This window comes from Streptomyces venezuelae (genome assembly GCF_008642315.1).
Taxonomy (GTDB): Bacteria; Actinomycetota; Actinomycetes; order Streptomycetales; family Streptomycetaceae; genus Streptomyces; species Streptomyces venezuelae_D.
The window spans coordinates 1,874,333-1,989,675 of the sequence record NZ_CP029192.1 but is presented as its reverse complement, the minus strand read 5'-3'; the positions used below and the strand labels follow the sequence as shown (position 1 = coordinate 1,989,675).

92 protein-coding genes and 2 pseudogenes (2 of these 94 running past the window's edge) are annotated in these 115,343 nt (G+C 72.4%); 44 read left to right on the top strand and 50 right to left on the bottom strand.

Going from position 1 to position 115,343, the window contains the following annotated elements:
- The 4 genes from DEJ48_RS08340 to DEJ48_RS08325 all read left to right on the top strand — a co-directional run.
- On the top strand, window positions 1–2,028 hold the 3' portion of the coding sequence (locus DEJ48_RS08340; protein ID WP_150215552.1) for a GTPase-associated protein 1-related protein. It extends 1,281 nt beyond the left edge of the window; the window shows 2,028 of its 3,309 coding nt (coding positions 1,282–3,309); the start codon falls outside the window, past its left edge; its stop codon occupies window positions 2,026–2,028.
- Between the two features lie 140 nt (window positions 2,029–2,168).
- Complete coding sequence (locus DEJ48_RS08335; protein WP_150221062.1) at window positions 2,169–2,828, top strand: vWA domain-containing protein; 660 nt, start codon at window positions 2,169–2,171, stop codon at window positions 2,826–2,828.
- Window positions 2,825–3,721, top strand: coding sequence for a protein phosphatase 2C domain-containing protein (locus tag DEJ48_RS08330; RefSeq protein ID WP_190537276.1), 897 nt, complete (start codon window positions 2,825–2,827; stop codon window positions 3,719–3,721). Before DEJ48_RS08335 ends, DEJ48_RS08330 begins: the two co-directional genes overlap by 4 nt.
- 52 nt (window positions 3,722–3,773) lie before the next feature.
- On the top strand, window positions 3,774–5,120 hold the full coding sequence (locus DEJ48_RS08325; RefSeq protein ID WP_150221061.1) for a serine/threonine-protein kinase: 1,347 nt from the start codon (window positions 3,774–3,776) through the stop codon (window positions 5,118–5,120).
- 57 nt (window positions 5,121–5,177) lie between these two features.
- Here DEJ48_RS08325 and DEJ48_RS08320 read toward each other — a convergent pair whose 3' ends face one another.
- From DEJ48_RS08320 to DEJ48_RS08275, 10 genes are read right to left on the bottom strand one after another with little or no spacing between them, the layout of a single operon-like run.
- Window positions 5,178–7,283 (bottom strand): hypothetical protein, encoded by a 2,106-nt coding sequence (locus tag DEJ48_RS08320; protein WP_150215550.1) that lies wholly within the window; start codon window positions 7,281–7,283, stop codon window positions 5,178–5,180.
- A 3-nt stretch (window positions 7,284–7,286) separates the two neighbouring features.
- Window positions 7,287–7,781, bottom strand: coding sequence for a hypothetical protein (locus DEJ48_RS08315; RefSeq protein WP_223831955.1), 495 nt, complete (start codon window positions 7,779–7,781; stop codon window positions 7,287–7,289).
- Complete coding sequence (locus tag DEJ48_RS08310) at window positions 7,778–9,397, bottom strand: hypothetical protein (protein ID WP_150215549.1); 1,620 nt, start codon at window positions 9,395–9,397, stop codon at window positions 7,778–7,780. The genes DEJ48_RS08315 and DEJ48_RS08310 overlap by 4 nt, the downstream gene beginning before the upstream one ends.
- A 29-nt stretch (window positions 9,398–9,426) precedes the next feature.
- Complete coding sequence (locus tag DEJ48_RS08305) at window positions 9,427–11,295, bottom strand: Hsp70 family protein (RefSeq protein WP_150215548.1); 1,869 nt, start codon at window positions 11,293–11,295, stop codon at window positions 9,427–9,429.
- Entirely contained in the window at window positions 11,292–13,433 is a 2,142-nt protein-coding gene (locus DEJ48_RS08300) for an Hsp70 family protein (protein ID WP_150215547.1), read from the bottom strand. Before DEJ48_RS08300 ends, DEJ48_RS08305 begins: the two co-directional genes overlap by 4 nt.
- The gene (locus DEJ48_RS08295) at window positions 13,430–13,861 is read right to left on the bottom strand and encodes a nucleotide exchange factor GrpE (protein ID WP_150215546.1); all 432 of its coding nucleotides are present in this window, start codon (window positions 13,859–13,861) and stop codon (window positions 13,430–13,432) included. Before DEJ48_RS08295 ends, DEJ48_RS08300 begins: the two co-directional genes overlap by 4 nt.
- On the bottom strand, window positions 13,854–14,213 hold the full coding sequence (locus tag DEJ48_RS08290; protein WP_150215545.1) for a hypothetical protein: 360 nt from the start codon (window positions 14,211–14,213) through the stop codon (window positions 13,854–13,856). The genes DEJ48_RS08295 and DEJ48_RS08290 overlap by 8 nt, the downstream gene beginning before the upstream one ends.
- On the bottom strand, window positions 14,210–20,119 hold the full coding sequence (locus DEJ48_RS40745; protein ID WP_150215544.1) for a CHAT domain-containing protein: 5,910 nt from the start codon (window positions 20,117–20,119) through the stop codon (window positions 14,210–14,212). Before DEJ48_RS40745 ends, DEJ48_RS08290 begins: the two co-directional genes overlap by 4 nt.
- Entirely contained in the window at window positions 20,116–22,806 is a 2,691-nt protein-coding gene (locus tag DEJ48_RS08280) for a tetratricopeptide repeat protein (protein ID WP_150215543.1), read from the bottom strand. The genes DEJ48_RS40745 and DEJ48_RS08280 overlap by 4 nt, the downstream gene beginning before the upstream one ends.
- Before the next feature lie 34 nt (window positions 22,807–22,840).
- On the bottom strand, window positions 22,841–23,320 hold the full coding sequence (locus DEJ48_RS08275) for a hypothetical protein (protein WP_150215542.1): 480 nt from the start codon (window positions 23,318–23,320) through the stop codon (window positions 22,841–22,843).
- A gap of 209 nt (window positions 23,321–23,529) precedes the next feature.
- On the opposite strand from DEJ48_RS08275, the gene cyc2 reads away from it, so the two are divergent.
- Together cyc2 and phsA are read left to right on the top strand one after the other, a co-directional pair.
- On the top strand, window positions 23,530–25,761 hold the full coding sequence (cyc2, locus tag DEJ48_RS08270; RefSeq protein WP_223831954.1) for a germacradienol/geosmin synthase Cyc2: 2,232 nt from the start codon (window positions 23,530–23,532) through the stop codon (window positions 25,759–25,761).
- Window positions 25,762–25,819: 58 nt separating this feature from the next.
- Window positions 25,820–27,763: an O-aminophenol oxidase PhsA gene (gene phsA / locus DEJ48_RS08265; protein WP_411757437.1), complete on the top strand. Its 1,944-nt coding sequence runs from the start codon at window positions 25,820–25,822 to the stop codon at window positions 27,761–27,763.
- A gap of 25 nt (window positions 27,764–27,788) precedes the next feature.
- Here the strand turns inward: phsA and DEJ48_RS08260 are convergent, their stop codons facing one another.
- Entirely contained in the window at window positions 27,789–28,508 is a 720-nt protein-coding gene (locus DEJ48_RS08260) for a glutamine amidotransferase-related protein (RefSeq protein WP_150215541.1), read from the bottom strand.
- A 174-nt stretch (window positions 28,509–28,682) separates the two neighbouring features.
- On the opposite strand from DEJ48_RS08260, the gene DEJ48_RS08255 reads away from it, so the two are divergent.
- The 3 genes from DEJ48_RS08255 to DEJ48_RS08245 all read left to right on the top strand — a co-directional run bounded on the left by DEJ48_RS08255 (window position 28,683) and on the right by DEJ48_RS08245 (window position 32,117).
- Entirely contained in the window at window positions 28,683–29,552 is an 870-nt protein-coding gene (locus DEJ48_RS08255; RefSeq protein ID WP_150215540.1) for a LysR family transcriptional regulator, read from the top strand.
- Between the two features lie 853 nt (window positions 29,553–30,405).
- On the top strand, window positions 30,406–30,906 hold the full coding sequence (locus tag DEJ48_RS40225) for a PDZ domain-containing protein (RefSeq protein ID WP_317850907.1): 501 nt from the start codon (window positions 30,406–30,408) through the stop codon (window positions 30,904–30,906).
- A gap of 86 nt (window positions 30,907–30,992) precedes the next feature.
- Window positions 30,993–32,117: an aminopeptidase P family protein gene (locus DEJ48_RS08245; RefSeq protein WP_150215539.1), complete on the top strand. Its 1,125-nt coding sequence runs from the start codon at window positions 30,993–30,995 to the stop codon at window positions 32,115–32,117.
- Window positions 32,118–32,155: 38 nt separating this feature from the next.
- Here DEJ48_RS08245 and DEJ48_RS08240 read toward each other — a convergent pair whose 3' ends face one another.
- Together DEJ48_RS08240 and treZ are read right to left on the bottom strand one after the other, a co-directional pair.
- Entirely contained in the window at window positions 32,156–33,169 is a 1,014-nt protein-coding gene (locus DEJ48_RS08240; RefSeq protein ID WP_150215538.1) for an aldo/keto reductase, read from the bottom strand.
- 53 nt (window positions 33,170–33,222) lie between these two features.
- Window positions 33,223–34,968: a malto-oligosyltrehalose trehalohydrolase gene (gene treZ / locus DEJ48_RS08235; RefSeq protein ID WP_150215537.1), complete on the bottom strand. Its 1,746-nt coding sequence runs from the start codon at window positions 34,966–34,968 to the stop codon at window positions 33,223–33,225.
- Window positions 34,969–35,123: 155 nt separating this feature from the next.
- On the opposite strand from treZ, the gene DEJ48_RS08230 reads away from it, so the two are divergent.
- A complete protein-coding gene (locus DEJ48_RS08230; protein ID WP_150215536.1) occupies window positions 35,124–35,675 on the top strand; it encodes a DUF1707 and FHA domain-containing protein in 552 nt (183 codons plus the stop codon).
- 36 nt (window positions 35,676–35,711) lie between these two features.
- On the opposite strand, the gene DEJ48_RS08225 is transcribed toward DEJ48_RS08230, so the two are convergent.
- Window positions 35,712–37,010, bottom strand: coding sequence for a M14 family zinc carboxypeptidase (locus DEJ48_RS08225; protein WP_150221057.1), 1,299 nt, complete (start codon window positions 37,008–37,010; stop codon window positions 35,712–35,714).
- A gap of 343 nt (window positions 37,011–37,353) precedes the next feature.
- On the opposite strand from DEJ48_RS08225, the gene DEJ48_RS08220 reads away from it, so the two are divergent.
- Window positions 37,354–38,490, top strand: coding sequence for a cytochrome P450 (locus DEJ48_RS08220; protein ID WP_223831953.1), 1,137 nt, complete (start codon window positions 37,354–37,356; stop codon window positions 38,488–38,490).
- Here the strand turns inward: DEJ48_RS08220 and treY are convergent.
- Entirely contained in the window at window positions 38,426–40,984 is a 2,559-nt protein-coding gene (gene treY / locus DEJ48_RS08215; protein ID WP_150221056.1) for a malto-oligosyltrehalose synthase, read from the bottom strand. The two genes, DEJ48_RS08220 and treY, sit on opposite strands and share 65 nt — an antisense overlap.
- Before the next feature lie 90 nt (window positions 40,985–41,074).
- Between treY and DEJ48_RS08210 the strand changes: the two genes are divergently transcribed.
- Complete coding sequence (locus tag DEJ48_RS08210; RefSeq protein WP_150215534.1) at window positions 41,075–42,382, top strand: MFS transporter; 1,308 nt, start codon at window positions 41,075–41,077, stop codon at window positions 42,380–42,382.
- On the opposite strand, the gene glgX is transcribed toward DEJ48_RS08210, so the two are convergent.
- Entirely contained in the window at window positions 42,357–44,465 is a 2,109-nt protein-coding gene (gene glgX / locus DEJ48_RS08205) for a glycogen debranching protein GlgX (RefSeq protein ID WP_150215533.1), read from the bottom strand. The two genes, DEJ48_RS08210 and glgX, sit on opposite strands and share 26 nt — an antisense overlap.
- A 193-nt stretch (window positions 44,466–44,658) precedes the next feature.
- On the opposite strand from glgX, the gene DEJ48_RS08200 reads away from it, so the two are divergent.
- The 4 genes from DEJ48_RS08200 (at window position 44,659) to DEJ48_RS08185 (ending at window position 48,957) form a co-directional block, all read left to right on the top strand.
- Window positions 44,659–45,408, top strand: coding sequence for a Tat pathway signal sequence domain protein (locus tag DEJ48_RS08200; RefSeq protein ID WP_223831952.1), 750 nt, complete (start codon window positions 44,659–44,661; stop codon window positions 45,406–45,408).
- A gap of 64 nt (window positions 45,409–45,472) precedes the next feature.
- The gene (locus DEJ48_RS08195) at window positions 45,473–46,789 is read left to right on the top strand and encodes a copper amine oxidase (protein ID WP_150215531.1); all 1,317 of its coding nucleotides are present in this window, start codon (window positions 45,473–45,475) and stop codon (window positions 46,787–46,789) included.
- A gap of 103 nt (window positions 46,790–46,892) precedes the next feature.
- The gene (locus DEJ48_RS08190; RefSeq protein ID WP_150221055.1) at window positions 46,893–48,134 is read left to right on the top strand and encodes an SAV2148 family HEPN domain-containing protein; all 1,242 of its coding nucleotides are present in this window, start codon (window positions 46,893–46,895) and stop codon (window positions 48,132–48,134) included.
- A 112-nt stretch (window positions 48,135–48,246) separates the two neighbouring features.
- Window positions 48,247–48,957 (top strand): 3'-5' exonuclease, encoded by a 711-nt coding sequence (locus tag DEJ48_RS08185; RefSeq protein WP_150215530.1) that lies wholly within the window; start codon window positions 48,247–48,249, stop codon window positions 48,955–48,957.
- Window positions 48,958–49,220: 263 nt separating this feature from the next.
- Here DEJ48_RS08185 and DEJ48_RS08180 read toward each other — a convergent pair whose 3' ends face one another.
- On the bottom strand, window positions 49,221–49,589 hold the full coding sequence (locus tag DEJ48_RS08180; protein WP_150215529.1) for a hypothetical protein: 369 nt from the start codon (window positions 49,587–49,589) through the stop codon (window positions 49,221–49,223).
- A gap of 274 nt (window positions 49,590–49,863) precedes the next feature.
- Entirely contained in the window at window positions 49,864–50,472 is a 609-nt protein-coding gene (locus DEJ48_RS08175) for a hypothetical protein (protein ID WP_223831951.1), read from the bottom strand.
- Window positions 50,473–50,680: 208 nt separating this feature from the next.
- Here DEJ48_RS08175 and DEJ48_RS08170 point away from each other — a divergent pair, with 208 nt between their 5' ends.
- Window positions 50,681–51,265 carry an SMI1/KNR4 family protein gene (locus DEJ48_RS08170; RefSeq protein WP_150215528.1) on the top strand — a complete coding sequence of 195 codons (585 nt, stop codon included), beginning with the start codon at window positions 50,681–50,683 and terminating at the stop codon, window positions 51,263–51,265.
- 42 nt (window positions 51,266–51,307) lie between these two features.
- Here the strand turns inward: DEJ48_RS08170 and DEJ48_RS08165 are convergent, their stop codons facing one another.
- Window positions 51,308–52,171 carry a phosphotransferase enzyme family protein gene (locus DEJ48_RS08165; protein ID WP_150215527.1) on the bottom strand — a complete coding sequence of 288 codons (864 nt, stop codon included), beginning with the start codon at window positions 52,169–52,171 and terminating at the stop codon, window positions 51,308–51,310.
- Between the two features lie 176 nt (window positions 52,172–52,347).
- Between DEJ48_RS08165 and DEJ48_RS08160 the strand changes: the two genes are divergently transcribed.
- The 3 genes from DEJ48_RS08160 to DEJ48_RS08150 are packed head-to-tail and all read left to right on the top strand — an operon-like array spanning window position 52,348 to window position 55,426.
- A complete protein-coding gene (locus DEJ48_RS08160; RefSeq protein WP_150221053.1) occupies window positions 52,348–53,265 on the top strand; it encodes a carbohydrate ABC transporter permease in 918 nt (305 codons plus the stop codon).
- Window positions 53,262–54,098, top strand: a complete 837-nt coding sequence (locus DEJ48_RS08155) for a carbohydrate ABC transporter permease (protein ID WP_411757436.1) — start codon at window positions 53,262–53,264, stop codon at window positions 54,096–54,098. Before DEJ48_RS08160 ends, DEJ48_RS08155 begins: the two co-directional genes overlap by 4 nt.
- The gene (locus DEJ48_RS08150) at window positions 54,098–55,426 is read left to right on the top strand and encodes an ABC transporter substrate-binding protein (protein ID WP_150215526.1); all 1,329 of its coding nucleotides are present in this window, start codon (window positions 54,098–54,100) and stop codon (window positions 55,424–55,426) included. The genes DEJ48_RS08155 and DEJ48_RS08150 overlap by 1 nt, the downstream gene beginning before the upstream one ends.
- A 16-nt stretch (window positions 55,427–55,442) precedes the next feature.
- Here DEJ48_RS08150 and DEJ48_RS08145 read toward each other — a convergent pair whose 3' ends face one another.
- The gene (locus DEJ48_RS08145; RefSeq protein ID WP_150215525.1) at window positions 55,443–56,138 is read right to left on the bottom strand and encodes a response regulator; all 696 of its coding nucleotides are present in this window, start codon (window positions 56,136–56,138) and stop codon (window positions 55,443–55,445) included.
- Window positions 56,135–57,403 (bottom strand): sensor histidine kinase, encoded by a 1,269-nt coding sequence (locus tag DEJ48_RS08140; RefSeq protein WP_150215524.1) that lies wholly within the window; start codon window positions 57,401–57,403, stop codon window positions 56,135–56,137. The genes DEJ48_RS08145 and DEJ48_RS08140 overlap by 4 nt, the downstream gene beginning before the upstream one ends.
- A 214-nt stretch (window positions 57,404–57,617) precedes the next feature.
- Here DEJ48_RS08140 and DEJ48_RS08135 point away from each other — a divergent pair, with 214 nt between their 5' ends.
- Both DEJ48_RS08135 and DEJ48_RS08130 read left to right on the top strand, forming a co-directional pair.
- Complete coding sequence (locus DEJ48_RS08135; protein WP_150215523.1) at window positions 57,618–59,891, top strand: MMPL family transporter; 2,274 nt, start codon at window positions 57,618–57,620, stop codon at window positions 59,889–59,891.
- Window positions 59,888–61,444 (top strand): alpha/beta hydrolase, encoded by a 1,557-nt coding sequence (locus DEJ48_RS08130; RefSeq protein WP_150215522.1) that lies wholly within the window; start codon window positions 59,888–59,890, stop codon window positions 61,442–61,444. Before DEJ48_RS08135 ends, DEJ48_RS08130 begins: the two co-directional genes overlap by 4 nt.
- Before the next feature lie 65 nt (window positions 61,445–61,509).
- On the opposite strand, the gene DEJ48_RS08125 is transcribed toward DEJ48_RS08130, so the two are convergent.
- Complete coding sequence (locus tag DEJ48_RS08125) at window positions 61,510–62,604, bottom strand: hypothetical protein (RefSeq protein ID WP_190537270.1); 1,095 nt, start codon at window positions 62,602–62,604, stop codon at window positions 61,510–61,512.
- 157 nt (window positions 62,605–62,761) lie between these two features.
- Between DEJ48_RS08125 and DEJ48_RS08120 the strand changes: the two genes are divergently transcribed.
- The 6 genes from DEJ48_RS08120 to DEJ48_RS08095 all read left to right on the top strand — a co-directional run bounded on the left by DEJ48_RS08120 (window position 62,762) and on the right by DEJ48_RS08095 (window position 68,295).
- The gene (locus tag DEJ48_RS08120) at window positions 62,762–63,163 is read left to right on the top strand and encodes a MarR family winged helix-turn-helix transcriptional regulator (RefSeq protein ID WP_223832443.1); all 402 of its coding nucleotides are present in this window, start codon (window positions 62,762–62,764) and stop codon (window positions 63,161–63,163) included.
- Between the two features lie 52 nt (window positions 63,164–63,215).
- On the top strand, window positions 63,216–64,418 hold the full coding sequence (gene mgt, locus DEJ48_RS08115; RefSeq protein ID WP_150215520.1) for a macrolide-inactivating glycosyltransferase: 1,203 nt from the start codon (window positions 63,216–63,218) through the stop codon (window positions 64,416–64,418).
- 266 nt (window positions 64,419–64,684) lie between these two features.
- Entirely contained in the window at window positions 64,685–65,686 is a 1,002-nt protein-coding gene (locus DEJ48_RS08110; protein WP_150215519.1) for a CDP-alcohol phosphatidyltransferase family protein, read from the top strand.
- A 355-nt stretch (window positions 65,687–66,041) separates the two neighbouring features.
- Window positions 66,042–67,250: a S8 family peptidase gene (locus DEJ48_RS08105; protein ID WP_150215518.1), complete on the top strand. Its 1,209-nt coding sequence runs from the start codon at window positions 66,042–66,044 to the stop codon at window positions 67,248–67,250.
- 105 nt (window positions 67,251–67,355) lie between these two features.
- Window positions 67,356–67,907: a DUF1697 domain-containing protein gene (locus tag DEJ48_RS08100; protein WP_150215517.1), complete on the top strand. Its 552-nt coding sequence runs from the start codon at window positions 67,356–67,358 to the stop codon at window positions 67,905–67,907.
- A complete protein-coding gene (locus DEJ48_RS08095; RefSeq protein ID WP_150215516.1) occupies window positions 67,900–68,295 on the top strand; it encodes a DUF4440 domain-containing protein in 396 nt (131 codons plus the stop codon). The genes DEJ48_RS08100 and DEJ48_RS08095 overlap by 8 nt, the downstream gene beginning before the upstream one ends.
- Here the strand turns inward: DEJ48_RS08095 and DEJ48_RS08090 are convergent.
- The 16 genes from DEJ48_RS08090 to DEJ48_RS08020 all read right to left on the bottom strand — a co-directional run bounded on the left by DEJ48_RS08090 (window position 68,285) and on the right by DEJ48_RS08020 (window position 83,217).
- Window positions 68,285–68,812, bottom strand: coding sequence for a GNAT family N-acetyltransferase (locus DEJ48_RS08090; RefSeq protein WP_150215515.1), 528 nt, complete (start codon window positions 68,810–68,812; stop codon window positions 68,285–68,287). The genes DEJ48_RS08095 and DEJ48_RS08090 overlap by 11 nt on opposite strands.
- Before the next feature lie 52 nt (window positions 68,813–68,864).
- A complete protein-coding gene (locus DEJ48_RS08085; RefSeq protein WP_150215514.1) occupies window positions 68,865–69,722 on the bottom strand; it encodes an SCO6745 family protein in 858 nt (285 codons plus the stop codon).
- 11 nt (window positions 69,723–69,733) lie between these two features.
- Window positions 69,734–70,498, bottom strand: coding sequence for a sirohydrochlorin chelatase (locus DEJ48_RS08080; RefSeq protein ID WP_150215513.1), 765 nt, complete (start codon window positions 70,496–70,498; stop codon window positions 69,734–69,736).
- Between the two features lie 6 nt (window positions 70,499–70,504).
- Complete coding sequence (locus DEJ48_RS08075; RefSeq protein ID WP_150215512.1) at window positions 70,505–71,413, bottom strand: ABC transporter permease; 909 nt, start codon at window positions 71,411–71,413, stop codon at window positions 70,505–70,507.
- Window positions 71,403–72,191: an ABC transporter ATP-binding protein gene (locus DEJ48_RS08070; RefSeq protein ID WP_150215511.1), complete on the bottom strand. Its 789-nt coding sequence runs from the start codon at window positions 72,189–72,191 to the stop codon at window positions 71,403–71,405. Before DEJ48_RS08070 ends, DEJ48_RS08075 begins: the two co-directional genes overlap by 11 nt.
- A gap of 40 nt (window positions 72,192–72,231) precedes the next feature.
- On the bottom strand, window positions 72,232–73,335 hold the full coding sequence (locus tag DEJ48_RS08065; protein ID WP_150215510.1) for an aliphatic sulfonate ABC transporter substrate-binding protein: 1,104 nt from the start codon (window positions 73,333–73,335) through the stop codon (window positions 72,232–72,234).
- A gap of 279 nt (window positions 73,336–73,614) precedes the next feature.
- On the bottom strand, window positions 73,615–74,982 hold the full coding sequence (locus tag DEJ48_RS08060) for a sulfate adenylyltransferase subunit 1 (protein ID WP_150215509.1): 1,368 nt from the start codon (window positions 74,980–74,982) through the stop codon (window positions 73,615–73,617).
- 2 nt (window positions 74,983–74,984) lie between these two features.
- Complete coding sequence (gene cysD, locus DEJ48_RS08055; RefSeq protein WP_150215508.1) at window positions 74,985–75,923, bottom strand: sulfate adenylyltransferase subunit CysD; 939 nt, start codon at window positions 75,921–75,923, stop codon at window positions 74,985–74,987.
- Window positions 75,920–76,480 carry an adenylyl-sulfate kinase gene (cysC, locus tag DEJ48_RS08050; RefSeq protein WP_150215507.1) on the bottom strand — a complete coding sequence of 187 codons (561 nt, stop codon included), beginning with the start codon at window positions 76,478–76,480 and terminating at the stop codon, window positions 75,920–75,922. Before cysC ends, cysD begins: the two co-directional genes overlap by 4 nt.
- Entirely contained in the window at window positions 76,480–77,193 is a 714-nt protein-coding gene (locus tag DEJ48_RS08045; protein WP_150215506.1) for a phosphoadenylyl-sulfate reductase, read from the bottom strand. Before DEJ48_RS08045 ends, cysC begins: the two co-directional genes overlap by 1 nt.
- The gene (locus DEJ48_RS08040) at window positions 77,190–77,369 is read right to left on the bottom strand and encodes a hypothetical protein (RefSeq protein WP_150186830.1); all 180 of its coding nucleotides are present in this window, start codon (window positions 77,367–77,369) and stop codon (window positions 77,190–77,192) included. Before DEJ48_RS08040 ends, DEJ48_RS08045 begins: the two co-directional genes overlap by 4 nt.
- Window positions 77,366–79,063: a nitrite/sulfite reductase gene (locus DEJ48_RS08035; RefSeq protein WP_150215505.1), complete on the bottom strand. Its 1,698-nt coding sequence runs from the start codon at window positions 79,061–79,063 to the stop codon at window positions 77,366–77,368. Before DEJ48_RS08035 ends, DEJ48_RS08040 begins: the two co-directional genes overlap by 4 nt.
- 147 nt (window positions 79,064–79,210) lie before the next feature.
- On the bottom strand, window positions 79,211–79,294 hold the full coding sequence (locus DEJ48_RS40930; protein ID WP_317850486.1) for a putative leader peptide: 84 nt from the start codon (window positions 79,292–79,294) through the stop codon (window positions 79,211–79,213).
- A 113-nt stretch (window positions 79,295–79,407) separates the two neighbouring features.
- A complete protein-coding gene (locus DEJ48_RS08030) occupies window positions 79,408–79,998 on the bottom strand; it encodes a GNAT family N-acetyltransferase (protein WP_150215504.1) in 591 nt (196 codons plus the stop codon).
- A 5-nt stretch (window positions 79,999–80,003) separates the two neighbouring features.
- The gene (locus DEJ48_RS08025) at window positions 80,004–81,302 is read right to left on the bottom strand and encodes a GAF domain-containing protein (protein WP_150215503.1); all 1,299 of its coding nucleotides are present in this window, start codon (window positions 81,300–81,302) and stop codon (window positions 80,004–80,006) included.
- 280 nt (window positions 81,303–81,582) lie between these two features.
- The gene (locus tag DEJ48_RS08020) at window positions 81,583–83,217 is read right to left on the bottom strand and encodes an acyl-CoA dehydrogenase family protein (protein ID WP_150215502.1); all 1,635 of its coding nucleotides are present in this window, start codon (window positions 83,215–83,217) and stop codon (window positions 81,583–81,585) included.
- Window positions 83,218–83,234: 17 nt separating this feature from the next.
- Between DEJ48_RS08020 and DEJ48_RS08015 the strand changes: the two genes are divergently transcribed.
- Window positions 83,235–84,407 (top strand): YihY/virulence factor BrkB family protein, encoded by a 1,173-nt coding sequence (locus tag DEJ48_RS08015; RefSeq protein ID WP_150215501.1) that lies wholly within the window; start codon window positions 83,235–83,237, stop codon window positions 84,405–84,407.
- Window positions 84,408–84,451: 44 nt separating this feature from the next.
- Here DEJ48_RS08015 and DEJ48_RS08010 read toward each other — a convergent pair whose 3' ends face one another.
- Entirely contained in the window at window positions 84,452–85,324 is an 873-nt protein-coding gene (locus DEJ48_RS08010) for an SDR family oxidoreductase (RefSeq protein ID WP_150215500.1), read from the bottom strand.
- An 81-nt stretch (window positions 85,325–85,405) separates the two neighbouring features.
- Here DEJ48_RS08010 and DEJ48_RS08005 point away from each other — a divergent pair, with 81 nt between their 5' ends.
- Window positions 85,406–86,344, top strand: coding sequence for an AraC family transcriptional regulator (locus DEJ48_RS08005; RefSeq protein ID WP_150215499.1), 939 nt, complete (start codon window positions 85,406–85,408; stop codon window positions 86,342–86,344).
- 10 nt (window positions 86,345–86,354) lie between these two features.
- Window positions 86,355–87,077 carry a DUF6597 domain-containing transcriptional factor gene (locus DEJ48_RS08000; protein WP_223831950.1) on the top strand — a complete coding sequence of 241 codons (723 nt, stop codon included), beginning with the start codon at window positions 86,355–86,357 and terminating at the stop codon, window positions 87,075–87,077.
- On the opposite strand, the gene DEJ48_RS07995 is transcribed toward DEJ48_RS08000, so the two are convergent.
- A complete protein-coding gene (locus tag DEJ48_RS07995) occupies window positions 87,063–87,518 on the bottom strand; it encodes a VOC family protein (protein ID WP_150215498.1) in 456 nt (151 codons plus the stop codon). The genes DEJ48_RS08000 and DEJ48_RS07995 overlap by 15 nt on opposite strands.
- Window positions 87,519–87,580: 62 nt before the next feature.
- Between DEJ48_RS07995 and DEJ48_RS07990 the strand changes: the two genes are divergently transcribed.
- On the top strand, window positions 87,581–87,778 hold the full coding sequence (locus tag DEJ48_RS07990) for a DUF4389 domain-containing protein (RefSeq protein WP_411757435.1): 198 nt from the start codon (window positions 87,581–87,583) through the stop codon (window positions 87,776–87,778).
- Window positions 87,779–87,815: 37 nt separating this feature from the next.
- Window positions 87,816–88,226, top strand: coding sequence for an NUDIX hydrolase (locus DEJ48_RS07985; RefSeq protein WP_150173589.1), 411 nt, complete (start codon window positions 87,816–87,818; stop codon window positions 88,224–88,226).
- A gap of 10 nt (window positions 88,227–88,236) precedes the next feature.
- On the opposite strand, the gene DEJ48_RS07980 is transcribed toward DEJ48_RS07985, so the two are convergent.
- Both DEJ48_RS07980 and DEJ48_RS39630 read right to left on the bottom strand, forming a co-directional pair.
- Window positions 88,237–88,734 (bottom strand): hypothetical protein, encoded by a 498-nt coding sequence (locus DEJ48_RS07980; RefSeq protein WP_190537268.1) that lies wholly within the window; start codon window positions 88,732–88,734, stop codon window positions 88,237–88,239.
- 20 nt (window positions 88,735–88,754) lie between these two features.
- Window positions 88,755–89,255: a hypothetical protein gene (locus DEJ48_RS39630; protein WP_190537266.1), complete on the bottom strand. Its 501-nt coding sequence runs from the start codon at window positions 89,253–89,255 to the stop codon at window positions 88,755–88,757.
- A gap of 39 nt (window positions 89,256–89,294) precedes the next feature.
- Between DEJ48_RS39630 and DEJ48_RS07975 the strand changes: the two genes are divergently transcribed.
- Window positions 89,295–90,134 carry a dienelactone hydrolase family protein gene (locus tag DEJ48_RS07975; protein ID WP_317850952.1) on the top strand — a complete coding sequence of 280 codons (840 nt, stop codon included), beginning with the start codon at window positions 89,295–89,297 and terminating at the stop codon, window positions 90,132–90,134.
- Window positions 90,135–90,146: 12 nt separating this feature from the next.
- Here DEJ48_RS07975 and DEJ48_RS07970 read toward each other — a convergent pair whose 3' ends face one another.
- On the bottom strand, window positions 90,147–93,008 hold the full coding sequence (locus DEJ48_RS07970; protein WP_150215496.1) for a glycoside hydrolase family 2 TIM barrel-domain containing protein: 2,862 nt from the start codon (window positions 93,006–93,008) through the stop codon (window positions 90,147–90,149).
- Between the two features lie 260 nt (window positions 93,009–93,268).
- On the opposite strand from DEJ48_RS07970, the gene DEJ48_RS07965 reads away from it, so the two are divergent.
- The gene (locus DEJ48_RS07965; RefSeq protein ID WP_150221048.1) at window positions 93,269–93,922 is read left to right on the top strand and encodes a pyridoxamine 5'-phosphate oxidase family protein; all 654 of its coding nucleotides are present in this window, start codon (window positions 93,269–93,271) and stop codon (window positions 93,920–93,922) included.
- A 30-nt stretch (window positions 93,923–93,952) separates the two neighbouring features.
- Here DEJ48_RS07965 and DEJ48_RS07960 read toward each other — a convergent pair whose 3' ends face one another.
- On the bottom strand, window positions 93,953–95,236 hold the full coding sequence (locus DEJ48_RS07960; RefSeq protein WP_150215495.1) for a hypothetical protein: 1,284 nt from the start codon (window positions 95,234–95,236) through the stop codon (window positions 93,953–93,955).
- Window positions 95,218–96,486, bottom strand: coding sequence for a hypothetical protein (locus DEJ48_RS07955; protein ID WP_150215494.1), 1,269 nt, complete (start codon window positions 96,484–96,486; stop codon window positions 95,218–95,220). Before DEJ48_RS07955 ends, DEJ48_RS07960 begins: the two co-directional genes overlap by 19 nt.
- Window positions 96,487–96,692: 206 nt before the next feature.
- Here DEJ48_RS07955 and DEJ48_RS07950 point away from each other — a divergent pair, with 206 nt between their 5' ends.
- On the top strand, window positions 96,693–99,239 hold the full coding sequence (locus tag DEJ48_RS07950; protein ID WP_150215493.1) for a polysaccharide lyase family 8 super-sandwich domain-containing protein: 2,547 nt from the start codon (window positions 96,693–96,695) through the stop codon (window positions 99,237–99,239).
- 33 nt (window positions 99,240–99,272) lie between these two features.
- Here DEJ48_RS07950 and DEJ48_RS07945 read toward each other — a convergent pair whose 3' ends face one another.
- Together DEJ48_RS07945 and DEJ48_RS07940 are read right to left on the bottom strand one after the other, a co-directional pair.
- Window positions 99,273–99,467, bottom strand: a complete 195-nt coding sequence (locus tag DEJ48_RS07945) for a ferredoxin (protein WP_150215492.1) — start codon at window positions 99,465–99,467, stop codon at window positions 99,273–99,275.
- A 22-nt stretch (window positions 99,468–99,489) separates the two neighbouring features.
- Entirely contained in the window at window positions 99,490–100,752 is a 1,263-nt protein-coding gene (locus tag DEJ48_RS07940; RefSeq protein WP_150215491.1) for a cytochrome P450, read from the bottom strand.
- 47 nt (window positions 100,753–100,799) lie between these two features.
- Between DEJ48_RS07940 and DEJ48_RS40925 the strand changes: the two are divergent.
- The 5 genes and pseudogenes from DEJ48_RS40925 to DEJ48_RS07920 all read left to right on the top strand — a co-directional run.
- Window positions 100,800–101,525, top strand: a pseudogene (locus DEJ48_RS40925) (GNAT family N-acetyltransferase); the annotation flags it as partial.
- 159 nt (window positions 101,526–101,684) lie between these two features.
- Window positions 101,685–102,428: pseudogene (locus tag DEJ48_RS07935) on the top strand (class I SAM-dependent methyltransferase); the annotation flags it as partial.
- A gap of 280 nt (window positions 102,429–102,708) precedes the next feature.
- Window positions 102,709–103,836, top strand: coding sequence for a ribosome small subunit-dependent GTPase A (rsgA, locus tag DEJ48_RS07930; protein ID WP_150215490.1), 1,128 nt, complete (start codon window positions 102,709–102,711; stop codon window positions 103,834–103,836).
- A 241-nt stretch (window positions 103,837–104,077) separates the two neighbouring features.
- On the top strand, window positions 104,078–105,514 hold the full coding sequence (locus DEJ48_RS07925; protein WP_150221046.1) for a DNA-3-methyladenine glycosylase 2 family protein: 1,437 nt from the start codon (window positions 104,078–104,080) through the stop codon (window positions 105,512–105,514).
- A 72-nt stretch (window positions 105,515–105,586) separates the two neighbouring features.
- Entirely contained in the window at window positions 105,587–105,859 is a 273-nt protein-coding gene (locus DEJ48_RS07920; RefSeq protein ID WP_150215489.1) for a hypothetical protein, read from the top strand.
- Between the two features lie 8 nt (window positions 105,860–105,867).
- On the opposite strand, the gene DEJ48_RS07915 is transcribed toward DEJ48_RS07920, so the two are convergent.
- Complete coding sequence (locus DEJ48_RS07915; RefSeq protein WP_150215488.1) at window positions 105,868–106,350, bottom strand: DUF456 domain-containing protein; 483 nt, start codon at window positions 106,348–106,350, stop codon at window positions 105,868–105,870.
- A gap of 36 nt (window positions 106,351–106,386) precedes the next feature.
- The gene (locus DEJ48_RS07910; protein ID WP_150215487.1) at window positions 106,387–107,406 is read right to left on the bottom strand and encodes a helix-turn-helix transcriptional regulator; all 1,020 of its coding nucleotides are present in this window, start codon (window positions 107,404–107,406) and stop codon (window positions 106,387–106,389) included.
- Window positions 107,407–107,638: 232 nt separating this feature from the next.
- Between DEJ48_RS07910 and DEJ48_RS07905 the strand changes: the two genes are divergently transcribed.
- From DEJ48_RS07905 to DEJ48_RS07895, 3 genes are all read left to right on the top strand, one after another.
- Window positions 107,639–111,400: a S8 family peptidase gene (locus tag DEJ48_RS07905; RefSeq protein WP_150215486.1), complete on the top strand. Its 3,762-nt coding sequence runs from the start codon at window positions 107,639–107,641 to the stop codon at window positions 111,398–111,400.
- Between the two features lie 79 nt (window positions 111,401–111,479).
- Window positions 111,480–113,414: a protein phosphatase 2C domain-containing protein gene (locus DEJ48_RS07900; RefSeq protein ID WP_411757434.1), complete on the top strand. Its 1,935-nt coding sequence runs from the start codon at window positions 111,480–111,482 to the stop codon at window positions 113,412–113,414.
- A gap of 115 nt (window positions 113,415–113,529) precedes the next feature.
- The gene (locus DEJ48_RS07895; RefSeq protein ID WP_150215484.1) at window positions 113,530–115,272 is read left to right on the top strand and encodes a pyruvate dehydrogenase; all 1,743 of its coding nucleotides are present in this window, start codon (window positions 113,530–113,532) and stop codon (window positions 115,270–115,272) included.
- Window positions 115,273–115,311: 39 nt separating this feature from the next.
- On the opposite strand, the gene DEJ48_RS07890 is transcribed toward DEJ48_RS07895, so the two are convergent.
- Window positions 115,312–115,343 carry the end of an alpha-mannosidase gene (locus tag DEJ48_RS07890; RefSeq protein ID WP_150215483.1) on the bottom strand. Its footprint extends 3,013 nt past the window's final position, so the window shows 32 of its 3,045 coding nt (coding positions 3,014–3,045); its start codon lies off the right edge, out of view; it ends in the stop codon at window positions 115,312–115,314.

Genomic DNA, 115,343 nt, shown 5'->3' with positions numbered 1-115,343 from the left:
GCCTCCGGGCATGCTCCGGGCCCCGGTGTCTCTGGGCACGCTCCGGATCCCGGTGTCTCTGGGCATGCTCCGGGCCCCGGTGTCTCTGGGCATGCTCCGGGCCCCGGTGTCTCTGGGCACGCTCCGGATCCCGGTGTCTCTGGGCACGCTCCGGGCCCCGGTGTCTCTGGGCACGCTCCGGATCCCGGTGTCTCTGGGCACGCTCCGGGCCCCGGTGTCTCTGGGCACGCTCCGGGCCCCGGTGTCTCTGGGCACGCTCCGGATCCCGGTGTCTCTGGGCACGCTCCGGATCCCGGTGTCTCTGGGCACGCTCCGGGCCCCGGTGTCTCTGGGCACGCTCCGGATCCCGGTGTCTCTGGGCACGCTCCGGGCCCCGGTGCCTCCGGGTACGCCCCGAGCTCCGGTGCTTCCGGGCACACCCCGGGCCCTGGTGCCTCCGGGTACGCCCCGAGCTCCGGCGCCTCCCCGCACGCCCCGAGCCCCGCCCCCTCCGGCCACGCCCAGCGACCCGGCCACGCCGGACCAGCCGCCGACGGCGAGCTCGGTGGGCTTCGGGGTGACACCCTGCGTGCCGTTCTCGACGCCTTCACCGAGTCCGTGACCAGGGGCGAAGCCGACGCCCGTACCCTCGCGGAGCTCGACCGGCTCTGTCGGGGGCTCGACGGGGACCAGGCCCTCGCCGCGCGGCCCCTCGCACTCGCCCTCGTCAAGCACCGGCTCGACGCGTCCCGCGGCCGCGGCACGCTCCCCGACCTGGCCTCCTTCGACGGGCTGCCGCTCGGGCAGGAGGCCTGGCGCGAGCTGCGCGAGGAGTACGGCGACCGCGCCGACGACGCCCTGCGCGCGCGGCTCCGTGACCCCGTCACCACCTGGACGGAACCGCTGCGCCTCGCCCTGGCCGTGGGCGCCGACGGCGGGACCGGGCTCGCCCGGGCCATGGACCGCCTCGCGGAGGCCCTGCTGCACCCGGAGCGGCGTGACTGCGCGCAGGCCGTCCACGTGCTGTCCGAGCTCGACCACGTCGCCTTCACCCGGCGCGTGCTCCGGCATCTCCTGGACAACTTCACCGAGCGCAAACTGGACCGCCTGCGCGCCCTCGCCGACTCGCCCCAGGGCGACTGGCTGCGGCGCAACATCGACGACGCGCCGCTCACCGTCCGCCTCGCCGCGGCCGCCGCGCAGTGGCACGGTCCGCCGGACCGGCTGCGGGGAGTCGAGCTCTTCGAGCGGCTCACCGGACTCCTCTCCGCCCGCAGGGTCGAGGACGTCAAGACGCTCAACCTGCTGTGGCGCCTGGTGTGGCGCAACGACCCGCCGAACCGCGCCGAACAGCCCCGCGTGGCCCGCCTCTGCACCCCCCGCCTGATCATCGAGGCCGATCTCGGCCGCCGCATCATGGGATGGCTCAAGGAGCCCGACCACTGCGACCGTGAACTGGTCGCCTTCGCGCGGGAGATGCGCGAGGACCCCAAGCTCGGCGCCCAGGACCGGGACACCGCGGAACTCCTCGTCATCGCCCAGGACCTCGCCGACGGGCGGCTCGCCGTCAACAGGGCCTCCGTCGGCCGGCTCAGGGAACTGAAGCGCAAGGTGTCGCCGCTCGGCATGGTCCTGGGCAAGGGCGTCGACGAACGGGTGGGCCGGGCCCTCGCCGCGGCGAACCCGCTCGACGTGTGCGAGTCCGGACTGCGGATCCTCGTCGCCGCGGGACCGGACCTCCTCGGCGCCTACCGCGCGCACCTCCTGGAGGAGCGGACCCGCGCACGGCTCGAGCGTGAACTCCCGGGTCATCCGACCGAGTTGGCTGCCTACTACCACCTGTGGCGGCCCCGCCGACGGCACGGCGTCACCGCCGGCTGGCGGGACGTCGCCGCCGAACTGCTCGACCAGGTCCTCGCGCCCGTCCTCGCCCATCTGGACGACCACCGCCTCGGCCAAGTGGCCACCGTCCTGCACCGGGAGGGCCAGGACGTACAGGAATGGACGGCGTGGCGCCATCGGGTGGCGGGCCGGGAGCAGCAGACCTGACCGCGTACCGCCGGGCTCCCACCCTCAAGTACCCAAGTGCCTGAGCACTCACGAACCCCACGAACCCATGAACCCGTGAAAGGACCAGCGTGAGCGACACCAGCGAGACCGTCGTCGTCGACAACTTCCCCGGCGGCAGTATGGCGAGCCGCCCCGTGCACTTCATCTGGATGCTCGACTGCTCGGGCTCCATGGGCGTGAACGGCAAGATCGGCGAGCTGAACTTCGCCATCCGTGAAGCCATCCCCGAGATGCAGCAGGCCGCCCAGTCCAACCCCGCCGCGTCCCTGCTGGTGCGCGCCATCACCTTCGCCAGCGGAGCGAGCTGGCACGTCGGCGAGCCCACCCCCGTCGACCGGTTCTCCTGGGAGGACGTGCACATCTACGGCGGCACGGACATGGGCGCCGCGTTCAAGCTCGCGGCCGGCGCGCTGCAGACCCCGCCGATGCCGCAGCGCGCCCTGCCCCCCGTCCTCGCCCTCGCCTCCGACGGCCAGCCCACCGACGACTGGCGGGCCGGGCTGCGCGCCATCGACGGCACCCCGTGGGGCAAGCGTGCCGTACGCGTCGCGGTGGCCATCGGCGACGACGCGGACAAGAGCATGCTCAAGGAGTTCCTCGGCAACCCCGAACTGGAACCCCTGCAGGCGAAGAACCCGCGCCAGCTCGCCGCCGCCATCCGCTGGATGTCGACCGCCGTCGTCAAGGACGCCTCCACCCCGAAGGTCGACGACGGAGCGAAGCCCGCGACGCCGCTCGACGTGCCGTCGATGACCAAGGGCGAAGACGACATCTGGTGACCGGGCCGGAGACGACGACCGGGCCCGGCCGCCGCCCCGCCGCGCCCCCCGGTCCGTGGGCGCTGCTCAGCGGCGCGGTCAAGGGAGTGGCCAAGAAGTACAGCCAGGACCGCAGCGTGGCCCTGCCCGTCGCGCAGGGGCGTGCGGTCGTCCTCGCGGTGGCGGACGGGCACGGCAGCGCCGCGCACTTCCGCAGCGACCTCGGGGCGTACTGGGCGGTCGAGGAGTTCACCGCGTGCGCGGCGGCGTTCGCGCGCGAGGCCGCCCGGGTCGGCGCCGACGCCGCGGGCTGGCCCGCCCTGCGCGAGGAGGCGCGCCGCCTGCCGCAGCGGGTGGCCCACCTGTGGCACGAGCGCGCTGTGTACCACGACACCAACTCGCCCGCGCACGGCGTACGTGCGCAGCCGGCCGCCGATCGCACGGGGCGCGTCGACCGTCCGGACGTCCCGGACCTCGCCGCGTATGGAAGCACCCTCATCGGGGCCGTGCTGACCGAGCACACCTTGTTCTGCTGGCAGTTGGGCGACGGGGACATCGTGCTCGTCGACGGCGGCGGCATCCCGCACACCCCGCTCTCCAGCGGTCCCGACATGGGCGACGAGACCGACTCGCTCTGCGAGCCCGAGCCGTGGCGCAAGATGCGGGCGCACTGGCAGCCGTTCACCGGCGGTGCGCCGCCGTGCGTGCTGCTCTCCACCGACGGGCTCTCCAAGAGCTTCGCCGACCACCAGGGTTTCCTGGACTTCGCCACCGGCCTCGGCGAGCGCGCCGCGGGGCAGGGCGTGGCGGCGGTCCAGTCCCAGCTCCCGGACTGGCTGGCGCGGGCCGCCAAGTACTCCGGGGACGACACGACGCTCGTGGGCGCCATAGCGGTGCCCGAGCAGACGCAGTAGCAGGCGCAATAGCAGACGCAGCAGCAGACGCAGGGCAGAGAGGAACAGAATGGTGAACGGCATGCTCGCCGCCGGAAAGACCCTGGTGGCCGAGTCGGGGGAGAAGCTCAAGGTCGCCGAGCTCTTCGGCTCCGGCGGCCAGGGCGAGGTCTACCGCGTCCAGACGCCCACCGGGGACCGCGCGGTCAAGTGGTACTACCCCCAGCTCGCCGACGCCCGGCAGCGCGAGATCCTCGAAGGGCTCATCGCCAAGGGCTGGGACGACCCCCGCTTCCTGTGGCCCCGCTCCATCGTGATGGACCCCGAGGGCAAGCAGCCCGGCTTCGGCTATCTCATGGACGTACGCCCCGCACGCTTCTGCGACCTGCCCGCGCTCTTCCGCCGCGACCCCTCGGTGGCGTCCGCGACGATGCGGACCCTCGTGACCGTGGCGCTGCACACCGTCGAGGCCTACCGCGCCCTGCACTCCCGCGGCATCGCCTACCGCGACATCAACTGGGGCAACATCTTCTTCGACCCGCGCACCGGCGACGTTCTCGTCTGCGACAACGACAACGCCGTCGTCGAGGGCGCCGAGGCCGCCGTCGCGGGCACCATGGACTTCATGGCGCCCGAACTGGTCCGCGGCGACAAGGGCAAACAGCCCGGCACCCAGAGCGACCTGCACTCCCTGGCCGTGCTGCTCTTCCTGCTCCTCATGAACGACCACCCGTTCAACGGCGCCCTCGCCCTCAGCATCCGCTGCATGGACGAGGCCGCCAAACGCCGCCTGTACGGCACCGACCCGGTCTTCGTCTACGACCCGACCGACCTCCGCAACCGCCCCGTGCCCGGTGAGCAGCCGACCGTCGAGGCGACGTGGGGAGCGCTGCCGCAGATCCTGCGGGACCTGTTCGTCCAGACGTTCACGGACGGCCTGCGCAACCCCGCGCTGCGCGTGCGCGAGTCACAGTGGCGCGACGCGCTCAGCCAGGTCCTCGACGCCATCACACAGTGCGGCGCCTGCGGCAAGCAGAACCTCACACAGCCCGACGGCGCGCCCCCCACCTGCTGGAAGTGCCGCACCGTCATCACGCTGCCGCCCCGCCTCGAACTCGTCACCGGCACGGGGACCCTGCGCACCAAGCGCGGCATCCGGCTCGCCCCGAGCGCCCGCGTCTACGCCCACCACCTGCGCGACGACCCCGAACGCCACGACTTCTCCGCCGTGGTCGGCGAGGTGACCGAACACCCGCAGCAGCGTGGGCGGTTCGGCCTCACCAACCGCACCAAGTCGGTGTGGACGGCCCGCAAGGACGACGGGACGGTGCGGGATGTGGACCCGGGCAAGACGATCGCGCTCCGGTCGGGGCTGCTGATCGAGTTCGGCGGGGGGACGGAGGCCGTGGTCAAGGAGTAGGCCGCACGGCCCCGCACGCCACCCGGCGCAATCAACTCGGCGCCCGGTCGAGCTCGTTCAGGACCACCGGCCGCGCCAGCGTCGCCACCACGTGCCCCAGCGGGACGGCGGGGGCGGCGCCGGGGGAGGCGGGGGCAGGGGCGCGGCGGGCAGGGTCGCGCGGGCCGGCCCCGTGTCGATCGACACGGCGTCGGGGCGGGGGAGCGGCGTCACCGTGATGGCGCACTCGTCGGCCGACACGGGCAGGTCGACGGGTCGTCCCGCCCGGTGCGCGCTGCGCGCGACCCGCCGTTCGCCGCCGCGCAGCCCGTCGGTCCACGCGACGTGCACCAGGACCGCGGGCTCCGGCCAGTCGAAGCGCAGCTCGGCGCGGTCCGCGGCCACCCGACGTACGCGTAACCCCCTTATGGCAGCCGGGTGTTCGATCACCACGCTCGGACCGGACACGGCACGCCCGCCCAGCACGCTCACCGCCGTCACGCGCATCCGCCGCTCGGGTTCCGGTGTCAGCTCGGCGCGGGACTCGGCGCCGACCGCGGTCGCCGGGATCCGGTCCACGCCGCTCACGACGTCGGACACGTCTGTGCCCGGCGCGACCGGGGCCGTCGTCCAGGGAAGGAGCAGGCCGTCGCCGAGTTCGGGCGGCCGCCACGCGATGGTCACCCGCTCGCCGTCCGGGTTCCGGCGCACGCTGAGCTCCTCGACGGGGGACGGCCACTGTTCGGCGCGGGCCGTGACGGTCACGCCGCGGGACCAGACGAGGTCGCCGTCCGGATCGCGGTAGCCGCAGCGCACTTCGTACGTGTACGTCCCCGGGGCGAGCGGCGCGTCCCGTACCCTGTCGTGCTCGCAGGGGACCCGGACCAGCGACGACGCTCCCCAACCGCCGGCGTCCGTCTCCGTTGCCGACCGTGTCACCCGCACCTCGGCCGCCGCGGGATCGGGCCGCCACCGCAGGTGCAGCCCGCCCGGCACGAGCGTGCAGCGCAGCTCCGTCGCCACCGGAGTGAGCAGCACGGGAGCGGTGACGCGCGGCACTCCGGCGATGCGGTCCCGGTCCCCCTGGAGGGGGACGACGGCGTACCGCACGGGGCGGCCGACGGGGGCGTCCGGGTCGACGGACGCGGGCCGCAGCTCGCCCGCCGCTGTCTCCACGGCGAGGTCGGGCGCGCCGTCGGGGAAGCGCAGGACGCGGTACGTCACCTCGGCGTCCCGCGCGGGCGCGCACCAGGACAGGCGTACGGCGCGGTCCTCGGGGACGGCCGTCACCGCGGAGCCCACGGGGCTCGCGGGGTCGTCGGCGAGGATCGCGGCGACGCGCAGCAGGCCCGTCTGGGCCGCCGGGTCGTCCCGGGCGAGGCGGAGCGCCCCCAGCCAGGCGTCGGCCGCGGCGCGCGGCGCGCCGGTGGCTTCCGCCGCGGCACCGTCGGCGGTCAGGCGGGCGACCTCGGTGGACCGGGCGCGGACGCCGTCGACGAGCGCGGCGAGGCGGTGGTCGTCGGGGCCGTCGGCGTACGCGGAGGCGCGCGGGAGCCGGGCCACGAGCCGTTCCGCCTCGCGCAGCCGCACGCCGGGCCAGACGTCGTTGAGGGTCTCGGCGGCGTGCCGGGCCGGGCCGGTCGCGGGGAATCCGGCCGCGACGGCGGAGGCGAGCAGTCCCGCCTCGGCGCGGTGCACGCCCAGGGCGACGGCGTCCGACTCGACGGGGCGCTCGCCGCCGTCCCGCAACAGGCAGCACACCTCCCACAGGACCAGCCGCCGCAGCCCTTGCGCGTCGTCCCGCACCAGGGTCTCCAGGGTGTCGACCACGGCGGCCGCGGAGTCGGCGCGCGGATCCGGCGAGGACAGCCACCGGCCGCGCGCCCGCCGCACGTACGACACGTCGACGCGGTGCCAGATGCCGCCGCGGCCCGGGAACCAGAGGCCGTCGAGGACGCGGAACCCGTCGTCCGTGGCGGCCTTGGGCAGCGTGCCGAAGACGGCGTCGTGGGCGGGGGCGGGTTCGGGCGCGCGCAGGGCGTCGGCGGCGTGCCGGAATCCCAAATCGGTGATGTCGGCGTGCAGGTGCAGGTAGCCCCGCAGGCCGGGGCAGCGTGGCAGCGCGGGCAGGGGCGGCCGTGCGCCGCTCGCCTTCGGGTGCTCGCCGGGACGCAGGACGGCCATGGCTCAGCCGCCCGGCGCGGTGTAGAAGTAGACGCGGACCACGGCGGTCTCCGCGCGTTCGCCGAGGTTGTGGTAGTCGTCCGTTGCCGTCTTCCCGGTGAACATCTCCGGACGGGCCTTGCCGAGGAGCCCGTTGACGCGGTGGGCGTAGACCGTGCCGTTCGAACTCCCGCCGAAGGTGAGGACGAGCGCGGCCTCACGGCCCGACCACTTGCGGGTGTCCTTCGCGATCTGCTTCACGAGGTCGCCCTTGTTCCGCCCGGCCACCTCGAACTCCTGGGGGTGCCGGTCCACGGCGCGCGGCCCCGTCGGAGTGGGGGGTTCGGTCGTCTCGGACTTCGACGGCTCGGGAGTGGGCCGGTCGTCCGCCTTCGGGTCCGGCCGGTCGGCCATCGACACGAGCGCGAGCACGAGCAGCAGATCGGCGAAGAGCCACCCCGCGAGCACGACGACCCCGGGCCGCCCGCCGCGCCGCCGCTCCTCGCGCCCTCGACTCACGCGCTCCCCCCGCTCCGGGGCCGGGGCGGCGGCAGCCGCGTGGTCGGCGCGTCGAGGGGCGCGTCGGCGGGCGGATCCAGGGGTGCGTCCGGTGGGGCGGCGGAGACCGGTCCCGGAGCGGCTGCGCTCTCCGGGGGAGTGGCGGCGGGGGCGTGCGCGGAGGCCGCGTGGGGCGTGCGCCCGCCGGTCCCGGAGTCGCCGCTCATGGCGTACGCCTCGTTCGCGGAGCCGCCACCGGTGCCGTACCCACCGGCTGCGGAACGGCCGCGGTCGTACGGCCCCGTCGCGGGGCCGGTACCGGTGCGATGCGCACCGCTCGTGTCGTACCCGCCGGTTGCGGTGTCGCCGCCGGATCCGTAGGGACCGTTCGCGGGGTCGCGGCCCGTGCCGTACCCCCCGTTCGTCGCGGCACTGCCCGCGCCGTACGCCCCGTTCGCGGAGCCGTACCCCCCACTCGTCGGTGTCGCAGCCGACATCGGAAGCGTCCTCGCCAGGGCGGCCATCCTCGCGTCGAGGCGGGCCGCCGCGTCCTGCCAGTGGGCCGCCGCCGCGTCCCAGCGTTCCGTGGCCTCCCGCATGCCGTCCACCGCGTCGCCGGTGCGGCCCGCGCTCGTCACCAGGGCCTGCGACGCCAGTTCCGTCGCCTTCGCCACCGACTCGGACTTGGTCACGAGGGACTGCTGGGCCGCGACCAGCGCCTTCAGGGACGCCTCGACCGTGTCGCCCGCCGTCTTGACGTGGTCGACGATGCCGCGCGCGGCCTGCGCGTTGGCGCGGCCCGCCTTGGCGGTTTCCTCCGTGCCGTTGCGCAGCGTCGTGTTGATGCGGTCCGCCGCGTCGCCGAGCTTCGGCACCTCCTTGGTGAGGGACTGGGCAGCCAGCCGCAGGGCGTCGGCCGCCTGGACCGCCGACGCCGTCGCGCCCGTCAGCGCGTTGTGGCTGCGCTCGGCCTTGATCGTCACCTGCTGCATCTTCTGGGCGGCCGCCGTGAGCTGCGCGGTGAACTGCTGGGGCGACGCGCTGCGGTGCGAGGCGAGCAGCATCTGCGTGCGCGTCAGCACCGCCGCGAGCTCGGCGAGGAGCCGATCCTGCTCCGCCTCCCGCGCGTCCTCGGCGCGCTCCGTACGCACCCGCACGCGCGCGTGCCACACCGAAAGTCCCACGAGCAGGGCGATCAGGAGGACCGCCATCAGGGCCACGTTCTCGAAGCGGCCGAGCGACGACAGGTGCCCGCCGAAGCCCGACTGCCAGAGCTGCAGGAAGGGGCGCGTGGCCTGTTCGGGGTTCTCGTCGGCCAGCTCCCCGTATGCCCGCACCGCCTCCCGCAGACCGAACCAGGTGATCAGCAGGGGGATGAAGACGAGGACCCCGAGCGCGGCCTCCAGCAGGCGGTCGTGCCGGCCCGAGGACCGGTCGAGGGGCGCACGGACGCTCTCGGGGCGTACGTAGGCCTGGACGAGGTCGATCTCCGCCCACCGGTCGAGCTGGTTCGACCCGCCCAGATCCTGGTGCAGCACGGACAGTTCGGCCGAGCGCGGCTTCAGCGCGGGCAGGGCCGCCAGCCGCCGCAACTCCTTGACGATCAAGGCTTTGTCGAGCAGTTGTGCGGGCGTCAAACGGTTCCCTCCCTGACTCACGGGATGCTTCACGGGGGTGGTTCGAGTGGCCTCTGTCCGAGGACGTCCCCCCTGCCGCGCCGGTTCCTTCCGTCACGGTTCAATCGCCTCAACAGCGCATCCGCCTCGGCGTGTTCAGGGTCCCACGTGAGGCACTTCCCCAGGGCCTCAATCGCCTCATCCCGTTCTCCGCGCCGGTCCAGCTCGACGGCGTGCCGGAACGTGCGCTCGGCGAGCAGCCCGCGCACCCGGACGTTCGTCGGATCGTGGTTGTACGCGCAGTTGAGCCACTGCTCCGCGTCGGCGAAGTGCTCCGGCGCCATGTCCGCCATCGCCGCCGCGCAGTGCACGTCGATCATCGCGTCCAGCATCTCGGCCCCCGCGGGCCGGGTCGCCGCGTCCTGCCATGCGATGTGGGAGGCCTGCACGGCGTGGTCGTACCGGCCGAGGGAGAGCAGCGCACGGGCGCGGGAGATCTGCCGCTGCGACGCGTAGTCGAGCACGGGAGCGGGGGTCGGGCCCGCCGACGGGGGCGGCGGGGACGACGAAAGCCGCTGGGCCGCGGCGTCGGCCGGAGGCAGGGAACGTGGCCGCGGCGCCCGCCGGGTCAGGCCGTCCAGCAGCTCCTGCGCCTCCGCGATGACCCCGCGCAGCACCGCGGCCGCCTCCTCCTCCCGCCCCTCCCGCACGAGCCGCCGCGCCCCCTCCAGATCCCGGGCCCCGCCCCCCGGCTCCGCCGCCCCCACCAGCGTCGCCGTGAGCGGAGGCGCGTCGGAGAGGGTGTCGTGGGTGGTGGTGGCCGGTTCCAGCGGGCCCTCCTCCAGGGCGGCGGGACCCGAGGACGCCGCGCCGCCCGCCAACCGCACCGCGTGTTTCAGCGCGCCGAGCGCGAGAAGCTCGGGCGGCGCCTGCACGCTCTCCCCGCCGACGAGTGCGGAGGCCCGCGCACGCACCTGCTCCATCCGGGTGCTGCCGCCGACGAGCAGCAACGTGTCGACGTCCTGCGGCGTCATCCCCGACTGGCCGAGCAGCGTCAGCGCCCGTTCGAGCGTGCGCTCCACATGCCGCTCCAGATAGGCGTCCAGGTCGGGCCGCGCGATCCGCACCCACAGCGCGGGCCCGGCCCCCAGTTCGAGATCGAGCACCGCCGCCTCGGGCCCGTCCGGCACCCCGAGCGCCTCCCGCGCCTCCTGCCCCCGTGCGCGCAGCCCCTGCCACACGGCCGCGTCGACCCGATGGACCGAGCCCGCGCCCCGGTGCCTGCGCAGCAGCCGGGCCGCCGACGACAGCATCGCCGTGTCGAACGCGCGCCCTCCCGTCGTCGCCCCGCCCTCGTAGCCGAGCGACCGGAAGTGCCCGCGGACGCTGCGGACCAGGCCGATCTCGAACCCCTCGTACCCCATGCCGTAGACCAGGCACGTGCCGCTGTCCCGCTCCGTCATGTGGCCGATGACCGCGGCCATCGAGTCGTTGACCAGGCGTGCCGGGTCGAGGCCCGCCTCGCGCGCCGCGTCCCGCAGCGCCGCCCGCTGGGCCGAGCCGAACCGCGCGGGCACGCTGATCACCGTCTGCGCCACCCGGCCGTGCGCCGCCGCCTCGACCCGCTCCCGCACCGACCGCAGCAGCCGTACGACGACCCGGTCCGCGTCCAGCGGCTTTCCGCCGATGTGCACCGGACGCCCGCTGCCCAGACGGCTCTTGAGGCTCGGGAACGTCACCGGGAGTTCACCGGTCTCCGCCTGCTCGCACAGCAGCCACGGCCCGTCGCCCCACTCCGCGTCGAGACGCCGTCCCGGCCCGTCCGGCGGCGCGTAGAGCGCACGGATGCCCGTCGCGCCGAAGTCGATGCCGAGGCTGACGGGGACCGGCGCCCCCCGCGCGGGCCCTGACTCTGTCATCCGCCCGCCGTCTCTTCCGCGAAGCGGAGGATGCCCTCGTAGTCGGGCCGGTCGGGCAGCGTCGGCACGGCCCGCTCGGACTGGGCGACCGCCACCAGGTTCACCAGGTTGCGCGCCTGCTGGGCGGTGCCGACGCTGTTGCCCTGCCGGTGCGCCTGCTTCACGTACTCCACCGCTTCGTTGATCCGCCGGACCGTCTCCGGCGGCGCGCCCTCCGAGGCCAGCTCGGCCTGCCGGAACTGGCTGGCGAGGCCGCACTGCCGGTACATGTCGTCGAGCAGCAGCTCGGTGAGCCGCTTGTACTCACCGCTGTCGCCCATCGCGGCCGCCCGCTGGGCCTGCTCGATGTCGCGGCGCACCTTCATCGCCTGTACGGGCTCGATGTACGGCCCGTACCGCTTCAGGAAGCTGTCGGCCTCCCGCTCGGCGTACCCCAGCTGCTCGCGCAGCGCCGCGCTGTCGAGGACCTCGACGGGCTCGGGCGGCGGTGTGCGCGGCTTCTCCCGGTTGGGGGTGGCCTCCAGGACCATGTCCGTGCCGCGCACGGAGATCTTCACCGTGATGATGCGGTCCGCCGAGTAGTTGAAGGAGACGTCGACCTGGCGGTTGATCTCGATCTCCTGCGGCAGCTCGAACTCGACCACGCCCTGCTCGTGGTTCTCGCTCGCCACCTTGCTGTCGCCCTCGTAGACCGGCACGCGGATGCGGCGGCTGTCAGTGGCGTGGAAGGTGCGCTGACGCGGCTCGGAGAGCGGATAGGGCGAGCCCGCCTCGATGATCTCGACGAATACGTCGCGCTGGCTGCCCTTGATCGCCGCGATGCCCATCGCCATCGGTGTCGACTCGTACAGCCCCGTGTCGCCCTTGGACCGCCCGTCGGCCAGACTGCGGCCGCACTCCGTGCAGGCGTCCGCCCCGTACTCGTTGACCTTCGCGCACTCCGGGTCCGAGCACTCCACACCGCGCAGCGTCTCGGCGAGCACGCCCGCGCCGAAGGCCACGCACTCCATGGGATTGATGTTCCTGCGGACCTTGTCGGCGCCGAAGAACGCCTCCACGGCCTCGTACACGGGCCGGGTCAGGGTGCCGCCGCCCACCAGCAGGACGTCGGAGATGTCGTCGGTGGAGAGTTCGTAGCGCGCCAGGGACTCCTGGACGAGGTTCATGGTGCGGGCCACCAGCGGCGCGATCATCCCCTGGAACTCGCCGCGCGTCAGCTTCATCTCGACGTCCAGGACGCCGTTCTCGCTGCGGTACGCGGCCGGGATCACGATGTACGTCTCGGGCAGGTCGTTCAGCTCGCGCTTGGCGCGCTCGGCGGCCTTCTTCGCCTGGAACAGGAACGCCTTGTCGCCGGCCGGGTCCACGTGGTGCTGCTCGCGCATCCACGCGATGATCCGCTCCACGATCGCCAGGTCGAAGTCGTCCCCGCCCAGCCAGATGTCGCCCGCCGACCGCAGGACCTGGAACTGGCTCCGGCCCTCCTGGTCCTTGACCGCGTTGAGGATCGAGATGTCGAAGGTGCCGCCGCCCAGGTCGTAGACGAGCACGCGGCTGCGGGCGCCGCCCGGCTTGTGCAGACCGAAGGCGACCGCCGCCGCCGTAGGCTCGTCGACGATCTTCTTGACCACGAGGCCCGCCTGCTCCGCGGCCTCGCGCGTCGCGGCACGCTGGGCGTCGCGGAAGTACGCGGGCACGGTGATCACGGCGTGCGTCACGGGCTCGCCGAGGACCCGCGAGGCGTCCCTGACCAGCTTGTCCAGGATGACGCTGGAGATCTCCGCCGGGGTGCGGGCCCGCCCGCCGAGCAGCACGTGCGCGCGGGGGTCCTCGTCGGGGCCCGCCACGATCTCGTAGCTCATCCGGTCGCGCGCCTGCACGACCGACGCGTCCGCGAAGTCCCGCCCCATCAGCCGCTTCACGGAGACGATGGTTTCCTTCGGCTGCCTGATCGCCCAGTTCAGCGCGTCCTCGCCGACCAGCGGCTGGTCCTTGCCGTCGCGGCGCACGACCCCGACGACGGACGGCGTGAGCCGCTCGCCCTTGCTGTTGGTGAGCACGGCGATGTCCGCGCGGTGCGGATCGTGGGCGGCCACCGCGCTGTTCGTGGTGCCGAGGTCGATGCCGATGGCCTTCATTCCCGTACCGTCCCTTGTTCCGTGCCGCCGTCGACGGCGACGACCACCCGGGCGGCGCGCAGCACTTGCCCCCGGTATCGATACCCGCGCTGGAGGATCTCGAGGACCTCGTCGCCGTCCGTGCCGGGCGGTGCGGCGCGGACGGCCTCGACGTGGTGCGTGGCGGGCTCGGCCCGCTCGCCGACCCGCCCGACCCGTTCGAGCCCCTCCTCGGCGAGGTCCCTCTCCAGCTGCCCGGCGATCAGGGCCAGGCTCCCGCGGTAGGTGTCCACGTCGCCCGCCGCGCCGTCGGCGAGGAGCCGGTCGAACGAGTCCAGGGCGTCGGCGCAGCGCAGCAGCAGGCGTTCGGTGAGCGCGCGGTGGACGGAGTCGCGGGCGGCCAGGGCGCGGGCGTGCTCGTAGGCGAGCCGGGCCGCCGCGTCAGACATCGAACCGGATCAGGTCGATGAGGGTGTCGTCCGGACGGACCGCGGTGCCGCTCCGCGGCGGGTCCGGTTCCGCGGCGAGCGCGCGGTCGATGTCCTCGACGGCCACCGGGAGTTCGGCGGTGAGGTCGACGTCGTAGAGCATCAGGTCGACGAGGAGCCTGCGGCGTACGCTGCGCAGCTCGTCCCACGCCTCCTGGGTGACCGGCGTCATCAGATGCCGGGCGAGCAGCTCGAAGGACACGTCCTGCATGTCCTTGTGCGACGTCCAGGGGGTGACGCCGGCCGGGGCGAGCAGCTCGTAGGGGGAGAGGTTCGACGGTCCTGTCCCGTTCGCGGAAGGGTCCTTGATCACGCGACGCTGCCTCCTGCTTCGTTCTCTTCGTCGTCTTGGGCGTCTTCGTCGTCTCGGTTCTCAGGAGGCCTGGCTTCGGGAGTTCCGCGGGTGAGTTCGGCGAGCCAGCGGTTCACCGCGTCGAGCAGGGCCTGTCTGATCCGGCTGTCGGTGGGATTCGCGCGGGTGGCGCGGATCAGGTGGTGCAGCGCCCACAGGATGTCGCCGTCGCGCAGGGCGTGTTCCGCCCGGCGCGTCAACTCCTCGGCCCAGGAGGCGAGATCGGTCTCGTCGGGCGGCGGCTCCCGGCCGTCGCTGCGGATCAGGTCGCCCATGCCCTTGACGCCGAGGTGCCGGGTGAGCAGCTTCTCCATCTCGTCGAGCGCCTCGGCTAGCGTCTCGCGGTACCGGTGCGTCAGCGCCTGCCCGAGGCCCACGTCGAGGAGGCCGAGCGCGTCGTGGAGCAGCTTCAGGCGGGCCGGCACCTCGTACGTCCGCTCGTCGAGCGTGAACACGAAGGCGCGGGCGAGGTTGTCGCGCGCGTGGCTCGACTCCGGATTGATGGCCAGGGCGCGGCGCAGGTCGGTCTCCGCGCCGTGCATGTCGGATCGCATGCCGTGCTTGGTGCGGGTGTAGCCGCGCCACACGCCCCGCATGGACAGCAACGCCGAGAGTTTGGCGTTCAGTTGACTCATCAGCTCGCGGTCGAGCGGATGCAGCGCGGTGATCACGGACTCGACGAGCGTGACGGCCTCGTCGAGGCAGCCGCCGAGCTGCACGCCCTCCTCGTCGGCGAGCGCCTCGACGCGGCCGAGCACGGTGCGCACGACCGCCTTCTTCGAGCGGGCCTGCATCCCGGCGTTACGGGACACCTTCACCAGCTCGCCCCAGTGGGCCAGGGCCTCGTCGAGCCCGCCGTCGCCGCGTGTCAGGGCCGTCCTGGCGAGCGCGAGACGGACGTGCACGGCCAGCTCGACGCCGTCCTGGAGGAGCCGGGCGTGGCGCCTCGGGAGGCGTACGTACGCGGGGTTGCGCCGCAGGAAGTCCTTGCAGGGGCCGCACTCCTGGGTGTGCGCCGCCTGCCCGGCGGGCCCGGCGCAGTCGTCCGGCAGCGTGGTCAGGGTGGGGAAGGCAGGCAGCGCGCGCAGCGCCGCCTCGAACTTCCGCACCTCGGAGAGGGCGAAGCTCCGCGCCAACTCCGAGAAGGCCCAACGCAGTTCCCGTACGGCGTACTCGCCCGGGTCCTTGCCCTGCTGGGCGGCGGCGTCGAGCGTGGCGGCGAGCTCGGCGAGCGGCTCGTGCAGGCACAGCAGCCGCAGATACCGGGGCCCGCACGCGAGCGTGCCGCCGGAGCCCGGCACGGACGGCAGCCCGCCCACGTCCTTCAGGACGCGCGCGCCACCGAGCTCGGACTCGAGCAGTGCGGCCAGAGCCTGGTAGGCGTCGGCCTGTTGGGGCCGGTCCTGCTCGGTGTGGCGCTGCTCGTACGCCGAAAGCTGCCCGAAGAGGTGCTGGCTGAGCTCCCAGCGCAGCGACGCCATGTCGTCGTGCGTCAGATCGCGTTCGTAGGCGGTCGCACGCTCGGACCGCCAGCCGTCCCAGTACTCGTCGTCGCTGAGCAGCGTCGCCCAGTACGCGAGCGCCGACTCCCAGGCGTGCACCGCGTGTTCCCACGCGCCGCTCTGCTCCAGCTCCTGCGCCTGCCACAGCCGCGCCACGGCGAGCCCGTGCACCACCGCCATGTCACCGGGCGCCTCCTTCAGACGCCGCTCCCACTCGGCGGCGGCGGCCTCGCGGTCCCGCGCGAGGAGCAGCAGCAGCGGCGCGTCCTGCGGCGAGCGTGCGCACAAGGCTTCCAGAAGCCCGGGGCCCTCGTCCGGCGAGAGCGTGGAGAGGGCGTCGCGCAGGGCGGCGGGGGAGTGCCAGCGGTAGAGCAGCGCGTCCAGCTGGAGGCGCCGACCCGGCAGCCGCAGCCGCTCCAGCGCGACGCGCTCGTGCCAGGACATGGTGCCGCGTTCGAGGAGGGCGTACGAGGCGTTCTTGACGACGTCCATCGAGGCGCCGGGGTCCACCCCCGCGTCACGCAGGGCGAGATAGGGAAAGGCCTGGTCCCGCACGGCGAAGGGGTCGGCGACCAGCGGGGCGCCGGTCAGCCCGTCCGCCCACGGGAGCAGCCCGATGAGCCGCCGCAGCCTGCGGCACCGCACGTCGGCCCGGTCGAGCACGCCGCCCGCCTTCTCGTACGCGGCGACGGCGGCGCTCCACCGCCCGTCCGCCTCCAGCAACCTGCCCTCCGCGTAGGCGAGATGGGCGTCGGCGTCCCGGTGGCCCGTGCACTGCCGGAACGCGTCGGCGGCGCGCTGCCACTCCTGGTGGGCGTCGGCGAGACGGCCGCGCGCGTAGGCGGCGACGGCGGGCGCGTCGCGATGCGCCCCGAGCGCGTCGGCCTCGGCGGCCACGCAGGCCCAGTCACCCTCCGCCTCGGCGGCCCGCACGCGCGCGTACCGCCCCCGCGCGCCGACGTCCACCCCCGCCACGCCGTCCCGCTCCAGCGCCTCATAGGCCTCGGCGACGCCCTGCCACCCCTCTCCGCCCTCTGCGGCCCCCTCGGCGACCCGAGCCCGCACATAGCGCAGCCGCACCCCGACATCGCCCCACGAGTCGTCCCCGACCGACCGATAGCCGTCCACGGCTTCCTGCCACCGCTCACGCTGCTCGTGGGTGCGGGCGAGGGCGTAGTGGTAGAGGGGGGCGGCTTCGGGATCGGGGTCGGTGCCGGGCGCCGCCTCGGGGGAGGGAGGTACGCCACCGGGGAACGCCCGGGCGTAGATCGCGCAGGCCGTGGGCCAGTCGTCGTTCTCCTCCGCGCGGCGGCCCTCGGCCTTGCGGCGGAGTGCGGCCACCGCGCCCTCGCGTGCCGCGTCCGGTACGCCGGTCAGGAGGCTGAGGACAGCCGCCCAGTCGCCGCGCCGATCGGCGGCGACGCGTGCGCGCGCGTAGAGGCGCCGGACGCCGACCTCGCCGTCCGCGTAGCCGTCGGGGAGCCGGCCGAACCCGTCGATGACGCCGTCCCACTCCTCCCGTGCGTCGGCGGCACGCCCCCGCGCGTACAGCACCCGGTCGGACACGTCCCCGAGCCCGCCCGGCAGCCCGGCGAACAACGCGAGCGCGTCGTCCCACAGCCCCCGCATCTCACAGAGCCGCCCGCGGGCGTACGCACAGAGGTCCCGGGCATCGCCGGGCACGTCCCCCGCGGCGCCGACCGCCCCGCCGACCGCCACCCGGCCTGCCCTGCCGCCGGGTTCCCGTGTCCGCCCCCGCGCGTTCGCGTGCTCCCCGGCCCCGGCACCGGCACCGGCGTCGGCCCCGGGCTGCCCGTCGCCCCCACAACCCCCATCCCCATCTTCATCCCCATCCACATCCCGACCCCCACCCCCGACACACTCCTCGAACGCCTCCGCGGCCGACGCCCACTCGTCCGCCGCTGCCGCGAGGCGGCCCTCCGCGTAGCGCCTGAGCGGGTGCGTGGCGTGGTAGTCGGGCGGGAGCGGGGACAGATGGGTGAGCACGGCCGGCCAGTCGCCGGAGTCCCTCGCCGACAGGGCCGCCTCGTAGACCCCGCGGCGCAGCCCGCTCAGCCACGGTTCGGTGTCCCAGCCCTGCGCGGCCGCCGTGGAAAGGGCCGTCAGCGCCTCGGCGTGGCGGCCCGCCTCCGCCGCGCCGCGCCCCCGTGCGAACAGGAGACGTACCCCGCTGTCCAGGAAACCGTCCGCCGCCGCGTACGCCTCCTCCGCCGCGCCCCACGCACCCGCCGCGTCCGCGGCACGACCGACGCAGTACACCTGCCAGGCCCGGCTGTCGGGCCCCGCCTGCGCGAAGGCGTCCCGCGCCGCCGCCCACTCCCCGTCCTCCGCCGCGGCCCGCCCCCGCGCGTACGCCGAACGCCCCGCCGCGTCGTCGAGGCCCGCGCACACCGCGTACGCCGCCTCGGCCGCGGGCCAGTCCTCCCGCGACTCCGCGGCCCGGCCCGCCACATAGGACGACCACGCCGTGGCCACGACATGGCCGGGGCGGAGCGCGAGGACGGCCGCGTAGCCGTCGGCCGCCGCGCTCCAGTCACCCGAGAGCCGTGCCCGCTCCGCCGCCTCGCAGACCCGCGCCACATGCAGCTCGTCGCGCGCCGCGGCAAGCCGTTCCGTGACGTCCCGCAGCCCGCCAGGCCGCACGGCGAGCACCTCCTCGTAGCGCCCGATGGCCGTGGCCCAGTCCGCCCCCGCCTCCGCCGCGCGGGCCTCGTCGACGAGCGAGACGAGCCTGCGCAGCCCGGCGACCTCCGCCGCGAGCGCGCCGGGCAACGGTCCCGGCAGCAGCTCGCGCACCACGTCGAGCTGCGCCTGTGCCCCCGACGCGTCCCGCTCCCCGGCGAGGAGCGCGCACAGCTTCTCCAGCTCGGGCCAGGCCAGTTCGAACGCCGCCTCGGCCCGCATCCGGCGCCGCTCATCGGCGTAACTCTGCGTCGGCGTACGCAGGATGCGCTGCACCTGTGTCCAGTTCCCCAGGTCGCGCTGGAAGCGTGCCGCGCCGATCAGCGCCGCGGAGCCGACGTGGCCGACGGGGCTCTGGAAGGTCCGCAGCGCGTCCTCGCCCTCGCGCAGCGGATCCGCGACGGCCGCGCCGCCCGCACCGAACTCGTCGTCCCTTACCTCGCGCGCCTTGAACAGCCAGCCCTGCCTGCACCCCTCGTGCAGGAACAGCGCGGGGGTCGCCCACTCCACCGCCGTGTGCTCCGGCAGGTGCGAGATCCGCAGCCGCGCGGCGGCCACCGCCTCGTCGACGGTCTTGTTCGCCGCGATGCCCTTGAGCAGCTCGGGCCCGAACGCACCCGCCGACACGTCGCTCACCCGCCCCCGCATCGCCACCACGGCGGGCACGCCCCCGCCGATCAGCGCCTGCGCGAGCCCGGAGAAGGGTTCCAGGTGTGAACTGTCCGCACCCGCACAGAGGTTGAGGGCGACGAACCTGAGGCGCTGCGCCTTCAGGAGGATCGCGGCGAGCAGATCCGCGGGCACCCGGTCGACGTCACCGTTCTCCGTCTCCAGGGACACCACGCCCTTGCCGATCTCCCGGTCGTACGTCCCGTGCGCGATGACTAGGACAGCCGTGGGCAGTTCGGAGTGGACGCCCAGCGCGTCCTCCAGGCTCGCGCGCGTCGCCCGCTCCACCACCACGGTCTGGACGGCCACTTCGGGCAGGTCGTTGCGGATCGCGGCGACCTCCGGGGCCATCCGCAGCGGCGGGAGCCCACGGGGCGACGCGCACACCACCAGAAGCCGGATCACGCTCGGCTCGTCCGCCGGCTCCGGCAGGCGCTGCCCCAGGGGGCCGCCGGCGAGTGAACGGGCCAGCGAGTACCCGTGGTTGAGGGCGAGCGACTGCTGCGGGCTGCCGGGCGGTGCGCAGAGCGACTCCAGGGGGAGGTCGCGCAGCTCGGGCGGCAGGTCGAAGCGGAGCCGCAGCCCGCGCGCGGGACGCATGCCCTGGGCGCGGCCGAGCGCGGTGTCGACGCATGCCCCGATACGCCCGCCTACGGCGTCCTCACCGGACCCGTCCGCGCCCCTACCCCCACTCCCAGCTCCGCCTCCGCTCCCGGCCCTGCTCTCGTCCTCCGCCGCGTCGCCGAACAGCAGCCGGAAGACACCGCGCCCGAGCGCCCGCAGCTGCGCCACGGTGTGCTGCTCGCCCATCGGCGCGTACCCGAGCTCCGCCGCGATCAGCCGGTCCCACTGCTCCCGGAACGCCTCGGGCTCCCCGTCGACCGCCATCACCTCGGCCGCGCACGCGGGCCCGCCCGCCGTCACCAGGTAGCGGGAGGCGCCGACACGGCGGACCCGGATGCGCAGTTCCTCGTAACCGAGCACGGGCGTCACTGCTCGCTCTCGTCGGGCTGCCACATGACGTGGTCGAGGTCCGCGACGGCGGCTTCCCGCAGCTCCTCCAGGTCGGGTTCGTCCGGGAAGAGCGCCAGGGCGGCGGTGAGTTGGTCGACGGCCTCGCGCAGGGTGTCGCGTGCCCCCGACAGGCTGCCGGAGCTCCAGCGGGCGGCGGCGAGCCCGCGCAGCACGATGCCGAGGCTGACCTGCGCCCGCAGCAGGTGCGGGTTGAACGCCACGGAGCGGCGCAGGTCGGCGGCGGGCCGGTCGAGCAGTGCCTCCGCGTCGTTGGCCACGGAGATGCCGCGGTCGGCGAGCACGCGCGCCAACTGCCCTTCGAGCCGCCCGCGTTCGTTCGCGCCGATCACCGACCTCGTCGCGTCGAGCGTCGACACGGCGAGGCTCAGCCGCCCGTCGCGATGCGCCGCCCGCGCCGCGCCGAGCGCCATGTCGACGATGGCGGTCTGCGTCTCGCGGTACCGGTCGATCTCCCTGCTGTGCACGAGGGCGCGACGCCAGTACGCGGCCGCCGCGCCGAAGTCGGGCCGCGCGGACGTCATTTCGGACCGACCCATACTGAGTCGCGCCTCCAGCGCGAGCCCGCGCGCGTCGAGTGACAGACGGAGGTGTTTGTCGGGGACTCCGGCATACCCGGGATTCAGCTCGTCGAAGCGCCCGCACGCAGGTTCGCAGACGGCCCCGGCCCCCGGCCCGCCGCGAGCCCGACAGCTTGGGCAGCGCAGCTCGGAGAGGGCGGCGAGGGCGTCGACCGCTTTGTCCTGTCCCAGGAGGAGCCGGGCGAAGCCGAGTTCGGAGAAGGCGTAGGTGAGGGAGGTGGAGGCGGCTGAGGGGGTTGCTGTTGCTGTTGCTGTTGCTGTTTCGGCTTCGGCTTCGGCTTCGGCTTCGGCTCCGGCTTCGGGTCCGGTTTCGGTCTCGGCTTCGACTTCGGCTGAGGTGGCAGAGACTGCCGCGAAGGACTGCGCCCGCGCGTCGACTGAGGCTGAAGCTGAGGCCGTCCGCGCGATCGCGAAGGATTGCTCCCAGGCGGCCGCGAACGCGCCGAACTCCGCCGACCTGCCGAGCTCCGCGATGCGCAGGGGCCCGCAGAACAGCGGTGCTCCACCGCCCCCCGCCGCCGGAAAGCCCCCGATGGCGGCGAGCAGCTTGGCCGCGTCGGCCTCACGCTGGAGCAGCGGCCCGAGGGCGACACGGGTGCCCGCGTCGTCGGGCAAGCACCGTTCGAGCGCCTCGCGCAGCCCGGCGCGCAGCACGGGTACGAGGGAGGGCTCGACGCCGACGCCGTACCGCCGGGAAGCGGATTCCAGGACGTGCGCCCAGAAACCGGCGTCGTGCAGCAGCGCGGCCCACGCGGCGACACAACGCTCCCAAGTCGAACCGCTCCCCGCGTCCCCTGAGTTGAGAAGCCCCACCGCAAGGGTGTGCGTAACCCGGTGATCGGAGGGATCGTCCCGGACGGCGTCATCCAGCAGAGCTACGGCGGCGGCCCGATACCCGCCACGCACCAGAGCCACGGCGTACAACGGTGAGGAGGACCAGCTCCCTGGGTCGAGCCCCCGCGCGGCGACGAGGAGCGCAGCGGCCCGCCGCCGGAGCTCGTCGCCGTCGTGGCCCCCGAGTGCCGCGAGGGCAGCCCTGCGCAGCCGCAGAGCCACCTCGCGCGTGGAGCCCCCGGCGAGGACGGCGAACAGCCAGCGCGCCTCGTCGTCCAGGGGCCCGGCCGACGCCGCGGCCCGCAGGTCGCCGAGGGCGGAGTCGGGGTTGCCCGCGCGGGCGTGCACATAGGCGCGCTGGACGAGGCTGCGGCCGTGCGGGACCGCGCAGGCGAGGGAGGCGGTGAGGTGGCGCTCCGCGGCCGCGAGGTCGCCGCGGTGCGCGGCGGCGCAGCCCAGCCAGTGCAAGGGGCCCGCCGCCGAGGGCCGCAGCGCGTGCGCCCGCGCGAACTCGGCCTCGGCACCCGCACCCTCCCCCCGAGCGAGCCACACCCGCCCCACCCCGGTCCACGCCCGCGCGACGACCCGCGCGGCACCCTCGGGGAGGGGGCTGTGCGCGGGGTTTCCGGTGGCGGGCCCACGCGTGGGGCTTCCGGCACCGGGGCCGTACATGCCACGGTCGGTGTCGGACCCGCCCGTCGAGCCTCGGGCGCCAAGACCGTACGCGTCGCGCTCGACGTCGCGCCCGGGCACAGGGGCCGCCGCGTTGAGGCCGTCTGTGTCGGTTTCGGCGTCGGGCCCGTGCACGAGAGTTCCCGCGTTGCGGTCGGCTGCGTGGCTTTCGGCGGCGGGGACGCCCGTGGGTCCACCGGTACCGAGGTCGTACGTGTCGGGGCCGTGCGGGGGGCCTCCGGTGCCGGGGCTGCCGCACGCAGGGCCTCCCGCGTCGACGCCGTACGCGTCACTTCCGACGTCGATGCCGCGCTCAGGGCCCCCGGCGTCCACAGCGTCCACGGCGTGTGCGTCGCCTTGGGCGTCGTGGCCCCACCCATCGCCGCCCCGCCCATCGCCCTCGGTCGCCCCGCCGTCCCCGACCCCCGCGAGCCGCAGCGCCCTCGTGAAGAGGTTCTCGGCGGCACTCGTGTCGCCCCGCTCCAGTGCCGATTCGCCCTCCGCGCACGCCTGTTCGGCCTGGGACAGGTCCGTTCTCGTTTTCGTGGTCTGCGTCGTCACAGTCGGCCCCCGATTCCGGTCCGTGGCGGCCGGGTCAGCCGGCGGCCTCGTCGAGGAGCGAACGCCAGCGGCCCCGGTCGCGGTCGTAGTGCAGCGGCCCCACCGCGAACTCCGCGAGGTCGAGCGTGGTGAGCCGCTCGTACGCCTCGGCCGGAAGGTCGGGCTCCAGCACGATGTCGAGGCCGCTGGACGCGTCCTGGAGCACGATCGGCCGCGCCGCACCCTCCGCACGGGGCTCACGTACCTCCGGCCGCGCGGTCCTTCGTACGACACCCTTGAACGCCTCGTACGCGTCCTTGACCGCCTCCGCACCCAGCCCGGTGAGGAACGCCTGCAGAGGCAGCGAGGCGAGGACGATCCACGGGATGTCGGCGGCGCCGCGGTGGTCGACGGTGTGCCGGACCCGGACCGGCGGAGCGCCGAGTCCTTCGAAGGCGGCGACCAGCTCGCGGCGCAGTTCTTCGGGGACCTCGCGGTCCAGGAGCAGCTCCGCTCGCAGCGGCGCATCGGTCATGGACGTGTTTCCTTCCGAGGGCATCGTCGGCAGCCTAGAGGCGTGAACGGTGCGCACGAGGGGAAACCCAGGATTCGCAGGCGCGGAACCGGGCGGCCCTTCGCACGTCTTTGCCTCTCTCGAAGGCGAAGTGACCCCGGTTCACGCGATGGTGCGATCATCGGGCATCACACGGATGCCTGCGGGGAGCCCCGGGTAGGGCCGGGCACATGACGCAGCCGTTCGAACTGCCGCACTTCTACATGCCGTACGCCGCGAGGCTCAACCCCCACCTGGAGGAGGCCCGCGCGCACTCCACCCGGTGGGCGCGGGACATGGGCATGCTGGAGGGTTCCGGCATCTGGGAGCAGAGCGACCTCGACGCGCACGACTACGGCCTGTTGTGCGCGTACACCCACCCCGACTGCGACGGCCCGGCGCTGTCGCTGATCACCGACTGGTACGTGTGGGTGTTCTTCTTCGACGACCACTTCCTGGACATGTACAAACGCACCCAGGACACGTCCGCGGGCAAGGCGCACCTCGACCGCCTGCCCCTCTTCATGCCCATGGACCTGTCGACCGCCGTGCCCGAGCCGCGCAACCCGGTGGAGGCGGGCCTCGCCGACCTGTGGGCGCGCACCGTGCCCGCGATGTCCAGAGACTGGCGCCGCCGCTTCGCCGAATCGACGGAGCACCTGCTCAACGAGTCGATGTGGGAGCTCTCCAACATCAACGAGGGCCGGATCGCCAACCCCGTCGAGTACATCGAGATGCGCCGCAAGGTCGGCGGCGCACCCTGGTCGGCGGGCCTCATCGAGTACGCGACGGCGGAGGTGCCCGCGTCGGTCGCGGGGACGAGGCCGCTGCGCGTGCTCATGGAGACCTTCGCCGACGCCGTCCACCTGCGGAACGACCTCTTCTCGTACCAGCGCGAGGTGCAGGACGAGGGCGAGCTCAGCAACGGAGTGCTCGTACTGGAGACCTTCTTCGACTGCACCACCCAGGAGGCGGCCGACACCGTCAACGACGTGTTGACCTCGCGCCTGCACCAGTTCGAGCACACGGCGGCGACCGAAGTACCCGCCGTCGCCCTGGAGAAAGGTCTCACCCCGCCCGAGGTGGCGGCCGTCGCCGCGTACACGAAAGGTCTTCAGGACTGGCAGTCGGGCGGCCACGAGTGGCATCTGCGCTCCAGCCGGTACATGAACGAAGGGGCGGCCGTCGCCGCCCCGGGTTCGCCGCTCGCCGGCCCCACTGGCCTCGGGACGTCGGGGACCGACATCGCGTCGCTGCTCTCCGCCGCCGGGGCGGAACGGATGCGGTCCTTCACGCACGTTCCCTTCCAGAAGGTGGGCCCTTCCCGCATCCCCGACCTGTCCATGCCGTTCCCGTTGCGGCTCAACCCCGGCCTCGACACCGCGCGGCAGCGCATCACCGGGTGGGCGCACGAAATGGGCATCCTGGAGGAGGGCGTCTGGGACGAGGACAAGCTCGACGCGTACGACCTGCCGCTGTGCGCCGCGGGTCTCGACCCGGACGGCACACAACAGGCACTCGACCTCAGCACGCAGTGGCTCGTATGGGGCACGTACGGCGACGACTACTACCCCCTCGTCTTCGGCCGCCGCCACGACCTCGCCGCCGCGAAGCTCTGCACCGAACGCCTCTCCGCCTGCATGACACTCGCCGGCGAGCCCGCCCCGGTACCCGTGAACGCCATGGAGCGCGGCCTCGTCGACCTGTGGTCGCGCACGACCCGCGACATGACCGACCGACAGCGCAAGGTGCTGCGCGACGCCGTCGACGTCATGACGGAGAGCTGGGTGTGGGAGATCTTCAACCAGCTGCACCACCGCGTGCCCGACCCGGTCGACTACCTGGAGATGCGCCGCGCCACGTTCGGCGCCGACCTGACGATGAGCCTGTGCCGGATGGGCCACGGGCCCGCCGTGCCGCCCGCGGTCTACCGCAGCGGCCCCGTCCGCTCCCTGGAGAACGCCGCCGTCGACTACGCCATGCTCGTGAACGACATCTTCTCGTACCAGAAGGAGATCGAGTACGAGGGCGAGTTCCACAACGGCATCCTCGTCGTGCAGAACTTCTTCGGCTGCGACTACCCGTCGGCGCTGCGCGTCGTCCACGATCTGACGACCCAGCGCCTGCGCCAGTTCGAGCATGTCTGCGCTCATGAACTGCCGTCCCTGTACGAGGACTTCGCGCTGTCGCGCGAGGGCCGCGCCGTCATGGACGGTTACGTCGCCGACCTGAAGAACTGGATGGCGGGCATCCTCAACTGGCACCACGGCTGTCGGCGCTACGGCGCGCAGGACCTGGCCGGGCGCGCGCACGGCTTCCTGCCCGATCGCGCGCCCCGCGGTGCTCCGACAAGCCCCCTTCGGATGGTTTCATCCGGAATGGAGGATTCGTGGAACTTCGGTGGGGCGCCGGGAGTCTTCTGAAGTGAAGGCGGTCGTCGGGCGGCCGCGAAACGGGGGAAAAACACGGGGGTGTTCGATCTTGACCGACATCATTGAGCGCGGCACGGAAGAGTCGCCGGATGCGGAAGTGGCCGGCAGGGAAGGCGTCGGCCCGGAAGCTGCCGGGGCGGAACCGGCGGGGACGGGTGCCGCCGACGGGGAACTGGCGCCGTTCGTCTCGCCGTTGACCGTCCCACCGGTTCTGCGGCCCGCATCCGCCGACGTGCCGGAGGAGACCGAGATCGCGCTGCGGCCGACGTGGGTGCGCCTGCACCCGCAGCTCCCGCCGACCCTGATGTGGGGGTATGACGGCTCGGTGCCGGGCCCCACCATCGAGGTGCGGCGCGGGCAGCGCGTCCGGATCGCATGGACCAACCGCATTCCGCAGGGCGAGTATCCCGTCACGGCCGTCGAGGCCCCGCGCGGCGACCCGCAGAAGGACCCGCCGCCCAACACCCTGCCGGGCCGCGGGGGCATCGAGCCGAACAAGGACGTGGCGGCGCTGCCCGCCTGGTCGGTGACGCATCTGCACGGCGCGCAGACGGGCGGCGGCAACGACGGCTGGGCGGACAACGCCGTGGGGTACGGAGACGCACAGCTCTCCGAGTACCCGAACGACCACCAGGCGGTGCAGTGGTGGTACCACGACCATGCCATGAACATCACGCGCTGGAACGTGATGGCGGGTCTGTACGGCACCTATCTGGTCAGGGACGACGAGGAGGACGCGCTGCAACTGCCCTGCGGCGAGCGGGAGATCCCGCTGCTCATCGCCGACAGGAACCTGGACACGGACGAGGGGGACGGCCGGCTGAACGGCCGCCTCCTGCACAAGACCACCATCGTCGACCCCAAAAACGCCGAGACGGGCAAGCCGGTCACCCTGCCCTTCTCGGGTCCCTACACGACGGTCAACGGCCGCATCTGGCCGTACGCGGACGTGGACCCGGCCTGGTACCGCTTCCGCCTGGTCAACGCGTCGAACGCCCGCATCTACGACCTCGTGCTCGTCGACGAGGACAACAACCCCGTGCGGGGCGTCCTCCACCAGATCGGCAGCGACGGCGGGCTCCTGCCGCGCCCCGTGCCCGTCGACTTCGAAGGGGCGCTGCCCACGCTCACCGTCGCCCCGGCCGAGCGCATGGACCTGCTCATCGACTTCCGGGAGCTCGCCGGGCAGCGGCTGCGGCTGGTCAACAAGGGGCGGGCGCAGCCGCCCGGCGTTCCCGACGTGGCGAACGACGTGCGCTATCCGCAGGTCATGGAGTTCCGGGTGGGCGAGTGCGCGGAGCCGGACACCTTCGAACTGCCGGAGGTCCTCTCGGGCTCCTTCCGCCCGCTCACGCACGACATCGCGCACGGCCACCGGCTGATCGTGCTCACCCCGCCCGCCACCAAGGGAGGCGGCGGCCACCCGGAGATCTGGGAGATGGCCGAGGTCGAGAAGCCGGGTGACGTCCAGGTGCCGACCGAGGGGATCATCCAGCTGCGCGGGGACGACGGCAAGGTCAAGACGTACCGAAGGATCGCCCGCACGTTCAACGACGGCCTCGGCATCACCATCGCCGAGGGCAGCCACGAACAGTGGACGTTCCTGAACCTCGCCGCGAACCCGCCGGTGCTGCACCCGATGCACATCCACCTGGCGGACTTCCAGCTCCTCGGCAGGGACACCTGCGACGTCTCGGGCTTCGACGTCACCATCGGCGGTACGCGCGCGCCCATCGCCGTCGACCCGCGGCGGCCCGCGCCGCTGGCCCCGAACGAGCGCGGCTGGAAGGACGTCTTCCGCGTGCCCGGCGGTCAGATGCTGCGCGTCATGGGCAAGTTCGACGGGGCGTACGGCCGCTTCATGTACCACTGCCACTTCCTGGAGCACGAGGACATGGGGATGATGCGGCCCTTCGTGGTGATGCCCAAGGAGGCCCTGAAGTTCGACCACGGCGCCGGGCACGGGGGTGGTCACGGGGACCACGACGGCTAGCCGGCGGCCAGTCGGCCGGATGGAATCACGCGGCCACGCCCGCGTGCCGGACGGCGGCTCGTGCCAGGGCCCGCACGATCGGGTGCGGCCGCGAGCCGTCGCCGGACAGCTCCGGCTGGAAGAGGGAGGCCAGGAAGAAGGGGTGGCCGGGGAGTTCGGCCATCCGCACCTGGCCCTCCTCGTCCTCACCGGAGAACCGCAGGCCGTGCGCGCGCAGCGTGTCGAGGTGGGCGGTGGGGCCGTACGAGCAGTGGTAGCGCTCGATCGACCTGCGGGCGCCCACGACGGACTCGGCGAGCGAGCCCTCCGCGATGGTCACCGTGCCCTCGTGGCCGACCAGCGAGCAGGCGAGCGGGGTGAGGAGCAGGTCGTCGGCGTCGGGATCGTTCTCGGCGTGGGCGACGTCGGTCAGGCCGCACACGTTCCGGGCGTACTCCAGGAGCGTGTGCTGGAAGCCGCCGCACGTACCGAGGAACGGCACGCCGTCCTCGCGCGCCGCGCGGATCGCGGCGAGCGCCCCGGCCTCGCTGCGGTAGGGGCTGCCCGGCACCACCCACACGGCGTCGAAGCCGCGCACGGCGTCCGGCTCCTCGGCGTCCTCGGTCGGGATCCAGTACGCGTCGAGGACGAGGCGGTCCTGGGCGGCGAGGGCGTCCAGGAGGAGCGGGATCCGGGTGTGGGAGGTGACGTTGGGGGAGCGGTCGCCGACGAGGGCGAGGCGGGCGGCGCGGGTGTCTGTGGTCATGCGGTCATCCTGGTCGGGCGCCTCAGTTCACGTCCAACGATGATTGCTGCATGCTCCATCAGCGTTCCTGATGGCAGTGATGGCGGTGATGGCGATGGGCAGGCGGCCGCAGGACGGCGGCCGGGCATCCACCCTGGTGATCGTGGCCCCGGCCGCCGGGGGATCCTTGCGGCCATGGACCCGCACCTCCTGCGCACGTACGTGACGGTCGCCCGCCTCGCCTCCTTCTCCGAGGCTGCCCGCGAGCTCGGCTACACCCAGTCCGCCGTCTCCCAGCACATCGCCGCCCTGGAGCAGGACCTCGGCGCGGCCCTGCTCACCCGCCGACCGGTGGCCCCCACCCCGGCGGGCGCCCGTCTCCTGGAGCACGCGGGCCCACTGCTGCTGCGCCTGGACGCGGCCCGCGCGGAGGTCGTCCGCATGGCGGCCGCGCCCGAGCAGGGGCTGACGCTCGCGGCCACGTCGACCGCGCTGACACCGCGTACGGTGCGTGCGCTCCCCGCGGCGGGCGTCACCCTCGCCGTGCTGCCGCGCGACGAGGTCCCCGGGGCCGTCGCGACGGGCGCCGCCGACCTCGGCCTGGTCGACGGACTCGCGGCGCCCAGCGACCCCCTGCGCCTGCCGGACGTCGCCCCGCTGGGCGTGCGGGGCCTCGGTGAGGAACCCGTGGCCGTGCTCCTCACCGAGGACCACCCGCTGGCCCGCCGCAGGGGTCTGCGCCTCGGTGACCTGGTGGACGCCCGCTGGATCGACGCCCCCGACACGGGGCTGCCGCTGGCCCAACTCCGCGCCGCGTCCGGCACGTCGGGCTTCCGCCCCGCCCTGCGCTACGACGGCACGGACCTGCGCACCCTCACCGCGCTGGTCGCCGCGGGCCACGGCCTCGCCCTGCTGCCGCGGTGGGTGGCGGAGGAGTCACGGGGCACCGTCGCCGTACCCCTGACGACACCCCGCGTCGTCCACCGCACGGAACTCCTCCACACCGGCACGCTCCGAGGCCCCGCCCGAACGCTGACCGCTCAGCTGGACATCACCCGTTCGTGAGGCGTCGACGAGGGCTCACTCCGGGTAGAGCTGTGGCCGGAGGCGCCCCATGGACCACACCACGTTCCGTCCCAAGCCGATGCCTGGCCGAAACCCCGCCCGCACCCCCGACCCGGCTCCCGGCGAGGGCTCCGACCGGGGTCCGGATCGGGGCCCGGGCTGGGGCTTGGACCAGGACTCGGCCTGGGGTTCCGGCCAGGACATGGATGGGGGATCTGGCCCCGGTGCGGGCGGGGGGTCCGGTGGGGGTTCCGACCCAGGCATGGGTCAGGGGTCATGCCGGGATACCGACCGGGCCCGGCGTCGGGATGGGGGCCGGGGCTTCGGCCGGGGTTCTGAACAGGAGGTGGGCGAGGGTTCTGGCCGCGCTCCCGGCTGGGACTCGGTGGGGGGCCCTGGCCGGGATGCCGGTAGGAGGACGGGGGAGGGGCGTGGCTGGGACTCGGGTTGGGACATGGTCCAGGGCGCTGGTCGGGGGCCCGGTCAGGACATGGGCGGGGAGTCGGGCCGAGAGGACGCCGACTGGGGCCAGGGCGGGAGTCGTGGCCGGGAGTCCGGCCGGGATTCGGCCGTGGGGCTCGGTGGAGGTGTCGGCCAGGGGCAGGGGGCTGGGCAGGCTTTCGGCTGGGGGGAAGGCTCGGAGTGGGAGGTCGGCCCTGGGGTGCGTGAGGGGTCTGGGCGGCACGCTGCCCGGAGTTCAGGCGTACCCGCTGACGCGGGCGACCTGGGCAGCAGCCCAGGCCCGAGCCCCGCGCGTACCGCCCCCGCCCACACCCCCGCCCCACGTCTCCGCCGGCTGCGTACGCCTCGCGGAACCCACCGCCCCCACGCCGCCCGGCGTCGCGGCAGGCGGTTGACGACGCTGCTCCTCGGGCTCCTCTGCGCTGCCGCCCTCGTGCTCTCGGGCATCGGCATCGGAACCGTGAGCGCCACCGTCATCGGCATGAGCAAGCTCGCCGGGACGCAGAAGGCGGCGGCCGGGCGCGCCGGGCCGGGGGCCGCCCCCGGGCCCGGCACACCGTTGGCCGCCCCGGAACGCCCCACCCCCGGCCCTCGCGCCTCCGCACCGCGTCCACGCCCTCCCGCCGCCGCCCTCGGCATCGAAGCCGTCGACGCCCCCCGCGGCGCGGGCGGTGCCCTGCTCGTCGGGGTGCACGTGCCGGGGCCCGGACACGCCGCGGGACTCGTGCGCGGCGACACCGTGGTCGTGTTCGGCGGGGCCCGGATCGGCTCGGCCGCCGAGCTCGCCATGCGGGTCGGTCGAGCCCGGGCCGGCAGCACCGTGACCCTGACGGTGCGCCACGCGAGCGGTGCGCGCCAAGTCCTGGCGGCGCGGCCCGGCGTAGTGACCTGAGGGCCCCTCTCACAATCCCCGCCCCGGGCTCGCGGTCCCGCGCGGCGAGGGGCAGGATCTCTGGCGTGGACTACAGGGAGGTCACCATGAGCAGCGCGCCCGCGCCCTTCACCGCCGACGACTACCGAGCACGTATGGAGCGGGCCGCCGCCACGGCCGCGGACGCGGGTCTGGCGGGCCTGCTCGTCGCCCCGGGGCCCGACCTCGTGTGGCTCACCGGCTACCGGCCGACCGCGGACACCGAGCGCCTGACGCTCCTCGTGCTCGCGGCCGGACAGGACCCCGTCCTCGTCGTGCCGACCCTGGAGGCACCGGACGCCGCACGCGCCGCGGGCGCCCCCGCGCTCACCCTGCGGGACTGGACGGACGGCAAGGACCCGTATGCCGTCACCGCGCCCCTCCTGGACGTATCGGGTCGCTTCGGAGTGAGCGACAACGCCTGGGCGATGCACCTGCTCGGCTTCCAGCAGGCACTGCCCGGCACCTCCTACGTCTCGCTCACACAGGCGCTGCCCATGCTCCGCGCGGTGAAGGACGAGGCCGAGCTGGAGCGCCTCGCGGCTGCGGGCGCGGCGGCCGACGCGGCGTACGAGGAGATCCAGAAGGTGTCCTTCGCGGGCCGCAGGGAGACGGACGTCGCCGCTGATCTCGCCGATCTGCTGCGGCGGTTCGGGCATGCGCAGGTGGACTTCACCGTCGTCGGCTCAGGGCCCAACGGCGCCAACCCGCACCACGAGGCGGGCGACCGCGTCATCGAACGGGGCGACATGGTCGTCCTCGACTTCGGCGGGCTGCTGCACGGCTACGGCTCGGACACCTCCCGCACCGTCCACGTCGGGGAGCCGACCGCCGAGGAGCAGCGCGTCCACGACGTGGTGCGCGAGGCGCAGGCGGCAGGCTGCGCGGCGGTGCGGCCCGGCGTGGCCTGCCAGGACATCGACCGCGCGGCCCGCGACGTGATCACCGAGTTCGGCTACGGCGAGTACTTCATCCACCGCACCGGACACGGCATCGGGGTCACCACCCACGAACCGCCCTACATGATCGAGGGCGAGGAGCAGCCCCTCGTGCCCGGCATGTGCTTCTCCGTGGAGCCCGGCATCTACCTGCCGGGCCGCTTCGGAGTGCGCATCGAGGACATCGTGACGGTCACCGAGGGCGGCGGCCGGCGGCTCAACACCACCGCCCGCGAGATGGCGATCGTCGACTGACTCGCGGCCAGTAGCCGTCCGAAGGACAAGGGCAGCGGTCAGCTGTTGTCGGTGCGCGGGCCGACCCGCGGCTCGCGGCCCGGGTAGTGCGCGAGGACGTTGTACGGGTAGGGCAGCGGCCGGGCGCTCGCCTCCGTGAGCCGCTCCCGCTGCCCTTCCGTCAACTCCCATTCCACGCAACCCAGGTTGTCGGTCAGCTGCTCGACGGAGCGGGCCCCGACGATCGGCGCGGTCACACCGGGCTGCTGGAGGAGCCAGCGCAGCGCCACCTGCGCCGGGGAGCGCCCGGTCTCCCCGGCGACCTCCAGGACCGCGTCGACGACCCGCCACGTGTCCTCCGTGGCCTGCTCCTCCCAGCTGCCCGCGCCCCGCGTGCCCTCCGGCGGGGCCGTCATGCCCCGCCGGAACTTGCCCGAGAGCCAGCCGCCGTGCAGCGGGCTGTACGGGATGACGCCGACGCCCTCCGCCTCGCTGAGCGGCAGCAGCTCCCACTCGATGTCACGCCCGAGCAGGTTGTAGAACGGCTGCAGGCACGCGTACGGCTCCCAGTCGTGCGCCCGCGCCACGTCGAGGGCCTTCTGCAGCTGTGCTCCGGAGTGGTTGCTCGCGCCCAGGTAGCGGACCTTGCCCGCTTTCACGAGGGTGTCCAGGGTGGACAGGGTCTCCTCAACGGGCGTCGTCGCGTCCCACACGTGCGTCTGGTAGAGGTCGATGTAGTCGGTGCCGAGCCGCCGCAGGCTCGCGTCGACGGCGGACACGATGTGTTTGCGGCTCAGGCCGCCGGCGTTCGGCGCGTCGCTCATCGTGGCGAACACCTTGGTGGCGACGACGAGTTCGTCCCTGCGGCGGCCCTTGAGCCAGCGGCCGAGGATCTCCTCCGACAGACCGCGTCCGTACATGTCGGCCGTGTCGACGAACGTGCCGCCGGCCTCCGTGAACGTGTCCAGCATGCGGTGCGACGTCGCCTCGTCCGCGCCGCTGCCGAACGTCATCGCGCCGAAGCAGAGTTCGCTGACGCGCAGCCCGGTCCGGCCCAGGAATCGTTGCTTCATGTCCCGTGATCCGCCTCCCGTAGGTGGGCTCCGACGTTACGCGGTCGCGAGGATCACGCCGTTGCCAGGATCACGCACGATTCGGCCGGCAGTCGCACCACTCCGTCCGCGCCGGGCGCCTGGACCGGCTCCCACGCGGCGAGCACGCGCGCGTGGCGCCCGTCCAGCGGCACGGTGACGGGCTCCTTGCCGAAGTTCACGGCGATCCGCAGATCCCCGCGCCGGTACGCGAACCAGCGGGCTCCCTCGTCGTACACGACCCGCACCGCCGCGAGGTCGGGGTCGGTCAAATCGCCGCGGGCGCGCCGCAGGGCGATCAGTTCCCGGTGCCAGGCGAGGAGCCGCGCGTGGTGGCCCTTCGCCGGCTCGGACCAGTCCAGGCACGACCGGTCGCGGGTCCCGTGGTCCTGCGGGTCGGGGATGTCCTCCGCGGCCCACCCGTGCGCCGCGAACTCCCTGCGCCTGCCCCGGCGTACGGCCTCCGCGAGTTCGGGGTCCGTGTGGTCGGTGAAGAACTGCCAGGGCGTCGTGGCGCCCCACTCCTCGCCCATGAAGAGCATCGGTGTGAACGGGCTCGTCAGGGTGAGCGCGGCCGCGCAGGCGAGCAGGCCGGGGGAGAGGGAGGCCGAAAGCCGGTCTCCCAGGGCGCGGTTGCCGATCTGGTCGTGCGTCTGCGCGTAGCCGAGGAAGCGGTACGCGGGGGTCCGCGCGCGGTCCACCGGGCGTCCGTGGGCGCGGCCGCGGAACGTCGAGTACGTCCCGTCGTGGAAGAAGCCGCGTGTCAGCGTCTTGGCGAGAGCGGCCAGCGGTGCGCGAGCGAAGTCTTCGTAGTAGCCCTGCGCCTCGCCGGTGAGCGTGGTGTGCAGCGCGTGGTGGAAGTCGTCGTTCCACTGCGCCTGGAGACCGAGGCCGCCCCTCGCGCGCGGGGTGACGATCCGCGGGTCGCCCAGGTCCGACTCGGCGATCAGGGCCAGCGGCCGGTCGAGCTCGGCGGCCAAGGAGTCGACGGCGACGGAGAGTTCCTCCAGGAAGTGGCACGCGCGCGTGTCCACCAGCGCGTGCACCGCGTCGAGGCGGAGGCCGTCGATGCGGTAGTCGCGCAGCCAGGCCAGGGCGCTGCCCGTCAGATACGCGCGCACCTCGTCCGAGCCGGGCGCGTCCAGGTTGACGGCGGCGCCCCACGGCGTCTGGTGCGTCTCGGTGAAGTACGGCCCGAACGCGGGCAGGTAGTTGCCGGAGGGGCCGAGGTGGTTGTGGACGACGTCCAGGACGACGCCGAGGCCGTGCGCGTGCGCCGCGTCGACAAATCGTTTCAGCGCCTCGGGCCCGCCGTACGGCTCGTGCACCGCCCAGAGCGACACCCCCTCGTACCCCCAGCCGTACCGCCCGGGGAACGGGCACAGCGGCATCAGCTCCACGTGCGTGATGCCCAGCTCCGCCAGGTGTCCGAGCCGGTCGGCTGCCGCGTCGAGCGTCCCTTCGCGCGTGTACGTCCCCACGTGCAGCTCGTACAGGACCGCGTCCCGCACCCCGCGCCCCGCCCACGGCGTGCGCCACGCGTACCGGTCGTGGTCGACGACCGCGCTGAGCCCGTCGGGCCCCTCCGGCTGGCGGCGCGAGCGCGGGTCGGGCAGGACCGGCCCGCCGTCCACCGAGAAGCCGTACAGGGTGCCGTCCTCGGCCGCCGCTTCCCCCGACCACCACCCCGCGCGGCCCCCGTCGCGCTCCAGCGCGCGCGTGGCCCCCGCGCACTCCAGCACGACCCGCTCGGCATCCGGCGCCCACACTTCGAACCTCACCGACGGTTCTCCCTCGTCCGCTGTCCGTCACACCGTGTGTCCCATGGTGCGTCAGAAACCCTCGGTCCGTGGGGGGATCCGTCCGGAAATCGATCGAACGGCGCTCGAACTCCCCGTTCTGGACACCCGGGCCGCGAGTGACGGACAATTCCCTGGTGACATCCTCTTTCGAGTTCTCCACGTACCCCGCGCGGGTGACGGACGCGGAGCGCGACAGGGCGCTGGACGCACTCAAGGAGGGCGCGGCCGTCGGCAGGCTCTCGCACGACACGTTCCTGCGGCGCATGGAGCTCGTGCTCGCCGCCAGGCGGCCCGACGAACTGGCCGCCCTCACCGACGACCTGCGGACCGAGGGCCGCTGGTCGCGCATGGTGCTCGGCGGTGTGGGAGCGGTCTCCGGGTTCACGATGAAGCTGCGCAGGGCCTGGCAGGCCGAGCGGCTGCCGAAGCTGCTGCTGCCCTCACCCGACAGCGCCTTCCCGCTGCGGATCGGCCGCGACCCCGCCAACGGCCTGCGGCTGAGCCACGACACGGTCTCCCGGGTCCACGCCGAGCTGCGGCGGCAGGGCGGTGTGTGGGTGCTGCGCGACCTCGGCTCGACGAACGGCACGTCCGTGAACGGCCGCAGGGTGACCGGGGCGGCGATCGTCCAGGACGGCGACTCGGTGAGCTTCGGCCGGATGGCGTTCCGTCTCTCGACGACCTGAGAACCGCTCGCGGACGCAGGCGGTCGGGCGTGGGCGTCAAAGCGCCGCGCGGTCGCCGTCGGCCTCCACGCGCGCGTGCCACGCGGCGGCGACCGTGGTGCGCGACTGGTGTTCCACCTGGTCCTCCAGCGGCACCCAGCGGGCTCTGAACCGCTCGGCGAACGCCTCGCTCCACTGCGCCACGAGCATCTCAAGACGTGGCGCCGCACGGTCGCCGGCCTCGTCGAGGACCCGCAGCAGCATGGCCGCGGCCCGCAGCGGCAGGCGCCTGCCGAAGGCGTCGACGCTTCCGATGTACGCCCGGGACGTGTCGGCGGGCGGCAGCCGCCGCCAGTCGTCGGCGAGGCCCGGCACCAACGCGAGCGCCCACCGCGCGGCCCGCAGCAGCGGCCCGTCGAGGCCACCGGCGCCGCCGTCGTGGGAGAGCCGTGGCAGGGCCTCGGCCAGGATGTCCTCCACCAGGCGCGCGTCCCGCCGCAGCCGCACCGCTAGCGTCCGCATCGCCCGCGCGGGCGCCGGGTGCGTCTGCGGGTCGTCGACCAGGTCGCTGGCCCACATCGGGACCTCGATGATCGCGGTGCGTCCGCCGTAGCGGTGGGTGCGGTGCCAGGTGGTGCGCCGGGCGTCCTCGGGCAGGCTCGGGTACGCCGCGTCGGTGCCGGGGTGCGGCAGCACATGGACGCCCGGTCCCGAGACCGGCCAGCCCGCGGCGTCAGACGCCCCCGTCTCCACCGGAATGTGCAGTTCCGCAGCCGATTTGGCGAACGGCTCCGCGAGGCCGGGAATGTCCTTCGTGAGCTGTATCCAGCTGCCGCCCAGGTCGGTGCAGTGCAACGACACCTGCAAGTAGGGGCGCAGTTCGTCGATGACGGCGTTCAGGGCGCGGGTCTCCGGCGGCAGCCGGTCGGGCGGCAGGACGGAGGGCGACCACTCCGGCTGCTCGGGACCCGCGGGGCGGAAGAAGTTCCGGTGGTAGTCGAGGAGGGTGCGCGGGGCGGGTGTGCGGTGCAGGCTCGCGCCGTCCGGGTCCGCGCAGAGCAGGAAGTGCCAGGAGGTGTCGCCGCGCAGCCGTGGATCGCGCAGGGTCCGCTCGGCGATGTGCAGCAGCGTGGAACCGCCGGTCGGCTCGTTGGCGTGTGCGCCCGCGACGACGAGGACGGCGCGCGGGCGGGGTGCTGTGGAGAGCGGACGGTGCCCTATGGAGAGCAGGTGCAGGGGCCGCCCCGCGCGCGAGGTTCCCACTTCGCGCAGGGAAGCCAGTTCGGGACGGTGAGCTGCCAACTGTCGCGCGGAGAAGACGAGTTCAGGAACACTCGGATAGTGCTGCACCGCCAGTTGGCCCCCCGTCCGGTTCACCACTGAGGCAATCGAAGTACCCCATGCCCCGGTAGACGTGTCAAGGACGCGTCGGCCGTCCCGACGCGACGGCGGCCCTCACTCGAACGGACGTACGCGAACTGCGGCGGAGGCCGCCGAGTGATCTCCTGGATCACACCCGCGCGGCCGCTCGCCGCGCCGACGCACAGGTGGGAGCCCCGCGGTGCGCTGCCCTCCCGTCCCGCCGGACGGCCCGATACCCCCGCCGGAAACACGTCCCGCTCCGCGCGTCCCGTCCGCTCTGAGCACCGGTTCCGCAGCGGCAGCCGTGCGCCCCCCGCCGTTCATGTCGTGCGCCCCCGTGGACACCCGGCCCCGGGCGTCGCGGGCGCCCCGGGCGGCGCCGCCCAGCCTCGCGTCGCCCGGCGTCGCGAGCGACCCGTACCCCGTGTTCCGCGTGCTGCGCGAGAGCTTTCCGCTGGTGCGGGACGAACTGCTCGGGGCGTGGGTCGTGAGCCGGTACGCGGACGTGTGCGGGGCGCTCGGCCAGGAGGGCCTCGTCGCGGTGCCGCCGGGGCGGACCCTCACGCACATGGAGGGCGACACGCACCGCGCCCACCGCGCCCTGGTCGAGCCCGCGCTGCGGGGCCGCGCCGTCGCCGCCCTGGCCGCGGGCGCCTCCCGCACCGCCTACGTGCTGGCCCGCCGCATCGCCGCCCGCGAGGAGGCCGACCTCTTCACCGAGTTCTGCCAGTGGTTGCCGACCGCCGCGGTCATGGCGGCCCTGGGCCTGCCCTACGAAGACACCGCCCGCGTCCAGGAGTGGTGCCGCGGCGGCCTCACCCACCTCGGCGGCCACCACCACGAACTGGACGCCTGCCTGCGCCCGCACCTGGCGCGCCGCAGGACCCGACCGGGCGCCGACCTGCTGTCCGTGCTGTGCGGCGCCGAGGTCGACGGCAGGCCGCTCTCCGACGAGGCCGTGTGCGGACTCGTCGGCTCGCTGCTCGGCGGCGGCGGAGAGGCCACCGCCCTCGCCTTCGCCTCGTTCCTCGCCAACCTCCTCGACGACCCGGACCAACTGGCCCTCCTCCGCGCACGCCGCGCGCTGATCCCCGCCGCCTGGGCGGAGTCCCTGCGCCGCGACCCGCCCGCCCCCGTGGTGCTGCGCCGCGCGGTCCGCCCCGTCACCGTGGCCGGTGCGCCCCTGCCCGCGGGAACGGTCGTGGCCTGCCTGGTCGGCGCGGCGAACCGGGACCCCGCCCGGTTCGCCCACCCGGACCGCTACGACATCCTCCGCTCGGACCCAGGACGTCTCGCCCTCGGCGCCGGCCGCCACGCCTGCCCGGGCGCCGAGCTCGCCGCCCGCACCGCCGAGTACGGCCTGCGCGCCCTGCTCGACGCCCTGCCGGGGCTGCGTTGGGCGTCCGGGTTCAGACCGGCTCCCCGGGGGCTGCTGACCCGCGGTCCGCGGACTCTCCTCGTACGGCCCCAGTAGGAGCCTCACCGGCCGCAAGGGGAGCCTCCCCGGCCTCCCCGGCATCCCCGACCTCGTCGGCTTCGGAGGCGCGCGCGAGGAGCGCCACAGGCGACGTGGCGAAAAGCTCCTCCACGCGCGCGTGCCCCTCGAACCCCCGCTCCGGAGCGAGCAGATCGGACCAGCGGCCCGGTGGGAGCGCGAGCTCCGTCCCCCGCCAGCCCCCCGCGTCCGCGAGCCGCAGCGACAGCCGTGTCACGGCCGTCACGATCTCCCCGGAGCGGACGAACGCCACACAGTGCCCGGCGCCGGGCCCCTCGGCGGCCAGCGGCTCGTACGTCGCCCCGCCGCCGAACAGCTCGGGCCGCTGCCCCCGCAACCGCAGGGCCGTCGCGGTGAGCGCCAGCTTCTCCTCCGAGAGGTCCCAGCGCTCCCGCTGCGCGTCGAGCCGCTCCAGGACGTGCGGCTGGAAGCGGGCGGGCCGCCGGTTGTCCGGGTCGACCAGCGCGCGGTACTCGCCCTCCGTGCCCTGGTAGACGTCGGGCACGCCGGGCATCGTCAGGTGCAGCAGCGCCGCCCCCAGGACGTTCGCCCGCACGTGGGCGTCCATCTCCCGCGCGAAGGACGCCACCGCGTAGAGCGGCGGCCCGCAGGGGCCCGCCTCCACGAACGCGGCCACCGCCTTCTCGTATGCCTCGTTCTGCTCGGTCCAGCTCGTGTGCAGGCCCGCCTCGCGCACGTGCTTCAGGAGGGCGTTCTGCAGCCGCTGGTCGTAGGGGAAGCCGAAGCCGACGGCCGTCTGCCAGGCCGCCCAGGCCAGTTGGGGGTCGGGCGCGCCCGTGCCGCCCATCCGCGAGGTCTGCTCGGTGACCTCGGCGAGCAGGTCGGCCCACCGGCCCGGGCACTGCGTCAGGACCGAGATGCCGGCCCGCACGTCCGCGCTGCGCTTGGTGTCGTGGGTCGTCAGGACCGTGCCCGAGTAGGGCCAGTCGCGCTGCACGCGCGCGCAGTACGCGTGGAACTCCTCCACGGGCACCGCGGGCCGTTCGGGGGCGCCGCCGACCTCCGCGGCCGACAGCAGCGGCGCGTGCCGGTAGAACGCGGTGTCCTCGACGGCCTTGGCGCGCAGCGCGGACGCGGTCTGCGCGAAACGGGCGCGGAACTCCTCCATGGCGCCCGCGGCCTCCACGGCCTCTCCGACCGCCCTGATGCGGCCCAGTGCCAAGTCCCGTACGACATCGACCGCCCGGGCCTCCTCGGGCACGCTGAAGGCCGTCCTGGCCTCTTCGGCGGCACGCTCGGTGAGGACCGTCTCGGGCGCGTCGCCCCCGGAGACGTACGGCCGGTAGACGGGAAGCCGGACGAGCAGCTCCCTGAGGGCGGTGCGCAGCGCCCACGGTGCGTGGTCGCGCAGCGCGGGGACGGCCGCACAGATCGCGCCCGCCGCGCGCGTCAGGCGGTCCACCTCCGCGGCCAGTTCGCGGGTGACGACCTTGTACGCGGCCCGGCGCACCGTCGCGTCCCAGTCGCCGCCCCGGTCGGCGGGCGCCGCGGCGAAGCGCCGGTACTGGCCGAGGAGTTCACCGGCACCGGCCGGGTCGGCGAGGACGCCGTCGATGTGGCGCAGCGCGTCGTAGCCGGTGGTGCCGGCCACGGGCCAGGCGGCGGGCAGACGCTCTCCGTCGGCGAGGATCTTCTCGACGACCGTCCACCGCCCACCGGTCGCCTCGTGCAGCTTCTGGAGGTACGCCCCGGGGTCCGCGAGGCCGTCCGGGTGGTCGATCCGCAGCCCGTCGACGACACCCTCGCGCAGCAGCCGCAGGATCGTCCCGTGTGTCGCGTCGAAGACGTCCGGGTCCTCGACGCGCACCCCGATGAGATCGGAAATGGTGAAGAAGCGCCGGTAGTTGAGCTCGGTGCGGGCCAGCCGCCACCAGGACAGGCGGTACCACTGGGCGTCCAGGAGCTGCGGGAGCGGCAGCCCCGCCGTGCCCTCCCGGAGGGGGAACGCGTGGTCGTGATAGCGCAGTACGTCGCCGTCGACCCGCAGCTGCCCGAGCTCGTCGCCGAGCCTGCCGCCGAGGAAGGGCATGAGGACGCGCCCGCCGCCCGCGTCCCAGTCGATGTCGAACCAGCGCGCGTAGGGCGAGCGGGGCCCCTCGCGCAGCACCTCCCAGAGAGCGCGGTTGTGCCGGGGCACCGCCGCCATGTGGTTCGGCACGATGTCCACGACCAGACCCAGCCCGGACTGCCGGGCGGTACGGGACAGGGACCGCAGCCCGTCCTCGCCGCCCAGCTCGTCCCGCACGCGCGCGTGGTCCACGACGTCATAGCCGTGCGTGGAACCGGGCACGGCTTCCAGCACCGGCGACAGGTGCAGATGCGAGACACCGAGCGAGGCCAGATGGGGGACGGCCGCCTCGGCGGCCGCGAAGGGGAAGTCCGGCTGCAGCTGGAGCCGGTACGTGGCGGTGGGCGGCGGCGGTACCGCGGGGCCGGGGCGCTCCGGCGTCATGCGCGTCATGCGAACGTACGTACCCGCTCGGGAGGCTTTCGTGTCATCGACTCATGCGTGTCGGGGCGACGGCGTCGTTAGCGTCGGACGATGGCTGAGAAGACACGGGACGCGTACCGCACAGTGCTCCGGATGACGGGGGTGCCGCTCCCCGTCGTCTCGTTCCTCGGCAGGCTTCCCGTGGCCATGATCCAGTTCGGCAGTGTGCTGCTGGTGACCGAGACCAGTGGATCGCTGGCCACCGGCGGGATCGTCGCCTGCGCGCTCGCGCTCGGTCAGGTGACCCTGGGCCCGTTCGTCGGGCGCCTCGCGGACCGGCGCGGTCAGCGCTCCGTCGTCCTCGCCTTCTCCCTCGTCAACGCCGTGGCCATCGCGGCGTACACGCTGGGCGCCCTCGCCGACCTGCCCACACCGGCCCTCGTCGCCCTCGGCGCGCTGGCGGGCGCGACGATCCCGGGGATCGGCCCACTGGCGAGGGCCCGTGTCGTCCCGCTGGTCCGCGCCAAGGGCGGCGACGACCGGCTCGCCGGGACGGTGCTGTCGCTGGAGAGCACCATGGACGAGCTGTCCTTCGTCCTCGGGCCCGCCCTGGTGGGCCTCGCGTCCGTCGCGGGCCACCCGGCGTACGCCTTCGGCCTCGCCTCGCTCCTGGTCGCCGTCTGCGGCACGGCCTTCGCCCTGCACCCGACGGGACGTACGCCCAAGGCGGCCGCCGAGGGCCCCGCACGCGCGCGTGGCGGACGCCCGCGCCTTCCGCGCTCCGTGTATGTGGTGCGGGTGGGGCTCCTGTTTCTGGGGGTGCTGCTCGGAGCATGTGGCGCGGGCATCACCGCGCTCACCGACGAGCTCGGCCGGCCGGGCCAGGCGGGTCTCGTGTACGCGGCGATGGGTGTAATGAGCGCGGTGGTCGGCCTCTCCATGGCCGCCCTGCCCGAGCGCTTCGGGCTGATCGCGCGCTGGCGCGTGGCGACGGCCGCCGCGGCGCTCCTGTCGCTGCCCCTGGTGTGGACGGACAGCCTGATGGGCCTCTACACAGTGGTCACTCTGTTCGGTGCGATCTACGCCCCGAACCTGATCACCGGCTTCGCGCTGACGGAGCGCGCCGTGCCGCCGCAGCGGCTCGCCGAGGGCATGACGTTCGCGGCGAGCGCGTTCGTCGGGGGCCAGGCGGTGACGCTCGCGGTGGCCGGACGCCTCGCGGAGTCGCACGGGGCGGGGGCGGCGTTCGCCCTCGGGAGCGCGGCCGCGGCGGTCGCGTTCGTCATCGCCCTGATCGCCCGCCACGACCCGCACCGCCCCGACCCGTCACACCACCCCTATGAGGCGCACCACCCCGATGAGGCGCACCGCACGGCCACGGACACCGCCTCCGTCACGCCGGACGCTGCAGCACCGTGAGGCTCCGGTCGGCCAGCGTGAGCCGGTCGCCCGCCCGCACCTTCGGCCCCGGCTCCGGCGGCACCCCGTCCTCGTGCGCCGTGTCGATCACGAGCTGCCACTGGCGGCCGTGATTGACCGGGACCACGAACTCGATCGGCTCCGGGGACGCGTTGAAAAGCAGCAGGAACGAGTCGTCGGAGATCCGCTCCCCGCGTGGTCCCGGCTCCGAGATGGCGTTGCCGTTCAGGAACACGCTGAGCGCCCGCGCCTGCGACGAGTCCCAGTCCGGCTGCTCCATCTCGTCCCCCTCAGGGGTGAACCAGGCGATGTCGGACAGTTCGTCGTGCGTGCCCTGGACCGGCCGGCCGTGGAAGAACCGGCGCCTGCGGAAGACCGGATGGTCGCGCCGGAGCATCGCCATCGTGCGGGTGAAGGTGAGGAGGGAGTTCTCGCCGTCCGGCCAGCGCACCCATGCCAGCTCGTTGTCCTGGCAGTACGCGTTGTTGTTGCCGGACTGCGTGCGTGCGAACTCGTCGCCGTGACTGAGCATGGGTACGCCCTGGGAGAGCATCAGCGTGGCGGTGAAGTTCCGCATCTGCCGCGCGCGCAGCGCGATGATGTCCGGATCGTCCGTCTCGCCCTCGGCGCCGCAGTTCCATGAGCGGTTGTGGCTCTCGCCGTCCTGGTTGTCCTCGCCGTTGGCGTGGTTGTGCTTCTCGTTGTACGAGACGAGGTCGTGCAGGGTGAAACCGTCGTGGCAGGTGGTGAAGTTGATGGACGCGAGCGGGCGCCGCCCGTCGTCCTGGTAGAGGTCGGACGAGCCGGTGAGACGGGACGCGAACTCCGCGAGGGTGCGCTGCTCGCCGCGCCACAGATCGCGCACCGTGTCGCGGTACATGCCGTTCCACTCGGTCCACAGGGGCGGGAAGTTGCCCACCTGGTAGCCGCCCTCGCCGACGTCCCAGGGCTCGGCGATCAGCTTCACCTGGCTCACGATCGGGTCCTGCTGCACGAGGTCGAAGAAGGACGACAGCCGGTCCACCTCGTGGAACTGGCGCGCCAACGTCGCCGCGAGGTCGAAGCGGAACCCGTCCACATGCATGTCCGTGACCCAGTGCCGCAGCGAATCCATGATCATCTGGAGCACGTGCGGCGAGCGCATCAGGAGCGAGTTGCCGGTCCCCGTGGTGTCCATGTAGTAGCGGGAGTCGTTGGTGAGGCGGTAGTACGAGGCGTTGTCGAGGCCCTTGTAGGAGAGCGTCGGACCCAGGTGGTTGCCCTCGGCGGTGTGGTTGTAGACGACGTCGAGGATCACCTCGATGTCCGCCTCGTGGAGGGCCTTCACGGCCTGCTTGAACTCCAGGACCTGCTCGCCGCGGTCGCCCCAGGAGGCGTACGCGTTGTGCGGGGCGAAGAAGCCGATGGTGTTGTAGCCCCAGTAGTTGTTGAGGCCCATGTCGACCAGACGGTGGTCGTTCACGAACTGGTGGACCGGCATCAGCTCCAGAGCGGTGACGCCGAGGCCGGTGAGGTGCTCGATGATCGCCGGGTGTCCCAGCGCCGCGTACGAGCCGCGGAGCTCCTCCGGAAGGTCCGGATGCAGCATCGTCAGGCCCTTGACGTGCGCTTCGTAGAGCACTGTTTCGTGGTACGGGGTGCGTGGGGGCCGGTCGTCGCCCCAGTCGAAGTAGGGGTTGACCACGACCGACGTCATCATGTGGGGCGCCGAGTCCATGTCGTTGCGCTCGTCGGGTTCGTCGAAGTGGTAGCCGTACACCTCCTCCCCCCAGTCGATGCGACCGCTCACCGCGCGCGCGTACGGATCGAGGAGCAGCTTGGCGGAGTTGCACCGGTGCCCCTGCTCCGGGGCGTACGGGCCGTGCACCCGGAAGCCGTACCGCTGGCCCGGCATGATGCCGGGCAGGTACGCGTGCCGCACGAACGCGTCGGACTCGCGCAGCTCGACGGCGGTCTCCGAGCCGTCGTCGTGCAGCAGACACAGCTCCACTCGCTCTGCGGCCTCGGAGAAGACCGCGAAATTCGTGCCCGCTCCGTCGTACGTGGCACCTAAGGGATACGCCTGCCCAGGCCAGACCTGCATGTATGCGACTCTTCCACTCACGCCCCCTCGAGACGGGGCCACTTCGGCCAGAGTGTGCCCGAAAGTGGGGCAACCACCCAGGAGTTGTACCCGTCTAACCGTCTGACCACATACTCGGCATGCCCATGAATGGGGCGCCAGGGGAGTAGGGGGAGTAGTGCGAGAGATAGTCAGACGCCACCTGGGGAAGGTGGTGGCAGGCACGACGGTCGCGGTCGCCGCGGCTGCCGTGCTGGTGGGCGTCAATCTGTCGGGGTCCGAGGCGGGTGGGTCGGGGGACCGCCAGGCCAACGCGGCAGCGGCGAAGCAGGACGCCATCGCGAAGGACGGCGTCGTGGAGGCGGCGCCCGAGGAAGGCGCGAAGGGAGTCGGCAGCGACCCGCTGACCGACGAGGAGATCGAGCGGGCCGAGAAGGCCTCGGTGTCGGGTCAGATGCGTTCCAGCGCCCGGGACGTCGAGGGGGACCGCGGACCGCAGCTGCTGTCCACCAACCTCAGCGAGCCGGACCCGAACGGCGGCGACGCGCCGCGCAGCGCCGAAGTCGTGTACTACGACTACAAGAAGGACACCGTCATCACCAAGACGGTCAACTTGGAGACCGGCAAGGTGGCCGACACGGTCACCACCAAGAACGTGCAGCCGCCGCCCAGCCAGGAAGAGCTGGCCGAGGGCGCCAGGCTGCTGATCGCCGATCCGCTCGGCAAGGGCTTGAAGAAGGACTTCAAGCACGCCACGGGCAAGGCGCTCACCGGCCCCGACCAGCTTCAGCTGAGCGGCATGGTCTTCCGCAAGGAGACCGTGAAGCGCGTGCCGTCCAGCCTCGACGCGTGCGGGAAGAACCGGTGCCTGCAGGTCGTCACCAAGGTCAAGAGCGGCCCGTGGATCGACACCAGGGCCCTCGTCGTCGACCTGAGCACCCGCACGGTGGGCCGCCTCGGCTGACGCCGGCCACCCGCTCACGAGACCACACGCCACCTTCTCCTCGGACGAGGGAGTCCACTTCACCATGCACGTCAACAGACTTTCGCGCGCCCGAAAGAGGGCCACGATGGCCCTCGCGGTCTCCGCGCTCGTCGGCGGCGCCGTCACCGTCGCCGGACCCGCGACAGCGGCCCCGCGGGCCCCGCAGGCGCCGACCGCCGCGGCCGACTGCAGCGACGCCTACAAGATCGAGCAGACCGTCGACGGCGGCACGACCTGGCGCATGTGCTGGCACTACAACACGCTCTCCGGTCTGATCCTCGACAAGATCAGCTACCAGCCGAAGGGCGAGGCGAAGCCGATCCCGGTCCTCACCAGCGCCCGGCTCGCCCAGGTCCACGTCCCCTACGACGACGGCCAGGCCGAGTACGACGACGTCACCGGCACCGACTTCGGCCAGGCCCTGCAGAACCTCAACCCCGGCGAGTGCCCCGGCGGCACCATCAAGACCGTCAAGGTCCCGCACCGCGGCAACGTGAAGGGCCTGTGCGCCACCACGCGCGCGCGTGGGCACGCGTACCGCCTCAACGACGACGCGAGCACCGGCGGCACCGGCAAGACCTACACGGGCCAGGGCAAGGACCTGCTCGTGTACACCGTGAACAAGGCCTCCTGGTACGAGTACATAACGGAGTGGCGCTTCTCCTCCGACGGCACCATCACCTCCAACGTCGGCGCCACCGGCAGCCTCTCGCCGTACGACTACGACGGCGGCGACGACCGCGGCTGGCCCATCGGCAAGGGCGACCAGGCCAAGGCCGAGAGCCACGCCCACAACGTCTTCTGGCGCCTCAACTTCGGCCTGGACGGCTCCCCGAAGGCCAAGGTCGAGCAGTACGACTCCAAGGTCACCCCGCCCACCGGCGACGGCAGCCCCACCACGAAGACCACCCGCACCAAGGTCACCAAGGAGCTCACCGGCGACCGCAAGGACATGCGCTGGTGGCGTGTGGTCAGCAACACCGGCAAGAACAAGGACGGCCACCCGCGCTCGTACGAGATCGTGCCAGGACCCAGCACCAAGCACGCGGGACGCGAGTTCACCAAGCACGACGTGTACTTCACCCAGTACAAGAAGTGCGAGCAGTACGCGAGCAACAACCCGGGCTGCCCCAACGGCACCCCGGACAGCGTCGACAAGTGGGTGAACGGCCAGGCCATGGACCACCCGGTCACCTGGGTCCACGTCGGCTTCCACCACATCGCGCGGGACGAGGACCAGCAGCCCATGCCGGTCCACTGGCAGGGCTTCTCGCTGGCCGCGCGCGACGTCACGGCTATGAGCCCGCTCACTCCGCAGGACCTCGCCAACCAGAACGGCCAGCCGCCGCTGGGCGGTTGAGAAACTGCCCGGGCCATCGGGCTGCACCGCCCGCCGCTCCCGGAGTACCCTTCCTTGATCGTTGACCGGGGGAGTGTTCGCGGGAGCGGAAGGCGGTGCGCGGGTGAGCTCGGGCGGGCGGGAGCTGCCCCCTGGTGACGAGGGTCACGAGGGGAGCTCCGCGGACGTACCCCCTGGAGCGGTGTCCCTGGCCCGGCCGATGGAGATGGGATCTCAGATCGGACCGGAACTGGACTGGGACGCCGACGCCTGGCGCGAGGTCCGTACGCGCGCACAGCGCGCGGGGCGGGCCTACATCTGGCTGAACCTGGTGGAGCAGCGGCTGCGCGCGGTCGTGGCCGCTGTTCTGCGTCCCGTCTACGAACCCGTCCACGCCGACGACTGGGTCGTCGCCGCGGCGGGCCCCGCCGGGCAGGAGTGGGTGCAGCGGGCCGTCGCCGTGCGCGAGGTGAGCCGCCGCAAGGGCTACCTGCTCGACCCCGCCGACGACAACGTCCTCAGCTTCCTGACGCTGCCGCAGCTGCGCGAGCTGATGGTGCAGCACTGGCCGTGCTTCGAGCCGTACTTCGACGACCGGCGCGACGTCGAGCTCGCCCTCGACGAGCTGGAGGTCACCCGGAACGTCGTCTCCCGCAACCGCGCCCTTTCCGAGACCGTCCTCGCCCAGGCCGAGCGCGCTTCCGCCCGCCTCCTGGACATACTCGGCTCGGGCACCGACACGCCCTCCGCGCGGCGGCTGCCCGTCGACGCCGTCGAGGACCTGGTCGGCGACCGGTACGCGGACGTGGTGGCCGTGCACTCGGACCGGGTGCGGCTCATGCGCCGGTTCCCCGCGGAGGACATGTTCGGCGGCGCCCGCCGGCTCGACGCCATCGGCATAGGTCTCAATCTCCTCGTGCAGAACTTCTCCGGGCGGCGCCTGGTCAGGCTCGCCGAGTCCGGGTGCCGGACGCGGCTGCTCTTCCTCAACCCGGCCAGCAGCGCGGTCAAGCGCCGGGAGCGCGAACTGGGGATAAAAAAGGGGGAGTTGAGCCGGTCCGTCGAGATGAACATCCTGCACATGCGCCGGGTCAGGGCGCGACTGCGGGACCCCGGCGCCTTCGAGATCCAGGTGTTCGACGAGACGCCGCGCTTCACCGCCTATCTGGTCGACGGGGACGGTGCGGACGGCATCGGTGTCGTCCAGTCGTACCTGCGCAGGACCCGGGGGATGGAGGCGCCGGTGCTCGTGCTGCGGGGCGGCAGCCGGGTGGTCAAGTCGGGCGATCCGGGCGATGGCGGCCTTTTCGCCACATACCGCGAGGAGTTCGAGACGGCCTGGGCGGACTCCCGCCCGGTGTCGTGAGCCCGCGGGCCATCGCTGGGGACGTTGAAGCGGAATGCGCCCCTCGGATTGTCAGTGGCCCATGGGATCGTGGTGGTCACTGGGGGAAAGCACCACGAAGAAGGGGGCGGCCATGGGCTGGCACCAGGAGCTGCTGATCGGTTTCGACCTGGAGACGACAGGGACGGATCCGAACGAGGCGCGCATCGTCACGGGCGCGGTCATCGAGGTCAAGGCGGGCGAGACGCTGGGGCGCCGCACCTGGCTCGCGGACCCGGGGGTTCCGATCCCGGCGGACGCGGTGGCCGTGCACGGCATCACCGACGAACGGGCCGCGGCCGAGGGCAGGCCCGCCGCCGAGGTGGCGGACGCGCTCGCCGACGCCCTCACGTCGTACTGGATGTCGGGCGTCCCGGTCGTGGCGTACAACGCGGTCTTCGACCTGAGCCTGCTCTCCGCCGAGCTCCGCAGGCACGGCCTGCGGTCCCTGAGGGACCGGCTCGGCGGCACCGCCCCCGGCCCGGTGATCGACCCGTACACGATCGACCGCTCCGTCGACCGCTACCGCAGGGGCAAGCGGAACCTGGAGGCGGTCTGCACGGAGTACGGAGTGCGGCTGGAGTCCGCCCACGACGCCGCGGCCGACGCCCAGGCCGCAGCGCGCCTGGCCTGCGCGATAGCCGACCGCCACCCGAAGATCGCGTCCCTCGGCCCCGCGGACCTCCACCGCAGCCAGATCGGGTGGTACGCGGAATGGGCGGCGGACTTCCAGAACTTCCTGCGCAAGAAGGGCAACGCGGACGCGGTCGTGGACGGGGTGTGGCCACTCCGCGCGGAGAGCTGAGGGCTCAGACCCCATCTCGGGAATCCGCGATGGGGTCTCCCTCCCTTGGCGCCAGCCGCGCGACCGACTGCGCCACGCACAGATCAGGAGCCTCGACGTTGTCCTGGTGGGTTCAGGGGCATGACTTTGCCTCGACGCGACGGGCGTTGGCGCGCATTTGCCGTGCGGCTGAGTCCTCCGAGACGGCCCTTTCACTGAATCTGATCCTCTGGGGCAGGCGCCGAAAAAGCGGCTTGGCCGACAGCGTCTGATTCAGCGCTCTCCTACGGCTGACGAGACGTCACTGAAGAGAGAATGCGCGCTCTCTTGTCATCGGGGGCGGCCACCATCGCCAATTCCTGTTTCCCTGCGGATTTGGACGCTACAGACACCGCTCCGCGATGGCGCACCTTCCCCTGTAGGGAAGGGTCGCTGTAGTTCACGACCATCGCGTCCTTGGCGCATGACAGTGACGCCCAGATCTTGCTCCCGTGAGAGCCGGATCCCGAAGACTTCAGGTATGGACCATGGGGGATCTCGGTCGTCCCTTCGCCCTTCTCAGGCCAGGCCGTTCGGATATGCAGGATGTCGCGTGCCGGGTCGCCGTCAGAAACAACAAGCAAGCCGCATACGTCTTTCTCTGCGTACAGCACGACGCGGTCCTCGCCTGCGCGTACCTCGCCGACAACCCTGCGCTTTTTTGCGGAAGACCCCTCATCGAGATCTGCGAAGACATCGGAATTCAGTGAAACACTCGGAAGACTAAGCAGACGTGATGTTTCGGCTGGTGCAGACGAACTCGCCGAGCTCTCCGGGTCGCTGCTTCCGGAGCTGCAGGCGGAGAGGACCCCGAGGCCGGCACAGGCCGCGACGAGCGCAAGCGTACTTCGGTTCACGGAGCCCCTTCCACGGCTACAACGTGCCAGGTCAACTGGCCCACTGATTAAAGCAGACGCCCACGGGCCGGAGCGCAGTGCCCTCGCCCTTCTTCTTCGACCCCTGATAGATGGAGAACGTGTACTTGTCGTACAGGGGGTAGGCCTCGATGTAGCCGAACTTGTTCTTGGGGACCTCAAAGCGCGTCTGGTCCTCGACGGTGTAACTCTTCGTCACCTTGAAGCCGACTGCGGCTGAGACAATCTTGTAGTCGATACCGACTTCTGTGCTCACCTCGGAGGAAACGCTCTTCGAGACCGTCATCACGAGGGTGGTCTTACCTCTGCCGCTGGTCTTCTGAATCTTCCTGAGGCCGCACAGCTCGCCCTGGTACTTGACCTTCTTCACCTTCTTCGCGGCGGCGCGCTTGGCGTCCGAACCGCCAATGAGGCCACTCGCGCTTTCGGCGGGGATCTCTCCGACAGCCACGTTTCGCTTGACTGTCGTGTCAGCGCCCGGCACGAAACCTGCCGTGGACCCGGAAGGGACATTCACCTCGTCGCCGCTGGTCGGCACGTCAGAAGCGAAGGCCGATCCGGCCGCCCCTACGGTCAGAAGCATCGTGCTCGCTATCACGGCAGCCTTGACTGCAGACTTCACTTTTCTCCCCATTTTCTCGCCCGGCTGGTCAAGTCGGGCTTCGTGATCTTGAAGGTAATGAGGTGAACTCCCCAAGGGCAACATGAGCTGTGTCACAACAATTACGGAGAGTGAGAAACGCGGGCTTGGCCTCGGATGAATCAGCCTGTTCTGGAACCCGTCCTTAAACCCTCCGTCGGCGAGTGGATCGGGCTGACACCATCTCTGGATGATTCCGTTGGTACCCGAGTCCTGGGCCCGTATCGAGACATGGCTTGCTCGGCATGCGCCCCGCACGTTCGCCGCTCTTGAGCCCCCGGCAGAGCGCTCGGACATAGCCGTTGCCGAACAGATCATCGGCCAGCCGTTTCCCGAGCCCCTGGTGCAGTCGCTGCTTCGGCACAACGGCACGGGCGATGACGTCCTGCTGCCCCCGTACTGGCGGCTCCTCAACACGCACATCATCGCCAGTGACTGGCAACTGGGGATGAGGATCTACCACGATGTGTTCGAGGGCGTCGAGGAGAGTGACTTCGGCGACGACTGGGGGCCGTGGTGGCACTCCCGCTGGATCCCTTTCGCCACCAGTGGCGGTGGTGACACCCTCGTCGTCGATCAGCGCCCGTACCGCCGCCGCGGACGCATCGGGGAGGCCGACCACGAGCAGGGCACTCGCTTCAGCTCTCATCCCATGTGGTCGTCGCTGCCGGCACTTATGGACGCCACAGCCACAGCCCTGGAGACAGGACAAGCCGTAGACGGCTGCCTGCCCGTGGTAGCCGACGGGACGGAACTGAGCTGGGAGATCCTCTGAGGGCCCCTGAGGAACCTCTGCTTTGAAGGGTCCAAAACGGTTTCAGAAGGGGTACCAGCGGACCTCCGTGTCCCCCTCCCTGAGGGACGCCACCCGTCTGCGGAATTCGGCGAGTGCCTTCGGGTTGGACGGTGCGTGCTGCGCGACCCACGCGCAGCTGGCCGTCTCGCGGGCGCCCCGCAGCACGGCGCACCCGTCCCACTCCCGAACGTCCCAGCCGTACGTGGACACGAACCCGTCGTACGCCTCCGGCGCGAGACCGTACCGGTCGCGGGAGAGAGCCATGACGACCAGATCGTGCTCGCGCAGATCGTAGGAGAAGGTCTCCAGGTCGACGAGCGCCGGCCCGTCCGGGCCGACCAGGACGTTGCGGGGCAGCGCGTCCCCGTGGATGGGGCCCGGCGCGAGCCGGGGCGTCAGCGCCGCGGCGGCCGCCGCGAACCCGTCCCTGCGCTCGCGCAGATAGTCCGCGTCGGCCGGGTCGACCGCGTCACCCGCGAGCCGCAGCCACCGCTCCACACCACCGAGCAGTTCACGGCGGGGGAGCTCGAAGGAGGGGGGATCGAGATCGTGCACGCGACGGATCAGCGCGGCGAGGTCGCGCGGCTCGGCGGGGCGCACCGCCTCCGGCAGCCGGTGCCAGAGCGTCACCGGATGGCCGTCCACCAGGCGTGCCTCGGGCTCGGCGGCCCGCACGGCCGGGACATCCGCCTGCTCCAGCCAGCGGGCGACGGCCGTCTCGCGCCGCGCCCGCGCGAGGAGCTCGGGGGCGGCACGGCCGACCTTGACGACCAGCTCGCCGACGGCGAACACCGCGTTCTCGCCGAGAGCGAGCAGCCGGGCCCCGCCCGCCGGAACCGGCAGGTCCGCCGCGTCCAGTACGTCCCGTGCCCGCGCCTCGTCCATCCCGTGCCTCCCGCACCCGTTGCCCCGTTCGCCCGACAGTCTCGCATTCGCACAGGCCAACCGGTGTGCGAGGGCGCGCAGCTGCTTGACGTATCAAGACCGCGTCAGCACGATGACGGAGGCCGCCGGGGCGGCCGGACCCGCACAAGCCGCCCGAAGGAGCCGATCCCGTGACATTGGCGACCGCGACGAAGCGGTCAGCGAGAGGGAAGCCGGGACGCGGAGTCGCGGACCACGGCGCGTGGTTCCTCGTGCTGCCCGCCCTCATCCCGATCCTCGTCCTCAGCGTCGGCCCGCTCCTCTACGGCATCGCGCTGGCCTTCACCGACTCGCAGTCGGGCCGCACCGAGCCCACCCAGTGGGTCGGCGCCCTCAACTTCCAGGATCTGCTGCACGACACGCTGTTCTGGGACTCGTTCCGGATCGGTCTGCTCTGGGCGTTCGGCGTCACCGTGCCGCAGTTCTTCCTCGCGCTCGGTCTCGCCCTCCTGCTCAACCAGCCGCTGCGGATGCGCTGGCTCGCGCGGGCGCTGGCGATCATCCCGTGGGCGATGCCCGAGGTGGTCGTCGGCATCATGTGGCGGCTCGTCTACCACCCGGACGCCGGCGTGCTCAACGAAACGCTCTCCAACCTGGGCCTCGGGGACGGCAAGGACTGGCTGACGGGCACGGCCACCGCACTCTTCGCCGTCATCGTCGTCGGCGTGTGGGCCGGCATGCCGCAGACCACCGTCGCGCTGCTCGCCGGACTGCAGAACACCCCGCGCGAACTGCACGAGGCCGCCGCCATGGACGGCGCCGGCGCCTGGCGCCGCTTCCGCACGGTCACCTGGCCGGCGATCAAGCCGATCGCCCTCGCCATCACGGCGCTCAACTTCATCTGGAACTTCAACTCGTTCGCCCTGGTCTACGTCCTGACCCAGGGCGGCCCCGGCGGCCGCACCCGCCTCCCCATGCTCTTCGCCTACGAAGAGGCGTTCCGCTACGGCCAGTTCGGCTACGCGGCGGCGATGGGCTGCGTGATGGTCGCGGTCATCTCCGTCATCCTCGCCGTCTACCTCGTGGGCCGTCTGAAGGGAGGCGACGAGGCATGATGCGCACGACCAAGCCGGCACGCGCCGCACAGTACGTGGCACTCGCCGCCTACCTGGTCTTCCTCGCCTTCCCGTTCCTCTGGCTGATCTCCACGGCCTTCAAGCCCGCACGGGAACTGGGCAGCCTGCACCCCACCTGGATCCCCAAGGATCCGACCCTGGACAACTTCCGCCAGGCCTTCGACGAACAGCCGCTCCTCCAGGCCGCGGGCAACTCCCTGATCGCGGCGCTCAGCGCGTCCCTGATCGCGGTCGTCATCGCGACCCCGATGGCGTACGTGATGGCCAGGCACCGCAACCGCGTCGCGAAGGCGGCCACCGGCTGGGTGGTGATCAGCCAGGCGTTCCCGTTCGTCCTGATCATCATCCCGCTCTTCCTGATCCTGAAGAACCTGCACCTGATCAACTCGCTCATCGGCCTGATCATGGTCTACGTGGTGTGGTCGCTGCCGTTCGCGCTGTGGATGCTCGTCGGGTACGTCCGCGCGGTCCCCACCGAGCTGGAGGAGGCCGCCGCGGTGGACGGCGCGAGCAAGGTGCGGACCTTCGTCTCGGTCGTCGCGCCACTGCTCGCCCCCGGCATCGTCGCCACCGCGATGTTCGCCTTCATCACCGCATGGAACGAGTTCTTCTTCGCGCTCGTCCTGCTCAAGACCCCGGAGAAGCAGACGTTGCCGGTCATCCTCAACCGCTTCATCGGCACGGAGGGCGTCGCCGACCTCGGCCCGCTCGCGGCGGCGGCGTTCCTCGCGACCATCCCCTCGCTCGTCATCTTCGCGATCATCCAGAAGCGGATCACGGGCGGCATGCTGGCGGGGGCGGTGAAGGCGTGATGAGCACGGCACCGCGTACGGGACCTCGCTCGGCCCCCCGCACGGCATCCCGTCTGGCCGCCGCTGTCGCCGCGCTCGCGCTGCTGCTCGCCGGATGCAGCGGCGACTCCGGGGACGACGACGGGAAGATCACCCTCCAGTTCCAGTCCCTGGCCTGGCAGAAGGAGTCCGTCGACGCCAACAAGGCGCTCGTCGAGGAGTGGAACGCCACCCACCCCGACGTCGAGGTCGAGTACATCCAGGGCAGCTGGGACAGCGTCCACGACCAGCTGCTCACCTCCTTCGAGGGCGGCGAGGCGCCGGACATCATCCACGACGCGTCGGACGACCTCGCCGACTTCGCCTACGGCGGGTATCTCGCGGACATCGGCGACCTCCTGCCCGAGCGCCTCAAGGCGGACATCCCGGGGCGCAGCTGGGAGACGGCGACCTTCGACGGGAAGGTCTACGGAGTGCCGTTCCTGCAGGAGCCGCGCGTCCTGATCGCCAACGCCAAGTGGCTGAAGAAGTCGGGCGTACGCATCCCGACGCCCGAGAAGCCGTGGAGCTGGCCGGAGTTCCGGAGGATCACCAAGGAGCTCGGCGACGGCACGGACGGCAAGTACGGCGTCGCCTGGCCGCTGAAGGAGCCGGTCTCCGCCACGCTCAACCTCTCCCTGTCGACCGGCGGGAAGATGTTCCACCGGGGCGCGGACGGCAAGGTCGACGTCCGCTTCGACGCGCCCGACCAGGTCATGCCGCGCACGGTCCACGACCAGGTCAACGTCGACAGGAGCGCGTCCGGCAGCACCCTAGGCATGGGCGGCTCCGACACGCTGCCCGGCTTCTTCGGCGGCAAGTACGCGATGGTCCCGCTCGGCTTCTCGTACCGCCAGCAGATCGTCCAGCAGGCGCCGAAGGGCTTCGAGTGGCAGGTGCTGCCCGCCCCGGCCGGGGCGGAAGGGCTCGCGCAGGGCGTCAGCCCGCAGACCCTGTCCGTCTCCGAGGACAGCGCCCACAAGAAGGAGGCGGCCGAGTTCATCGACTTCTTCCTCCAGCCGGACAACATGGTGAAGCTCGCGCGCGGCGACTGGATGCTGCCGACCGGCGAGCAGGCGCTGAAGGACCCGGCCCTGCGCACGGAGAAGAACGGCTGGTCCGCGGGTACGGCCCTCTCCGAGGACCTCCGCCCGGCCCCCGCCCAGTCCGTGCGCGGCTACCCCGAGTGGAAGGACAAGGTTGCGACGCCTGCGCTCCAGGAGTACTACAGCGGGGCGATCGACCTCGACGAACTGGAGAAGCGGCTGGTGAAGGACGGGAATCTGGTCCTGGCGCGGTACCAGCGCTGAAGGTCTGGGGGGGGTGTTACAGCCCCGCGCCGGGCTGTCCCGCCCGGACGAGCCCCGACTCGTACGCCGCGATGACCGCCTGCGCGCGGTCGCGGACGCCGAGCTTGGCGAAGATGCCGGTGGCGTGGTTCTTCACGGTCTGGACGCCGATCGCCATCCGGTGCGCGATCTCGGTGTTGTCGAGACCCGCGGCGATCAGGCGCAGCACCTCCACCTCGCGCGGTGTGAGCCGGGAGAGGTCCGCGCCGGGTGGGGCCGGTACCGGTGCCGGGGACACGAACGTGGCGAGCAGCCGGGTGAGGAGCCGCGGGGCGACGACGGCCTCGCCGCGGTGGACGGTGCGCAGCGCGGCGACCAGTTCCTCCGGCGAGACGTCCTTGGGTAGGAACCCCGATGCGCCCGCCCGCAGGGCGCCGACCACGTGCTCGTCCATGTCGAAGGTGCTGAGCGCGAGGACCCGGCACCGGGGCAGCTCGGCGCTCAGACGCTCGGTGGCCCGCACCCCGTCGAGCACCGGCATGCGGATGTCCATCAGGACGACGTCCGGGCGGAGTTCGTGGGCCGCGGCGATGGCCTGCGCTCCGTCGTCCACCTCGCCGACGACCTCGATGGCGGGGTCCGAGCGCAGGATGAGGGAGAGACCACGGCGTACGAGGGGCTGGTCGTCGGCGATGAGCACGGTGATCCGCTCGGGCGGGGTGGCAGAGGTCATCGGGGCGTCCCGTCCTTCTCGTGCGTCTCGTGCGTCTCGTCCATCGTGTGCTGCACGTACTGAACGTGCTGCTCCTGCTCGTCGTGCGTGTCCGCGGGCAGCGGCACTTCCGCGGTCACCGCGAAGCCGCCCTCCGGGCGATTGCCGACGTGCAGGGAACCGTCGTGCAGAGCGATGCGTTCCCGCATGCCGAGGAGACCGTATCCGCCGCCGGAGCGGGCCGTGCCCGGGTCCCCGCCGCCGGCGCCGTCGTCGGTCACCTCGACGGTCACCCGGTCGGGGAGGTAGCCGATCCGCACCGTCGCGCGGGCGGGCCCCGCGTGCTTGCGGGCGTTGGTCAACGCCTCCTGGACGATGCGGTAGAGGGTGAGGCCGACGGTCATCGGCAGCGGCCGGGCCCGCCCGGTGACGTGGAATTCGGTCGGTAGACCCGCGGCGGCCGAGTCGGCAACGAGCCGCTCGATGTCGTGCACGCCGGGCTGCGGTTCGGACGGGGCCTCCTCCGCCGTCTCGGTGCTGCGCAGGACGCCGAGGAGCTGCCGCATCTCGTGCAGGGCCGTGCGGCCGGAGTCCTCCAGGGTCACCAGCGCCTCGCGGGCCGTCTCCGGATCGCGGTCCATGGTCGACCTGGCGCCGCCGGACATCAGGTACATGGTGGTGATGTGGTGGGCGACGATGTCATGGAGTTCCCGTGCGATGCGGCGCCGCTCCTCCGTCACCGCGCGGTCGGCCAGCAGCGTGCGGTTGATGTTCAGCTGGTGCTGCCACTGCCGCACGGCCAGGGCGATGCCGACGATGAGGCAGGGCGTCACCATCAGGTCGGTGATGCCCATGCCCAGGAAGGGCACGTCGTTCTGCCAGTGCCGCGCGAGCTGCACCGGCGCGGTGGCGACGACCCCCAGCACCACGGGCCATCGCCCGCAGTACCTGGCCACGGTGTAGAGCCCGACCGTGACGGCGGCGCCGTACGTGTTCGACACCGGGTCGCCCGGTTCGACGGCGAGCCCCAGATTGACGGCCATCTGCACGGCGAGGGCCGCGCCGAGGGCCGGCACGGGATGGTGGCGCCTGAAGAGGAGCGGGATCACGGAGACGACGATGAGCAGGACGCCGAGCACGGTGACCGGTGCGCCGGGACCCTCCTCGCCCGGGACGAGATAGGCCAGCAGGTCGAGCGTCACGGCGAGGCCGGCGACCACCACATCCCCCGGCGTCGGCCGCACCCCGCGCGTGGGCGGTACCGGCGGGAAGAAGTCACGGGCCATGCGGCCGCCTCCAAGTCGAACGTCTGCCGGGCCCTGACGTCCCGTCTCTCCGCACCATTACATCCCGCCCGAAAGGGTCCCGGATCAGCGCGGTGGCGGTTCTTGGACCAGTACTGGAGTACTGCCTGCGGCGGAGTAGCCGGACCACGGTCACGGGCGCGGACCCTTCCGGCGGCCGACGTGTTCAAGGGGCCCCGGATGATGAGCTTTTGGCATGATCCGCAAGCTGACCTCTTTCTCCACCCGGCACCGATGGCTGACCGTCATCGTGTGGACCGTCCTCGGGGCGGCGCTGTCCGTCGTGGGGAATTCGATGATGTACGACGTCACCGATTCCCAGGCCGGGGATTTCCTGCCCAAGAAGTACGACTCGGCCGTGGCGCTGCGCATAGCGGAGGAGGATTTTGGTACCAAGCCGGACCCCAACGCGCTGACCGTGCTCGTCGCCAGGGACGACGGCGGGAAGCTCACGCCGGCCGACCAGCGGCGGATCGCCGGCACCGCGGCCGACCTGGGCCGGGAGCGGGTGACCGCGCCCGAGCCCGAGCCGCTGATGAAGGATCACTCGCAGACCCCGCGGGTTTCCCCGGGCGCCGTGTCCCCGGACAAGAGTTTCCGGCTCCTGACGGTGTCGCTCGACGGAAATCCGACCGACCCCGGTCTGCAGGACGTCTACAAGAAATTCCGCGACCGTGCGGAGAAGGAATTCGCGACGGCGGATCTGCGCGTCGGTTTCACCGGTGGAATCGCCTCCACCGTCGATGACATGGACGCCGAGGAAACCACCGGGAAAGTCGTGTCCACGCTGACGATGGGCCTCATCGTCCTGCTGAACGTCCTGGTGTTCCGCAGCCTGGCGGCCGCATTCGTGCCCCTGATCGCGGTGGCCCTCATCGGCGGTGTCGCCTCGGGAGCCGTCGTCGGTGCGGCGAAACTCTTCGCCATCGACCTCGACTCGTCCACTCCCTCCCTGATCGGTGTCGTACTCCTGGGAATCGGGATCGACTACTTCCTCTTCCTGATGTTCCGGTTCCGGGAGCAACTGCGGAACCACCCCGAGCAGAACGCGCGGGCCGCCGCGGCCGAGACGACCGGACGGGTGGGCGGCGCGATCACGTCCGCGGCCCTGACGATCGTGGCGGCCTTCGCGACGCTGGGCCTCGCGAGCTTCGGCCAGTTCCGGGTCCTCGGCCCCGCCATCGCGATCTCCGTACTGGTGATGCTCCTCGCGAGCCTCACCCTCATGCCCGCGCTCCTCGCCGTGTTCGGACGCGGCATGTTCTGGCCCGCACGCGCCTGGAAGAAGCAGCACACCGGCGGGATCGCCGCCCGCCTCGGCGACGCGGTGAGCAGCCGTCCGCTGCGCCACGCCGTCGGCAGCCTGGTGCTGCTCGGCGCGCTCGGTGCCGGCGCGGTCGGCATCAAGATGAGTTACGACCAGCAGGGAGCGCACGAGACCGCCGCCGTCAGGACCGCCGAACAGATCTCCCGCAGCCTCCCCGCCGGAGTCTCCGACCCGCACAGTGTCTACGTACGGAGCACGAACGGTGCCGCCATCGAGCCCGGTTCACTCACCGAGATGACCCGTTCCCTCACCAAGGCCGAGGGCGTCGGCGAGGTCGGCAAGCCGGTGCTCAACAAGGACCGCACCGCCGCGCGCGTCGATCTGTTCCTGAGCGTCGAGTCCGACACGCAGAAGGCCCGCGACCTGGTCTCCGGGCCGGTCAGGGAGACGGCGGCGCGCACGGCCCCCGAGGGCACCAAGGCGTACGTCACGGGAACGGCGGCCGTCTTCGCCGACATCTCGACGGCCGTGGAGAAGGACCTGCGCCTCGTGTTCCCGGTCGCGGCCCTGCTGATCGCCGTCATCCTCTTCCTGCTGCTGCGCTCCCTGCTCGCGCCGGTCGTCCTGATGATCGCCGTCGGGCTCGGGTTCGTGGCCACGCTCGGCGCGAGCACGCTGCTCTTCCAGCACGGACTCGACCGGCCCGGGGTGTCGTTCACGCTGCCGCTCGTGCTGTTCCTCTTCGTCGTCGCCCTCGGCACCGACTACAACATCCTGATCACCGACCGGATCAGGGAGGAGATGGCGAAGCCGGTCTCGGCCCGGCAGGCGGTGGCGCAGGCCGTACGGCACACCGCGCCCGCCATCGCCACGGCCGGCATCGTGCTCGCCGGGTCCTTCGCCAGCCTCGCCGCGAGCCCCGCGACGCAGGAGATCGGCTTCGCCACGGGCCTCGGCATCATCCTCTCCTCGCTCGTGCTCTCCCTCGTCCTGGTCCCCGCGCTGGCCACGATGCTCGGCCGCGGACTGTGGTGGCCCCGCAGGCCGCGCCGGACGCCGGAGCACGACTACCAGGAGCACCACCAGCACCACCAGCCCTCCGTAGACCAGCAGCCGCAGTACGCAGCCGCCCCGGCAGACCACCAGCAGCAGTACGCGGCCCCGGCGCGTTTCGCCCAGCACGATCAGCAAGGACGCAGATGAACACCGCACCCCGCACCACCAACCCCCGTACCGCCCTGCTCGCCGTCGCCGCCACCCTCGCCCTGGCCGCCGGGGTGACCGGCTGCGCGAAGGCGACCGTGCCGGCCGACACCGCCGCGTACACGACCACCCTGAAGGGACTCGACCGCTACTACCAGCAGCGCCTCGACTGGGGCCCGTGCAAGGACCCCGAGCTGACCAAGACCGGCACGCGGTGCGCGAAGGTCGTCGTCCCGCTCGACTACACCGCGCCGAAGGGTCCCACCCTCTCCCTCACCGTCTCGCGCATGAAGGCGACGGGTTCGGAACGTGAGCGACGCGGCATCATCCAGACCAACCCCGGCGGGCCCGGTGGCCACGGGCTCGGGATGCCCGCGCAGCTGCGGGCCAAGATGACGCCGCGCGTGGCTGCCGCGTACGACGTCATCGGCATGGACACCCGCGGCCTCGGCGAGAGTTCACCGCTCGACTGCGGTCTCGACGGCATGTCCTGGTTCCGGGGGGTGGGCTTCGACCGTGCCTCGTTCGACCGGGTGGCGAAGAAGTCGGTGGACGACGCGCGCAAGTGCGGCGAGAAGTACGGTGACCGGCTCGCCCACTACTCGACGCGCAACATCGCACGGGACGTGGACGTCATACGCGGCGCGCTCGGCGAGCGGAAGACGTCCTGGTTCGGCCAGTCGTACGGAACCTATCTGGGCGCGGTCTACGCGAACATGTTCCCCGGCAAGGTGGACCGGCTCGTCCTCGACAGCGCCATGAACCCCAGCGACTACGGCCTCAAGATGTTCCAGGCCATGGGCCCGGCCAACGAGAAGGCGCTCGACGACGTGGCGCGGTGGGCCGCGCCGCGTGACGCCGAGTACCACCTGGGGAAGACGCCCGCCGCCGTGCGGGCCACGGTGGAAGGGCTGGTCCGCCGGGCCGCGCAGCGGCCGATCGAGATCGGCGGTGACCGGCTCGACCACGAGTCGCTGCCGCTCATCCTCTATGTCCTCGGTACGGACGACGTCGACAACGCCGAGTACACGCGCACGCTGCGGCTGCTCGTCGACGCCGCGGCCGGCCGCTCCGTCGAGCCGTCGGAGCGTCTTGCCGGGCTCCTCGGCGCCATGTTCCGCACGGACGAGACGGGCACCGCCAGGGACTACGCCTCCACCCTGGCCGTCCTGTGCGCCGACAGCACCGTGCCGGGCAACGCCGAATGGTACCGCAAGGCCATCGAGAAGGCCCGGCCGAAGCAGCCCGTGTTCGGTCCCTTCCACAACGCGCCGATGCCGTGCGGCTGGTGGAGGACGAAGCCGAGCGAGTCGCCCACCAAGATCTCCAGCGACCTGCCCGTGCTCCAGATCCAGGCCACGGGGGACACCCGCACCACGTACGAGCAGGGCCTCGGCATGCACAAGGCGATGCGCGGTTCGAAGCTGGTGACCGTCCCGGCCCGCACCCACGCGGTGTTCACCGGCTACTCCAACGCCTGCGCCGACAAGGCGGTCAACGACTACCTGTTGACCGGGAAGCTGCCGTCCGAGGACTACACCTGCGGGACGTGACTCCGGCCGGGACGTGACTCCGGCCGGGACGTGATCCCGGCCGGGACGCCCCCCGGTGGGAGGAGTCACACCGCGACCGACTCCTCCATCTCCTCCTCCTGGGCCTCCTGGGCCTCATGCGCCTCCCGCTCGTGGGCGCGTGCCGCGTGCCGGGCGGTGGCAGGGGCCGGGAGGGGGCGGTGTCGTCGTTCCCAGAGGGCCGCTACGGTGACGACGAGCAGGCCGAGCACCAGCCAGCCGGCCAGCGTCCACACGTGCTGACCGAGCCCCTGGCCGCCGAAGTACAGGTGGCTGCGGATGCCCTCGACGAAGCCCGCGCCGTTCCAGAAGGCGTGCAGGGAGCCGAAGAAGCCGTTCTGCAGCTCGGGCTTGAACAGGCCGCCGGACGTCGTGAAGTTGAGCATCACGAAGAGCACCATCATCGCCAGCGTCGTCCAGCGTTTCAGGAACGTGTGCAGGCCGAGGCCGATGAAGAGGATCCCCGCCGCGTACAGCCACGCCATGGCCCACACGCCCCACAGGCCGTGGTGCGCCAGGTGGAAGATCGGGCCCGCGAGTGCCGCGCCGATCAGGCTGACGGCGAAGGAGACCCCCACGACGAGTCCCGCCCTGGCCCGCATCCGCAGGCCCGCCCCCGCCGCGCCGAGCACGGCGACCGACGCGTACGAGCCGATGCTCACGGCGACGAGCAGGAAGAACAGGCCCTGGCCCGTGGGGTCGTCCTCGACGGGCGGCGCCACGTCCGTGACCTTGAGCGGCAGGCCCTGCTCCGCGGCCATCGGGGTGAAGAGCTTCTGGGCCGCCGTGGCGCTCATGTCGGAACCGGCGGTGGCCACGATCAGCTCGGGCGACTTCGCGTCGGGGACATAGGCGCCGGCGATGTCGAGGGACTTCAGCGCGTCGACCGCCTGCTCGCGGTCGGCGAGCGTGCGCACGTCCAGTGCGTCGCCCGCCTTGTCCTTGATGTTCTGGGCCAGGACCTGGGTCTGCTGGCCCGATCCGACGACGGCGACCGGCATGTCGTTGGGTTCGGGCGTCACGAACGCGCCCATGTACGCCAGGCCCATGCCGAGGCACATCAGCAGCGGTGTGACGAGGTGGAGGAGGACGTGGCGCAGGGCGTCGCGCAGTCGGGGTGGGGTTTCCGCGGTGGCGGACATGGAGCGTCTCCGGACACGGTCGAAAGGTAGTTGGTATATACAACTCTCTACGATGTTGTACTCTACAACCATTCATGGAGAGGGAGAAATCGTGACCGATCGAGACAGGGGTGCGCCCGCAATCCGGGACGCGTCCATCGAGGTCATCCAGCGGGAGATGACCGCGTTCGCCCGGCGGGCGCGCGCCACCGCCGCACGCATGCACCCCGAGCTCTCGCTCGTGTCCTTCACCCTGCTCAGCCACCTCGAGCACCAGGGCGGCTGCCGCGCCACCGATCTGGCCGCGCACTACACGCTCGACAAGTCGACGATCAGCCGGCAGGTCGGGGCGCTGGAGAAGGTCGGGCTCGTCGAGCGGCGGCCCGACCCGGCCGATCAGCGGGTGCACGTGCTGCACCTCACCGAGCGGGGCGACGAGGTCCTCGCGCAGGTCGGCGAGGCGCGGCGGGTCGCCTTCCGGGGGCGGCTCGCGGGGTGGAGCGGGGAGGACCTGGAGCGGTTCGCCGGCTATCTGCTCCGTTACAACGAGGCGGTTGATGGCGGCGAGGGTCTGGCGTAGAGATCTCGGCACAGGGTTGCACGAGACGTCTCGTCTCGTTTAGTGTTCCGGCATGACCTCATCCCGGCCCGCCCACATCGCCATGTTCTCGATCGCCGCCCACGGGCACGTCAACCCGAGCCTCGAAGTGATCCGTGAGCTGGTCGCACGCGGTCACCGCGCCACGTACGCCGTTCCGCACGCCTTCGCGGAGAAGGTCGCCGAGACCGGCGCCGAGCCGCGGCCCTACATCACGACGCTGCCTTCCCCGGACGCCGACCCGGAGGCGTGGGGCACCGAGCTGATCGACAACATCGAACCGTTCCTCACCGACGCGATCACCGTCCTGCCCGAGCTGGCCCGCGCCTATGAGGGCGACGAGCCCGACCTCGTCCTGCACGACATCACCTCCTATCCGGCCCGCGTCCTCGCCCGCCGCTGGGGCGTCCCCGAGATCTCGCTCTCGCCGAACCTCGTCGCCTGGGACGGTTACGAGGAGGAGGTCGCCGAGCCGATGTACGCGGAGCTGAAGAAGACCGAACGCGGCAAGGCGTACTACGCGCGCTTCCGCGCGTGGCTGGCGGAGAACGGCGTCACCCAGCACCCCGACCCCTTCGTCGGCCGCCCGCCGCGCTCACTCGTGCTGATCCCGAAGGCGCTGCAGCCGCACGCCGACCGGGTCGACGAGAGCGTGCACACGTTCGTCGGCGCCTGCCAGGGCGACCGGGCGGCGCAGGGGGAGTGGGAGCGGCCCGCCGACGCCGAGAAGGTGCTGCTCGTCTCGCTCGGCTCGGCCTTCACCAAGCAGCCCGGTTTCTACCGCGCGTGTGCCGAGGCCTTCGGCGGCCTGCCCGGATGGCACGTGGTGCTCCAGGTCGGCCGGCACGTCGACCCGGCCGAGCTCGGCGAGCTGCCGGGGAACGTGGAGGTGCACCCGTGGGTTCCGCAGCTCGCGATCCTCAAGAAGGCGGACGCGTTCATCACGCACGCCGGCGCGGGTGGCAGCCAGGAAGGGCTCGCCACCGCGACACCGATGGTGGCCGTGCCGCAGGCCGTCGACCAGTTCGGCAACGCCGACATGCTCCAAGGGCTCGGCGTGGCCCGGCACCTCCCGATGGAGGACGCCACCGCCGAGGCGTTGCGTGAGGCCGTCCTCGCGCTGGTGGACGACCCCGAGGTGGCCCGTAGGCTCGGGGAGATCAAGGACGCGATGGCCGCGGAGGGCGGTACGAAGCAGGCGGCGGACCTCATCGAGGCGGAACTGCCGAAGCGCTGAGGGATGCAGCCGAAAGCTGCCTCTTCGGGCAGTGGAGGGGCCACCCCTCGGGGCATGCGTAACGCTCCGTGACGCGATTGGATAACGGAGCGGTCATTCGGTAACGCTCAGGTAACGCGGCACCATGCTGGAAGGGCCATTGACTCACCCTGAAAGGTTGACTGATACCCCCGGCCAAAGGTTGTACACGCCAGATCTTGTTCTCCTGCCCAACCACTTCCTAGCGTGAGATGAACTTTCGCCGAACGCCAGGAAGTTGAACCCCCATGCGTCGAGACATACCGCCCCTCGCCGAGGTGCGTCGCATCACCGAGAAGAAGCGCGACGCGTGGTGGACCGTGTTGCTGGTCGACCCGGTCGCCACGCCGCTCGTGCGGTTCACCGCGATGCGGACGCGTGTCACGCCCAACCAGATCACCTGGGGCGCGTTCATCCTCGGCCTCGGATCGGCGGCGTGCTTCGCGTTCGGCGACTGGAAGTGGCTCGCCCTCGGCGCGGTCATCTACCACTTCAGCTTCATCTTCGACTGCATGGACGGCAAGCTCGCCCGCCTCACCGGGCAGGGCTCCGTCTTCGGCGCCTGGCTGGACTTCGTCTTCGACCGCATCCGGGTGATGGTGTGCGGTGTGGCGCTCATGTGGGGTCAGTACGACCGCACCGGCGACACCTTCTACATCTGGCTCGCCCTCGGCGTCGTCGCGCTCGACACCCTGCGCTACATCAACTCGCTGGAGATCTTCAAGATCCGGCACACCATGCGCAAGCAGATCAAGGCGCGCATGCGGGCCGCGCGGCGCGCGCAGAACGAGGCGGAGCTCGCCTTCATGGAGGACCTGCTGCGGGACAACCCGTCGGCGGACATCGAGCAGGACCTTCAGCGGGCCGCGGGCGAGGCGGTGGGTTACGTCCAGCAGCCGTCGGACGACACCGTCGGCGCCGAGGCGGACGCGGAGGCCGCGCCGAAGCCCAAGGCCCAGGTGATCGACCTCCACCAGGAGTTCCGGCAGAAGTTCCCCGCTTATCTGCGGGTGCGCTCCTTCCTGCTGCGCCACCGTATTCGCGCGCACCTGGTGAGCGGAATCGAATTCCAGATGGGCGTCTTCATGATCGGCCCGCTCTTCGACGCGGTGATGCCCGTGACGATCGTCTCCGGGGCACTCCTTCTGGTCTTCGAACTCGCCATCATCTACAAGCTGCTTCTGTCGACGCGTGACTTCACGCGGACCATCGACTCCTTCGAGGAGCAGAAAGTCGTGACCGCGGCCTGACCCGCGTACGCACGCGATTCCGACGCCGGGCGGGCTGGACTCTCCAGCCGGCCCGGCGTTGCGCATGTGGCGCAAAGCGCCTTGTGTTACCGCGAGTTGGGGGCAATGTGGCCCGGGATGTCCGTTCCGTCGCTAGCGAGTCGGTTTGTTATTACGGAACCTTGTTGAACAAGTCACAGCTGTATGAAGGTATTGATCTGCGCGCGTCAATCGGACAGTGTTTCGTCCCAACACCCGGAGATCTTCCGGGCCGCAAGGGCTGTCGCAACGAACTTGTTGTCACGGCGGCGCCTTGGGCGACAGCTGAATAAATCCCCCCACATCCCCCCACACAGCACTGAGGAGATCCCTCTTCATGGCAACTCACAAGCGTGCCCGCACGATGAAGCTCACCGCCGCGATAGCCACCGCCGCCACCGCGGTCGGTGTCACCGTCTTCGCGACCTCCTTCGCCGGTGCGGCCACCCCCGCCGAGGGCAAGGTGTACGGCCTCGACGCCAAGGGCGCCGTCGCCGGCAGCTACATCGTGATGCTCGACGAGAAGGCCGACAAGGGCGCCAAGTCCGACCTCGCCAAGGAGTACGGCGGCGAGCTGAAGCGCAACTACTCCTCGGCGATCAACGGGTTCTCCGCCAAGGGCCTGACCGAGACCGAGGCCAAGCGCCTCGCCGCCGACCCGACCGTCGGCAAGGTCGTCCAGTCGAAGAAGTTCAGCATCGACGCCACCCAGGACAACCCGCCGTCGTGGGGCCTGGACCGCATCGACCAGGCGGACACCGCCGCGGACAAGAAGTACACGTACCCCGACGCCGCCGGTGAGGGCGCGACCGCGTACGTCATCGACACCGGCGTCCGCGTCAGCCACAAGGACTTCGGCGGCCGCGCCACCTCCGGCTTCGACGCCGTCGACAACGACGACAACGCCGACGACGGCAACGGCCACGGCACGCACGTCGCCGGCACCATCGCGGGTGACGCCCACGGCGTCGCCAAGAAGGCGAAGATCGTCGCCGTCCGTGTCCTGGACGACCAGGGTTCGGGCACCACCGAGCAGGTCGTCGCGGGCATCGACTGGGTCACCAAGAACCACAAGGGTCCCTCGGTCGCCAACATGAGCCTCGGCGGCGGCGCGGACGAAGCGCTCGACGCGGCCGTCCAGAAGTCGATCGACTCCGGCGTCACCTTCGCGGTGGCCGCGGGCAACGAGTCGACCGACGCCTCCCAGGGCTCCCCGGCCCGCGTGAAGGACGCCATCACGGTCGCCTCCTCCACCAAGGACGACGAGCAGTCGGACTTCTCCAACTACGGCTCCGTCGTGGACATCTACGCCCCGGGCTCGGACATCACGTCCGCCTGGAACACCGGTGACGACGCCACCAACACGATCTCCGGTACGTCGATGGCCACCCCGCACGTCGTCGGCGCCGCCGCCGTCTACGTCGCCGCCCACCCGGACGCCAAGCCCGCGGACGTCGCCAAGGCCCTGACCGATGGCGCGACCCCGGACAAGATCTCCAACCCGAGCGAGGGCACGCCCAACAAGCTCCTGAAGGTCGTCGAGTAATCTCGCCGCCCCACTGAGCCGCGGCCGTCGTGCCCACCCCCACGGGGCACGGCGGCCGCTTCGTCCTGCACGTCCATCCTGGCGCGTCCGGCATATCGTGGGCGTATGGCGATCAAGACATACGCGGCGCTGCTGCGCGGCATCAATGTGAGCGGCCACAAGAAGGTGCCGATGGCCGAGCTGCGCACCCTCCTCGAAGGGCTCGGGCACGGCGGCGTACGGACGTATCTGCAGAGCGGCAACGCGGTCTTCACGGCGGAAGGCGGCGACGAGGAGTCATGGGCCGCCGTCCTGCGCGCCGCCATCGAGGAGCACTTCGGCTTCGCCGTCGACGTCCTCGTCCGCGACCACGCCTATCTGAAGGCGATCGTCGACGCCTGCCCGTTCCCGGCGGCCGACCTCGAACCGAAGCAGCTGCACGTCACCTATTTCTCCGGCCCCGTCGACGCGGAGCGTTTCGCCTCCGTCGAGCAACCCTCCTTCCTGCCCGAGGAGTTCAGGCTCGGCGACCGCGCCCTGTATCTGTACGCCCCCGACGGCCTCGGCCGCTCCAAGCTCGCGGAGGTGCTGTCGCGGCCCCGCCTGGCCAAGGGCCTCGTCGCCACCTCCCGCAACTGGAACACGGTCACGCGCCTGGAGGAGATGACCCGTGCCTGATCCCGGATCCGGCCGTACCCCCGCCGTCGACGCCGCAATCGAGAGTGAACTGCGGCTCCTCGACCCCGACGTGCGCGTCTCGCCCGAGCTCTTCGGGGCGCTCCTGCACCCGGAGTTCAGGGAGTTCGGCGCCTCGGGCGCCTGCTGGGACCGCGCCTCGATCGTGCGGGTCCTCATGGCGTCCAAGGACCCCGGCACCACTCCGATCACCACCTCCCGCATGCGGGGCGTCCAGCTCGCCGACGACCTGGTGCACCTGACCTTCGACACGTCCGACGGCGGCCGCCGGGCCCACCGCAGCTCACTGTGGCGGCGCACGGAGGGCGGCTGGCAGCTCTGGTTCCACCAGGCCACCCCGTTCGACGGGACCGCGGGCCTCAGCCGGTGACCGTCGGTGCGGAGCGGTGGGAGATGAGGTGCAGGGTGACCTGGCCGTTCTCCTCGGGGATCTCGCGGGCCCGTACGTAGCCGAGGCGGGCGAGGACGGAGAGGGAGGGGGCGTTGGCCGCGTCGACCGTGGCGTGGACCTCGGTCAGGCCCAGCGTCTCGTGCCCGTACGCCGTGAGGAGCTCCGCGAGCTCCGTGCCGAGTCCCTGGCCCCAGGCGTCCCTGGCCAGGCCGTAGACGATCTCGGTGCCGTCGAGCCAGGTCTCCGGCGAGGGCTTGACCTCGGCGTGGCCGACGTACCGCCCCTCGTGCCGGACCGCCCAGACGGGATACCGCTCCTCGGCGTAGACGAGCGTGAAGATCCGGCCGAACAGCGCGCGGTCCTCCGCCTCGCTCTGCACGCCGTCCCCGAACCAGCGGCCCACGGCCTCGTCCTGGAAGAGCGTGACGAAGTCCGCCTCGTCGGTGTCGACATAGGGGGAGAGCGAGAGGCGCTCGGAGCGCAGTTCGGGGGTCACCCGCGTGACGCTAAGGGCGCCGGTACGGCGGGGCAAGCGAGTTCGGGCCCGCTCAGCCCGCCGCCCTCGGCAGTCCGATCGGGTTCGGGAACGGCAGGACGTCCGAGTCCAGGATGCGGCGGGACGCCGGGGCCAGTGCGGCCAGGAGTGCGTCCGCCTCGCCCCGGCCCAGTGGGCGGAGCAGTCGGGCCGCGAGCCGGTCGGTGTCCTCCTCGATCAACTCGCGCTTCGTCACGCCGTGTTCGGTGACGCGGCCGCTCGTGTCCAGCAGCCCCAGTACGTGCATCCGGTCCACGGAGACCGCCCACTCCTCCTCCGTCCAGCCGCGGTCCTGGCGGATGCCCGCCGTCTCCACCCGGTCCGTCGCCGCCGCGAGGACGAGACTCTCGCGGGCGTCGAGACCGTGGTCGGCGAGGACCGCGATGTGGGCGTCGCCCCTGAACTCGCGTACACACGTGGCCAGTTGCCAGAGGCGCTCGACCGGGTCCGAGCGGTGTGCCAGATCGCGGTTGGCGGCGAACAGCGGGCGGGCGAGTGAGGGCGCGTCCTCCACCATCGTCATCAACGGCTCGTTCACCTTGGCCGCCAACGCCTCGACGGTGGGGACGAGTTGGCGCAGCGCCGCGGCCGTGACGCGGGCGCGCTCCTCGACGACGCGGTCCGGCGACGCGTACTCCCACGCCGACGGCAGGGACCGCGCCACCATGTTCGGGGCGAAGACACCGAGCGCCGCAGTGGCCACCCCGGGCCCGACCCGCCCCATCGGCGCCGTACGGCCCGCGAAGTACCCCATCCAGAAGCCCTTGAGACCCACGGCCCTGCCGAGGCCGCGGCAGCGTTCCTCGAAATAGACCACCGCGTGCAGGGGTTCGGTGCGCAGCCACAACATGCGGGATCGGCTCGGGGTCATGAACCCACAAGCTAGGCCAGTGCGGGAGTCCGCGCCAGGGGAGCAACAGGGCACGTGTCGGGCGCATACGCCTCGTCATAGCGCCGTACCAGCAGACGCGCCACTTCCGGAGCCGGACCGAGGACGTCCGCGAGCACGTCGGCGCCGGCGGCGCCCCGCGCGATCCGGTCCGGCAGGAAGCCGGGGGCCAGGACATAGGGCGCGACGGCCACCCGCCGCACCCCGTCCACGTCCCGCAGCGCGCGCACGGCGTCCTCCGTGCGCGGCAGCGAAGCGGAGGCGAACGCAGGCCGCACGGCGCACCAACCGGTACGCCGCCACTCCCGCGCGATGTCAGCGATCACTGCGATCGCCTCCGGGTCCGACGACCCCGCCGAGGCCAGCACGACCCCGGTCGAGGACTTCTCGGCGGGGTCGAGCCCCGCCTCGTACAGCCGCCGCTCCAGCGCGGAGACGAGCAGCGGCGAAGGACCGAGCACCGCCGCCTGCCGGATGCGCAGCGCGGCGGGCGCCTCCCGCAGCACCGCGGGGATGTCCGTCTTCGCGTGGAACGCGCGGGTCAGAAGCAGCGGCTGGGCCACCACGTCGCGCACGCCCTCCGCCGCGAGCCGCTCCAGGACGCCGGAGACGGTCGGGGTGTCGAAGTCGAGGAAGCCCGTCTCCACCCGCAGACCGGGACGCAGCGACCGCACCCGGCGCACCAGCGCGCGCACGGTCGCGGCGTGCCGCGGGTCACGGCTGCCATGGGCGACGACGAGAAGGACGGGACGGTGCACGGTGGTTCAGCTCCTCCCGGCGAGGCCGCGGCTGCGCAGGACGCGCCGCTCCAGCGGGCTGAAGATCAGCAGGTCGATGGCGATGCCGACGATGAGGATGAGGAAGATGGCGAGGAAGACCATGGACATGGAGCTGGCGTTGCGGCCGTTCTCCAGGAGGACGCCGAGGCCGACGCCCAGGTCGGGCGAGGACGCGATGATCTCGGCGGCCATCAGCGAGCGCCAGGAGAACGCCCAGCCCTGCTTGAGGCCCGCGAGATAGCCGGGCAGCGCCGCGGGGAGCACGATGTGCCAGGTGTGCCGCAGGCCTGTCGCGCCGAGCGTGCGGCCCGCGCGCAGGAACAGCGGCGGCACCTGGTCGACGCCCGACACCAGGCCGTTGGCGATGGACGGCACGGCACCGAGCAGGATCACCGCGTACATCATCGAGTTGTCCAGGCCCAGCCAGATCACGGCCGGCGGCACCCACGCGACCGAGGGCAGGGACTGCAGACCGGAGAGGATCGGCCCGATGGCCGCCCGCACGAACCGCACCCGGGCCACGATCAGGCCGAGCGGCGTGCCGATGACCAGGGCGAACAGGAAGCCGAGCAGGCCGCGCGAGACGGACGTCCAGATGTAGTCGAGCAGGGTGCCCTGCAGCCACGCCTCGCGCACCTCGTCCCACACCGCGGACGGCGGGGGCAGCTTGGTGGGGTCGTCGACGATGTCGAAGGAGACGAGCGCCTGCCACACGAGCAGTATCAGCACCACCGCGGTGAACGGCGGCACCACCTTCTGCACCAGGACCTGGCGCACGGGCGTGCGGGTGGGGCCCGCGTGTGTGTCCAGCGCGTCGAGGCCCGCCTCCAGACCGGCGAGGTCCTGGCTGTCGCCGGACTCCTTGACCGGGCCGGTCGAAGTGTCAGTGGCCATGGCGGCGGATCTCCCCACGCAGTTGTTCGGTGATCTCGACGGACAGTTCCGCCACGGCGGTGTCCTCGATGCGGCGCGGGTGCGGGATGTCGACCCGCCACTCGTGCGCCACCCGGCCGGGGCGCGACGAGAGGAGCACGACGCGCTGGGCGAGGCGCACGGCCTCGCGCACGTTGTGCGTGACGAACAGGACGGAGACGTTCGTCTCGCGCCAGATGCGGGTCAGCTCGTCGTGCAGGACGTCACGGGTGATGGCGTCGAGCGCCGCGAACGGCTCGTCCATCAGCAGGAGCTTGCTGTCCTGGGCGAGTGCGCGGGCCAGGGCGACGCGCTGGCGCATGCCGCCGGACAGCTCGTGCACCCGCTTGCCGTACGCGCCCTGCAGCCGGACGAGTCCGAGGAGCTCCTCGGCCTTCGGACGCCGGTCCGCCTTCGGCACGCCGCGCAGCTTCAGGGCGAGTTCGATGTTCTTGCCCGCGGTCAGCCACGGGAACAGCGCGTGCTCCTGGAACATCAGGGCCGGACGGCCGTCCGTGGTGATGGTGCCCGCGGACGGCTCGTCGAGCCCGGCCACCAGGTTGAGCAGCGTCGACTTGCCGCAGCCCGAGGCTCCCAGGAGGGTGACGAACTCGCCGGGCGCGACATCGAGGGTGATGTCGTCCAGGACGAGCTGGGGTCCGGCGGGGCCGCCGAACGACTTCGAGACGTGCTCGATCCGTGCGGCGTGCTCGGCCGTGGTGCGGGTGTCCTCCGCGGCCTTGGCGAGAGTCGTGGCCATGGTCGTCACCTCCTGGGAACTGGGAACGTCGGCTGCCGGGTTACTTGACGCCGAGTCCGGCGTCGTCGACCGGGGACTCGCCCTCGGCCTTGAGGACCTTGTTCAGCGGGCCGAGGTCGTAGATGCCCTTGAGGTCGGGCTTCTCCAGGAGACCGGCCTTGACCGCGTGGTCGGCCTCGGCGTCGAGCGTCGCGGCCAGCGGGTCGTTCGTCGTCTGGATCGACTTCCACGCCGGGTCGAGCACCTCGGCGGGCAGCGGCTTCCCGGCGTCCGCCTTCAGCCGCGCGTTCGCGGCGGCCTTGGCCTTCTCCGGGTTCTTCGCGATCCACGCGTTGGTCTTCACGGCGCCGCGCAGCACGGCCTCGACGACCTTCGGGTGCTCCTTGAGGAACTCCTGCCGCACGATGATGTTGGTGATCACGAACTTCTTGTCCGGCCACAGGTCGGACTCGTCGAGCAGTACCTTGCCGCCCTCGGCGACCAGCTTCGACGCGGTCGGCTCCGGCACCCAGGCGCCGTCCAGGGAACCGGACTTGTAGGCGTCAGGGGTGACCTTGTTGTCGCTGCGGACCACCGACACGTCGCCCTTGCCGCTCTGCGCGTCGACCTTCCAGCCCCGCTCGGCGATCCAGTTGAGGAACGCCACGTCCTGGGTGTTGCCGAGCTGCGGGGTGGCGATCTTCTTGCCCTTGACGTCGTCCAGGGACTTGATCTTCTTCGGGTTCACGACGAGCTTCACGCCGCCGGACGCCGAGCCGCCGATGATGCGCAGGTTCTTGCCCTGCGACTTCGTGTAGCCGTTGATGGCGGGCGAGGGGCCGATCCAGCCGATGTCGATCGATCCCGCGTTCAGTGCCTCGATCTCCGAGGGGCCCGCGTTGAACTGCGCGTACTTGGCCTCGGTGCCGCCTAGCTCCTTCTGGAACAGGCCCTCCTGGTTGCCGACCAGGGCGGTGGCGTGGGTGAGGTTCGGGAAGTACCCGATCTTCACGCTGTCCAGGTCTTCGATCTTCTTCGCACCCTCGGCGACCTTCGACTTGCCGTCCTCGTCGGAGGCGTCGGAGCCGTAGCCGCAGGCGCCGAGCGCCAGGGCGAGGAGGGGCAGCGCCGCGATGGCGGCGAGTCGGGTACGTGGAGCAGGCACGGGAGGTGGTCCCCTCGTCGGCCCGGGCGCACGCCGTCAGGTCGTGGCCGGGAGATCGGTAGGTCTTCGTCTTCGGGATGACCGCGCACGGAGCGCGGGTACTGCGATCGCTGCGGATACGAGGAGAACGGGGGCGCACACGTGCTGTGCGCGCCCCGTTCCCGCCGGAGGCGTTACTCCGCACATCGCGCGACTCCGCCCTGCCCGCTGCCGAGGGCGCCGCTGCCGATGCGGCCGCCCTCCTTGGCGAACGTCGCGTAGACGTCTACGTAGGTCATGTCAGAAGTCCCAGCCCTCGTCCTCGGTGGCGGCGCCCGCCGCGGCCTGGTCGGCGGGCGTGGCGAACGCGTCGCCCGCCATTCCGGCCGCGAGCGTCGTGCCGTCCGACGGGTCGATCAGCAGGAAGGACCCGGTGCGGCGCGAGTCCGCGTATGAGTCGAGCGCGAGCGGCTCGGCCGTGCGGATCCTGACCCGGCCGATGTCGTTGGCGACGAGCCGGCCGGGCTCCGGGTGCTGGGAGAGGTCGTCGAGGGTCAGCCGCGACGGGATCTCCTTGACGATCGCCTTGACCGTGCGGGTGGTGTGCTTGAGCAGCACCCGCTGGCCGACGGAGAGCTCGGTGTCCGCGACGTGGCAGACCGTCGCCTCGACGTCCTGCGTGGTCGCGGGGGCGTCGCCGCTCGGCACGATCAGGTCGCCGCGGGAGACGTCGATGTCGTCCTCCAGGAGCAGCGTGACGGACTGCGGCGTCCACGCCACGTCCACCGGCTGCCCCAGCAGGTCGATCCCGGCGACCTTCGAGGTGCGGCCCGAGGGCAGCACCGTCACGGGTTCGCCGACCCGGAAGGCACCGGCCGCGATCTGGCCCGCGTAGCCGCGGTAGTCGGGGTGCTCGGCGGTCTGCGGGCGGATCACGTACTGCACGGGCAGGCGCGCGTGGCAGGTGGCGAGGTCGTGGCTGACCGGGACCGTCTCCAGGTGCTCCAGGACGGTCGGGCCGCCGTACCAGTCCATGTTGGAGGACGGCTCCACGACGTTGTCACCGGCCAGCGCCGAGATCGGGATCGCGGTGATCTCCGGTACGCCCAGTTCGCCTGCGTACGCGGTGAACTCCTCGGCGATCTTCGCGAAGACCGTCTCGTCGTACGCGACGAGGTCCATCTTGTTGACGGCGAGGACGACGTGCGGGACGCGGAGCAGCGCGGCCACCGCGGCGTGCCTGCGGGTCTGCTCGATGACGCCGTTGCGGGCGTCGACGAGGACCACGGCGAGGTCGGCCGTGGAGGCGCCGGTGACCATGTTGCGGGTGTACTGCACGTGGCCCGGGGTGTCGGCGAGGATGAACCGGCGCCGGGCCGTGGCGAAGTAGCGGTAGGCGACGTCGATGGTGATGCCCTGCTCGCGCTCGGCGCGCAGGCCGTCGGTGAGCAGTGCCAGGTCGGGGGCGTCGGCGCCGCGGCTCGCGGAGGCGCGCTCGACGGCCTCCAGCTGGTCGGTGAGGACCGACTTGGAGTCGTGGAGGAGGCGGCCCACCAGGGTGGACTTGCCGTCGTCGACGGAACCGGCGGTGGCGAACCGCAGCAGGGTGGTGGCCGACAACTGCTCGGTGGAGAGCGGCTTGACCGGCTCGGTGGTGCTGTTGCTCATGGTTAGAAGTACCCCTCGCGCTTGCGGTCTTCCATCGCGGCCTCGGACATCTTGTCGTCGGCGCGGGTCGCGCCGCGCTCGGTGAGGCGGGACGCGGCGATCTCGGTGATGACGGCGTCCAGCGTGGTGGCGTCGGAGTCGACGGCGCCGGTGCAGGACATGTCGCCGACCGTGCGGTAGCGCACGAGCCGCTTCTCGACGGTCTCGCTCTCCTTGGGGCCGCCCCACTCGCCCGCGGTCAGCCACATCCCGGAGCGCTGGAAGACGTCACGCTCGTGGGCGAAGTAGATTCCGGGGAGTTCGATGTCCTCGCGGGCGATGTACTGCCAGACGTCCAGCTCGGTCCAGTTGGAGAGCGGGAAGACGCGGACGTGCTCGCCCGGCGCGTGGCGGCCGTTGTAGAGCTGCCACAGTTCGGGGCGCTGGCGGCGCGGGTCCCACTGCGAGAACTCGTCGCGCAGCGAGAACACGCGCTCCTTGGCGCGGGCCTTCTCCTCGTCGCGGCGGCCGCCGCCGAAGACCGCGTCGAAGCGTTCGCTCTGGATCTTCTCCGTGAGCGGCAGCGTCTGGAGCGGGTTGCGGGTGCCGTCCGGGCGCTCCTTCAGGACACCGCGGTCGATGTAGTCCTGCACGGACGCGACATGCAGCCGCAGCCCGTGCTCGGCCACGACGCGGTCGCGGTATTCGAGCACCTCGGGGAAGTTGTGCCCCGTGTCCACGTGCAGCAGCGAGAAGGGGATCGCCGCGGGGGCGAACGCCTTCAGCGCCAGGTGCAGCATCAGGATCGAGTCCTTGCCGCCGGAGAACAGGATCACCGGGTTCTCGAACTCGCCCGCCACCTCGCGGAAGATGTGCACCGCCTCGGACTCCAGGGCGTCCAGGTGGCTGAGCGCGTACGGGCTGTCGGTGCCCTCGTCGGTCACTGTGGCGACGGTCGTCATGCGAGACCCCTTTCGCTGAGCAGCGCGTGAACCGCCGCCGCTGACTCCTGCACGGTCTGGTCCTGCGACTCGATGCGCAGATCGGGCGTCTGGGGCGCCTCGTAGGGGTCGTCGACCCCGGTGAGGCCGGAGATCTCGCCCGCGGCCTGCTTCGCGTACAGGCCCTTCACATCGCGTACGGAGCAGACCTCGACCGGCGTCGCGACGTGCACCTCCAGGTACGCGGTGCCCCCGGCCTGGTGGCGCTTGCGCACCGCCTCGCGGCTGTCGGCGAACGGCGCGATCACCGGCACCAGGGCCAGCACGCCGTTGCGCGCCAGGAGTTCGGCGACGAAGCCGATGCGCTGCACGTTCGTGTGCCGGTCCTCGCGGCTGAAGCCGAGGCCCGCCGAGAGGAACTCGCGGATCTCGTCGCCGTCGAGGACCTCCACGCGGCGGCCCTCGGCGCGCAGCCGACCCGCCAGTTCGTACGCGATGGTGGTCTTTCCGGCGCTGGGCAGGCCGGTGAGCCAGACGGTGGCTCCGGTCGTCACGTGGTTCTCCCGGGTCTGTGTCATCAGTGGATCCCGCACTCGGTCTTGGCGTTGCCGGCCCAGCGGCCCGCGCGGGCGTCCTCGCCCTCCAGGAGGCGGCGGGTGCAGGGGGCGCAGCCCACCGAGCCGTAGCCGTCCATCAGGAGCGGGTTGGTGAGGACACCGTGCTCGGTGACGTACGCGTCGACGTCGTCCTGGGTCCAGCGGGCGATCGGCGAGATCTTGACCTTGCCGCGCTTCTCGTCCCAGCCGACGACCGGGGTGTTCGCGCGGCTCGGCGAGTCGTCGCGGCGCAGCCCGGTGGCCCACGCGACGTACCCCGCGAGACCCTCCTCCAGGGGCTGGACCTTCCGCAGCTTGCAGCACAGGTCCGGGTTGCGGTCGTGGAGCTTCGCGCCGTACACCGAGTCCTGTTCGGCCACGGACTGACGGGGCGTCAAGGTGATGACGTTGACGTCCATGACGGCCTCGACGGCGTCACGGGTGCCGATGGTCTCCGGGAAGTGGTAGCCGGTGTCCAGGAACACGACGTCGACGCCGGGCCTGGCGCGCGAGGCGAGGTGGGCGACGACCGCGTCCTCCATCGAGGAGGTCACGCAGAAGCGTGCCCCGAAGGTGTCGGCGGCCCACTGGAGGATCTCCAGGGCGGAGGCGTCCTCCAGGTCGCGTCCGGCCTGCTCGGCGAGGGCCTTCAACTCGTCGTCCGTGCGCGCTTTCTGGTCCTGAGCAGTCGTCATATCTGGTTCTCTCCACTGCTGGTGTGCTGAACGCCCCGGGCGAGCAGCCCGAGGAACTTCAGCTGAAAGGCCCGGTTGCAGGCTCCGCATTCCCACGCGCCGTGTCCGGCCTCGTGGGGGCGCAGGTCCTCGTCGCCGCAGTAGGGGCAGTGGAACGGGGCGGCACGCTCGCTCACTTGAGGGCCTCCTCGGGTGCGCGGGCGGTCCACGTGGCGAAGCGCTCGCCGTCCTCGCGCTGCTCCTGGAAACGCTTGAGGACCCGCTCGACGTAGTCGGGGAGCTCGGTCGCGGTGACCTTCAGGCCGCGGACCTTGCGGCCGAATCCTGCGTCGAGTCCGAGGGCGCCGCCCAGGTGCACCTGGTAGCCCTCGACCTGGTTGCCCTCGTCGTCGAGTATGAGCTGGCCCTTGAGGCCGATGTCGGCGACCTGGATGCGGGCGCAGGCGTTCGGGCAGCCGTTGATGTTGATGGTGATCGGCTCGTCGAACTCCGGGATGCGGCGCTCCAGTTCGTCGATGAGCGAGGCACCGCGCGCCTTGGTCTCGACGATGGCGAGCTTGCAGAACTCGATGCCGGTGCAGGCCATGGTGCCGCGCCGGAACGGCGAGGCGTTGACCCGCAGGTCGAGTGCTTCGAGTGCGGAGACGAGCGAGTCGACCTGGTCCTGCTCGACGTCGAGCACGATCATCTTCTGCTCGGTGGTGGTGCGAAGGCGGCCCGAGCCGTGCGCGTCGGCGACCTCGGCGATCTTCGTGAGCGTGGTGCCGTCGACGCGGCCGACGCGCGGGGCGAAGCCGACGTAGAAGCGGCCGTCCCGCTGGCGGTGGACGCCGAGGTGGTCGCGCCAGGTGCCCGCGGGCTGCTCGGGGGCGGGCCCGTCGGCCAGCTTCCGGTGCAGGTACTCGTCCTCCAGGACCTGCCGGAACTTCTCCGGGCCCCAGTCGGCGACGAGGAACTTCAGGCGGGCGCGGTTGCGCAGCCGCCGGTAGCCGTAGTCGCGGAAGATGCCGATGACGCCGCCGAACACGTCCGGCACGTCGTCGAGCGGCACCCAGGTGCCCAGGCGCACGCCGAGCTTGGGGTTGGTGGAGAGGCCGCCGCCGACCCAGAGGTCGAAGCCGGGGCCGTGCTCGGGGTGGTGCACGCCGACGAAGGCGACGTCGTTGATCTCGTGGGCGACGTCGAGCTGCGGCGACCCGGAGATCGCCGTCTTGAACTTGCGCGGCAGGTTGGAGAACTCGGGGTTGCCGATGAAGCGGCGCTGGATCTCGTCGATGGCGGGGGAGCCGTCGATGATCTCGTTCTCGGCGACGCCTGCCACGGGGGAGCCGAGGATGACGCGGGGCGTGTCGCCGCACGCCTCGGTGGTCGAGAGGCCGACGGCTTCGAGGCGGCGCCAGATCTCGGGGACGTCCTCGATGCGGATCCAGTGGTACTGGATGTTCTGGCGGTCGGTGAGGTCGGCGGTGCCGCGCGCGAACTCCTGCGACACCTCGCCGATCACGCGCAGCTGCTCGGTGGTCAGCCGGCCGCCGTCGACGCGGACGCGGAGCATGAAGTACTCGTCGTCCAGCTCCTCCGGGGCGAGGACCGCGGTCTTGCCGCCGTCGATCCCGGGCTTGCGCTGGGTGTACAGCCCCCACCAGCGCATACGGCCGCGGAGGTCGTTCGGGTCGATGGAGTCGAATCCACGCTTCGAGTAGATCGTCTCAATACGTGTCCGCACATTGAGACCGTCGTCGTCCTTCTTGAACTGCTCGTTCCCGTTGAGCGGCGTGAAGTGACCGACGGCCCACTGACCCTCGCCGCGGTGACGGCTCACCTTGCGGCGGGGCGTTGCTGGGGCAGGCTTCTCTGGCGTGGCGGCCATGGCGGTACGTCCTTCGGGGCAGCGGGAAAGCGGCTCTGACCTGCGAAATCGGCACGTGACCGCGCATGGTGGACGCATGCGGGGACGTGCGCGCGGCGCTGCGCAGGGAGGGGGATCAGTGGATGGGGAGCGGCTGTGCTGAGTCGATCAGCAAGCCGGACACATGGCGCTGGACATGCGGCCGAGGTCGACGTGACGTCGACTCACCAAGGCGTTTCCAGTGCGATCCATGCCGGAAGCGTGTCACGGGACTTTCGGCCCAGTCCAGCATTATCCAAAATGTGGACACCCTTGTCCCGTATCGTGGACAAGGGTGTCGTCGGTCACAGCGGCCCGTGCGGCGTTCAGTCGCGGTCGGCCCCCGGCCACGGCCCCGGCGTCGGCACGTCCGCCTCCTCCTCGACCTTGGTGTCGAAGAGCCGGAACCCGCGCCGCCGGTAGTTGTCCATCGCGTGCTCGCCGTCCTTGGAGCAGGTGTGCAGCCAGACCCGCTCGGTCGGCGCGAGCCCCGGCCACCGCTCGGCCAGGTCCCAGGCGCGCGCGACGGCGTACGACAGCAGGTGGCCGCCGATGCGGCGCCCCCGGAAGGCGGGGATCAGCCCGAAGTAGACGATCTCGACGACGCCCTCCGCCGCGTCCCCGTTCTCGCCGCGAGCCGCCAGCTCCACGTACCCGGCCGGCGTCCCCTTCTCGTACGCGACCCACGTCTCCACACCCGGCCGCTCCAGCAGCTTCTGCCACTCCGCGTACGTGAGGGAGAGCCGGTCGGACCAGCGGATGTCCCCGCCGACGGACGCGTACAGGAACCGGCTGAACTCGGGCGAGGGAACCTCGGCGCGCGCGATCCGGACGTCCTCCCCGTCGGGCGCGGCGGCCGGTCGCAGGTCGGCCGGAGACGTCTGTTCGAGGGACCAGGTGGTGACTGTGATGCTCATGGCGCTCAGAGAATCATGCGCTGCCGCGCGGCGCGCACCGCGGGGGCCATCGAGTGGGGCAGGAGGTCCGCGGGGCGCTCCGGCATGACCACGTCGACGTCCACGTCCTCGTGCAAGCGGTACGGCCGGTGGGCGAGCAGCCCGCCCAGATAGCGCCGCACGCGGGAGAGCTCGGCGCGCACCGTCACCGTGCGCGCGGGATCGCCGAACATGTCCTCGGCGAGCCCCGAGGCGGTGCGTCCCGTGCGGTACGTACAGAGGAGATAGAGGAGCTCGGCGTGGCGCGGGCTCAGCTCGTGCGTCCAGTCGTGGGCGCCGCCGAGCACCGAGAGCGTCCACCGGCGCGGACTGCTCACGTCCAGGACGAGACGGGTCGCGGCGACCGGCCGCGGCACGTCACCCGGGTCCTCGGGGCGCAGCAGCCACCCGCCGGGCAGCGGCTCCACCAGGCAGGGGCCCAGCGACGGCAGCCAGGCGCGGCCCGCACCGAAGGACTTGGGGAGCGTGAGACGGTCCGCAGGGGGCATGCCCGTCACCGCGGCCGTCCAGCCGTGCACGTCCACCGCGAGCGCCCGACCGTCGAGCCGCGCGAGGACCGGCGCCGCCACCGCGCGCAGCCGGTCCAGCGCCGCCACGTGCCGCTCCCGCAGCCGCGCCTCCCCGAGCTTGGCGACCGCGTCGACCAGCGCGAGCGTCGCCGGGTGGATGGTCTGCAGCGGTCCGCTGATGTCGACCACGCCGAGGAGCCTGCCGTCCCGCGGATCGGTCAGCGGGGCGCCCGTGCACGTCCACGGGTGGTGGGTCCGCACGAAGTGCTCGGCGGAGAACACCTGCACCGGGCGCCGCACCACCAGTGACGTCCCTATGCCGTTCGTGCCCACGACGTTCTCGCCCCAGTCCGCGCCCGGCTCGAACCCGAGCGAGTCCGCCTTGCGGAGCACGGCGGCGCTGCCCTCGCGCCACAGCACACGTCCGTCCGCGTCGCTGACGGCCATGATGTGCTGCGCCGCGTCCGCCACGGAGACGAGACCGTCGCGCAGGACGGGCAGGATCTCCCGGAGCGGCGAGGTGCGGCGGCGCTCCTCCAGCTCCTCGTCGCTCAGCAGCCGGGACCTGAAGTCACGGTCCGGATCGACCCCGCCGAGGATCATCCGTCTCCACGAGTCGCCGATCACCGGACGCGGCAGCAGTCTGGGCGGCTGCCCGGACAGCGTGGCGTCGCGCACCCCCTTCAGGACGTGTGCGGCGTGCGCGAGGTCCATGGCGGACAGGCGCGCGAGGTCGATCGTCGCCGGGGTGTTCATGGCCACCGGGTCCTTTCCGGCCAGACCAGTGTGTGCGGGAGCATCCCTTCATCGTGCCCCCTGCGCCGCCTCCCCGGGTGCCGCATCGTCGATGAACCGGGTGGACCGCGCGGCGAGTTGCAACCTCCTGCAACCCTGGCCAAGGGCCGGACGGGGCCCGAATCTGGACAGCAACGCCGCCCGTGCGGTGTGCACGCTCCTCACGGGGCCTGAGTGACGGGGGTGGTGCCGTGTCGGCGCAGCACCACCTCCGTACCGGCCGGGACTTCCGACCCAGGCCCTAGACGCCGGGAGCGGCCCGCCGCACCACTGCCGCGAGGTCGAGGCTGTGCGGCAGCGTGCCGAACGCCGCGCCCCAGTCCCCGCCGAGCCGCGAGGCGCAGAACGCGTCGGCGACCTCCGGCGGCGCGTACCGCACCAGCAGCGATCCCTGGAGCACCAGCGCCATCCGCTCCACGAGCCGCCGCCCGCGCCCCTCGATGCCGTCCAGGTCCGCCAGTTCGGTCAGCAGATCCTTGATCGCGGCGTCCAGGCGGTGGTCGGCGCCGCGTGCCGTCCCGACCTCCTGGAGGAACGCGTTGAGGGCCTGCGGCTCGCGCTGCAGCGCCCGCAGCACGTCCAGCGCCTGGACGTTCCCCGACCCCTCCCAGATGGAGTTGAGCGGCGCCTCGCGCAGCAGCCGCGGCATGCCCGAGTCCTCCACGTAGCCGTTGCCGCCCAGGCATTCGAGCGCCTCGCCGGCCAGCGGCGTGCACCGCTTGGTCACCCAGTACTTCGCCGCGGGCACCGCGAGCCGCAGGAACGCCTGCTCCTGCTCGCCCCCGTCGTCGTAGGCCGCGGCGAGCCGCAGCGCCAGCGTCGTGGCCGCCTCCGACTCCAGCGCCAGATCGGCCAGTACGTTGCGCATGAGCGGCTTGTCGACGAGCCTGCCGCCGAACGCCTCCCGGTACGTGGCGTGGTGCACCGCCTGCGCGACGGCCTGCCGCATGAGCGCCGCGGAGCCGATCACGCAGTCGAGACGGGTCGCGGCCACCATCTCGATGATGGTGCGCACCCCGCGCCCCTCGTCTCCGACCCGCCGCGCCCACGTCCCGTCGAACTCGACCTCGCTCGACGCGTTGGACCTGTTGCCCAGCTTGTCCTTGAGCCGCTGGATGGCGAAGGCGTTCCGTGAGCCGTCATCGAGCACACGCGGCACGAGGAAGCACGTCAGCCCCTGCTCGGCCTGCGCGAGGACCAGGAACCCGTCCGACATGGGCGCGGAGCAGAACCACTTGTGCCCCGTCAGCGCATACGTCCCGTCCTCGGCGAGGGCCTGCGCGCGCGTCGTGTTGGCCCGTACGTCGCTGCCGCCCTGCTTCTCCGTCATGCCCATCCCGAAGACGGCGCCCGCCTTCCGGGACGCCGGGCGCAGCCCCTCGTCGTACACGGTCGAGGTGAGGCGCGGCTCCCACTCGGCGGCGAGCGCCGGGTCGGCGCGGAGCGCGGGCACCGCTGCGTGTGTCATCGAGACCGGGCAGCCGTGACCGCCCTCGACCTGCGTCCACACCAGGAACCCGGCCGCCCGGCGCAGATGGCCGCCGGGCCGCGTCCAGGCGGCCGTCAGGCCCGCGGAGACCGCCTTGCCGAGCAGCCGGTGCCACGCCGGGTGGAACTCGACCTCGTCCACCCGATGGCCGTACCGGTCATGTGTGTGCAGAACCGGAGGATTCGCGTTTGCCTGATCTCCCCACTTCTGTGCCTGGGCGGAACCCGCGGCCCGGCCGAGCAACGAGAGCTCGTCGCGGGCGGAATCGAGGAGCGCGGGATCGAGGTGCCGCTCGACCCCTTCCACTAGGGCCCGGTCGGACGTGAATACGTCATATCCCACCAGGGGCGGAGCCTGGTTGGTCACTGTGTGGGTGCTGGCTGCCATGCCGCTACGGTAAGGAGGTGCACCAGGCAAAAGAAACACCCGGGCGGCCGTCGGGCCGCTGGAACCGGGCCCGCGCTCTCTACCGGAACGTCTCCATGCGCAGGACCGCCTGGCTGCTGCTCAAGGACACCGTCAACTCGTGCATCGAGTACCGCATCCTGGGGCTCGCGGCCGAGGCGGCCTTCTTCACGCTGCTCTCCGTCCCGCCGCTGCTGCTGAGCCTCATCGGCCTGCTCGCGTACGTGGACCGGTGGACCGGCGCGGACACGATCGCCAGCGTGCAGAACAACATCCTGGAGGCGTCCCGCACGGTCCTCTCCGACCGGGGCGTCCACCAGATCGCCGAACCGATACTGGACGACGTGATGCGGGTCAGCCGCCCCGACGTCATCTCCATCGGCTTCCTGTTCGCCCTGTGGTCAGGATCGCGCGCCGTGAACGTCTTCATCGACACCATCACGGTGATGTACGGCCTCGACGGCGCGCGCGGCATCGTCAAGACCCGGATGCTCGCCTTCGGCCTCTTCATCGTGGCGCTGCTCATCGGGTCGGTGGCGCTGCCGCTGATGGTGGCGGGGCCCGACGCGGTGGTGAAACTGTTGCCGGGCTCGACGACGGTCGTCCAGATCCTCTACTGGCCGGTCGTCGTCATCCTCTCCGTGGTCTTCCTGACGACGCTGTATCACGTGTCAGTGCCGGTGCGTTCGCCATGGGTGGAGGACATGCCGGGCGCGCTGATCGCCCTCGCCATGTGGGTGCTCGGCAGCTTCCTGCTCCGCATCTACCTCACCAGCACGGTGGAGGGCCCCACCATCTACGGCTCACTGGCGGCGCCCGTCGCCGTGCTGTTGTGGATCGGCGTCTCGGCGTTCGCGGTCCTGGTCGGGGCCGCGGTCAACGCGGCCATCGACCGGGTCTGGCCGTCCGTCGCCACGGCCGCCGCGCGCGCCGCCAACGACCGCATGAGGGAGGCGCAGGCCGCCGAGGTGGTGGCCCGCGCGGCGGCGGCGCGGGAGGCGATGACGGACCCGGACGACCCCGACGACCCGGAGATGCCGTCGGAGTTCCCCGAGCGCTGGTCGCGCTTCCTGCCGCCGGACGACGTGTCGTCGCGGCTGCGGACGCCCGCGAAGCAGCCGAAGCACGCGAAACGCAACGGGAACGGGACGGGTGACACCCCTCCCGAGTGAGGACCGGAGTGCGGCGTTCAGGGCTCCGCCCCGGACCCCGCTCCTCAAACGCCGGAGGGGCTGAAAACGCCGGAGGGGCTGAGACTGCTCCACACCCCCGCCTGCGCGCATTCACGGGCGAAGTCCGCGAAATCCCTCGGGTCCCGGCCCAGTACCTCCCGCACCCCCTCGGAGAGCTTCGCGTTACGCCCGTCCAGGTTCGTCTCGAACAGCTCGACCAGGAACTCCACTTCCTCGGCGGGCACCCCGAACCCGGCGAGCGCCGTCCCGTACGCGCGGGCGGACACCGGCACGTACATCATCTCGCGCCCGGCCGCCGCCGCGATCTCCGCCACCGCCTGCCGGAACGACAGGAGCCGGGGCCCGGTGAGGTCGAGGGTGCGGCCCGTGAACCGGTCGCCGCCGGTCAGCGCGGCCACGACCACGTCCCCGATGTCGCGGGCGTCGATGAACGGTTCGAGCACCTCACCGGCCGGGAACACCAGCTCCCCGCCCCGCATCCCGTCGAGCAGCGGCCCCTCGCTGAGGTTCTGCGCGAACCAACTGGCCCGCACGACGGTCCACTCGGCCCCCGAGTCCCGTACCGCCTGCTCGGTCGCGTGCGCCTGCTCCTCGCCCCGCGCCGACAGCAGCGTCAGCCGCCGTACGCCCGCCGCCACCGCCTCGCGGGCGAACGCGCCGACCGTCCCCGCCGCGCCGGGCGCGCCCACGTCCGGCAGGTACGCGAGGTGCGCGGCGTCCGCGCCCCGCAGGGCGTCCGCCCACGTCGACCGGTCCGTCCAGTCGAACCGCACCGCGCCGGACCGCGAGGCGGCCCGCACCGTGAGCCCGGCCGCCTCGGCCGACTCCACGACCCGGCGCCCCACACGCCCGGTCGCCCCCGTCACCAGCACCGTCACACTCGTCTTCGTCGTCATGCGGATCAGTCAACCGCCGGGCCCGCGGGGGAACCATCGCCGAGGAGCTCACGGCCATACGCGTACGTCTACGCTTCCGGCATGGACGTACTCGCCGGACTCCTTGAAGGCCCGCGCGCCCGAGGGGCCTTCATGATCCGCGCGCTCTTCGACCCGCCCTGGTCCGTCCGCATCGCGGACGAGGCGCCGCTGTCCGTCATGGTCATGGTGCGCGGCGACGCCTGGATCACCCCCGCGGACGGCTCGCCCGCCCAGCGCATCCGCCCCGGCGACCTCGCGATCGCCCGCGGCCCCGACCACTACACGTGTGCCGGTGAACCCGCCACCGCCCCCTTCGCCGAGATCCTGCCGGGCCAGCGCTGCGCACCGCTCGACGGTGCCCCAGAGGCCCGCTACCGCGACCTCGGCCCGCGCGCCTGGGGCGAGCGCCGCGACAGCTCCGTGGAGATGCTGATCGGCACGTACCAGATGCGGGGCGAGATCACCGGCCGGCTCCTCGACGCGCTGCCGCCGCTGCTCGTCCTGCCCGGCGAGGTGTGGGAGTGCCCGCTCACCCCGCTCGTCGCCGACGAGATCGGCAAGGACGAGCCGGGCCAGGCCGTCGTCCTCGACCGGCTCCTCGACCTGCTCCTGATCGCCGCCCTGCGTGCCTGGTTCTCCCGCCCCGAGGCGGCGGCGCCCGCCTGGTACCGGGCGATGGGCGACCCGGTCGTCGGCCGCGCCCTGCGCCTGCTCCAGGACGATCCGGCCCACCCCTGGACGATTGCGGACCTCGCGGCGAAGACGGGCGTCTCGCGGGCCGCGCTGGCCCGCCGGTTCGCGGAGCTCGTGGGGGAGCCCCCGATGACGTACCTGACGCACTGGCGCCTGGCGCTCGCCGCGGACCTGCTGCGCGACACCGACCTGACGATCGGCTCGATAGCCCGCCGTATCGGCTACGGCAGCGCGTTCGCGCTGTCCGGCGCGTTCAAGCGGGTGTACGGGGTGAGCCCGCAGGAGCACCGGGGGAGCGCGGCGTAATCTGGAGGGCGTGGCCACAGAGAGCGTCGTGTCCCGCGACTACCACGAGGGGCCGTCCCGGCTGACCGGCGCGGTCGTCTGGACCCGCGTGGCCACGGGCGCCCCCGGCGACACCCGGCCCGTGCTGCCCGACGGCTGCATGGACCTGCTGTGGACCGAGGGCCGGCTGTTCGTCGCCGGGCCCGACACCCGTGCGTACGTCCCGCGGGACATGGAACCCGGAAGTCGGTTCGTCGGCATCCGGTTCCGTCCCGGCACCGCGCCCGCCTTCCTCGGTGTGCCCGCCCACGAACTGCGGGACCGGCGCGAGGAGCTGTCGGACCTGTGGGGCGCCGCCGAGGCGCGACGGCTCACCGAGCGGGTGGACGACGCGGACGATCCGATGGCCGCCCTGGAGGCGGTCGCGATGGAGCGTGCCGCCGATGCCGACCCCCCCGACCGGCTCCTCGCCCACGTCGTCGCCTCCCTGGAGGCGGGCCGCTCCGTCGCGCGCACCGCAGCGGACGCGGGCATCAACGCCCGGCAGCTGCACCGCCGTTCACTGGCCGCCTTCGGCTACGGGCCCAAGACGCTGGCCCGCGTGCTGCGCCTGCAACGGGCGCTGGCGCTGGCCCGCGACGGCCTGGCGTACGCGGACACGGCGGCGGCCGCCGGGTATGCCGACCAGGCCCATCTCGCCCGCGACGTGAAGGAGTTGACCGGGGTGCCGCTCGGCACGCTACTCGGCGGCTGACCCCAGCGGCGCGAACAGGTCGACGCCGTTGCCGTCCGGGTCGAGCACGACGGCGTACCGCTGGCCCCAGGGCGCGTCGAACGGCTTGAGCTCGCTCCCGTGCCCGGCGCCCGTCATGTCCTCGTACGCCGCGTCGACCCCGGCCGGCGTCCCGCAGTGGAAGGCGAGCCCGATCCGCCCGCCGCCCGCGGGGGCCTCCCAGGCCGGGTGGAAGGACCGCACGGTCGCCTCCGTGTCGAAGGCGACGCGCAGCCCGCCGGGGAGCGTGGCCTCCACGTGCGGCAGGCTCTCGGCCCCCTCGGGGAACTCCAGGCCGAGGCGGCGGTAGAAAGCCAGCGAGGCGGCCAGGTCCGAGACGACGAGACCGATCAGGTCGAAGCGCGGCCGGGATGACTTCGGAGTGGGTGACTTCGGAGTGGGTGACTTCGGTGTGCTGTTCATGCCCGCAGCGTAGGCAGCGGTCCGCTCAACGGTCTTGAAGGAAACGGACAGGGCGCCTCTCCTTGCCGCGGGCCTGCTACGCGGGCGTGGTGCTGCTCTTCCGCGGCCAGTACCCGAGGGGTATGTACGACCTCAACGTGGGACTGCACCGCTGGGCGGCGCGGGTGGTGGCCTACGGCACTCTGCTGACGGACGTCTACCCTCCGTTCCGCCTCGACCAGGGAGAACGCGAACCGGTGGCCGACGAGCCGCTGCCGTGACTGTCACGGGCCCCGATTCCCCGCTACGTTGGAGGACATGGACTATCCCGGTGACAACCGGCTCGCCGCGGCTGTCGTGGTGTTCCGCCGCCGTGTGCTGCTCGTGCGACGCAGCGAGACCGAGCGGTTCCTGCCCGGTGTGTGGGGTGTGCCGTGCGGGAAGCTGGAGCCCGGCGAGAGTCCGCGGGACGGCGTCCTGAGAGAGCTCAAGGAAGAGACGGGACTGCTCGGCCGGGTCCTCCGCAAGGTCGGCGAGTCCTCCTTCGTCAGTACGTACCGCGGGCACGAGGTCAAGAACTGGCAGGACAACTTCCTCGTCCGGCCCCTCACCTTCGACGTGACCCTGCCGCTGCCCGACCAGGACCACCGCTGGCTCGCCCCCGCCGACCTCGGCACCGTCCGGATCGACGACTACAACCGCGAGATCGTCCGCCAGGCCTTCGGCTGAGCCGTCCCCGTCAGTCCGCCGGGTCCTCCGCGAGCAGGTCGGCCAGCGCCGCGAGCTCCGCCAGATAGTCGTCCACGTCGAGACGCTTCTTCGCCACCGCGCGCCCCGCCGGGTCGCCCGTGGCCGCCCCCAGGAACACGTCCGTGTACCGCCGCCGCCCCGCCCCCGTCTCCAGGAACAGCGTGACCGTCGGCCACTCCGCTTCGCACCACGCGCGGTGCAGCACGTGCGGCGGCAGCGCGTAGCCGCTCCCCGCCGTGTATCGCGCGCTCTGCACGAGCCGCAGCCGCGCGTCGCCCGAGGGCTCCAGGAGCCAGTCGCCCTCGTCGCCCGTCAGCGACTCCCGGTACCAGGCCGCGGCGACGCCCTCGCCCGCGCCGGGGTCCATGGGCTCGTACAGTTCCATGCCGAGCGCGCCACGCACCACGTACGAGGCGAGCGGGGAACGGTGGTTGTGGATGTCCTCGGAGGTGCCGTGGCCCGGATGCCACACGTGCGCGCGCAGCATGTGCCGCGGACCGCCGTCGATCAGGAGCAGCTTGTCGAAACCGAGGACGTGACGGTACGACAGGAGCGCGCACCCCGCCGGGTCGCCGGAGAGACCGTCAGACGCTCGACGAGCGTCGCGTACGTGGCCGCGGAGAGCCCTGGCAGCGGCCCGGGCCCGTCCGTTCCCGCCGTGCCCGACGCCGTCCCCGAGCGCGGGCGGCGCGGCGAAGGCAGCCCGTCCGGGCCGTCGGCGGCCCCGTCGTCCGCCGCCCCCCTGGCCCGCAGCAGCGCCGCGGCGAGCCACGCGGAGATCCCCGTCCCGAGGCCGCTGACCACCGCGAGCGAGCAGCGGGCCGTGTCCCCGAACAGCGCGCCAGGGAGCAGGCCCACCAGGGCCTGGAACACGGCGTAGCCGACGGCGACGGGACCGAATCTCCCCAGCCACGTCACGACCCGGCCCGACGGCGGGTCGGAGGGCGGCTCGGGCGGCACGGGGTGCCCGGCGGGGTCTGTGCTTGTGCGTATGCGTGCTGTAGGCATGAACTCCACCTACCCATATGACACTTGAGACGAAAGGGAGTGGGCACCGTGCCCGGTTCGGAACCGCAGGAGCGCGAGGCACCCACGGCGGACCTCACCGGTTGGAGCGCGGCCCCTTTCACGGGAGCCGGTCTCACTCATGATGTCCATGAGAAAGGGACAGGTCCGGGCGTCGTCCTGGTTCCCGAGGTCCCGGGTGTGCACCCCGGAGTCCTCGGCCTGGGCGAGCACTTGGTGAAGCAGGGGTTCACCGTCGCGATCCCGTCCCCCTTCGGCGACCCGGGCCGCCCGGTCTCCGTACCGTATGCCATGGGCGTCTTCGGCCGCGTCTGCGTCGCCTCCGAGTTCCGCGCCTTCGCCACCAACGCCCGGCGCCCCTTCGCCGACTACCTGCGCGCTCTCGCCCGTGACCTGGCGTCCCGCACGCCGGGCCCGGGCGTCGGCGTCATCGGCATGTGCTTCACGGGCGGTTTCGCGCTGGCCGCCGCCACGGACCCGGCCGTCCTCGCCCCCGTGCTCAGCCAGCCCTCGCTGCCGCTCCCGGTGAGCGCCGCGCGCCGGGTCGACCCCGGCCTGTCCCGCGCCGAGTTCGACACGGTCGTCGCCCGCACCAGAAACGAGGGCCTGTGCGCGCTCGGCCTGCGCTTCAGCGAGGACAAGCTGGTCCCGCGCGACCGCTTCGCCACGCTGCGCCGCCACTTCGGCGACGCGTTCGAGGTCATCGAGCTCGACTCGTCGCCGGGCAACGAGGCGGGGTTCGCGAAGTCGGCGCACTCCGTCCTGACGGAGGAGGTGCGCGAGGTGCCGGGGCACCCCGCGTACGCGGCGCGCGAGCGGGTCGTGGCGTTCCTGCGCGAGCGGCTGGCCCCTACGGGGTAGGGCCGGGCCCCCTCAGTCGTCCACCGCCGAGAACACACAGCTCAGGGAGGACGGCCGAGGGGTGGCGCGGAGTTCGTACTGGGGCAGGACGCCCGGCCCGCACGACTGGGTGCCGATGCCGTGCCGGTCGATGTCGAGGTTGACCCAGACCGTGTCCCCGGCGACGAGGTCGGTGCGGTGCCGGGCGGCGTCGAGCTGTTCGCTGGTCCAGCGGCGTGCGGTGAACGCGGGGGCGCCGTCGCTCTCCACGCGCACCCCGCCGACCTCGGCCCAGCGGACGGCCGCGCGCGCCCCGTTCTCCTGCGGGCGCACGTACGGCGTCTGGAGCGCGTCGACGTCCGACTCCCACACCCCGATCAGCGAGGCGGCCGCGGTGTCGGGATAGGCCTCGCCGGGCCCGCCGCCGAACCACCGCACCCGCCCCGAAGCCCCCGGCAGCCCGAAGCGGATCCCGAGCCGCGGCAGGGGCACGGACCACTCGCCCTCCGGCGTCACCGACATCCGCAGCAGCAGCTTCGGGCCGTTCGACGCCCAGTGGTACTCCGTGCGCAACGCGAGGTCGCTCGCCGCGGGCGCCACCCGGGTGCGCACGGTGAGTCCCTGGTCGGTCAACTCGACGTCGTCCACGCGGTGCTGCATGCGGTGCAGGCCGAGCGAGCGCCAGCGGTCGGCGACGGACGGCTCGGGGCGCCAGGGCATGCCGTTGTCGTTGTCGGTGGGGGCCCGCCACACGTCCAGGCGCAGGCCCGTGATCTCGCGGCCGTGGAAGGCGAGGAGCGTGCCGGTGCGGGCGTCGAAGGTGGCGGCGCCGAGCGCGAGGTGCCGGCCGTCCGCGTCCGCCGTCGGTGTCGCGCCGCCGGGCACGGGCAGGACCATGCCGTACTCGACGGGCAGCTGGGCCCACGCCACCACGTGGCCCCGCGGCGCCCACGCCGTGTCCTCGGCGAGCGAGGCCCGTACCGTCCACTGGGTCTCGGCGTCCGGGTCCCGGCGCGGCGGGGGCGGCAGCGCGACCTCCGCACGCTCGCCGGGTCCTGTCCGCGGCACCGCGAGGGTGCCTTCGGCGACGGTCGTGCCGTCCTTCTCGTACGACCAGGTGAAGGCGAGGTGGGAGAGGTCGGCGAAGTCGTGGAGGTTGGTGACGGTGACCGTGCCGGACGGGCCGTCGCCCTCGATGCGGACCGGCTCGATCACCTTCTTGAACTCGACGAGCCCGGGGGACGGCGTCCGGTCGGGGAAGACGAGGCCGTCGCAGATGAAGTTCCCGTCGTGCAGTTCCTCGCCGAAGTCCCCGCCGTACGCGTACTCGTACGCGGGGTCCGCGATGCCGTGGTCGAGCCACTCCCAGACGAAGCCGCCCTGCAGCCGGTCGTACGTCTCGAACAGCTGCTGGTACTCGCTGAGTCCGCCGGGGCCGTTGCCCATGGCGTGCGCGTACTCGCACAGGATGAACGGGAGCCTGCGCCGCCGGTCCGGGCCCTCGTCCTCGCCCCGGCCGATGCGCTCGACCTCGGCGTGGTCGGCGTACATCCGTGAGTAGACGTCCGTGTCCGCGCAGGACCGGTCGCCCTCGTAGTGGAGGAGGCGGCTGCCGTCGCGCGAGCGGATCCAGTCGGCCATGGCGGTCAGGCCGCGCCCGGTCCCGCACTCGTTGCCGAGCGACCACAGCACGACCGAGGGGTGGTTCTTGTCGCGCTCGACCATGCGGGCGGCGCGGTCCAGGAGCGCGGGCGTCCAGCGGTCGTCGTCGACCGGGTTGGCGCGCCAGCCGACCGCCCCGAAGCCGTGGGTCTCCAGGTCGCACTCGTCGACGACCCACAGGCCGAGCTCGTCGCAGAGGTCGAGGAAGGCGGGGTGGGGCGGATAGTGGCTGGTGCGGACGGCGTTGATGTTGTGACGCTTCATCAGGAGCACGTCCGCGCGCATCGTTTCGATGTCCACGGCCCGGCCCGTCTCCGGGTGGAACTCGTGGCGGTTCACGCCCCGGAAGAGGATGGGGCTGCCGTTGACCCTGATGGTACCGTCCTCGACGGCGACGGTGCGGAAGCCGACGCGCAGGGGGATGCGCTCGCCGGGTGTGGTGAGCGTCGCGTCGTACAGGCGCGGCGTCTCGGCCGTCCAGGGCTCCACGGCCGCGACGGCCTCCTCGCCGGTCGTGATGTCCACGCCCAACTCGGGCACGGTGACGCGCCCTTGGACGTCCGAGTCGACCCGCAGGGTGCCGGTGCCCGTGCGGTGGTCGTACGCGGAGTGGACGAAGAAGTCGCGGGCGCACTGCTCGGGCCGGTGCAGGAGCGTCACGTCACGGAAGATCCCCGGCAGCCACCACTGGTCCTGGTCCTCCAGGTACGAACCGGCGGACCACTGGTGGACGCGGACCGCGAGGACGTTGCCCGCCGGGCGCAGCAGCTCGCCGACGGCGAACTCGTGGGGGAGCCGTGAACCCTTGAAGTCGCCGAGCTCCGTGCCGTTCAGCCAGACGCGGGCACAGGACTCCACGCCGTCGAAGCGCAGGACGGCGGTGCCGTCGGCCGGCCAGTCGGCGGGCAGGTCGAAGGCGCGCAGATGGTCGCCGGTGGGGTTCTCGGTGGGGACGCGCGGCGGGTCGAGGGGGAACGGGTAGAGCATGTTGGTGTAGCGGGGCGCGCCGTGACCCTGCAGCACCCAGTGGCCGGGCACCGCGATCTCGTCCCAGGCCGCGCTGTCGTACCCGTCGGCGGCGAAGGCGTCGTCGTGGGTGTGGGCGGCGGGGGAGAGGCGGAAGCGCCAGGGCCCGTTGAGGGAGAGGGTGGCGGCGTCCGACGTCGCGTACCACGCGCGGGGCGGGAGACAGCCGTTGCCGGGGGACACGTCCTCGTGGTGGGGAAGCTCCATGGGTTCCATCAGATCGTGCGGGGGCGGGGGCCCGCCATCCTCCAGGGGTGGGAGTCATTGGATTCTTCGGGGTGCGCTTGGACGAGTGGCGCAAGTATTGCGTATATCGTCGCGAGTAATGACGCAGGCGACGGATTTCGTCACACCATGGTCATCCGGGCGCGATATCGGTAACTTCTCGCGGCGTGAACAGTCATCCTGAACGGCACGGCGCCGCCCCGCCCACCCCACCGGCCCCGCCCGCCGCACTCCCCGCGACCCTGCCCGTCACCGACCGCACCCGCCACCGCCGCCTGCGCGAGCAGGGCAGCCTGGACCGCGCCGACCTGGAGGCGGTCCTCGACGCGGGCTTCGTCTGTCACTTGGGAGTCGTCGTCGACGGCCATCCGATGGTCGTCCCCACCGTCTACGGCCGCGACGCCGCCCACCTCTACCTGCACGGCTCCGTCGCCAGCCGCAGCCTCGCCGCCGACCCCGGAGCCCCGGTCTGCGTCACCGTCACCCACATCGACGGCCTGGTCCTCGCCCGCTCCGTGTTCGAGCACGGGGTCAGCTACCGCAGCGCGATGATCCACGGCGTCCCGCGCGTGGTGACCGACCCGGAGGAGAAGCTGCGCGGCCTGCGCCTGCTCACCGAGCACGCCACTCCCGGCCAGTGGGACTACGCCCGCCGCCCCAGCCGCAAGGAACTCGCCGCGACCACCCTCCTCGCCCTCTCGCTCGCGGAGGCCTCGGTCAAGGTCGCGGACGGCCCGCCGGACGACGGCGCGGGCCCGGACGCGGAACTCGGCATCTGGGCGGGCAACCTCCCGCTGACGACGACGTGGGGAACGCCGGTGCCGGACCCGCTGCTGCCCACGGGCATCACGCCGCCGCGGCACATCGCGGAGCGCGGCGGGACCCGGCAGGGCTGATCGGCCTGCCCTGTCCCCCCGGGATGTGACTCAGGAGAGCTTCGGCGGCTCGCAGCCGTGAGCCCGTGCCGAGCGGCGCGCGAACTGCTCCAGCGCCGCGCGCTCGTACGCGAGGTCGCCCGCGGACGGCTTCGTGCGGTGGCGGTCGTACGTGCTCGACCTGTCCGCGCGCCACGCCCCTTCGTCCCGGACCGTGAACAGCGCGGGGCCGCTCCCGTCCCGGCAGACCGCGCTCGCCCAGCGCCCGCCGCCCGCGAGACGTCCGGCCGGGGCGTTGCCGGGCCCCGGCTTCTCGGAGTACTCGCCGTACCGTCGCTCGTGGTCGAGGCGTTCGGAGTCCGCGTACGGGCCGTAGAACGCGGTGAGGTGGTAGCGGGGCGTCTCGTCCGACGAGCCGGGGCCCGGCAGTTCGGGCCGCTCGCCGGCCACGACACACACCTCGACGGGGCTGCCGCCGCTCGCGCTCTCCCAGGACCGGGAGACGCGCCCGCCCCGGCCGGGGACACCCCGGCACGTCCCGGACGCGTCGGCGAGCGGCACGCTCTCGTCGGCGTCGACCGGGAGCGCGACCCTGTGCGGCGGCTCGCCCAACTCCGCGTCGCAGCCCCACTTCCCGGACGCCTTCGCGGCCGTCCCCGTGGCGATCCGCGCGAAGGCGGCGCGGCGGCGCGGGTCGTCCAGCGTGACGTCCTCGTCCTTCGCGTCGACGGTGACGAGGAGACCGTCGCGGTCCCGGGCGCAGTCCAGGAGCGTCACCACGGTCGCGCCGCCATTGTCGGACCGGGCCGTGCCGCCGATGGACTCAGCGGTCGTGAACAGGCCGCGCCAGCCGCCGCCGAGGCCCACGGGCGGGAGCTCGGTCGAGGGCCGCGGGTAGAGCGGGTCCGTGCCGCGGTCGCGCGCGGACGCGCGGTCCACGCCGAAGTCGTCACCGCGCCGCTGCGGCACGCTCTGCACGGTGACCTGGACCTGCGCCTCGTCGGTGTTGCCGCCCGCGACGGGCACACCGTCGCCGGTGACGGTGCAGGTGACCGTACGCCTCTCGTCGCGGGCGTCGTCCTCCTCGGCCGACCGCACGTCCACCCGGCCGGGTTTCTCCTCGAACGGCCCGTCCCCGAGCACGTCCCGCATCTCGCGGGAGGGCAGCACGCCCTCGCACGCCTCGTCGAGCACCCGCTGTGCCGCGCGGTGGTCGCGCGGGCCGCCCCACCAGTAGGAGCCGCCCGCGATCAGGGCCAGGGCGACGAGCGCCCCGCACGACGACAGGACGGCGCGCCCCGCCCTCGTCCGCCAGGTCAGTCGCGCCCGCGCCACTCCGCCACCTCTCCCACGATCTTCGTCCCGCGGCAGTGCGAACGCTTCGGCCAGCCGTCGGGGGCCGACAGGTAGCGGTCGAGGACCGTGCGCACCTGCCGCGAGAGGCGCCGCTGGTCCTTCGGTTCGAGGACGACCTTCCCGTCCTCGTGGCCGTAGTCGAAGTCGAACTCGGGGGTCACCGAGACACGGTGGTACGTCGGACCCGCCACGCACTCGGACCGGGCCCACAGGGCGAGTTGCAGGTCGTTGCCCGAGCGCTCGACGGTGAGGGGCCTGTCGTGCGGGGCCGGGACCGCCGGGTCGGGCACCAGCGCCTTGTCGGCGTACTCCTCGTACGCGCCGGCCGCGAGCACACCCGACCAGCTCTCCGCGCCCGCCGCCCGGACCGTGAGGTGGCCGGGGGACCCCGCCGTGTCGTCCCACCGCCCGCCGCACGCGCCTGCCCGGCGGTTGTACGTGTTGTCGTTCCCGTCGTAGGACCAGTCGCCCGGGGTCGACCCCAGCCCCTTGGGGTTGAGCCAGGCGCAGAGCTCGGGCGTCTTCGCCGGGGCGGCGGCGCCGGGCTCCGTGGGCAACGGCTCGCTGCCGCAACCCTCCTTGCGCGACACCCAGTTGGTGACCTTCGCGGCCGTACGGGCGACAGCCAGCCGCTCGGCCTTCGGGATGCCGTGCACGTCCGCCCCCTCCGTGTCGGACGGCAGATCCACCGACACGAGCAGGTCCCGCGTCGTGCGGCCCCGCCCGTGCAGCCCCGCCGGACAGTCGACGAGCAGGGCAGCCGTGGCCACCGCGCCACCGTCCCAGCGGTCCGCGGTGCCCACGCTGCCCGTCGCGCCCGCAGGAAGGGGAAGTCCGAAATCGCCCGTCACGGAGCCGGGGGACGTGCGGTCGGGGACCGCCTCGGCCCGCACCCGTGCCCGTACGTCCGCCTCCGCGCGCCCACCGCCGTCACCCCAGGCCAGCGTGCAGTCGAGCAACGCGCGGCTCTCCTGCCCGGGCCGCAGCAGCGTCCCGTACGCGTCGAGGACGCCCCGCGCGTCATCCGGCACGGAGGCGTACATCTCCTCGCGGAGCAGGCCCGCGCAGCCGTGCGTCACCAGCTCGCGGTTGGCGTCGAGCCGGTCCTCGCGCTCCTCGGCCCGCGACACGGCGAACCAGGTCACCGACGACGCGGCCAGCAGGGTCACGGCCAGAGCGGCCACCAGCCAGGTGCGCCGTCGCGTGCGCGGCGTGCCCTTCTCGGGCATGGCGCTCCCCTTCCCCCCGGTACCGGCCCCATGATCGGAAGGGACGCTATCAACCGGGCGGGACGCGCCGGGGGCGGGGACCCTTGTCGCCGGTCGGGCCGTCTGCTTGACTCCGCACGCCCCCGAACGCTCCCTGCCTGCACCCTGAACGCTCCCCGACACCCCGCGCTCCCGGAACGCCCCGCACGTCACCGTTGGAGGCCGCCATGGAGATCACCCGCAGACGCCTGTTGTCCGCCCTGTCGGCCGCCGGCCTGATGGCGGTGGTCCCCGTGGGACCGGTGTCCGCCGCCGCGGGCGCCGAGGGCCGGGCCCGGCTCATCGCCAACACCGTCGCGGTCTTCGCCGGGACCGCCGAGTCAAACGCGCGTCCGGAGACCGCCGCGAAGCTCGACTCAGTGGAGCGGACCGCGCGGGCCGGCCTGAAGGCGATGGACGACGCGCGGGAGGGCGAGCTCTTCGCCGGTCTGGTGCTCGGCACCGACGAGGCCAACCTCAACACCGCCTACCGCAGGCTGTACGAGATCGCCCTCGCCACCCGCACCCCGGGCCTCCCCGCCGACCTGTACGGCAGCACGACCGTGCAGAACCGGGTGCTCGACGGCCTCGCCCGGCTGCACGAGCGCTATTACGGCGACCAGTCCAAGGGGTACTACGGCAACTGGTTCCACTGGGAGATCGGCATCTCCCAGCACATCAGCAAGACCCTCGTCCTGCTCGCCGACGCCGTCTCCGCCCACCACCCCGACCTGCTGCCGGCCTACGTCGCCTCCATGGACGCCTACCTGCGCAACGGCACAGGCGGCGACGTCGACCTCGACTCCCGCTTCCACACCGGCGCCAACCTCGCCGACATCACCACCAACCGGATCCTGCAGGGCGCCCTCCTCGGCGAGCGGGGCGAGGCCAGGATTCGCAAGGCGCTCACGGACCAGCTCACGGTCTTCGCCACCATCGACCCGTACCACCTCAACCACCAGGTCACCGACGGGCACTACGCGGACGGCTCGTTCATCCAGCACTCGTCGGTCGCGTACACCGGCTCGTACGGCAAGGGCCTGCTCACCCGTGTCGTGCAGACCCTCAAGATCCTCGACGGCACCGGCTTCGCGCACGGAGAGGAGCTCGTGCCGACCGTGTACGGCTGGGTGAGGAATGGTTTCGCCCCGCTGATGTTCGAGGGCTGGATGATGGAGATCGTCAAGGGCCGCGCCGTGTCGCGCCCCGACTCCGGATACACCGACGTCGCGGTGGTCGTCGAGGCCGTCGTCGACCTCTCCTCGCTCGCCGCAGGCGCCACGGCCACCGCCCTGAAGAGCTACGTCAAACATGTCAGGGCCACCTCGCGCGCGCCCCTCGACCCGGCCCGCTTCGTGTCGCCGGTCAGCGTCGTGCGGTACGCCGACATCCTCGACGACCCCGCCGTGCCGCCCGCCGACCTCAACCCCGCCGCGCGGAGCGTCGCGTTCAACGCCATGGACAGGACCGTGCACCGACGGCCGGGATACGCCTTCGCGCTCGCCCGGAGCTCCGACCGCATCAGCAAGTACGAGTACATGAGCGGCGAGAACCTCATGCCGTGGTTCCAGGGCGACGGCGCCCACTACCTCTACCTCTCGGGACAGGACCAGAGCCGGGCGTACGGGGTCGACTACTACACGACGGTCTCGCCGTACGGCCTGGCCGGCGTCACCGCCCCGGTCGAACAGCGGCGCACCGTACCGGAGTTGTACGGCAAGCCGTACTACGACAACCCCGGCCACCCCCTGGCCTTCACGTCGTCGTCCGAGTCGCAGAACAAGTACGTCTACTTCCCGCGCGGCACCAACCGGTACTCGGGCGGCGCCGTCCTGGGGGAGTACGGCGCGGCGGGAATGGTGCAGTCGGGCGATGTCGCGTACCACGACCGGGCGCTGCTGCCCGACGACTTCGTGGTGTACCGCGCCGCGACGGCGACCAAGTCGTGGTTCATGTTCGACGACGAGATCGTGGTGCTCGCCGCCGACGTCGGCGGCGCGGCCGGGCGTGCCGTCACCACGACCGTCGACGCCCGCACCGCCGCCGCCGACGCCCGGATCTCCCTCACCGGCGCGCTCCGCGACGGCCGCCCCTGGACCGGCCCCGGCACCGCCGACCTGCACTGGCTGCGCTACGCCAACACCACGGAGGGCACCGCCGTCGGATACGTCTTCCTCGACACACCGAAGGTGCGGGTCACCCTGGACCAGGTCACCCGCAGCCGTCGCGTCGTCCGCACCGCCAACCCCGACACCCAGGTGACCCGCTCGGTCCTCGGCGTGACCGTCGACGGGGCGGCGGGCGCCCGGCCCGCCCGCCTCGCCTACGCGCTGGTGCCGAACGCCGGAGAGGCCGAGCTGCACGCCCACCGCCGCGGGCCGATCGGCATCCTCGCCAACTCCGGCCGCCTGCAAGCCGTCACGCACACGGGCCTCGGCCTGACGGCCGCCAACGCCTTCACGCGAGGTCGGCACAGGGCAGGGGACCTGCTCCTGCACGGCCCCGCCTCGGTCCTGGTCCAGCGCGGGGGCCGTCGCGGCGGCGCCGTCCGCGTCGCGGTGTCCGACCCGACGATGGACCGGGACACCGTGACGGTCCTGCTCCGCGGCCGCCCCTTGCGCAGGACCGCCGGGGACCCGCAGGTCCGGGTGGACCGGGCACCCGGCGGCACGCGCATCGAGGTCGACACCCATCACGCGTACGGCAGAAGCTTCACCGTAACGCTGAGCGAGTGAACCCCCTTACGTCCGGGCGTGCCTGAAACCCCATCAGCTCGCCTCGACTGTGATGGCCTGCACCGGGCACGCCCGAGCGGCCTCCCGCACCAGGGGATCGCCACCGCCGTCCTGACGGCCGGGCAGCACCTCGCTGAGGCCGTCGTCGTCCTGGGTGAAGACGCCCGGCGCGGTGAGCGCGCACATGCCCGCGCCCACGCACCTGTCCTTCTCGATGTGAATGGCCATGTCTTCCACGCGGACTCCTCGCTCACCAGGTGACGGGGAGTTCGAGCATCCCCTGGATCGTGTCGCCCGGCTTGAACGGGATGTCCTGCGGCGGCGCCGCGAGCCGCAGCCCCGGGAAGCGCTCGAAGAGGGTCCCGAGCGCGATCTCGAGCTCGGCGCGGGCGAGGTTCTGGCCCAGGCACTGGTGGATGCCGAACCCGAACGCCAGATGGTGACGGTCCGGGCGGTGCCAGTCCAGGTCCTCGGGCCCTTCGAAGACCGTGTCGTCGCGGTTGATGAGGGACGTGGCGAAGACGACGCCGTCGTCGGCGCGGATCGTGCCGGCCGAGGTCTCGATGTCCTCCTTCGCCACCCGCAGCAGCCCGTCCGCGATGGAGAGGAACCGCAGCAGCTCCTCGACCGCGGCCGGCAGCAGCGGCGGGTCCGCGCGCAGCCCCGCCCGCAGCTCGGCCAGCCGGCCGGGGTGCTGAAGCAGCGTGAACGTACCGAGCGAGATCATGTTCGCGGTGGTCTCGTGCCCGGCGACCAGCAGGATGGCGGCCAGCCTGACGAGCTCCTCCGGGTCCACCTCTCCCGACGCGAGCTGCCCCGCGATCAGCTCGTCGAGCAGACCGTCCCCCGGTTCCTCGCGCTTCTTGTCGATCAACTCGTAGAAATAGGCGTCCATTGCGTCGCGCGCCGCCTGCGTGTCCTCGGGGGTGGGGCCGCGCAGCAGCCGCCTCGACTGCTCCTCGAAGAACTCGTGGTCGCCGTAGGGCACCCCCAGCATCCCGCAGATCACCATCGACGGGACGGGCAGCGCGAAGGCGCTCACCAGCTCGGCGGACGGCCCCTGTTCGACCATCGCGTCCAGGAGCAGGTCGACCGTCGCCTGGATCTGCGGGCGCATGGCCGCGATGCGCTTGACGGAGAAGCTGGGGATCAGCATGCGGCGCTGTACGTTGTGCTTCGGATCGTCGACCCCGAGCAGGGCGACGCGGCGGTCCCGGAGCCGGGCGAACCGTTCGGTCGGAACGGGGAACGCCTCGTTCTCGCGGTCGGCGGAGAGGCGCGGGTCGATGAGCAGCTCACGCGCCGCCGCACGCCCGGTGACCAGCCACACGGACCGGCCGTCGAACAGCCGGACGCGCGAGAACGGCGCGTCGTCGAGCAAGGGTGCGTAGGCGGTGGGCGGGTGGTACGGGCACGTGCGGTCCTGAGGAAAGCCGATGGAGCCGGTCGAGCCCATGGCTTCGTCGGATTCGATGGAATCGGTCGATTGGATGGGGTTGGTTGTCTCCGTCATGGAAGTACCTCGCAAGCGCAGTTCGTCCCTGATCCACTCCCCATTGGATGGCTGAGGCAACTAATTCGTCCACGACAAGACCGGCCAGATCGCCAAGGCGCGGGAGTTGTCCGGAACCGCACCCTCCGCTCAACCGGCCTGCGTCCATGGGGTCATGGCGGCGCGGCGGAGACTTCGCTGAGGTCGGCGAGGGCCGCGCGGCTGCGAGGTGCGACGCGGCGAACCGTAGATCGCCTGTCAGGTGCCGCCGACCGCCGCTGAAGGAAGAATTCCGGCCGAGTACGCGTGTGACCGTGCGAAGATCCGGACCGACCGCGCGGCCACTGTGGAGGATGAAGATGTTCGCGACACCCCTGGGAGACGGGGCGGAACTGCGCCCGCTGGAACCGTGGCACGCCGAGGAGTTCCTCGCGCACATGGACCGGGGCCGTGACTACATCGGCCGCTACGTCGGACTCCCCGACATCACCGCCGACCTGGACTCCGCACGCGCCTGGCTCCAGGTGTTCGCGGACAAGGCCGCCGCCGACACCGGCCGCCTCTACGGCATCCGGCTCGAAGGACGACTCGTCGGCGGCGTCCTCCTCAGGGCCTTCGACGCGGCGGCGGGCACGTGCGAGGCAGGCTGCTGGCTGGAACCGGACGCCGCCGGGCGGGGCCTGGTGACACGTGCCGTACGTGTCGTCGTCGACTGGGCGATCGAGGTGCGCGGCATGCGCCGCGTGGAGTGGCGGGTCGCCCCCGAGAACACGCCGAGCATCAACGTCGCGAAACGTCTCGGCATGAGCCGCGAGGGCTGCCTGCGCGAGGACGACCCCTATCGGGGCGTACGGCAGGACACGGAGGTCTGGTCGGTGCTGGCGCAGGAGTGGCGCGCGGCGCGCGAGGAGCGGCACACGTCCCCCTCTCCCGGTGCGGACACGGACACGACCGACGCGGAGTACACGCACCCGCGCCTCGCCGCGCTCTACGACGTCCTCGACCCCGACCGCTCCGACCTCGACGCGTACGCCGCCATGGCGGAGGAGTTCGGCGCGCGCCGGGTCCTCGACATCGGCTGCGGCACCGGCGTCCTCGCGCTGAAGCTCGCCGGACGCGGCATCGACGTCGTGGGCGTCGACCCGGCGGCCGCGTCGCTGGACGTCGCTCGCGCCAAGCCGGGCGCCGAACGGGTGCGCTGGATCCACGGCGACGCGTCGTCGGTCCCGCCGCTCCGGGCCGACCTGGTCACCATGACGGCGAACGTCGCCCAGCAGATCACCGACCCGGACGCGTGGCGGAACACCCTGCGGACCGCCCGCGGGGCCCTGCGGCCGGGCGGCCACCTGGTCTTCGAGACCCGGGTCCCCGCCCGTCGCGCCTGGGAGAACTGGAACCCCGAGGCTTCACGCCGGGTGACCCGGCTCCCGGGAAGGGGCGCGACCGGAAGCACCGTCGAAACATGGGTCGATGTGACGGCGGTGGACGGGCCGTTGGTGTCGTTCCGCTGGACCTACGTCTTCGAGGCTGACGGCCAAGTGCTGACATCGGACTCGACGCTTCGGTTCCGGGAGCGCGCGGAGATCGAGGCGGACCTGGTGGCACAGGGATACGTGGTGGACGAGGTCCGCGACGCCCCGGACCGGCCGGGACGGGAGTTCGTGTTCGTGGCGCGGCGGCCGGGGGAGCCCTCGTAGCGGCGAAGAAAATAATGGGTGGTGGTCCTGGCGGGGGTGTCGCTAGGCTCGGCGGTGTTCCCAGGCGGTCGTTCGGTCGCCGGGTTCGGCTGAGCAGGATCACGTGCAGGATCAGGATCACAACTGGAGGTGTTGACCGATGGCTGTCGTTGCGATGGGCGCTGCCCGCATCCGGAAGTTCATCAAGTCCACCTCCGTGGCCACCGGCTGATCCGATCTCTCGTTGTGCCGCGCCGACCGTGTGCGCGGATGCCGGGGTCACCCCTGTGAAGGGTTCCCCTTGTCTTCCTCTTCTCTTTTCACCTCTTCTCTCTCGGGTTCCTCCGCCGCGCCGCATCCGCTGACGCCGTACGGCTGGGACGCCGACTGGGAGGCCGAGTTCGCGCCCTACGCGGCGCAAGGGCTCGTACCCGGGCGCGTCGCCCGGGTGGACCGCGGGCAGTGCGACGTCATCACCGCCGACGGCACCGTGCGCGCCGACACCGAGTTCGTCACTCCGCGCGACCCGCTGAAGGTCGTGTGCACCGGCGACTGGGTCGCCGTGGACGCGGACGGCGCCGATCCCCGCTACGTACAGACGTATCTGCCGCGGCGCACCTCCTTCGTGCGCTCCACCTCGTCCAAGCGGTCCGAGGGGCAGGTCCTCGCGGCCAACGTCGACCACTCGATCATCGCGGTGTCGCTCGCCGCGGAGCTCGACCTCGCGCGGATCGAGCGGTTCCTCGCGCTCGGCTGGGAGTCCGGCGGACAGCCGGTGGTCGTCCTCACCAAGGCGGACCTCGTGCCGGACGCCGTGACGCTCGGCCATCTCGTCGAGGACGTGGAGACCGCCGCGCCCGGCGTGCAGGTGCTGCCCGTCAGCGCCACGTCCGGGGACGGCGTCGACGTCCTCGCCGCGGTCGTCTCCGGCGGTACGTCGGTGCTCCTCGGTCAGTCCGGCGCGGGCAAGTCGACGCTCGCCAACGCTCTTGCCGGGGCCGACGTCATGGAGGTCCAGGCCATCCGTGACGTCGACGGCAAGGGCCGGCACACGACGACCACGCGCAACCTCATCCCGTTGCCCGGGGGCGGGGTCCTCATCGATACGCCCGGGCTGCGCGGAGTGGGCCTGTGGGACGCCGAGAGCGGCGTCGGGCAGGTGTTCTCCGAGATCGAGGAGCTGGCGGCGCGGTGCCGGTTCCACGACTGTGCCCACGGTGCGGAGCCGGGGTGTGCCGTGCTCGACGCGGTCGAGACCGGCGCCCTTCCCGAACGCCGTCTCGACAGCTACCGCAAGCTGATCCGCGAGAACCAGCGCATCGTCGCCAAGACGGACGCTCGGGCCCGCGCGGAGATGCGTCGGCAGTGGCGGCTGCGGGGAGCGGAGGGGCGGGCGGCGCTGGACGCGAAGCGGGGGCGCTTGCGCTGAGCTTTGGGGGTGGGGGTGGGGGTGGGGGTGCGGTCCGGTTGTGGATTCGGCTGCGGGTGTGTGGGGGCTGGTCGCGCAGTTCCCCGCGCCCCTGGGCCTGCGCCCCTGGCCCCCGCCTCCTGGGCCTGCGCCCCTGGCCCCCGGGTCTCGCTGGGCTGGGGATGAGGCTCTGGCCCCCCTCACCTTCACGTCCGAATTCCGCCAGCCGCCACCCGTCCCTCCGCCCCACAATGGAGGCGTGATCGATGAAGAGACCAGGTACGAGGCCGTGCGCAGCCGGGACGCTCGGTTTGATGGTGCGTTCTTCTTCGCCGTTCGGACCACCGGCATCTACTGCCGGCCCAGCTGCCCCGCCGTCACCCCGAAGCGTCAGAACGTCCGCTTCTACACCACCGCGGCCGCCGCCCAGACCTCCGGCTTCCGGGCCTGCCGGCGGTGCAGGCCCGACGCCGTGCCCGGGTCCGCCGACTGGAACGTCCGCGCCGACGTCGTAGGCCGGGCCATGCGCATGATCGGTGACGGGGTCGTCGACCGGGAAGGCGTACCGGGGCTCGCCGTGCGGCTGGGGTACAGCGCCCGGCAGGTGCAGCGGCAGCTCACCGCCGAGCTGGGCGCGGGCCCCGTCGCCCTCGCGCGGGCGCAACGCGCGCACACCGCCCGCGTACTGCTGCAGACCACCGACCTGCCCGTCACCGAGATCGCCTTCGCCGCCGGATTCGCCAGCGTGCGGCAGTTCAACGACACGATCAGGACGGTGTACGCGCTGACGCCGACCGCCCTGCGCGCCGCCGCCCCCCGCCGCGGCGCCGCCCGGGCCACCCCCGCCGCCGGCATCCCGCTCCGCCTCGCCCACCGCGGCCCCTACCGCGCCGACGCCGTCTTCGACCTGCTCGCCGCGGAGACCGTCACCGGCATCGAGGAGGTCACCGGCGAACGGGGCGACCGCACCTACCGGCGTACGCTCCGGCTGCCCCACGGCACCGGCATCGTCGCCGTCGAGGAGACGCACCACGACGGCACGGGCGGCACCGGCACCGGCGCGCACTCGGCCGGTGAAGCCGTGCACCGGGGCGGCTGGCTCGACGCCCGGCTGCACCTCACGGACCTGCGCGACCTCACCACCGCCGTACAGCGACTGCGCCGCCTCTTCGACCTGGACGCCGACCCGTACGCCGTGGACGAGCGGCTCGGCGCCGACCCCCGGCTCGCCCCGCTCGTCGCCGCGCGGCCCGGGCTGCGGTCGCCGGGCACCGCCGACCCCGACGAGTTCGCGGTGCGTGCGCTGGTGGGGCGGGAGGGGGCGGGGAGTCTCGTACGGGAGTACGGGACCGTGCTCGACGCCGCGTGCGGCGGGCTCACCCACCTCTTTCCCGCTCCGGCCGCGCTGACCGCCGTACCGGGCACGCTCGGCGCGCTGGCCACCGCGCTCGCCGACGGCTCCCTGCGCCTGGACGCGGGCGCGGACCGCGACGACGCGGAGGCGGCGCTGCGGGCGCTGCCCGGGCTCGACGCGCGGACGGCCGCGGTCATCCGGATGCGGGGCCTCGGCGACCCGGACGTGGCGCTGCCCGACGGTCCGGAGCCGATCCTCGACGCGTGGCGCCCCTGGCGGTCCTACGCGCTGCGCCACCTCGCCCTGGCCGATGCCGAGCAGGGGCGTAAGGGCGTAAGGGCATAAGAGGGCCTCTCATTCGGGGGAGGCAGACTGCAGCATCATCCCGACCGCTCCCGACCGGTAGAGGTGCCGCCCATGTCCCACCGAAGCCCCGCCCGTCTCATCCGCCTCATCCGGCGAGCCGTCATCGCCTCGGCCGCCGCGGCCGTCCTGGCCGGCACGACCGGAGCCGCCTTCCCCGCCCGCGCCCCCGGCCACCACCGGCCACCCGCCGCCGTCCTCCAGAACGCCCCCTCCCCGCAGACCCCCGAAGGCAACACGCACAAACTCATCCGCGACCAGATCGACATCGACCTCGACGAGGACGACCGCCACCCCAACCCCAACCCCCACCACCGCCCCCGCTGACCGCCCCCTCACCCCCAGATCAACGCCCCCAACCACGCCCCCAGCACGAGCAGGCACGCGAAGAGTTCCGTCAGTACGCTGCTTCCGCCCATGCGCATGGCCGTGCGGGTTGCCGCCAGCGCCTCGCCATGGCCGCCCAGCCGCAGGCGTTCTCCGGCGTAGATTCCGGCGACGAAACCGGGGATCGCGCCGATCACCGGCAGGACGCAGAAGCCGAGCAGCGCGCCCGCCCCGGCGAAGACCGCCATCCGGCGCGTCGCGCCGCTCTCGCGCAGGCGTCGGGGCGGCAGCTGCCAGCGCACCGCCTGCGCCGCGAGGAGCACGAGCGTCGCGCCGACGAGGATGCCCCACGCGAGGCCGTTCGGGTCCTGCAGGGTCCACCAGAGGACCGCGGCCCACACCAGCCACGCCCCCGGCACGCCGGGCACCAAGACTCCGCACAGGCCGAGCAGCATGACCACGCCGACCAGCAGGAGTTCCCACGCTCCCATCTGCCCAGAGTGCCGCAGATCCGGTGAAACCGCAGGTCAGGTTAGTCCTGGTGCTGCGGGCCCGCGGGGCGGGCGGCGTGCCACCCAGTCGCGTTCGTACGCGTGCCAGCCCAGCTGGAGCCGCGTCGTCACGCCCGCCAGCTCCATCAGACGCTTCACCCGGCGCTGCACGGTCCGGAGGCCGAGGTCGAGCTGTTTGGCGACGCTCGCGTCCGTCAGGCCGGCGAGGAGGAGGGAGAGGATCTCCAGGTCCGTGCCGTCGGGGCCCTCCGGCGCGTCCTCGGTGAGCGTGCCGCCGTCCTCGCCGATGCGCAGCGGCAGCGCCTCCCGCCACACCGCCTCGAAGAGGCCCGACAGCGACTCCAGGAGACCACTGGCGTGTACGACGAGCGCGGCGGGCTCCGCCGTCCGCGAGGTCAGCGGCACCATCGCGAGCGAGCCGTCGGCGATCACCAGTTTGGTGGGGACGCGGTCCACGACCCGCACCTGCTCGTCGCGGCCGATCGCCGCCGACAGTTCGGTGAGGCCCGTCGGGAGGTCGAGGACGGTGCGCTCGACGACGACGCGGTAGCGCACGCCGCGCCCCGTCGCCTGCTCCTCGGCGCTGTTCTCCGTGCCGGTGATGGCGACGGGGCTGCCGGTCACGAGGGCGCACACCTCGTCGGTCGCGCCCAGCTGGAGCTGGAGGAAGCGCTGGGAGACGGCGGCCGCGCCGGTGACCACCTCGACCAGGTCGTGGACGGTCGGCTCGGTGGCCTGCGCGCGGTACTCCTCGGCGAGCAGCGTCGCCGCCAGCTCCGCCTTCTCCAGTTCGTGCCGCTGCTGGGTGAGGAGCGCGCCGAGCGCCACGCCGGGCGGCGCCGCCACCCAGCGGCCGGCCCTGCCGGACGCCTGCGCGGCGAGCCCGTGCCGCTCCAGGCGGCGCAGCGTCCGCTCGGTCTCCGGTTCGCCGAGGGTGAGCCTGCGCGCGAGATCGGGCACGTCGGCGGCGCCCACCGACACCAGCGCCCGGTACGCCGACTCGTGCGTCTCGTCCAGACCTATCGCAGCCAGCATGCGGCGACGCCCCTCCCTCGGGCTCCGTTCCGAGCCCCGCTCCGTTCCGGCGGCGTCGTGGCGGGAAACAGCCACGGCGTAAACCCGCCCGAGGACATCATCCCCGTACCGCCCGTCCCGATGACAAGGTGACGCCACCGCAGCACCGACCGAGCACCAACCACGGCCATGTTCGGGGCCTTTGGGCCGCTTTGGCCGTGCTCCCGCATGTCCACCAACCCTGGGGAGAGCGATGCGCCCGATATCGCGTACGGCCTTGGGAGCGGCGTCCGCCGTCGCCCTCGCCGTCACCGCGGCCGTTCCGTCCGTGGCCGAGCCACGTGCGGACACGGCGGACAAGAGGCCACTGGTGGGCAGCGCCCCCCAGCGCGAGGGCGGCTCCGTCGTCACCCTCGTCACCGGCGACCGGATCCTGGTCAGATCCCACGGCAAGAACGGGGCGGGGGCGTCCGCGCTGCCCGCCGAGGACGGCACGACGCCGCTGGTCCAGACGCGGCAGTCGGGCAAAGACCTGTACGTCTACCCCGAGGGCGCCGTCCACGCCATCGCCGAGGGCCTCGTCGACGAGGAGCTCTTCAACGTCACGGGGCTCGTCCGCCAGGGCTACGACGACGCGCACGCCGAGAAGTTGCCGCTCATCGCCGTGTACGACAAGTCCGTCGACGTCGCCCGCGCGGTGCCCGCCACTCCGCGCGGCGCCGAGCGCGGCCCCGTCCTCGAACCCGTCGACGGCGTCGCCCTGAAGGCCGACAAGAAGAAGGCCGGTGCTTTCTGGGCGGAGATCACCGACCCCAGGTCCCGTGCCGCGGGTGATCTGAAGAAGCTGTGGCTCGACGCCAAGGTCGAGGCCACCCTCGACCGGTCGACCAAGCAGGTGCACGCCCCCGAGGCCTGGGCCGCCGGATACGACGGCAAGGGCACCAAGGTCGCCGTCCTCGACACCGGCGCCGACGCCGAGCACCCCGACCTCAAGGGCCGCATCGGCGCGGCGAAGAACTTCACCGACTCCCCGGACAACGAGGACCGGCAGGGCCACGGCACCCACACCACCTCCACCGTCGGCGGCTCCGGCGCGGCGAGCGGCGGCAAGAAGAAGGGCGTCGCGCCCGGCACCGAGCTGCTGCACGGCAAGGTCCTCAACGACAGCGGGTCCGGCGCCACTTCGTGGATCATCGAGGGCATGCAGTGGGCCGTCGACCAGAAGGCCGACGTCGTCTCGATGAGCCTCGGCAACCCGGCGCAGACCGACTGCACCGACCCGATGAGCACGGCGACGGAGGAGCTCGCGCGGTCCGCGAAGAACACGCTCTTCGTCATCGCCGCGGGCAACACGGGGCCGTCCCTCAACTCCGTCTCCTCGCCCGGCTGCGCGCCCGGCGTCCTGACCGTCGGCGCGGTCGACCGGGACGACAGCACCGCGTCCTTCTCCAGCCGCGGCCCCGCGTACGGCTCGCACACCCTCAAGCCGGAGATCGCCGCGCCCGGCGTCGGCATCTCCGCCGCGGCCGCGGGCGGCAGGGGCGTGCACGCGTACCAGTCCATGAGCGGTACGTCGATGGCGACCCCGCACGTCGCGGGTGCTGCCGCGCTGGTCAAGCAGCGCCACCCCGACTGGAGCGCCCAGCGGATCAAGGCGGCGCTCGTCTCGTCCGCCGACAGCCGGGTGCCCGGGGACGCGCGCGAGACCGGCGGCGGGCGCCTCGACGCCAAGGCCGCCATCGACCAGAAGGTGCTCGGTTCGCCCGCCGTGCGGGGAGGCAGCTTCGGCTGGCCGCAGGACTCCTCCGACCGCACCACGGTCGACGTTCCCTACACCAACACCACGGGGAAGAAAGTCGAGTTGAAGCTGTCGGTGGACCGTCTCACCGGCAACGACGGCTCTCCCGTCCGCTCCGACGTCGCCCGGCTCGGCAAGCGCTCCGTGACCGTCCCCGCCGGGGCCACCGTGCGGGTGCCGCTGAAGGTCACCCCCGACGCGGACCTGAAGCGCGCCCAGTACGGCGACGTCACGGGACGCGTCCTCGCCACCGCGGAGGACGGCACCCGCGTCTCGACGCCCTTCTCCCTGTACGTCCAGCCGGAGACCGTCAGCCTCCGCGTGAAGCTGATCGACCGCAACGGCAAGCCCGCTGACGGCACGTCATCCGTCGATCTCATCGGCACCGACACCGCCACCGGCGAGCGGCGCTTCAACGAGGGCGCGAACGACCAGACGTACCAAGTCCGCCCCGGTGCCTACTTCCTGACCGGGTTCGTCGACACGCCGGACGCCGAGGGCGGCAACCAGAAGCTCACGGACTCCCTCACCCATCTCGCCCGCCCGCAGATCGAGGTGAAGAAGGACACCACGGTCACCCTCGACGCCCGCAAGGCACACCGCCTCACCGTCAAGACGGACAAGGCTTCCGAAGCGCGCGGCGCCACCCTCGCGTTCGCCCGCACCTGGGGCAAGGACAACTGGCTGCACGCGGGCACCGTCGCGGGACCGCGCACCGTCCGCTCCTACTACCAGTCCGTCGAGGGCAAGCCGGCAGACGGCACCTTCGAGTCCGGGAGCTACTGGCGCGCCGCGGCACCTCAGATCTCCGAACTCTCCCTCGTCGGCGGCAAGAAGCTGCACCCGCTGACCGCCTCCCTCGGCTCCGCGAACCTCGACGGGACGGGCAGGGCCGCCGTCGTCGACGCGAAGTCGGGCACGGCGCAGGAGCTCGAAGCGGCGGGCGTCAAGGGCAGGATCGCGCTCGTCGCGGCGCCCGACAGCGGTGACGTGGCTGCCGTGGCCCGCGACGCGAAGGCGGCCGGCGCGCTCGCCGTCCTGGCCCACCGCGCGGCACCCGGCCGCTGGTACCCGTCCGCCGGGTTCACCGGGTCCCCGCTGCCGGTCCTCGGCATCCAGCCGGACGAGGCGGCGTACGTCCTGTCCCGACTGGACTCCGGCAAGGCCGAGTTGAAGTGGCGGGCCACGGCGAGCAGCCCCTACGTCTACAACCTCGCGTTCCCCGAGACCGGGCAGATCCGCGACGACCGCACCTACCGCGTGCGGGACAAGGACCTCGCCGCGAACGAGGCGACGTACCGTGCCATGGGCCAGGCCACGGACTACGTGGACCTGCCCTCCGCGGTGCGCCCCACCGGCCTGGAGATCTACTTCGGCAACCTCGCGTCGGTCCCCGCGCCCGGCAAGCGCACCGAGTACTACTCGGCGGGCACGACCGGCTGGGGCCACCAGGTGTCCAGCAGCTTCCCGTACGGCGAGTTCATGATCGACCCCGTGCGCACGTACAAGAAGGGGGAGCGGCGCAAGGAGACCTGGTACGAGGGTGTCCTCACGCCCGGCGCGCCCCGCGACGCCGCGGGCAGGCCCGCGCTCGCCGGTGAGCGCCAGGGCAACCTGATCGGGGTGGCCCCCGGCTTCTGGGCCGACGCCGAACACGGCGGAATCCAGGGCAGCTTCGGCGACATCGGCTCCGTCCGGCTCGAACGGGACGGCGAGCTCGTGGGGGAGTCCGGGTGGCCCTCAGGGGTGTTCACGGTCCCGGCCGAGGACTCCGCGTACGACATGACCCTCACCACCATGAAGCTCGGCTCGCGCGTGTGGAACCGGTCGACGTCGACGGAGACGACGTGGTCGTTCCGCTCGCACCTCGACGAGGACGCGGCGTCGCAGGGCATCCCGATGCTCTTCCCGCGGTACGCGCTCGCCGAGGACGGCTTGAAAACCCTGCCCGCGAAGGACGGACAGCGGATTGAACTCGGTGTGACGGGGCACGCGGGCTACGAGCCCGGCGCGCTCACCGAAGCGAAGCTGTCGTACTCGTACGACGAGGGCCGGACGTGGACGGCGGCGACCACCGCCGAGCACGGCGGAAAGTGGAGCGCGACCGTGAACCACGCGGACGCTTCCGGCAAGCCGGTCTGGCTGAGAACCCGACTGACGGACGCCCACGGCAACTCCGTCACACAAACCGTGGCCCGCGCCTACGACGTGCGCTAGCCACCCTGGTCCCGCCGGGCGGTCCTCCTGTGGGGGGTGGGCCCGCCCGGCGGCCCTTGTCGTCGCCTTCGTCGCCGAGATGGCCGGAATTTCCGGATGCACCGTTTTCGTGCGGCCGTCGCGGTGGAAAATTAGGGGCATGAGCCAGCAGGGGGACAGGCCCGGCGGTCGCGACGACGACTGGTGGGGACAGCTGTACGACGACGCCGCGCCGGACACGGGCCCGTCTTTGGCGCCGGACACCCTGGACGACAGATACGCCTCGGCGTCCAACGCGCTCCAGGACGCCTTCCCGGCGCAGCGCCCGCCCACTGGGGATGCCTCTCCGGCCCCCGTCGACGTCCGCCCCGGGTCCGGACGCGACGCGGACGCCCCCGGCGCCGCAGCCAACACCCCGGAGACCCCACCCCAGCCTCCCGCCCCCGCTCAACCGTGGCCTGCGGAGCCCTCCGCCTCCCCTGGCCCCGGCGGCGGCACATCACCCGACCCGCCCGCCCCACCTCCGGCCCCACCGGCCGCCCGCACCCCGGCAGGTCGGCCGGAAGCTCCGAGGCCCTCCCACGGCGGCAACGCGTCAGCCGACGCGGCAAGCCCGCCCGGCCCCGCCCCCGAGCAGCCGGGCCCTTCAGGCCCCTCCGCGTCCCCCCGGCCCGATACGGTCGGGCCGCCCCGCGCACCGTCGGGCCCGCCGGCACCTCCTGCCCCCTCCGCCGCCCCGCGCCCCCGTGGCGACGACGCACCGCCCGGCGCGGCCGGTCCGCCCCACCCTCCGGGGGCCTCCCGCACCCCGGCCGACCGGCCGGAACCCCCCGAGCCCCCCGCCATTCCCGAACGTCCCGCCCGTCCCGCCCGGCCCCCCGCCCCGCGTACCCCTCCCACCTTCACCGCCCCCGCTCCGTGGGCGCCTCCCACCCGTCCCGGTGGGCCCGTGACCTTTCCGGGTGGGCAGGCCGGGGGTGACTGTTCCGACGCGGCCACGGAAGGGGACCGGGTCGGGGCGCTTCCGCCCGGCTCCCACGGTGCGTCTCCGCGACCGGCCGATGACGGTGCCCCCTACGTGGGGGACGGGCCGCCCACCTATGAGGCCGAGCCGACCGTGTTGCCCGCCGCCGATCCCGACGACCTCGGGGACCTCGTCGCCGACACCGTGTTGGACGGGGCCCGGTACGGGGCCGGTACGCTGCGGGCCGCCTCCGTGCGCGGGGACTCCGCCCGGTACCGGGGCGAGCCCCGGCGCGACGCGCTGCTCACCGCTCGGTTCGGGAGCGGGGAGGATGCTTTGGTTCTTGTCGCCATGGCGACCGGTGCTCGCGCCACCCCCGGCGCGCACCGCGCCGCCGCCGAGGCGTGCGACTGGATCGGACGGGCCGTCGGTCGCAGTCACGCCCGGCTCGCCGAGGACATCAGGGCCGCCCGGCGCGGCGACCTGAAGTCGGGCCTGCACCGCCTCACCGACCGCAGCCTCGGCAAGCTCCGCGCGCACGCCGTCGACCTGGGCCTTGAGCCGGACGAGTACGCCGCGTCCCTGAGGTGTCTGCTGCTGCCCGCCGACCCGGCGTGCCGCACGCGCGTGTTCTTCGGCGTCGGCGCGGGCGGCCTCTTCCGGCTGCGCGACGGCGAGTGGCAGGACATCGAGCCGCGCGTCGCCGACGCGACCGGTGAGGCCGTCGTCGGCTTCGGCTCGCCGCCCCCGCCCCGGCAGACGGAGGAGAGCGATCGGCTCACCATGGAGCTGGGGATCACCACACCCCCGAGCCCGTACGAACCCGCCCCCGAGCCGCCCCGCGACCCCTTCCGTTTCCGCGCCTCCGTCGCCCGCCCGGGTGACACGCTCGTCCTGTGCAGCGAGGGCCTCGCCGAGCCGCTGCGCGGCGAGCCCGAGCTCGCCGAACACCTCACCCGCAGATGGGAGAAGGGCGGCCCGCCGGGCCTCGCCGCGTTCCTGGCCGACATCCAGGTCAGGGTCAAGGGATACGCCGACGACCGCACCGCCGCCGCGGTCTGGGAGGCATGACCGCCGCACCTGTGAATTCATGGACCAGAGACAGGGACGAAGTGCGAGTGAAGTCCTGGTCCACGGGTCACACGGGGTGAATCACGGTTCACCAGCGTCGGAAGGTGCGTACAGCATGGCCAAGCAGAACGTCGCCGAGCAGTTCGTCGACATCCTCGTGCGCGCGGGCGTCAAGCGCCTGTACGGAGTCGTCGGCGACAGCCTCAACCCGGTCGTGGACGCCATCCGACGCACCAAGGACATCGATTGGGTCCAGGTGCGGCACGAGGAGACCGCCGCCTTCGCGGCCGGTGCCGAGGCCCAGATCACCGGGAACCTCGCCGCCTGCGCGGGCTCCTGCGGCCCCGGCAACCTCCACCTGATCAACGGTCTGTACGACGCGCACCGCTCCATGGCCCCCGTTCTCGCGCTCGCCGCACAGATCCCTTCGAGCGAGATCGGGCTCGGGTACTTCCAGGAGACCCACCCGGACCAGCTGTTCCGCGAGTGCAGTCACTACAGCGAGCTGATCTCGACGCCGAAGCAGATGCCGCGGCTGCTGCAGACCGCCATCCAGAACGCCGTCGGGCAGAGCGGTGTGAGTGTGGTGTCGCTGCCCGGTGATGTCGCGGGCGAGCCCGCGCCGGAGCAGGGCGGCGAGACCGCGCTGGTCACGTCGCGTCCCTCCGTGCGGCCCGGCGACGCGGAGATCGAGCAGCTCGCCGCGATGATCGACGAGGCCGACCGGGTCACCCTGTTCTGCGGCAGCGGCACGGCGGGCGCGCACGCCGAGGTGATGGAGTTCGCCGAGAAGGTGAAGTCGCCGGTGGGCCACGCCCTGCGCGGCAAGGAGTGGATCCAGTACGACAACCCTTACGACGTGGGCATGAGCGGCCTGCTGGGCTACGGCGCCGCCTATGAAGCCACACATGAATGCGATCTGCTGATCCTGCTCGGGACCGACTTCCCGTACAACGCCTTCCTGCCGGACGACGTGAAGATCGTCCAGGTCGACGTCCGGCCCGAGCGCCTCGGCCGCCGCTCGAAGCTGGACCTCGCCGTCTGGGGCGACGTGCGCGAGACGCTGCGCTGTCTGACCCCGCGCGTCTCGCCGAAGTCGAACCGCAAGTTCCTCGACAAGATGCTGAAGAAGCACGCCGACGCGTTGGAAGGCGTGGTGAAGGCGTACACGCGCAAGGTCGAGAAGCACGTCCCGATCCACCCCGAGTACGTCGCCTCGGTCCTCGACGACCTCGCCGCCGACGACGCGGTGTTCACCGTCGACACCGGCATGTGCAACGTGTGGGCGGCCCGCTATCTCACCCCGAACGGCAAGCGCCGCATCATCGGCTCCTTCAGCCACGGCTCGATGGCGAACGCCCTGCCGCAGGCGATCGGCGCCCAGTTCGTCGACCGGAAGCGGCAGGTCGTGTCGATGTCGGGCGACGGCGGTTTCTCCATGCTGATGGGTGATTTCCTCACCCTCGTCCAGCACGACCTGCCGGTGAAGGTCGTGCTGTTCAACAACTCCTCGCTGGGCATGGTGGAGCTGGAGATGCTGGTGGCGGGGCTGCCCAACTACGGCACGGCGAACCACAACCCGGACTTCGCCGCCGTCGCCCGCGCCGCGGGTGCCTACGGCGTACGGGTGGAGAAGCCCAAGCAGCTCGCGAGCGCCCTCAAGGACGCCTTCGCGCACAAGGGCCCAGCCCTCGTCGACATCGTGACCGACCCCAACGCCCTCTCGATCCCGCCCAAGATCAGCTCGGACATGGTGACCGGCTTCGCCCTTTCCGCCAGCAAGATCGTCCTGGACGGCGGGGTGGGCCGGATGCTCCAGATGGCCCGCTCCAACCTGCGGAACGTGCCGAGGCCGTAGGGGCCTGCCCAGCTCCCCCGGCCCCGGCACCGGAACGCGTCAGGCCGGGCGCAGCCGCAGCGTGACGATCT

Excerpts from the sequence above, each read along its gene's own strand:
- DEJ48_RS08170 (WP_150215528.1), top strand. The coding sequence starts at position 50,681 with ATGATTCCGTTGGTACCCGAGTCCTGGGCCCGTATCGAGACATGGCTT.
- DEJ48_RS08010 (WP_150215500.1), bottom strand. The coding sequence starts at position 85,324 with ATGACGACGAAGACGAGTGTGACGGTGCTGGTGACGGGGGCGACCGGG.
- DEJ48_RS07950 (WP_150215493.1), top strand. The coding sequence starts at position 96,693 with ATGGAGATCACCCGCAGACGCCTGTTGTCCGCCCTGTCGGCCGCCGGC.
- DEJ48_RS08255 (WP_150215540.1), top strand. The coding sequence starts at position 28,683 with ATGGACCCGCACCTCCTGCGCACGTACGTGACGGTCGCCCGCCTCGCC.
- DEJ48_RS08130 (WP_150215522.1), top strand. The coding sequence starts at position 59,888 with ATGAACACCGCACCCCGCACCACCAACCCCCGTACCGCCCTGCTCGCC.
- DEJ48_RS08060 (WP_150215509.1), bottom strand. The coding sequence starts at position 74,982 with ATGAGCAACAGCACCACCGAGCCGGTCAAGCCGCTCTCCACCGAGCAG.
- DEJ48_RS07945 (WP_150215492.1), bottom strand. The coding sequence starts at position 99,467 with ATGGCCATTCACATCGAGAAGGACAGGTGCGTGGGCGCGGGCATGTGC.
- DEJ48_RS08335 (WP_150221062.1), top strand. The coding sequence starts at position 2,169 with ATGGCGAGCCGCCCCGTGCACTTCATCTGGATGCTCGACTGCTCGGGC.
- DEJ48_RS07895 (WP_150215484.1), top strand. The coding sequence starts at position 113,530 with ATGGCCAAGCAGAACGTCGCCGAGCAGTTCGTCGACATCCTCGTGCGC.
- DEJ48_RS07905 (WP_150215486.1), top strand. The coding sequence starts at position 107,639 with ATGCGCCCGATATCGCGTACGGCCTTGGGAGCGGCGTCCGCCGTCGCC.
- DEJ48_RS08025 (WP_150215503.1), bottom strand. The coding sequence starts at position 81,302 with ATGAACACCCCGGCGACGATCGACCTCGCGCGCCTGTCCGCCATGGAC.
- DEJ48_RS08300 (WP_150215547.1), bottom strand. The coding sequence starts at position 13,433 with ATGAAGGCCATCGGCATCGACCTCGGCACCACGAACAGCGCGGTGGCC.
- cyc2 (WP_223831954.1), top strand. The coding sequence starts at position 23,530 with ATGACGCAGCCGTTCGAACTGCCGCACTTCTACATGCCGTACGCCGCG.
- DEJ48_RS08240 (WP_150215538.1), bottom strand. The coding sequence starts at position 33,169 with ATGAAGCAACGATTCCTGGGCCGGACCGGGCTGCGCGTCAGCGAACTC.
- glgX (WP_150215533.1), bottom strand. The coding sequence starts at position 44,465 with ATGCAGGTCTGGCCTGGGCAGGCGTATCCCTTAGGTGCCACGTACGAC.
- DEJ48_RS08295 (WP_150215546.1), bottom strand. The coding sequence starts at position 13,861 with ATGTCTGACGCGGCGGCCCGGCTCGCCTACGAGCACGCCCGCGCCCTG.
- DEJ48_RS08140 (WP_150215524.1), bottom strand. The coding sequence starts at position 57,403 with ATGGCCCGTGACTTCTTCCCGCCGGTACCGCCCACGCGCGGGGTGCGG.
- DEJ48_RS08070 (WP_150215511.1), bottom strand. The coding sequence starts at position 72,191 with ATGGCCACGACTCTCGCCAAGGCCGCGGAGGACACCCGCACCACGGCC.
- DEJ48_RS08195 (WP_150215531.1), top strand. The coding sequence starts at position 45,473 with ATGCACGTCAACAGACTTTCGCGCGCCCGAAAGAGGGCCACGATGGCC.
- DEJ48_RS08105 (WP_150215518.1), top strand. The coding sequence starts at position 66,042 with ATGGCAACTCACAAGCGTGCCCGCACGATGAAGCTCACCGCCGCGATA.
- DEJ48_RS07980 (WP_190537268.1), bottom strand. The coding sequence starts at position 88,734 with ATGCTGCGCGCGCACGTGTGGCATCCGGGCCACGGCACCTCCGAGGAC.
- cysD (WP_150215508.1), bottom strand. The coding sequence starts at position 75,923 with ATGACGACCGTCGCCACAGTGACCGACGAGGGCACCGACAGCCCGTAC.
- DEJ48_RS08155 (WP_411757436.1), top strand. The coding sequence starts at position 53,262 with ATGATGCGCACGACCAAGCCGGCACGCGCCGCACAGTACGTGGCACTC.
- DEJ48_RS07900 (WP_411757434.1), top strand. The coding sequence starts at position 111,480 with ATGGCCGGAATTTCCGGATGCACCGTTTTCGTGCGGCCGTCGCGGTGG.
- DEJ48_RS39630 (WP_190537266.1), bottom strand. The coding sequence starts at position 89,255 with ATGCCTACAGCACGCATACGCACAAGCACAGACCCCGCCGGGCACCCC.
- DEJ48_RS08005 (WP_150215499.1), top strand. The coding sequence starts at position 85,406 with ATGGACGTACTCGCCGGACTCCTTGAAGGCCCGCGCGCCCGAGGGGCC.
- DEJ48_RS08120 (WP_223832443.1), top strand. The coding sequence starts at position 62,762 with ATGACCGCGTTCGCCCGGCGGGCGCGCGCCACCGCCGCACGCATGCAC.
- DEJ48_RS08260 (WP_150215541.1), bottom strand. The coding sequence starts at position 28,508 with ATGACCACAGACACCCGCGCCGCCCGCCTCGCCCTCGTCGGCGACCGC.
- DEJ48_RS08275 (WP_150215542.1), bottom strand. The coding sequence starts at position 23,320 with ATGACCGATGCGCCGCTGCGAGCGGAGCTGCTCCTGGACCGCGAGGTC.
- DEJ48_RS08165 (WP_150215527.1), bottom strand. The coding sequence starts at position 52,171 with ATGGACGAGGCGCGGGCACGGGACGTACTGGACGCGGCGGACCTGCCG.
- DEJ48_RS08020 (WP_150215502.1), bottom strand. The coding sequence starts at position 83,217 with ATGGCAGCCAGCACCCACACAGTGACCAACCAGGCTCCGCCCCTGGTG.
- cysC (WP_150215507.1), bottom strand. The coding sequence starts at position 76,480 with ATGACACAGACCCGGGAGAACCACGTGACGACCGGAGCCACCGTCTGG.
- DEJ48_RS08035 (WP_150215505.1), bottom strand. The coding sequence starts at position 79,063 with ATGGCCGCCACGCCAGAGAAGCCTGCCCCAGCAACGCCCCGCCGCAAG.
- DEJ48_RS07955 (WP_150215494.1), bottom strand. The coding sequence starts at position 96,486 with ATGCCCGAGAAGGGCACGCCGCGCACGCGACGGCGCACCTGGCTGGTG.
- DEJ48_RS08100 (WP_150215517.1), top strand. The coding sequence starts at position 67,356 with ATGGCGATCAAGACATACGCGGCGCTGCTGCGCGGCATCAATGTGAGC.
- DEJ48_RS08125 (WP_190537270.1), bottom strand. The coding sequence starts at position 62,604 with ATGTCCGCCACCGCGGAAACCCCACCCCGACTGCGCGACGCCCTGCGC.
- DEJ48_RS07995 (WP_150215498.1), bottom strand. The coding sequence starts at position 87,518 with ATGAACAGCACACCGAAGTCACCCACTCCGAAGTCACCCACTCCGAAG.
- DEJ48_RS07920 (WP_150215489.1), top strand. The coding sequence starts at position 105,587 with ATGTCCCACCGAAGCCCCGCCCGTCTCATCCGCCTCATCCGGCGAGCC.
- DEJ48_RS08210 (WP_150215534.1), top strand. The coding sequence starts at position 41,075 with ATGGCTGAGAAGACACGGGACGCGTACCGCACAGTGCTCCGGATGACG.
- DEJ48_RS08085 (WP_150215514.1), bottom strand. The coding sequence starts at position 69,722 with ATGACCCCGAGCCGATCCCGCATGTTGTGGCTGCGCACCGAACCCCTG.
- DEJ48_RS08110 (WP_150215519.1), top strand. The coding sequence starts at position 64,685 with ATGCGTCGAGACATACCGCCCCTCGCCGAGGTGCGTCGCATCACCGAG.
- treY (WP_150221056.1), bottom strand. The coding sequence starts at position 40,984 with ATGACGCCGGAGCGCCCCGGCCCCGCGGTACCGCCGCCGCCCACCGCC.
- DEJ48_RS08150 (WP_150215526.1), top strand. The coding sequence starts at position 54,098 with ATGAGCACGGCACCGCGTACGGGACCTCGCTCGGCCCCCCGCACGGCA.
- DEJ48_RS08320 (WP_150215550.1), bottom strand. The coding sequence starts at position 7,283 with ATGGCCGTCCTGCGTCCCGGCGAGCACCCGAAGGCGAGCGGCGCACGG.
- DEJ48_RS07985 (WP_150173589.1), top strand. The coding sequence starts at position 87,816 with ATGGACTATCCCGGTGACAACCGGCTCGCCGCGGCTGTCGTGGTGTTC.
- DEJ48_RS08245 (WP_150215539.1), top strand. The coding sequence starts at position 30,993 with ATGAGCAGCGCGCCCGCGCCCTTCACCGCCGACGACTACCGAGCACGT.
- DEJ48_RS08145 (WP_150215525.1), bottom strand. The coding sequence starts at position 56,138 with ATGACCTCTGCCACCCCGCCCGAGCGGATCACCGTGCTCATCGCCGAC.
- DEJ48_RS08030 (WP_150215504.1), bottom strand. The coding sequence starts at position 79,998 with ATGAGCATCACAGTCACCACCTGGTCCCTCGAACAGACGTCTCCGGCC.
- DEJ48_RS08075 (WP_150215512.1), bottom strand. The coding sequence starts at position 71,413 with ATGGCCACTGACACTTCGACCGGCCCGGTCAAGGAGTCCGGCGACAGC.
- DEJ48_RS08185 (WP_150215530.1), top strand. The coding sequence starts at position 48,247 with ATGGGCTGGCACCAGGAGCTGCTGATCGGTTTCGACCTGGAGACGACA.
- DEJ48_RS08305 (WP_150215548.1), bottom strand. The coding sequence starts at position 11,295 with ATGACAGAGTCAGGGCCCGCGCGGGGGGCGCCGGTCCCCGTCAGCCTC.
- DEJ48_RS07915 (WP_150215488.1), bottom strand. The coding sequence starts at position 106,350 with ATGGGAGCGTGGGAACTCCTGCTGGTCGGCGTGGTCATGCTGCTCGGC.
- DEJ48_RS07910 (WP_150215487.1), bottom strand. The coding sequence starts at position 107,406 with ATGCTGGCTGCGATAGGTCTGGACGAGACGCACGAGTCGGCGTACCGG.
- DEJ48_RS40930 (WP_317850486.1), bottom strand. The coding sequence starts at position 79,294 with ATGGATCGCACTGGAAACGCCTTGGTGAGTCGACGTCACGTCGACCTC.
- mgt (WP_150215520.1), top strand. The coding sequence starts at position 63,216 with ATGACCTCATCCCGGCCCGCCCACATCGCCATGTTCTCGATCGCCGCC.
- DEJ48_RS08135 (WP_150215523.1), top strand. The coding sequence starts at position 57,618 with ATGATCCGCAAGCTGACCTCTTTCTCCACCCGGCACCGATGGCTGACC.
- DEJ48_RS07970 (WP_150215496.1), bottom strand. The coding sequence starts at position 93,008 with ATGGAGCTTCCCCACCACGAGGACGTGTCCCCCGGCAACGGCTGTCTC.
- DEJ48_RS07940 (WP_150215491.1), bottom strand. The coding sequence starts at position 100,752 with ATGACGGAGACAACCAACCCCATCCAATCGACCGATTCCATCGAATCC.
- DEJ48_RS08045 (WP_150215506.1), bottom strand. The coding sequence starts at position 77,193 with ATGACGACTGCTCAGGACCAGAAAGCGCGCACGGACGACGAGTTGAAG.